This window comes from Mesorhizobium sp. M0830 (assembly GCF_040319965.1).
GTDB lineage: Bacteria > Pseudomonadota > Alphaproteobacteria > Rhizobiales > Rhizobiaceae > Mesorhizobium.
Genome location: NZ_JAMYOR010000015.1, coordinates 1 through 114,036, shown reverse-complemented (window position 1 = coordinate 114,036; position 114,036 = coordinate 1). Strand labels below are relative to the sequence as shown.

At 60.7% G+C, this 114,036-nt stretch carries 96 protein-coding genes and 17 pseudogenes; 41 read left to right on the top strand and 72 right to left on the bottom strand.

Features of this window, described 5'->3' with window-relative positions; translation table 11 throughout:
• Window positions 1–149: 149 nt before the first annotated feature.
• A pseudogene (locus NKI20_RS33720) lies at window positions 150–452 on the top strand (transposase); the annotation flags it as partial.
• Window positions 437–631 (top strand): annotated as a pseudogene (locus NKI20_RS33715) (IS5/IS1182 family transposase); the annotation flags it as partial. The pseudogenes NKI20_RS33720 and NKI20_RS33715, both read left to right, overlap by 16 nt.
• A 31-nt stretch (window positions 632–662) precedes the next feature.
• Here the strand turns inward: NKI20_RS33715 and NKI20_RS12185 are convergent.
• The 9 genes and pseudogenes from NKI20_RS12185 to NKI20_RS12145 all read right to left on the bottom strand — a co-directional run.
• A pseudogene (locus tag NKI20_RS12185) lies at window positions 663–773 on the bottom strand (ATP-binding protein); the annotation flags it as partial.
• 118 nt (window positions 774–891) lie between these two features.
• Entirely contained in the window at window positions 892–1,143 is a 252-nt protein-coding gene (locus NKI20_RS12180) for a hypothetical protein (RefSeq protein WP_352830791.1), read from the bottom strand.
• Window positions 1,136–7,309, bottom strand: a complete 6,174-nt coding sequence (locus NKI20_RS12175; RefSeq protein ID WP_352830789.1) for an RHS repeat-associated core domain-containing protein — start codon at window positions 7,307–7,309, stop codon at window positions 1,136–1,138. Before NKI20_RS12175 ends, NKI20_RS12180 begins: the two co-directional genes overlap by 8 nt.
• A 548-nt stretch (window positions 7,310–7,857) precedes the next feature.
• Entirely contained in the window at window positions 7,858–8,016 is a 159-nt protein-coding gene (locus tag NKI20_RS12170; RefSeq protein WP_352830787.1) for a hypothetical protein, read from the bottom strand.
• Window positions 8,017–8,047: 31 nt separating this feature from the next.
• Window positions 8,048–8,248 carry a hypothetical protein gene (locus NKI20_RS12165; protein ID WP_352830785.1) on the bottom strand — a complete coding sequence of 67 codons (201 nt, stop codon included), beginning with the start codon at window positions 8,246–8,248 and terminating at the stop codon, window positions 8,048–8,050.
• 83 nt (window positions 8,249–8,331) lie between these two features.
• Window positions 8,332–9,435, bottom strand: coding sequence for a YihY/virulence factor BrkB family protein (locus NKI20_RS12160; RefSeq protein WP_352830783.1), 1,104 nt, complete (start codon window positions 9,433–9,435; stop codon window positions 8,332–8,334).
• A complete protein-coding gene (locus NKI20_RS12155; protein WP_352830781.1) occupies window positions 9,435–10,361 on the bottom strand; it encodes a DUF3618 domain-containing protein in 927 nt (308 codons plus the stop codon). Before NKI20_RS12155 ends, NKI20_RS12160 begins: the two co-directional genes overlap by 1 nt.
• Window positions 10,339–10,764 carry a phage holin family protein gene (locus NKI20_RS12150; RefSeq protein WP_023758514.1) on the bottom strand — a complete coding sequence of 142 codons (426 nt, stop codon included), beginning with the start codon at window positions 10,762–10,764 and terminating at the stop codon, window positions 10,339–10,341. The genes NKI20_RS12155 and NKI20_RS12150 overlap by 23 nt, the downstream gene beginning before the upstream one ends.
• A 12-nt stretch (window positions 10,765–10,776) precedes the next feature.
• The gene (locus tag NKI20_RS12145; protein WP_352830779.1) at window positions 10,777–11,130 is read right to left on the bottom strand and encodes a hypothetical protein; all 354 of its coding nucleotides are present in this window, start codon (window positions 11,128–11,130) and stop codon (window positions 10,777–10,779) included.
• A 358-nt stretch (window positions 11,131–11,488) separates the two neighbouring features.
• Between NKI20_RS12145 and NKI20_RS12140 the strand changes: the two genes are divergently transcribed.
• From NKI20_RS12140 to NKI20_RS12120, 5 genes are all read left to right on the top strand, one after another.
• On the top strand, window positions 11,489–11,926 hold the full coding sequence (locus tag NKI20_RS12140; protein ID WP_352486054.1) for a curlin: 438 nt from the start codon (window positions 11,489–11,491) through the stop codon (window positions 11,924–11,926).
• Window positions 11,927–11,988: 62 nt separating this feature from the next.
• Window positions 11,989–12,390, top strand: coding sequence for a curli-like amyloid fiber formation chaperone CsgH (gene csgH / locus NKI20_RS12135; RefSeq protein ID WP_352486053.1), 402 nt, complete (start codon window positions 11,989–11,991; stop codon window positions 12,388–12,390).
• Window positions 12,391–12,562: 172 nt separating this feature from the next.
• Complete coding sequence (locus NKI20_RS12130; RefSeq protein ID WP_352486052.1) at window positions 12,563–12,976, top strand: curlin repeat-containing protein; 414 nt, start codon at window positions 12,563–12,565, stop codon at window positions 12,974–12,976.
• Window positions 12,977–13,406: 430 nt separating this feature from the next.
• A complete protein-coding gene (locus NKI20_RS12125; RefSeq protein ID WP_352486051.1) occupies window positions 13,407–13,709 on the top strand; it encodes a hypothetical protein in 303 nt (100 codons plus the stop codon).
• Entirely contained in the window at window positions 13,706–14,137 is a 432-nt protein-coding gene (locus tag NKI20_RS12120; RefSeq protein WP_352830776.1) for a PIN domain-containing protein, read from the top strand. Before NKI20_RS12125 ends, NKI20_RS12120 begins: the two co-directional genes overlap by 4 nt.
• A gap of 13 nt (window positions 14,138–14,150) precedes the next feature.
• Here NKI20_RS12120 and NKI20_RS12115 read toward each other — a convergent pair.
• The 3 genes and pseudogenes from NKI20_RS12115 to NKI20_RS12105 form a co-directional block, all read right to left on the bottom strand.
• A pseudogene (locus tag NKI20_RS12115) lies at window positions 14,151–14,461 on the bottom strand (adenylate/guanylate cyclase domain-containing protein); the annotation flags it as partial.
• 290 nt (window positions 14,462–14,751) lie between these two features.
• Window positions 14,752–15,204, bottom strand: coding sequence for a cupin domain-containing protein (locus tag NKI20_RS12110; RefSeq protein WP_023758521.1), 453 nt, complete (start codon window positions 15,202–15,204; stop codon window positions 14,752–14,754).
• Entirely contained in the window at window positions 15,194–15,835 is a 642-nt protein-coding gene (locus NKI20_RS12105) for a TetR/AcrR family transcriptional regulator (protein WP_352830773.1), read from the bottom strand. Before NKI20_RS12105 ends, NKI20_RS12110 begins: the two co-directional genes overlap by 11 nt.
• Before the next feature lie 837 nt (window positions 15,836–16,672).
• Here NKI20_RS12105 and NKI20_RS12100 point away from each other — a divergent pair.
• Both NKI20_RS12100 and NKI20_RS12095 read left to right on the top strand, forming a co-directional pair.
• On the top strand, window positions 16,673–17,374 hold the full coding sequence (locus NKI20_RS12100; protein ID WP_352830771.1) for a DUF1003 domain-containing protein: 702 nt from the start codon (window positions 16,673–16,675) through the stop codon (window positions 17,372–17,374).
• Window positions 17,375–17,757: 383 nt separating this feature from the next.
• Entirely contained in the window at window positions 17,758–17,913 is a 156-nt protein-coding gene (locus tag NKI20_RS12095; protein WP_352727423.1) for a hypothetical protein, read from the top strand.
• Window positions 17,914–18,126: 213 nt separating this feature from the next.
• Here the strand turns inward: NKI20_RS12095 and NKI20_RS12090 are convergent, their stop codons facing one another.
• The 6 genes from NKI20_RS12090 to NKI20_RS12065 all read right to left on the bottom strand — a co-directional run bounded on the left by NKI20_RS12090 (window position 18,127) and on the right by NKI20_RS12065 (window position 22,042).
• Entirely contained in the window at window positions 18,127–18,339 is a 213-nt protein-coding gene (locus NKI20_RS12090; protein ID WP_352830768.1) for a KTSC domain-containing protein, read from the bottom strand.
• A 75-nt stretch (window positions 18,340–18,414) separates the two neighbouring features.
• Window positions 18,415–18,705: a hypothetical protein gene (locus NKI20_RS12085; RefSeq protein ID WP_352830766.1), complete on the bottom strand. Its 291-nt coding sequence runs from the start codon at window positions 18,703–18,705 to the stop codon at window positions 18,415–18,417.
• A gap of 226 nt (window positions 18,706–18,931) precedes the next feature.
• A complete protein-coding gene (locus tag NKI20_RS12080) occupies window positions 18,932–20,467 on the bottom strand; it encodes a winged helix-turn-helix domain-containing protein (protein WP_352830764.1) in 1,536 nt (511 codons plus the stop codon).
• 64 nt (window positions 20,468–20,531) lie between these two features.
• Complete coding sequence (locus NKI20_RS12075; protein WP_352830762.1) at window positions 20,532–20,747, bottom strand: hypothetical protein; 216 nt, start codon at window positions 20,745–20,747, stop codon at window positions 20,532–20,534.
• Window positions 20,731–21,651, bottom strand: a complete 921-nt coding sequence (locus NKI20_RS12070) for a gamma-glutamylcyclotransferase (protein WP_352830760.1) — start codon at window positions 21,649–21,651, stop codon at window positions 20,731–20,733. The genes NKI20_RS12075 and NKI20_RS12070 overlap by 17 nt, the downstream gene beginning before the upstream one ends.
• Window positions 21,578–22,042, bottom strand: coding sequence for a hypothetical protein (locus NKI20_RS12065; protein ID WP_352830759.1), 465 nt, complete (start codon window positions 22,040–22,042; stop codon window positions 21,578–21,580). The genes NKI20_RS12070 and NKI20_RS12065 overlap by 74 nt, the downstream gene beginning before the upstream one ends.
• A gap of 98 nt (window positions 22,043–22,140) precedes the next feature.
• On the opposite strand from NKI20_RS12065, the pseudogene parS reads away from it, so the two are divergent.
• Both parS and NKI20_RS12055 read left to right on the top strand, forming a co-directional pair.
• Window positions 22,141–22,623: pseudogene (gene parS / locus NKI20_RS12060) on the top strand (type II RES/Xre toxin-antitoxin system antitoxin); the annotation flags it as partial.
• Window positions 22,619–22,726: pseudogene (locus NKI20_RS12055) on the top strand (RES domain-containing protein); the annotation flags it as partial. The pseudogenes parS and NKI20_RS12055, both read left to right, overlap by 5 nt.
• A gap of 1,099 nt (window positions 22,727–23,825) precedes the next feature.
• On the opposite strand, the gene NKI20_RS12050 reads toward NKI20_RS12055, so the two are convergent.
• The gene (locus NKI20_RS12050; protein WP_023758530.1) at window positions 23,826–24,284 is read right to left on the bottom strand and encodes a Ros/MucR family transcriptional regulator; all 459 of its coding nucleotides are present in this window, start codon (window positions 24,282–24,284) and stop codon (window positions 23,826–23,828) included.
• A 952-nt stretch (window positions 24,285–25,236) separates the two neighbouring features.
• On the opposite strand from NKI20_RS12050, the gene NKI20_RS12045 reads away from it, so the two are divergent.
• Complete coding sequence (locus tag NKI20_RS12045; RefSeq protein ID WP_352830756.1) at window positions 25,237–26,193, top strand: SMP-30/gluconolactonase/LRE family protein; 957 nt, start codon at window positions 25,237–25,239, stop codon at window positions 26,191–26,193.
• 290 nt (window positions 26,194–26,483) lie between these two features.
• Here the strand turns inward: NKI20_RS12045 and NKI20_RS12040 are convergent, their stop codons facing one another.
• From NKI20_RS12040 to NKI20_RS12030, 3 genes are read right to left on the bottom strand one after another with little or no spacing between them, the layout of a single operon-like run.
• Window positions 26,484–26,717, bottom strand: coding sequence for a hypothetical protein (locus NKI20_RS12040; protein ID WP_352830754.1), 234 nt, complete (start codon window positions 26,715–26,717; stop codon window positions 26,484–26,486).
• A 10-nt stretch (window positions 26,718–26,727) separates the two neighbouring features.
• Entirely contained in the window at window positions 26,728–27,054 is a 327-nt protein-coding gene (locus tag NKI20_RS12035; RefSeq protein WP_352486042.1) for a hypothetical protein, read from the bottom strand.
• A 37-nt stretch (window positions 27,055–27,091) separates the two neighbouring features.
• Window positions 27,092–27,976: an alpha/beta fold hydrolase gene (locus NKI20_RS12030; protein ID WP_502898082.1), complete on the bottom strand. Its 885-nt coding sequence runs from the start codon at window positions 27,974–27,976 to the stop codon at window positions 27,092–27,094.
• A gap of 529 nt (window positions 27,977–28,505) precedes the next feature.
• On the opposite strand from NKI20_RS12030, the pseudogene csgH (NKI20_RS12025) reads away from it, so the two are divergent.
• Both csgH (NKI20_RS12025) and NKI20_RS12020 read left to right on the top strand, forming a co-directional pair.
• Window positions 28,506–28,748: pseudogene (gene csgH / locus NKI20_RS12025) on the top strand (curli-like amyloid fiber formation chaperone CsgH); the annotation flags it as partial.
• A gap of 25 nt (window positions 28,749–28,773) precedes the next feature.
• Window positions 28,774–28,973: pseudogene (locus NKI20_RS12020) on the top strand (alpha/beta hydrolase); the annotation flags it as partial.
• A gap of 4 nt (window positions 28,974–28,977) precedes the next feature.
• Here the strand turns inward: NKI20_RS12020 and NKI20_RS12015 are convergent.
• Window positions 28,978–29,297, bottom strand: a pseudogene (locus NKI20_RS12015) (ABC transporter permease family protein); the annotation flags it as partial.
• A gap of 133 nt (window positions 29,298–29,430) precedes the next feature.
• Window positions 29,431–29,607 (bottom strand): annotated as a pseudogene (locus NKI20_RS12010) (nitrilotriacetate monooxygenase); the annotation flags it as partial.
• Between the two features lie 186 nt (window positions 29,608–29,793).
• Here NKI20_RS12010 and gloA2 point away from each other — a divergent pair.
• The gene (gene gloA2, locus NKI20_RS12005; RefSeq protein ID WP_352830750.1) at window positions 29,794–30,177 is read left to right on the top strand and encodes an SMU1112c/YaeR family gloxylase I-like metalloprotein; all 384 of its coding nucleotides are present in this window, start codon (window positions 29,794–29,796) and stop codon (window positions 30,175–30,177) included.
• A gap of 153 nt (window positions 30,178–30,330) precedes the next feature.
• Here gloA2 and NKI20_RS12000 read toward each other — a convergent pair whose 3' ends face one another.
• A complete protein-coding gene (locus NKI20_RS12000; RefSeq protein WP_352830748.1) occupies window positions 30,331–30,465 on the bottom strand; it encodes a hypothetical protein in 135 nt (44 codons plus the stop codon).
• A gap of 92 nt (window positions 30,466–30,557) precedes the next feature.
• Here NKI20_RS12000 and NKI20_RS11995 point away from each other — a divergent pair, with 92 nt between their 5' ends.
• A complete protein-coding gene (locus NKI20_RS11995; RefSeq protein ID WP_352830746.1) occupies window positions 30,558–30,782 on the top strand; it encodes a GMC oxidoreductase in 225 nt (74 codons plus the stop codon).
• On the opposite strand, the gene NKI20_RS11990 is transcribed toward NKI20_RS11995, so the two are convergent.
• Window positions 30,755–30,877, bottom strand: coding sequence for a hypothetical protein (locus NKI20_RS11990; protein ID WP_352830797.1), 123 nt, complete (start codon window positions 30,875–30,877; stop codon window positions 30,755–30,757). The genes NKI20_RS11995 and NKI20_RS11990 overlap by 28 nt on opposite strands.
• Window positions 30,878–30,960: 83 nt before the next feature.
• On the opposite strand from NKI20_RS11990, the gene NKI20_RS11985 reads away from it, so the two are divergent.
• Together NKI20_RS11985 and NKI20_RS11980 are read left to right on the top strand one after the other, a co-directional pair.
• On the top strand, window positions 30,961–31,857 hold the full coding sequence (locus tag NKI20_RS11985; RefSeq protein ID WP_352830744.1) for an alpha/beta fold hydrolase: 897 nt from the start codon (window positions 30,961–30,963) through the stop codon (window positions 31,855–31,857).
• Between the two features lie 178 nt (window positions 31,858–32,035).
• Window positions 32,036–32,341 carry a hypothetical protein gene (locus NKI20_RS11980; protein ID WP_352830743.1) on the top strand — a complete coding sequence of 102 codons (306 nt, stop codon included), beginning with the start codon at window positions 32,036–32,038 and terminating at the stop codon, window positions 32,339–32,341.
• A 174-nt stretch (window positions 32,342–32,515) separates the two neighbouring features.
• Here the strand turns inward: NKI20_RS11980 and NKI20_RS11975 are convergent, their stop codons facing one another.
• From NKI20_RS11975 to NKI20_RS11965, 3 genes are all read right to left on the bottom strand, one after another.
• Window positions 32,516–33,640: an NAD(P)/FAD-dependent oxidoreductase gene (locus NKI20_RS11975; protein ID WP_352830741.1), complete on the bottom strand. Its 1,125-nt coding sequence runs from the start codon at window positions 33,638–33,640 to the stop codon at window positions 32,516–32,518.
• 93 nt (window positions 33,641–33,733) lie between these two features.
• Entirely contained in the window at window positions 33,734–35,275 is a 1,542-nt protein-coding gene (locus NKI20_RS11970; RefSeq protein WP_352600891.1) for an amino acid ABC transporter permease/ATP-binding protein, read from the bottom strand.
• A gap of 91 nt (window positions 35,276–35,366) precedes the next feature.
• Window positions 35,367–36,200, bottom strand: a complete 834-nt coding sequence (locus tag NKI20_RS11965; protein ID WP_502898080.1) for an ABC transporter substrate-binding protein — start codon at window positions 36,198–36,200, stop codon at window positions 35,367–35,369.
• Between the two features lie 246 nt (window positions 36,201–36,446).
• Here NKI20_RS11965 and NKI20_RS11960 point away from each other — a divergent pair, with 246 nt between their 5' ends.
• The 5 genes and pseudogenes from NKI20_RS11960 to NKI20_RS11940 all read left to right on the top strand — a co-directional run bounded on the left by NKI20_RS11960 (window position 36,447) and on the right by NKI20_RS11940 (window position 39,726).
• Window positions 36,447–37,520: a LacI family DNA-binding transcriptional regulator gene (locus NKI20_RS11960; protein WP_023758547.1), complete on the top strand. Its 1,074-nt coding sequence runs from the start codon at window positions 36,447–36,449 to the stop codon at window positions 37,518–37,520.
• Window positions 37,521–37,734: 214 nt separating this feature from the next.
• Window positions 37,735–38,141, top strand: a pseudogene (locus NKI20_RS11955) (transposase); the annotation flags it as partial.
• A gap of 5 nt (window positions 38,142–38,146) precedes the next feature.
• Window positions 38,147–38,299 (top strand): annotated as a pseudogene (locus tag NKI20_RS11950) (RES domain-containing protein); the annotation flags it as partial.
• 195 nt (window positions 38,300–38,494) lie between these two features.
• Window positions 38,495–38,988: pseudogene (locus tag NKI20_RS11945) on the top strand (hydantoinase/oxoprolinase family protein); the annotation flags it as partial.
• Between the two features lie 213 nt (window positions 38,989–39,201).
• Complete coding sequence (locus tag NKI20_RS11940) at window positions 39,202–39,726, top strand: EF-hand domain-containing protein (protein ID WP_352600897.1); 525 nt, start codon at window positions 39,202–39,204, stop codon at window positions 39,724–39,726.
• Between the two features lie 345 nt (window positions 39,727–40,071).
• Here NKI20_RS11940 and NKI20_RS11935 read toward each other — a convergent pair whose 3' ends face one another.
• From NKI20_RS11935 to NKI20_RS11890, 10 genes are all read right to left on the bottom strand, one after another.
• Entirely contained in the window at window positions 40,072–41,070 is a 999-nt protein-coding gene (locus tag NKI20_RS11935) for a sugar-binding transcriptional regulator (protein ID WP_198032218.1), read from the bottom strand.
• Between the two features lie 85 nt (window positions 41,071–41,155).
• Complete coding sequence (locus tag NKI20_RS11930) at window positions 41,156–42,211, bottom strand: hypothetical protein (RefSeq protein ID WP_352830736.1); 1,056 nt, start codon at window positions 42,209–42,211, stop codon at window positions 41,156–41,158.
• Window positions 42,212–43,294 (bottom strand): ABC transporter ATP-binding protein, encoded by a 1,083-nt coding sequence (locus tag NKI20_RS11925; protein WP_352830734.1) that lies wholly within the window; start codon window positions 43,292–43,294, stop codon window positions 42,212–42,214. It abuts the gene before it with no gap.
• Window positions 43,295–43,370: 76 nt separating this feature from the next.
• Window positions 43,371–44,696, bottom strand: coding sequence for an iron-containing alcohol dehydrogenase (locus NKI20_RS11920; RefSeq protein ID WP_245266572.1), 1,326 nt, complete (start codon window positions 44,694–44,696; stop codon window positions 43,371–43,373).
• The gene (locus NKI20_RS11915; RefSeq protein ID WP_352830732.1) at window positions 44,689–46,260 is read right to left on the bottom strand and encodes an FGGY-family carbohydrate kinase; all 1,572 of its coding nucleotides are present in this window, start codon (window positions 46,258–46,260) and stop codon (window positions 44,689–44,691) included. The genes NKI20_RS11920 and NKI20_RS11915 overlap by 8 nt, the downstream gene beginning before the upstream one ends.
• A 24-nt stretch (window positions 46,261–46,284) precedes the next feature.
• Complete coding sequence (locus NKI20_RS11910) at window positions 46,285–47,814, bottom strand: ABC transporter substrate-binding protein (protein ID WP_023758887.1); 1,530 nt, start codon at window positions 47,812–47,814, stop codon at window positions 46,285–46,287.
• A 44-nt stretch (window positions 47,815–47,858) separates the two neighbouring features.
• The gene (locus tag NKI20_RS11905) at window positions 47,859–48,758 is read right to left on the bottom strand and encodes a carbohydrate ABC transporter permease (protein WP_023758886.1); all 900 of its coding nucleotides are present in this window, start codon (window positions 48,756–48,758) and stop codon (window positions 47,859–47,861) included.
• Window positions 48,758–49,669: a carbohydrate ABC transporter permease gene (locus NKI20_RS11900; protein WP_352600905.1), complete on the bottom strand. Its 912-nt coding sequence runs from the start codon at window positions 49,667–49,669 to the stop codon at window positions 48,758–48,760. The genes NKI20_RS11905 and NKI20_RS11900 overlap by 1 nt, the downstream gene beginning before the upstream one ends.
• 365 nt (window positions 49,670–50,034) lie before the next feature.
• A complete protein-coding gene (locus tag NKI20_RS11895; protein ID WP_352600907.1) occupies window positions 50,035–51,081 on the bottom strand; it encodes an NAD(P)-dependent alcohol dehydrogenase in 1,047 nt (348 codons plus the stop codon).
• A gap of 193 nt (window positions 51,082–51,274) precedes the next feature.
• The gene (locus tag NKI20_RS11890; RefSeq protein ID WP_352830729.1) at window positions 51,275–52,135 is read right to left on the bottom strand and encodes an NmrA family NAD(P)-binding protein; all 861 of its coding nucleotides are present in this window, start codon (window positions 52,133–52,135) and stop codon (window positions 51,275–51,277) included.
• Window positions 52,136–52,264: 129 nt separating this feature from the next.
• Here NKI20_RS11890 and NKI20_RS11885 point away from each other — a divergent pair, with 129 nt between their 5' ends.
• The 3 genes and pseudogenes from NKI20_RS11885 to NKI20_RS11875 all read left to right on the top strand — a co-directional run bounded on the left by NKI20_RS11885 (window position 52,265) and on the right by NKI20_RS11875 (window position 53,304).
• On the top strand, window positions 52,265–52,411 hold the full coding sequence (locus NKI20_RS11885; protein WP_352830727.1) for a hypothetical protein: 147 nt from the start codon (window positions 52,265–52,267) through the stop codon (window positions 52,409–52,411).
• A gap of 24 nt (window positions 52,412–52,435) precedes the next feature.
• Window positions 52,436–52,570: pseudogene (glnQ, locus tag NKI20_RS11880) on the top strand (glutamine ABC transporter ATP-binding protein GlnQ); the annotation flags it as partial.
• Between the two features lie 224 nt (window positions 52,571–52,794).
• On the top strand, window positions 52,795–53,304 hold the full coding sequence (locus tag NKI20_RS11875) for a hypothetical protein (RefSeq protein ID WP_352830725.1): 510 nt from the start codon (window positions 52,795–52,797) through the stop codon (window positions 53,302–53,304).
• A 195-nt stretch (window positions 53,305–53,499) separates the two neighbouring features.
• Here the strand turns inward: NKI20_RS11875 and NKI20_RS11870 are convergent, their stop codons facing one another.
• Complete coding sequence (locus NKI20_RS11870) at window positions 53,500–54,957, bottom strand: caspase family protein (RefSeq protein ID WP_352830724.1); 1,458 nt, start codon at window positions 54,955–54,957, stop codon at window positions 53,500–53,502.
• A gap of 189 nt (window positions 54,958–55,146) precedes the next feature.
• On the opposite strand from NKI20_RS11870, the gene NKI20_RS11865 reads away from it, so the two are divergent.
• From NKI20_RS11865 to NKI20_RS11850, 4 genes are all read left to right on the top strand, one after another.
• Window positions 55,147–55,872, top strand: a complete 726-nt coding sequence (locus tag NKI20_RS11865) for a hypothetical protein (protein WP_352830722.1) — start codon at window positions 55,147–55,149, stop codon at window positions 55,870–55,872.
• Between the two features lie 234 nt (window positions 55,873–56,106).
• On the top strand, window positions 56,107–59,658 hold the full coding sequence (locus NKI20_RS11860; protein ID WP_352830721.1) for an autotransporter: 3,552 nt from the start codon (window positions 56,107–56,109) through the stop codon (window positions 59,656–59,658).
• A gap of 206 nt (window positions 59,659–59,864) precedes the next feature.
• Window positions 59,865–60,974, top strand: coding sequence for an OmpA family protein (locus NKI20_RS11855; RefSeq protein WP_352830719.1), 1,110 nt, complete (start codon window positions 59,865–59,867; stop codon window positions 60,972–60,974).
• Window positions 60,975–60,993: 19 nt separating this feature from the next.
• Entirely contained in the window at window positions 60,994–62,238 is a 1,245-nt protein-coding gene (locus tag NKI20_RS11850; RefSeq protein ID WP_352830717.1) for a caspase family protein, read from the top strand.
• Window positions 62,239–62,285: 47 nt separating this feature from the next.
• On the opposite strand, the gene NKI20_RS11845 is transcribed toward NKI20_RS11850, so the two are convergent.
• On the bottom strand, window positions 62,286–62,864 hold the full coding sequence (locus NKI20_RS11845; protein WP_352830795.1) for a DUF6931 family protein: 579 nt from the start codon (window positions 62,862–62,864) through the stop codon (window positions 62,286–62,288).
• 192 nt (window positions 62,865–63,056) lie between these two features.
• On the opposite strand from NKI20_RS11845, the gene NKI20_RS11840 reads away from it, so the two are divergent.
• Window positions 63,057–63,593 (top strand): OmpA family protein, encoded by a 537-nt coding sequence (locus NKI20_RS11840; RefSeq protein ID WP_352600923.1) that lies wholly within the window; start codon window positions 63,057–63,059, stop codon window positions 63,591–63,593.
• Window positions 63,594–63,746: 153 nt separating this feature from the next.
• Here NKI20_RS11840 and NKI20_RS11835 read toward each other — a convergent pair whose 3' ends face one another.
• The 7 genes from NKI20_RS11835 to tagH (NKI20_RS11805) form a co-directional block, all read right to left on the bottom strand.
• Entirely contained in the window at window positions 63,747–66,071 is a 2,325-nt protein-coding gene (locus NKI20_RS11835; RefSeq protein WP_352830715.1) for a M23 family metallopeptidase, read from the bottom strand.
• On the bottom strand, window positions 66,068–66,478 hold the full coding sequence (locus NKI20_RS11830; protein ID WP_352600927.1) for a DUF1036 domain-containing protein: 411 nt from the start codon (window positions 66,476–66,478) through the stop codon (window positions 66,068–66,070). The genes NKI20_RS11835 and NKI20_RS11830 overlap by 4 nt, the downstream gene beginning before the upstream one ends.
• Before the next feature lie 108 nt (window positions 66,479–66,586).
• Entirely contained in the window at window positions 66,587–69,034 is a 2,448-nt protein-coding gene (locus NKI20_RS11825) for a serine/threonine-protein kinase (protein WP_352830712.1), read from the bottom strand.
• Window positions 69,035–69,039: 5 nt separating this feature from the next.
• Entirely contained in the window at window positions 69,040–69,813 is a 774-nt protein-coding gene (locus NKI20_RS11820) for a PP2C family protein-serine/threonine phosphatase (protein ID WP_352830711.1), read from the bottom strand.
• A gap of 168 nt (window positions 69,814–69,981) precedes the next feature.
• A complete protein-coding gene (tssM, locus tag NKI20_RS11815) occupies window positions 69,982–73,548 on the bottom strand; it encodes a type VI secretion system membrane subunit TssM (protein ID WP_352830709.1) in 3,567 nt (1,188 codons plus the stop codon).
• 19 nt (window positions 73,549–73,567) lie between these two features.
• The gene (tssL, locus tag NKI20_RS11810; RefSeq protein WP_352830707.1) at window positions 73,568–75,073 is read right to left on the bottom strand and encodes a type VI secretion system protein TssL, long form; all 1,506 of its coding nucleotides are present in this window, start codon (window positions 75,071–75,073) and stop codon (window positions 73,568–73,570) included.
• A gap of 303 nt (window positions 75,074–75,376) precedes the next feature.
• Window positions 75,377–76,420 carry a type VI secretion system-associated FHA domain protein TagH gene (gene tagH, locus NKI20_RS11805; RefSeq protein WP_352727474.1) on the bottom strand — a complete coding sequence of 348 codons (1,044 nt, stop codon included), beginning with the start codon at window positions 76,418–76,420 and terminating at the stop codon, window positions 75,377–75,379.
• 251 nt (window positions 76,421–76,671) lie between these two features.
• Here tagH (NKI20_RS11805) and NKI20_RS11800 point away from each other — a divergent pair, with 251 nt between their 5' ends.
• The 3 genes from NKI20_RS11800 to NKI20_RS11790 are packed head-to-tail and all read left to right on the top strand — an operon-like array spanning window position 76,672 to window position 80,606.
• A complete protein-coding gene (locus tag NKI20_RS11800) occupies window positions 76,672–78,999 on the top strand; it encodes a type VI secretion system Vgr family protein (protein WP_352727475.1) in 2,328 nt (775 codons plus the stop codon).
• 7 nt (window positions 79,000–79,006) lie between these two features.
• Window positions 79,007–79,432 (top strand): DUF6484 domain-containing protein, encoded by a 426-nt coding sequence (locus NKI20_RS11795; RefSeq protein ID WP_352830793.1) that lies wholly within the window; start codon window positions 79,007–79,009, stop codon window positions 79,430–79,432.
• Between the two features lie 10 nt (window positions 79,433–79,442).
• Window positions 79,443–80,606 (top strand): hypothetical protein, encoded by a 1,164-nt coding sequence (locus tag NKI20_RS11790; protein WP_352830704.1) that lies wholly within the window; start codon window positions 79,443–79,445, stop codon window positions 80,604–80,606.
• A gap of 3 nt (window positions 80,607–80,609) precedes the next feature.
• On the opposite strand, the gene NKI20_RS11785 is transcribed toward NKI20_RS11790, so the two are convergent.
• Genes NKI20_RS11785 through tssA form a run of 18 tightly spaced genes read right to left on the bottom strand, consistent with a single transcriptional unit; the run spans window position 80,610 to window position 100,601 of the window.
• A complete protein-coding gene (locus tag NKI20_RS11785; RefSeq protein WP_352600942.1) occupies window positions 80,610–81,653 on the bottom strand; it encodes a hypothetical protein in 1,044 nt (347 codons plus the stop codon).
• The gene (locus tag NKI20_RS11780; protein ID WP_352830702.1) at window positions 81,650–82,738 is read right to left on the bottom strand and encodes a DUF2169 family type VI secretion system accessory protein; all 1,089 of its coding nucleotides are present in this window, start codon (window positions 82,736–82,738) and stop codon (window positions 81,650–81,652) included. The genes NKI20_RS11785 and NKI20_RS11780 overlap by 4 nt, the downstream gene beginning before the upstream one ends.
• Before the next feature lie 3 nt (window positions 82,739–82,741).
• A complete protein-coding gene (locus tag NKI20_RS11775) occupies window positions 82,742–83,239 on the bottom strand; it encodes a hypothetical protein (RefSeq protein ID WP_352600946.1) in 498 nt (165 codons plus the stop codon).
• Window positions 83,232–83,705: a hypothetical protein gene (locus tag NKI20_RS11770; RefSeq protein ID WP_352727478.1), complete on the bottom strand. Its 474-nt coding sequence runs from the start codon at window positions 83,703–83,705 to the stop codon at window positions 83,232–83,234. Before NKI20_RS11770 ends, NKI20_RS11775 begins: the two co-directional genes overlap by 8 nt.
• A 2-nt stretch (window positions 83,706–83,707) precedes the next feature.
• Complete coding sequence (locus tag NKI20_RS11765) at window positions 83,708–84,529, bottom strand: DUF4150 domain-containing protein (protein WP_352830699.1); 822 nt, start codon at window positions 84,527–84,529, stop codon at window positions 83,708–83,710.
• Window positions 84,526–85,074, bottom strand: coding sequence for a type VI secretion system-associated protein TagF (tagF, locus tag NKI20_RS11760; RefSeq protein WP_352600952.1), 549 nt, complete (start codon window positions 85,072–85,074; stop codon window positions 84,526–84,528). The genes NKI20_RS11765 and tagF overlap by 4 nt, the downstream gene beginning before the upstream one ends.
• Window positions 85,056–88,592, bottom strand: coding sequence for a type VI secretion system membrane subunit TssM (gene tssM / locus NKI20_RS11755; RefSeq protein ID WP_352830697.1), 3,537 nt, complete (start codon window positions 88,590–88,592; stop codon window positions 85,056–85,058). The genes tagF and tssM (NKI20_RS11755) overlap by 19 nt, the downstream gene beginning before the upstream one ends.
• A gap of 1 nt (window position 88,593) precedes the next feature.
• A complete protein-coding gene (gene icmH / locus NKI20_RS11750; protein WP_352830695.1) occupies window positions 88,594–89,916 on the bottom strand; it encodes a type IVB secretion system protein IcmH/DotU in 1,323 nt (440 codons plus the stop codon).
• Window positions 89,917–89,920: 4 nt separating this feature from the next.
• A complete protein-coding gene (gene tssK / locus NKI20_RS11745; protein ID WP_352830693.1) occupies window positions 89,921–91,255 on the bottom strand; it encodes a type VI secretion system baseplate subunit TssK in 1,335 nt (444 codons plus the stop codon).
• A gap of 39 nt (window positions 91,256–91,294) precedes the next feature.
• Window positions 91,295–91,747: a type VI secretion system lipoprotein TssJ gene (gene tssJ, locus NKI20_RS11740; protein WP_023758852.1), complete on the bottom strand. Its 453-nt coding sequence runs from the start codon at window positions 91,745–91,747 to the stop codon at window positions 91,295–91,297.
• Between the two features lie 3 nt (window positions 91,748–91,750).
• Entirely contained in the window at window positions 91,751–93,223 is a 1,473-nt protein-coding gene (gene tagH / locus NKI20_RS11735) for a type VI secretion system-associated FHA domain protein TagH (protein ID WP_352830690.1), read from the bottom strand.
• Window positions 93,220–94,287 (bottom strand): type VI secretion system baseplate subunit TssG, encoded by a 1,068-nt coding sequence (gene tssG, locus NKI20_RS11730; protein ID WP_352830688.1) that lies wholly within the window; start codon window positions 94,285–94,287, stop codon window positions 93,220–93,222. The genes tagH (NKI20_RS11735) and tssG overlap by 4 nt, the downstream gene beginning before the upstream one ends.
• On the bottom strand, window positions 94,251–96,125 hold the full coding sequence (tssF, locus tag NKI20_RS11725; protein WP_352830686.1) for a type VI secretion system baseplate subunit TssF: 1,875 nt from the start codon (window positions 96,123–96,125) through the stop codon (window positions 94,251–94,253). The genes tssG and tssF overlap by 37 nt, the downstream gene beginning before the upstream one ends.
• A 1-nt stretch (window position 96,126) precedes the next feature.
• Window positions 96,127–96,882 (bottom strand): type VI secretion system baseplate subunit TssE, encoded by a 756-nt coding sequence (gene tssE / locus NKI20_RS11720; RefSeq protein ID WP_352601149.1) that lies wholly within the window; start codon window positions 96,880–96,882, stop codon window positions 96,127–96,129.
• Window positions 96,869–97,330, bottom strand: a complete 462-nt coding sequence (locus NKI20_RS11715; RefSeq protein ID WP_023758847.1) for an Hcp family type VI secretion system effector — start codon at window positions 97,328–97,330, stop codon at window positions 96,869–96,871. The genes tssE and NKI20_RS11715 overlap by 14 nt, the downstream gene beginning before the upstream one ends.
• Window positions 97,331–97,376: 46 nt before the next feature.
• Window positions 97,377–98,882, bottom strand: a complete 1,506-nt coding sequence (gene tssC, locus NKI20_RS11710; protein ID WP_023758846.1) for a type VI secretion system contractile sheath large subunit — start codon at window positions 98,880–98,882, stop codon at window positions 97,377–97,379.
• Between the two features lie 3 nt (window positions 98,883–98,885).
• Complete coding sequence (gene tssB / locus NKI20_RS11705; RefSeq protein ID WP_023758845.1) at window positions 98,886–99,425, bottom strand: type VI secretion system contractile sheath small subunit; 540 nt, start codon at window positions 99,423–99,425, stop codon at window positions 98,886–98,888.
• Window positions 99,426–99,431: 6 nt separating this feature from the next.
• Window positions 99,432–100,601 carry a type VI secretion system protein TssA gene (tssA, locus tag NKI20_RS11700; RefSeq protein WP_352727485.1) on the bottom strand — a complete coding sequence of 390 codons (1,170 nt, stop codon included), beginning with the start codon at window positions 100,599–100,601 and terminating at the stop codon, window positions 99,432–99,434.
• Between the two features lie 331 nt (window positions 100,602–100,932).
• Between tssA and tssH the strand changes: the two genes are divergently transcribed.
• Together tssH and NKI20_RS11690 are read left to right on the top strand one after the other, a co-directional pair.
• Window positions 100,933–103,716: a type VI secretion system ATPase TssH gene (tssH, locus tag NKI20_RS11695; protein ID WP_352830682.1), complete on the top strand. Its 2,784-nt coding sequence runs from the start codon at window positions 100,933–100,935 to the stop codon at window positions 103,714–103,716.
• A gap of 535 nt (window positions 103,717–104,251) precedes the next feature.
• Complete coding sequence (locus NKI20_RS11690; protein ID WP_023758840.1) at window positions 104,252–104,467, top strand: hypothetical protein; 216 nt, start codon at window positions 104,252–104,254, stop codon at window positions 104,465–104,467.
• A gap of 25 nt (window positions 104,468–104,492) precedes the next feature.
• Here NKI20_RS11690 and NKI20_RS11685 read toward each other — a convergent pair.
• A pseudogene (locus tag NKI20_RS11685) lies at window positions 104,493–104,975 on the bottom strand (histidine kinase); the annotation flags it as partial.
• Window positions 104,976–105,184: 209 nt separating this feature from the next.
• Between NKI20_RS11685 and NKI20_RS11680 the strand changes: the two are divergent.
• Window positions 105,185–107,188, top strand: coding sequence for an AI-2E family transporter (locus NKI20_RS11680; protein ID WP_352830680.1), 2,004 nt, complete (start codon window positions 105,185–105,187; stop codon window positions 107,186–107,188).
• Between the two features lie 516 nt (window positions 107,189–107,704).
• Here the strand turns inward: NKI20_RS11680 and NKI20_RS11675 are convergent.
• Both NKI20_RS11675 and NKI20_RS11670 read right to left on the bottom strand, forming a co-directional pair.
• Window positions 107,705–108,890: pseudogene (locus tag NKI20_RS11675) on the bottom strand (ABC transporter ATP-binding protein/permease); the annotation flags it as partial.
• Between the two features lie 177 nt (window positions 108,891–109,067).
• Window positions 109,068–109,235 (bottom strand): hypothetical protein, encoded by a 168-nt coding sequence (locus NKI20_RS11670; protein ID WP_352830678.1) that lies wholly within the window; start codon window positions 109,233–109,235, stop codon window positions 109,068–109,070.
• 508 nt (window positions 109,236–109,743) lie between these two features.
• On the opposite strand from NKI20_RS11670, the gene NKI20_RS11665 reads away from it, so the two are divergent.
• From NKI20_RS11665 to NKI20_RS11650, 4 genes and pseudogenes are all read left to right on the top strand, one after another.
• A complete protein-coding gene (locus NKI20_RS11665; protein WP_352830676.1) occupies window positions 109,744–109,932 on the top strand; it encodes a glutathione S-transferase family protein in 189 nt (62 codons plus the stop codon).
• A 14-nt stretch (window positions 109,933–109,946) separates the two neighbouring features.
• On the top strand, window positions 109,947–110,327 hold the full coding sequence (locus NKI20_RS11660) for a glutathione binding-like protein (protein ID WP_352830674.1): 381 nt from the start codon (window positions 109,947–109,949) through the stop codon (window positions 110,325–110,327).
• 370 nt (window positions 110,328–110,697) lie between these two features.
• Window positions 110,698–111,757 (top strand): annotated as a pseudogene (locus NKI20_RS11655) (alpha/beta fold hydrolase).
• A 143-nt stretch (window positions 111,758–111,900) separates the two neighbouring features.
• Entirely contained in the window at window positions 111,901–112,833 is a 933-nt protein-coding gene (locus tag NKI20_RS11650) for a Dyp-type peroxidase (protein WP_502898076.1), read from the top strand.
• A 44-nt stretch (window positions 112,834–112,877) separates the two neighbouring features.
• Here NKI20_RS11650 and NKI20_RS11645 read toward each other — a convergent pair whose 3' ends face one another.
• The 3 genes from NKI20_RS11645 to NKI20_RS11635 are packed head-to-tail and all read right to left on the bottom strand — an operon-like array spanning window position 112,878 to window position 113,747.
• The gene (locus tag NKI20_RS11645) at window positions 112,878–113,042 is read right to left on the bottom strand and encodes a hypothetical protein (protein ID WP_352830670.1); all 165 of its coding nucleotides are present in this window, start codon (window positions 113,040–113,042) and stop codon (window positions 112,878–112,880) included.
• Window positions 113,043–113,079: 37 nt separating this feature from the next.
• Entirely contained in the window at window positions 113,080–113,505 is a 426-nt protein-coding gene (locus tag NKI20_RS11640) for a type II toxin-antitoxin system VapC family toxin (RefSeq protein ID WP_352830668.1), read from the bottom strand.
• Window positions 113,505–113,747: a type II toxin-antitoxin system Phd/YefM family antitoxin gene (locus NKI20_RS11635; RefSeq protein ID WP_352830666.1), complete on the bottom strand. Its 243-nt coding sequence runs from the start codon at window positions 113,745–113,747 to the stop codon at window positions 113,505–113,507. Before NKI20_RS11635 ends, NKI20_RS11640 begins: the two co-directional genes overlap by 1 nt.
• Window positions 113,748–114,036 lie beyond the last annotated feature (289 nt).

The following is a 114,036-nucleotide window of genomic DNA, read 5'->3' as shown; positions in this document are numbered from 1 at the left end:
CAAGGCGACCACGTTCTAACATCCATACAGGAGCAGCCGCCCGCACCTTGGCTCGGGCGAGACCCCAATCACCCCATCTGTTGAAAAAGGCCCTCGCCACCGGACCGCAGCGATGATTCACTGGCTCCGAAGGGATTCGGAGGCGACGAGTGCGCGGCGGCGACGATCGAACTGGCGAACTGTTCAGCTACGTGAACCTTGAAGTCCGGATTCGGCGCAATCATCCATTGCGGGCGATCCGGACGATCGTGATTGAAGCCCTGTCGACGCTAGAGCGTGAGTTCGCGGCGCTGTATTCGCCGATCGGACGGCCATCGATCCCGCCGGAGAAGCTGCTGCGGGCGATGCTGTTGCAGGCGTTCTATTCGATCCGCTCGGAACGGCTTTTGATGGAGCGGTTGGAATACGACCTCCTGTTCCGCTGGTTCATCGGCATCGGCGTCGACGACGCAGCCCCGACAAGGCCTATGACGCAGAGGACTTCGTCAACGAGTTGCGCTCGATGAAGGTGACACCACACGTAGCGCAGAACACGAACGGCCGTCGTTCGGCGATCGATCGCCGGACCACGCGCCACTGTGGCTATGCCGCCAGCCAGCGCATCAGAAAGCGCATCGAAGAGGCGTTCGGCTGATGCCTGCGCGGCGATTTTTGAAGGGGTTTCAGCCAGCCTTTCGGGCATGACTTTGCGCGAGACGATAGCTGTCGCCGTTCAGCTCGAGGATGTTGACGTGGTGGGTGATGCGATCAAGCAGAGCACCGGTTAGACGCTCGGGACTCGGGCGCACGTCGATGTCGCATGCACACGAGCATCGAAGATGGCGGTGTAATTTCTGACCAGCCGGCCAGCGATTCCCGCAAACGATCAACTCCAGATCACAGATCTAAACGTCACTTTCGAGAAAATTTCGAATCCAAGTAGGAAATTGTTTTGGAAAGGCGGTCTGAAACAAAGTCTGTGTCGAAAAGAAACTCTCCGCCACCGGGTCTATACCTGGCAAGTATCTCAACAGTTTCCTTCATAAATTCATCCTCGCCAAAATTGTCATCGATGTAAGACTCGATTGCGTTAGCAATATCAATACTTACATCTGTTCGGGAAATGAATTTTGATATCATTGAATACAGCTCAGCATTACTCATTTGACCTAATCTTTCGATTAATAACGGTTATCACCCTCTGCCCTGTAGCTTCATCGACGACTGCTCGTGGTTTACCAGGCATGTTGCTATTCTGAAGAGTCAGCGTCGCACCGTCAGGATGCTCAGTCCGCTTTATCACACTTGTCGCTCCATCGAGGAGGCTGTCAACCTCCTTCGGAGACATTGGAGCACGGCCAGGCGGCGGATTGGCCATCCGATCGGCCGCATGGAACATGATAGTGCGACCTGCCGGCGTTGTCGTAGTGCCGAGCACTTGCTGCGTCGCAAATTCTCCATCGAAGACGGCTAGGGCATTCGTGGCAGTGGATGGTAGGCTTAGTGTTGGTGCGGCCGACGTTGGCATTTCACCGCCAACAATCGGCGGAACATTTGCTAGAAGATGCGCAAAGTCCATTCCCATCAGTTCAGATGTCGTCTTGCCAACTCGTGCACGATAGCGTGCCGCCTCTTTCTCTAGTTGATCTGCCATATAGTTATTTATAAAACTTCTATTCTCTTTCAGCTTGTCTGCGGCAGACTGCATACCATCGCCACTGGATTTGTTTTCCGCATCTCGATCGCTTTTAGAATGAAACCAATCTCCGAACACATGCCCGTTCGGGTCTGACTTATTGACGGGATCGTTCTGGGCATAGATGTATCGATTGGTGCCGACGCCTTCCTTTGTCGGATCCCAGTCATCCGGCGAGATGAACCGTCCCAGCACCGGGTCCATGTACCTGGCGTTGAGATACAGCAGCCCGGTCTCGGGATCGAAACGTTCGCCGATGTAGTTCTTCTGCGTCTGGAAGCCGGTGTTGAGGCTCTCGCCATAGGTGGCGTAGCTGGTGCTGTCGACGACGGTGCCCGACATGTCGGTGACCTGGCGCACGGAGGCCAGATGCTCGCGGTGCAGGAAGTATTTGGTCGTGCCGACGACCTTGATGTCGGGATGCGGGTAGCGCGTGTAGATTTCCGCGCCCGGTGTCTTCGGATCGATCTCGACATTGGCGTCGGGATAGAGCGTCGTGGCGAAGCTCGATGACTTCCTGGCACGCGCTCCGTCCGGGCCGTAGGCGAGATTGACGGTGTTGGAGGCGCGCGTGACCGTCTTCAGCCGGTTGGCCTCGTCCCAGACCAGCGTGCGGCTGCCGTCCAAGGTCAGATTGCCATTGGCGTCATAGGCCATCGCATTGGCGCCGACCGATATCGGCGCATGCGGACGAGCTGCGCTCGCCGAGGGATAGACATAGCTGCCGGCCACACGGGTGCGCGAAATCATATTGTCGTTGGCGGCATAGACATAAGTTTCGTCGAGCGTGTTGTCGCCGAGATTGTCGGCCGAAATCAGCCGGTCAGCATTGTCATAGACATAGTTCCAACTGTTCGGGCCCGTGCCCGAGAGCCCGGCGATGTTGGTGATGCGGCCGAGGCTGTCGCGCGTGTATTGCCGATCCAGCATTGTGGTTGCGCCAAGCGTGGTGGTGATGCGCGTCAGCCAGCGCCTTGTCGTAGAGTAGGTGAAGGTGGTCTTCACGCCATTGGCGTAGGTGATCTCCTTGGTCTGGCCGTCAGCCTCGTAGATGGTCGAGGTGATGAAGCCGGGAGCGGAATAGAGCCTGTTGCCGGCGGTGTACTGCAAGTGGTTGGTGTTCGAACCGAAGTCGAGCTGAACGGGGAAGTATTGGACATATACGTTCTGGCCGGAGCCGTCGTGGACGTTGAACGTGGTGTTGGTGATGCCCGCGATGGTGGCATCCTGACGGGCAACCTTGCCGAGACCGTCATAATTGTAGAGCTGGACGGCGGCGGCGTTTTCCGAGCGGGTCAGCTGGCCGATGTTGTAATAGCCTGATGCCGCCTGGTCGTAGGTGTTCTGCGTCAGCGTCACCGGGCCGCCGCCAGGCACGATTGCCGTCTTCAGCGTCAGCCGGTCCATCTGGTCATAGGCGAGCGTCGTGACCGTACCGCGCGCATCGGTCTGGCTTATGAGGCGGTTGGCGGCATCGTAGACATAGGTCCAGTTGCCGAGATCGGGATCCGACGCCGACAGCCGGTTGCCGACCATGTCGTAGGTGTAGGCCCAGGTCGAGCCGCCGGGATCGGTGACGCCGATCAGTCGGCCGAGGAGGTCGTAGCCGCGGCTTTCCGTCAGGTTCAGCCCGCCCTGGACCTGGTCGCGCATGATGCCGGCGATTTCGCCCCGCGTCGTCGACCAGGTTTTGGTTTGATGTCCAAGTTCGTCGGTCAGGATTACTGCGTAAAGTCGTGGGTTGGGCGTGCCAATTGTGTCCGTGAGGAAATGAAGGTAGGTGCGCTGGCTGGCATCCGGATTGACCGTCTGGGTCAGCCGGTCGGCCCAGTCGTAACTGTTGGTGGTCCACTGCGCCGTATCGCCGACAAAGCGCGGGAAGGCGGTGCGCAAGACATTGCCGCGAAGATCGTAGTCGGTCTCGGCAATACGCCTTGCACCGGCCGCCGTCTCTCCAGGGGTTTCCACCCGATAGACCCGGCCGAGCCCGTCATAATAAGAGCGGGTAAAATCCTCGCCGGCGCCGTTGGGCAACAGCGTGTACTTGACCAGCGCCTGTGTTGCCGGATTGGCTTCGTTCTCGAACCGCGTCTTGGCATAGGCGCCGGTGACGCTCTGCGACACTTGGTAGGGCCGGCAGAAGGCATCGTAGGCGAAGGTCTTCACCGGGCCGTTGAAGTCGGTCCTGGTCGCGGGAAGGCCGCACACAGGATTGTAGGTCGCGATCGAGACGAAGCGGGTGTCGGCCAGTTGGCCGCCGGTGGCAAAATAGCGGGGGCTACGCTGCGTCACCGGATAGAGGTGATAGGTGGCATCAAAATCCCACTCGGTCCTGTGGCCGAGGTCGTTACTGGCCGCGATCCTGTTGCCAAAACTGTCGTAGGCAAAATACTGGTTCACCGTCTTGCCCACGGTGACATCGCTGAAGATCTGGGCCAGGGTCAGATTGCCCTTGGTCGGCACCGCCCAGACATCGGTGGTGTTGCCGTCATAATAATTGTGCTTGTAGCTGACATAGGGATCCGTGCCGGTAAGCCCGGCATGCGTGCGCTCGGCAATCAGGGCCGAGATGATGTAGGCGCTGGTGTTGGGCGAGAAGAAGCGCTCGGTAAACGTCTCGTCGCCGGTGACATCGGTGCGGCCATAGTCCTTGATACTGGTGATGTTGTTATAGGCGTCGAACAGCCGCTCGACCCGCAGGCTGCGCACGACACTGTTCTCGGTCGGGGTCGTGTCGGTTGCCGTGTTCTGCACCGTGTAGGGTTTTGTCGCCGTGTTGACCGCATAGGTCTCGGCCACCTGCTTGTGCACGGCGCCTGCGCCATCCTTCCACACCGTCAGCGACGGCAGGCCGTAGCTTGCCAGATCCTGCCGATAGGTGGTCTCGATCTTCGAAGGCGCCGTCTCGCCATTGGCCAACGGTCTGGTCTCGACGATCGAGGCGAAGCCCAAAAACTTGCGCGCCGCCGGATCGTACTTGCCCCCGGCATAGCTGTAGGTGCTCACCGCCGTCTGGCCACGGCCGTCGCTCACCGACAGCTTCGTCACCGCATGCACCAGTTGCGGCAGGTAGTTGTTCGTCCAGGTCGACGACGGCGTGTATTCCACCGCGACCGTCCCGCCGAGCTCCGTCACCATCGAACGTAGCAGGTTCGGATTGCCGGTGCCGGCGTTCGAGATGATCATGCTGGTGTAGTTAGTGAAGTCCGGCAAGCCATCACCGTTGAAGTCGCCAACCACAGTCCCGGCAGTCATCCCAGCTGGCAGCGTGAACTGCACCGGAATCATCGAAGTCGAGGAGGGGCGCAACGAGAAGATCCTGACCGTGCCGGTCCTGTCCGGCTGAGTGGTCACCGTGCCACCAATCGTGATGACATCTGCTCGCCCGTCATTGTCGAAATCGCGAAGGATGGCAGAGGTTCCCGCCATCGAGGACATGGTGTAGCTTTTGAAACCAATGCCGGTCGACAGCCAAAGCCCGACGCTGTCATCGTTGCCATTGTAGCGGAAGACGTCCGTCGCACCGTCCCCGTTGAGGTCGGCAAAGACACAGGTGCCGTAGCCCCCGGATCCCTGTGCGGGGCAGCTGATCCCGAATGACGTTCCGCTGGGCTGCCAAACGCCGTTCGAAAGCGCTCCCTTCCTTGCCGTTCCGCCGCTACCCCAGAATAGCGGCAGCTGCCGACCATTACCGAGAAAATCGCCAACGCCGACTACTATTTTTGGCGAGCTGCCACCGACGACGTTGAGCGTATCAATGCCATCGCCATCCACGTCGGTCACGATGGATGCAGACGCCGTCGGTGGAGCAACAGGCAGCGCATCACAAACGGATTGGTAGCCAGTCGGTACGCAGGCAGCTTTGGTCAGCCCCAGCGCGGCATCCGTCTTGATGATCGACTTGGTTGCCGTGTAGGTAACTTGACCGGTAGCCCCATTGACAAAAGGCTGGATGGCCGAGTCGGCGAAATCCAAGGTGCTCTTGCTCGCCAGAAAACGGCCGGGCTCGGAGAAATACGTCGGGGGGTTGGGATCTGAATCCCAACCTCGTAAATTATCTAGAAGCAGAGACGCCGTTCCAGCCTGTGTACCATTCGAATTGAATTTGTATATGTATTTGGTTCGCTGCAAGGCAGGGCAAGGACCTTGATTGTGGGTACATAGGTCTACGCGCTGGATGGAGTCGCCATAAATCTCGTCCCGGCCGTCGGCATCCAAATCACCGACATGCCTTGGCACGGCGACGCTACCTAAGCTCAAACCGAGTGAAGCAGTCACCGTCCCATACACGCCATCGGTACTCTGATAGGTCATCTGGCCGAGCACCTTGGCGGTGCCGCCGCCGATGGTGCCATCGACGGCGATTGTTGCATCGGTGCCGTAGTGGGTGACCTGGGTCAGCCGCGAGGCGTTGGAGAACGGTGCCTGGTCATAGGTGAGCCTATAGGCGCCGCGCACCGCGCCACTAACGGTGATGCCAATCGTCTTGATGCGTTGGCTGGTCAGAGAGATGTCGCGGCCATTGCCCATCAGGATCAGGTCGGGACGGGTCTCGTAGTAGAATTTTACGATGGTGCCGTTGTAGCTGACGCTGTCGGGATAGCAAACCGGGCTGGCCGGACAGGTGTAGCTGTATGAAACGCTGTTGCCGTTGGTGTCGGCGACCGAGGTCAGCAGCCAGCGGTAGCTCATGGCAAGGTCATAGGCCGGCGTGCCGGCGGTTGGCGTCAAATTGGCAACGGCCGCTACCGAGCGGAAGGTCGAGACGGTGCCATCCCTGTCGGTCACCCTCCATTCATTGGTGCTGCTGTTCAGCGCAACGCGGCGGTAGCTCTCGTTCTCGGTCGCATGCGTGCCGCCGGTCGCACACGACGGCGAAACCATGCCAGCCACGCAGGCAACCATCGCCTGGCCGTCGAGCAGGTAGATGTCGTTGGCATCGAAGGCCGGCATGCCATAGCCCGGCGTGGCCCGCTCGATGACATCGAGACCATCGAGCCCCCATCCATAGCCGAGCCAGCCCTGATAAAGGCCACCAAGCTTGCTCTTGCGGGATGAGTTATAGTTCAGCGCGATCTGCGGCTCGATGCCATGGAAGGCAGGAACATCGATGCCGATGGAATAGCCGAGATTGCCGTTGCCCGAACTCTTCGGCAGATCCACCTTCGGCGTGCCAATGGCTTCTGGATCGCCGCTGGTCGTGGTCGTGGTCGCTAGCGTAGTTGCGGCGGCCGGCGCCTCGGGGGCGGCTTCCGTGTCGGTCGTCTTGGCCGCCTTGCCGCTGCTCTTGGCATCCGCAGCCTTGGTATCTGTCGCCTTGGCATCCGCGGGCTTGGCGCCAACCTTGGCCGCAGCATCCGGACTGTCGGTTGCCGCACTTGATGCTGCATCTCCCGCCGCCGGCGCCGCAGTGCCCGACGCTGGCGTGCCACCTGCCGGCTGTGCGCCTGATCCCAGTGCCGCGCCGCCATTCCCGAAGCCGGCAGCAGATGTTCCTGTGGCCGCGGAAGAGCCCCGGCTCTCCTGCGCGAACACTACTATCCCTGCGCTTCTGCTAATATAAGAGACGGCAGAAATATCCGCGCCCACGACACTCGCGGCAAGCACTGCCGCGCCAACAAGCAACCGGTTCATCGAATCCCCCAAGCCAAGTTGCCTATCGGTACTGACGTTTCATTCGGGCGATATGACGCCAAACGGTAATAAGATACTTATTAACAGAGTTATTTGACCGTGAACCGTCGCTCAGTTCATGATGATCTCGACCAATTCCAGTCGGACTCTCTTAGGACGGGGCCGGCCTTACGAACTGCGGCGATGGTGTCCCTGACCCGAGACAATGCTTGCCAACCGGGATGAAACGGATCGCCGCCTCGACCAACTCGTTGGCGGTGGCCACGGGCCCGCAAACTGCTTGCAGCCTCATCGCTCCTCCTCAAGGGAGAAACCTAAGTGGTCAATGGTTCACCAAGCGAAATCAACGTTCGGAATGTGCCAAGCCAAGAGGCCGGGTGAATAGGGATCGACGGGACCTCCGTCGCGTCTTTGCGTTTGCACTTACATTAGCTTAAGAGCACATTAAAGCAGCCGGTGAAGTACCCCGTACCGGTTAGGCTCGGCGCCAGTCCCCCAGACCCCTCGACGCCGGGCCGCTCGGGTGACAAGGCACATTTCCGTTTTGCCTAGCCTCGCCGCCGCTTGTTGTCGCGCAAATTGAGAAGCTCGACCAGATCATCAGCCTCTTCGACAGGCATGTCGATCAACGGAACGCCCAACTCGACGGCAGGCATGCCGGTGAACACGTCGATGACGTCCCACGTGCCTTCAGGCGTTCTTTCCATGTCATATCGTCGCGTCATCGGGGCAGAGCGTTCAACGCTGCGTATCTTCCGGCTGGGCATCGGGTCTTTTTTTCATCAAGTTCATCGGCCAATGAAGCAATGTTGGGGGCAGCTCGGGCTCCACCTGCCAGTTTAAGAGCTTGCGCAGGTGCCGGCGCAGGATTTCCGTGCCACTCCAGCGCCGCACGATTTCGGCAATAGCCTTCTGCCTTGATTGATCAAGTTCTGGCATGTTCGGAACTCTCGGAACTTGGTTTACACGCCGAACTCACCCACCATGGAATGGTTCCTGCCGCTGAAACATTGCCGCTACCGCTACCCTTGGCGCCGGTCGTTCGTCGATTTCACATCGAAGACAGGTGACGCAGCCTTTTTGCGGAATGGTGGGGAGTCTGGGTTGTTGAAGCGCGCGTTACTGTTTTGCATTGCATGGTCGAGCTCGCCGCCAACCAAGATGACAATGGAAGAAATCCAGATCCAAATCAGGAAACCGATGATCCCGCCGAGCGAACCATAGGTTTCATTATAGTTTCCGAAACTGGCCGCATACCAGGAGAACAGAAACGATCCGACCAGCCAGCCGAGTGCCGCGACGGCGCTGCCCCAACTTATCCAGCGCCATGGCGCTCTCTGCCGGCTCGGACCGAAACGATAGAGGAGGGCGAAGCCGAGCGCGACGATTGCAAGCACCACAGGCCAGCGCAGAATTCGGATGAGCAGGTCCGTCGCCCCAGACAGTCCGACGAACGACAACAGGATTGGGACCGCCACGGCAGCGCCGATTGCCAGTAGCCCCAGGACGATCCCGCCCATCGTGAAGGCCAAAGAAACCGCATTGATGCGGAAGAAGCCGCGTTTCTCCTTCTCGCCATAAATTATATTAAGGGCATCGAAGAGTGCCTTAACGCCGGCGTTGGCACTCCACAGCGAGGCGGCAAGACCGATTATGAATGCCAGCCCAAGAGTTCCGCTTCGCTGCGAGGCGATGTGCTGCATCTGGTTGCGGATAACTTCCAGTGCTCCGGCGGGTAGCAAGCCTGAGATGCGGTCGAAGTGTGAGGCAATAGTCTGCGGATCGGCGAACAATCCGTAGACGGCGACCAGTGCGGCAATGGCAGGGAAAATGGCAAGGATGGTGTAAAAAGCGATTCCCGCAGCAATGGCAAACACGCGGTGTTCTGTGATGCCCGTCTTAACGCGAAGAAGGATGTTCCTCCAGCTTGCGAACCGATTGGTCAGGCACTGCTGGCCAGCGTCAGTGTTTTCCTCATGCAGCGGCGCAGCAGCTGGAGCGGCGTATCGACGTGGTGAGAATCCGAACGCCAGCAGAACCAGAGTAGCCGCAGGAACCCAAAATGGAGTGAAATCCCTCTTGTGAAGGGAGCGGTTCTCCGGCTGGCCGGTGGCAGTCGTTGTCATCACCCTGCTTTGTCGTGCTCTTCGTTCGCCTGCGGTGTGCGCGCGGTGTTTTCTCTTGAGGCTGCTTTGTTGGCCGTGTCTGGCTCTGCCGCTGCCGCGGGCACGGCCGGCCTTGCTGGCTCCTTTCCTTCTTCTTTTGTCTTAGCGGCAACCTCTTTCTCGCCGGACGGAGTGGGTTGTTCAGTACCATCTCCGGACTGGCGATGTCGGCCGGGTTCCGGACTGCGTGGGTCTTCTGTCGCACCGCCTGGTTTATCGCGTATCAGGTGATCTTCCACTTCCGAGGGCGGCAAAGCCGCACCGATTGCCGCGCCGACTGCCAGGCCGATGCCCGCCAGGACAAGCGGCTCATTGCGGCAGAAATTCAGCAGGCTCTGAGTGGTCGATGCGAGGCCATGGCCGAGGCTTCGTGCCGAACCGCCGATCGCCATCGCTGTTCGGCTGGTGCTGTCGGCCACCGCGTCATAAGTCGAGGATGCCGTCCTTGAGATAGATGCTGCCGCCGATTGAGCATTCTCCCCAGCGGCTGCGCCCAGGCGCCCAGCTGCATCCCTAATTTGGGAACCGGCCGCCGCACCAGCTTCCGTGACTGAGTCGGCGACGCCCCCAATCTTGTCACTCATCCGGTCCAGGTCGCTGCCTTCGGGCTTGGGGCGTGTGCCAATGTCGGCGGCTCTGCCGTTTGCCGGGCCAGCGCACATCAGCCAAGCGATTCCGGCTCCGATTAAGGTGACGGGCAGCGGATTTCTTGCCATCTGATGGCGCAGGCCACGATAGAATTCACCGGCATCGCCTCGACCGGCGTAGTCGCTGAACTGATCCAGAATTTGGCCAGGCGTGACGCTGGCCCTCAGTTCGTCAAGTGTGTCCACGAGCTGCGAGCGTGTCCGCTCCGTCTCGCGCTCAAGCTGCTCTGTGTAAGTCATGGCGATGCCTCGCTTGTTCTTTTGCAACGGATGCGTCCCGCTGAAGCTGGTGAATGGTCTTGTCGGGCATCATCGTTTTGATTTTGAGCCGGTTCATGCCCACGAGAAGGAAGATAAGACCCAACACCAAAGCTATGCCGCCCACGATCAGGGCCGATGCGGCGGCTGTGATTCCAAGTGCCGGCGCCAAAGCGGCGACGCCGGCCTGAAACAGTATGACCAGCGCCGGAATGAGCAGCACAGCGCCGCCAATCACAAGGCTCAATCCGGCCGTAGCACGGCCTATGTTCTCCGAAATCTCGCTGCGGGCAAGTTGTCCTTCTTTTCGAAGCAGGGTCGTGAACTGCAACACGACATCCGAGAATATGTCCGGAATGGACCGGCTATGTCCGAGAGTTGTCATTTTCTTCTCCTGTCAGGGGTGCGTTCCGCCGTGCTTCTGAGGGCCGGGAGACCTCTTCAGAACCCGCGCGAGAGTGATCCCTGCCAGAATGGCTCCGCCGAAGAACGCCGCAGGCTGAGTGTGTGCGAAATCGCCAAGGTCTTTAACCAGATCCTCGACTCTGCGTTTACGCAGTGCAGCGGCTGTGCCTTCCAGACGTGACGCGGCGTCGTGAACGTAGTCAGCACTTCGTGGAAATTGCTTCTCCAGCTCATGGGCAGCGCTATGGATCGCGTCAGCCATCTCGTCGATCCGCCCGGCGCCAGCTTCCTTCTGTTGCTCCGCCGCTTGGCGTGCATGCTCTTTCATCTCATTGGCCTGGACCATGTTAGTCTTCCTCGGTTCGGTCGTCGCCCTAGGCGACGACCGGTTTATTACGTTGAGCTTAACTACGATCGGGAAATTGAGTTCCGGCCGACTGGAAAAAGTCATTGGCCGTTGCCGGACAGCAGTTCACTCAGGGGACTCGGCGGCTCTGCAGTCGCACTTGAGAGGCGCTGCTAACCACTGGTCGAGGGAACCGCGTCTCAACCAATGGAGCGTCCGAAAGCAAGTTGACCGGCCCTCTCACGCGCTGCGCCTCCTGAACCACGGCTGAACGCCACCTTCAGCATCGGTTCGAATTGCATCTCCTAAAACGAAGCGGTTCAAACTCGCGGTCCCGTCCGCCAAAGGAGACGCTCTCATGATCCGCAATTCTTTCACCGCAACCGCGCTCGCCGCTCTTATCGGCATTGCCGTCGCTGCCCCGGCCATGGCCAACGACGTGAGCATCGAGCAGTATGGCTGGTCCAATTCGGCTGGTGGCGCCCAGAACGGCTTCAAGAACCGTATCCGGGTTTACCAGGACGGCCGCTTCAACACGGCAATCGGCCAGCAGCGCGGCCGCCATAACCTTTCGGCCATTGGCCAGCAGGGGATCGGCAACTACGGCGCCACCTATCAAAATGGCAATCGCAACGTCGCAGGCGTCGCCCAGTTCGGCTCCAATCACACCACCATCCTGACCCAGGACGGCAACGGCAACATTGCTGCCGGCGTGCAGGTTGGCCGCGGCTGCAATGCCAATGTCAGCCAAGGCGGCAGCGGCAATGTCGCCGCTTTCGTTCAGGCCTGCCCATAAGCAGCACCGGCTGGGCGGCCGCGGAAACAGTCCGCGGCCCACGAATGCCAAGGAGACGAACCATGCCAAGCATCGTCAAACTTCCCCGTAGCGTCATGACCGCATTCGCCCTGCTTCTGATCCCGGCCGGCGCTTTGGCGACCATGGCCACCGCCGGCCAGTCGCTCGGGCCGGTGCGCTGCGAGATCCGGGCTACCCAGGAAGGCGGCATGGTCTCGCTGGAGGCGCTCGTCCATGCCGACAAAAGCGTCAGCGGCACCTATTCCTTCCATGTTGAAAGTGCCGCTCGCACCGGCGGCACCAATATCGAGCAGGATGGCGCCTTCAGCACAGCGCCCGGCAAGCCAGCTACGCTCGGCGCTGTCACGCTCGACGCGAAGGGCGGCGTCTATGACGCCAGGCTCGAGCTGACGGTCGATGGCAAGAGCATCAGCTGCGCCGAGCGGCTCGGCGGCGCGACCTGATCGGATCGCCAGATTTACGAAAAGGGCGTCGGCAATCGACGCCCTTTTTCTATGTACGTCAGGCCGGGAGAAAAAATGACTGAACGACAGCTGAACGAAGGATTCCGGGAGGGTTCAGCCACCAAATGAGAAGGTTGGCCAAGACCGGAGCAGCCGGAAAATGGAGACCAAGATGACCCGGAATACATTGAAAACTCTTGCCGCCGTTCTCGTTGCCGGCAGCATCGGCCAGGCGGCGCTGTCCGCACCGGCTTACGCCGGCGGCTGGGTTTCGGTGACATTTGCCCCCGGCAACGTCCGCGACGCTGGCGCCCTGGCGACTGGACTGCGCTTCTATTCGCTGTATCGCGGCGTGCATGGTGCCAGCATTCGTCAGTCCGGACACGGAAACGCAGCTGGCATCGGACAAAACGGTCGCGGCAATCTGGGCATCATCCAGCAGGAGGGCAATGGCCACTCCGCCACGCTGCAGCAGAATGGCAATGACAACGCTTACGGCATTTTCCAGTTCGGTAGGACCACCGACGCCAACGTCGGGCAGAACGGCAATGGCGGTGGCGGTGCCACCTTCAGCTACGGCTGGTAACTGCCGGCGACGAGCCATGAAATTTAGGGTTCCCGCTGGGAACGACGTATAAAGCGAGCAAATTTAGAAATGTAATGGCCGATTGCGTGGAACGCCCGTATAAAAGAATGAGAGAGAAGTCGGGACAGCCGAAGTGCGTCAATCGTAAAAGATCTGCTGAAGCGCAAAGGCTGATCAGGACCGGTATAGTGCGAAACACAATCCCGAAAATTTGTGGGAAATGGAAGAAAACCCGAAACCAGATTTCTTCCGCAGCTGCATTTGCATTCCTGCCCCAATCATGCGGCCTCGCGCTTCCGCCTATTTCCAGACAGAGCCTAGGCAAAACCGCCTATTGTGGTCGGGCCGAATTTCAAACTGACCCACTACCCAGCCTTGCGCTCCAATGACAACACGGCTATATATCTGGATATAAGCACGGAGGCACGCGATGAGCAACAGTGCGCAGAAGAGAGCGATCGACAATTATCGGTCCCGCCTGACCGAGCGTGGCATCGCGCGGTTTGAAATCCAGGCGCTCGACGCCGACCGCGATCTACTCAGGAGCCTTGCCCGGAAGTTGACGGAGGAGGGGCCGGAAGCTGGCCGGCTTCGCCGGACCATACAGCAGGCAGTAGCGGGTGAACCTCCGAAAACGGGCGGTATTCTCGCCGCATTGCGTCGCTCGCCTCTGGTTGGTGCCGATCTCGACCTCAGCCGGCCGCGAGAAGAGGGGCGTAAGGTCGACCTGTGACGCGCTACCTCCTCGATACCAATATCATCAGCAATGCCATAAAGCAGGAGCCTTCAGAATCGCTGCTGGCCTGGATGGGAACGCAGAACGACGATGACCTCTTCATCGCTTCGCTAACCGTTGCGGAAATTCGCCGCGGTATTCTGGAGAAGCCGCGCGGTAAGAAACGTGACGCACTGGACAAGTGGTTCTCTGGGTCGGAAGGGCCGCAGGCTCTGTTTGCCGGCCGCATCCTATCGTTCGACGACAAATCGGGGCTGATTTGGGCGCAACTGATGGCAGAAGGGAAAGCGGCCGGCCGGCCGCGTAGCGCGCTCGACATGATCGTCGTCGCCGTCGCCAGTGCGAATGACTGCGTGGTCGTGACGGATAACGAAAAGGACTTCGCCGGACTTCAGATCGTCAACCCGATACGCGGAACGGTCTGATGCAGCGGCGGATCAAGGAATGCATGATGTCTTCGCTGATGCCGTCGGCGAAGTAGCCCTGCTCGGTGTCGCCATTTTGGCGAACGGCAGGACGGCGATCGAATGCTTTGCCGGCGTTGACCCTGCCGGCCGGCTCGTCGAGGGTTCCGACATAGCGATCGCCTTGGTCCCGGCGCTGCCGACTTGCAGCGAATAGACCACGATCGGCTCGGCGAAATTATTGAGTTGTGTGCTGTGGAGATCGCGGACCGAGAGGTCGAGCGTTGCCTTGACCTGCCGATAGGCATCCTCGGAAAGGCAGATGGCGCCGGGCGCCGCCACGCCCGCAGCACACGGCATCCAGACTGCGGAACCAACCAGCGCCCCATCGCCGGCCACTTGATCGCCCGGCCGTTGTACACGGTGATGATCGAGCTCTCGCTCGGCCGCCGCCTCTGGATATGGCATTGCAAGGTCGCCACCGTGCCTGGCGCCGGCCCGATTCCCTCGCGAATGGCTTTCTCGGAGGGGCGCAAATACCATCACCACAGCCGGTTGTCGGAGGAATGGTTTCGGGGACCATCGTTGCCGGATATGACGCAAGAGCCCGAAACCACTCGAAATTGCGATGCAACTCAGGCCGCCATTGTCAGCATTTCTATCCCGTGCTGCTGCATTGCCGCGCCGATCCGCGCGAAGTCGGGCTGCGTCTGCGGCTCGGCCGTGCCGATGTCGCGGAAGAAGACGACCATAGAAGTTTCTATGAGCACGAGCATCCGCACCGGGTGGCTGCTGTCGTTTGAGTAATTATGCGGCTCTCTGGGACCGATACGCACCGAGGTTCCGGGGCTCGCGACCGTCACCTCGGGCGGGCCGCCCTCGGCAAAGTGGCGGACCGTGAGGTCGCCCTCGATTACATAAAATTGTTCGGGCGACGCGTGGCTGTGCGGCGGGGTGCCGGAGCCCGGCGGGACCTCGACCTCAATGAGTTCGAGGTTCGAGCCCACAAGGCCTCCCAGGAAGCGGATGCGATCGGCAACGACCCAGAGGGTCTGGCCGTCGTAGGGGTTGGTGACGTCAATTTTCATTACCTGTCCCTTTCATTTGCGATGTAACGTCCGCTGGAGAGTGGCCCGAGGTGACTGCGGACAGTATCACCTCAATTGCCCAGGATGCGGTCTCGCCAGCCTCGGTTCCGGTGAGACCGCCGTAGTCTTTCAGGACCTCCCAGGCAGAGGCCGAGAAGAGAAGATGGACTAGCGACCTGATCTTCTCGGCCTCGGCGGGCGGAAGGGAGGCGATGGCGGGAGCGAGTGCGTGAGCGAAATTGGCACGCCGCTTCGCCACCGTGCCTGTACGCATCTCGCGGCCGGTCCGGGAGTGGAGCGAGGAGCGGATCGCCGCTTCGTGTGTGTCGAACTTTGGGAACGCTTGTCGTGGGCCATCGACGAGGTCTTTTAGACTCTCAGGTGTCGCGGAGACACCTATCCGGGCATTCAGCCAAGGCCAGAAGGTGGCCAACAGGTCGTCCTTAGTCGCGAAGTGGCGAAACACGGTCCGCCGCTGTACTCCGGCCCTCAACGCGATGGCTTCCGTGCTGATCTCGTCCGCGGCGCTCGCCGAATCCATCAGTTCAAACAGTGCGATAAGGATCGCCTCGCGTGTCTCACGCGCTTTTTCCTCGCGCACGGGGCTGTTGTAGGCACGGACACTAGACATGCGGCTCGTTCCAAATTTCACGACACTGCCTGTGTCATTAAATTTGACCCCTGTCAATTGATGGCGCCATATGTGTCCTTAAATACCGCAGGAGCTTGCCCCATTGTTCGAACTCCTTCGTTTCTCTCGTGGAAAAACGGTCGTATGGCCGTGGGGTTCAGCTACAACGCCGAAGAAGCGACGACCTCGATTGGAAGTCGATTTTCAATCAGTCTCGATGGAACATTAACAGTCCCTAAGGGTTGTGCGTGCGGCAGGTGCCCTCCATCGCCTGCTGAAGATCGGTGTTCTCTGATCGGCCCGCGCTCTCACAGAGGGCGCGGGCTTCAATTGCACAGGCGATGGTCGGAACCTACGTTGTCAGACCACCAAGGATAAGGCGCTGGCCATGGCAAAGGAGAACGGTGCCAAGGTGCGGGTCGAGGAGGTGAAGAAGCGGTAAGGCCCGTCTGGCGAGGCAACGGGAGTTCGCTAATAGTTACATTGACGGTATCGAGCAATATCTCGTGCTTGGACATTCCTGGGGAGCTCGGGCAGCCCTCGTGCCGGCCCGCAGGCATGCTCCACCCTGGCCGTGGTGCTGCTCTCCGGCTATCCGGCGCCGCGGCTCGATCTTGCGCTGGCCGCACTCCCGGCCCTACCGGTAATCGGCACCGCTCCGTCACACCTGCTGCCGCTGCTTGTGAGGCTGGCCTGGCTTTGGCGAAATGTTGGCCGCAGGCCTGTTGTCGAAGGCTAGCTAGAAGAATATCGCCGAGCCGACCGGCATCGTGGCCGGATCTGGGGACCGGCTGTTCGACGCGCAAGCGGATGCACCACGCCTGCATGGAGAGATCAGTGGGTTTCTCCTTGATCGTTTCGGGCTTCGGCCACAGGGTTCGTAAGGGCGCCGCGGGCGGTGTTCGCGATGGTGGCAAGATTGCAGGGCTGGTCGCCACAGCTCGAGACCGCCTGCCGTATCGAGGGGGGAGACGAGCGCCGCTTTCACCAAAATGGCATTCAAAAGACATGAGTGATCAACGTCCCGCCGACATGCAGTCCGTCCTTCGCCAGAACATACAGACTCTGGTCGACCACAGACGACAACAGGAGGAGAACCAAGGCGTTCAGGTGCGAGTTGCTGGCGCCGTTTCGCGCTTCGCGGGAAGCATGACTTTTGTCTATTTGCATCTCGTAATTCTTGTAGCCTGGATTCTGGCGAACCTTGGCGCGATACCATCCATCCCAGCTTGGGACCCCACTTTTGTGATCCTGGCCATGGTCGCCTCCGTCGAGGCAATCTTCTTGTCCACTTTCGTGCTGATCAATCAGAACAGAATGGCTGAACACAGCGAGCACCGAGCGGAACTGGACTTGCAGATCAGCCTTCTCAACGAGCATGAAACCACGCGACTGATCGAGATGATGGCTGCTTTGACGGCGCGTCTGAATGTCTCGACCCCCGCCGACAACGAGCTGCCGCAACTGGCAGAGAATATCGATCCCCAACATGTGATGAACCAAATTCAGCAAGCTTCTGGAGATCAGGGCGAGGGTTGAGCAAAACGAGGTCGCCGCCGCGAGTGATGCAGCCAGAGCATAGATGCGACGCGCATTGGCTACAGTTCCGGACTGGGCTTCAGGCGCACCATCCTCTCTCCTTTGTACCATTCACCTACGATTTCGTCCAACCAAGTCAGTTTGCAGCATTAATAAGAAAAAGCACCGCACAAAGCCCATGTTGCACCACAGTATGCCTCGGGAATTTGAGATCGGTGACGAGGTCGCGCTGACCAGTACGGTGATCACGATTCTCCCCAGCGGACGCGCTAGTGTAAGCATTTCTCACGGTTCTGTGGCCGATCCACAATGGCCTGCTACGCTACTCAGGCTTTGACGTGCTGCACCCTTTGTCGCCTACATGCCGGGCCGCGTCGGCGACGATGGCCGCAAGGCCCCACCTGGAAGCTTACGGAAAGAGGCTCGAAGAAATCAACGACACGCCGCGATTATTCTTCCAGGCCGCCGATGACTACGGCAAGGACGAACGGCTGAAGCCTGGTGTGCTCGCACTCTCAGGGGTGCAGCGCAATGTCTGATGCCGCCCGCTCGCTAGAAGGCCTTGTTTGTGGTCGACAGCCATAGATCACCAGCAAGACCGGATCGATGATCGAATCGTCCGGTAAATGGGGTCCCTCACCTTTATCCAGCCGCGGAGCATCGCGGGGGCTGCTTTGCGCTGCCGGTGAGGTCGACAAAACGAAGAGCCAGAGGAGATTTGAAGTCTGCGAGAGCGGAAACAGCAAACCTCATCAAGGATCGTCGTCCTGGTCGGCCTGACGAACTGGAAGTGATTGCGGATGATCGTTAAAGTAGCGGCCCTTGGCGAAAGCGGCTCGAAATGCAGCGAAGGTCTCAGGCGGCACGTCCTCGAACTCGTAGCGTTTGCCGCTGGCCACAAACCATACAGACAGGATTCTGCTGTTCGGATCATGTTCCGTCTTGCGTATCGAGCTCGAAGGCATGAGCAGACTTTACACAATCCGCCCGCGTCACCAGTGGATGACGCGGGCCAGTCAGACTCGCGGCTCAGCGGCTGATCAACAACCTTCCGTCGTCTTTTTCATCTGCCCTGGAGCAGCGGTCTTGGCGGCGGTATCCTGTTGCCCCGGAGCGGCCTGCTTTGCGCTGCCGGTCTGTTGACCGGGGGCGCAGGGCCTCGCCGAGTTCGGATTGGTCCCGCCGGTGATGGTCGAGTCAGTGCCTTGATCATTGGTGCTCGGCATCTTTGTGGTGGTAGTCGTCGTGGACGATCCACTGGTGCTCGACTGAGCAAAGGCAAGGCCCGTTGACAAAGCCACCATGGCTAATGCGAAAAGAAGCCGTTTCATCTCATGGTCTCCTGTCCGAAAAAACTGCCCTTCAATTATCAAACAGCCAAATGAGAGCACGGTTCCTCCGGTGGAAAACAATCTGTCTGGCTAAATACGTTGCGAAGGCCATCTTCGGCAGGTGGACGCCGACGATCCTCGACCGCAACTTCGGGGTCATGCAGCGCGTCTCGCCAGGCTGAAAAGCAAGCAGCGCACCGGCGATGATGTCGAGCGTCGAACCTGATCATCCAGCAGTCTCGCTAGCGCCCCAACCTGCAAGTTCGAGACCGGACCTTACTCGTTCCCGATCCTCGACGCGCTCGAAGCGAAGATCCGCGACGATGGCCTGCAAGGTCAAACCAGGCTCGAGCTGCCGTCCTTCCCCGGCGCACTGCTGTGCCCTGTCGATGTCCCCGTCCAGGGCATAGCATGCGGCAAGCCGGGCCCAATACCATCCGCTCTTGCGCGGCAGGCATGAAAACGCGGCCACCGCTTCCTGATAACGGCCAAGAACAAGCAGGGCCTCGCCTCTGTCGAAATAATACCATGTCGGGTGCATCGGATTGAGATGGATCGCCTGATCGAGCAGCGCCAGGCCGGTCGCACCATGGCCCCGAATGGCTTCGAAAAAGCCGCTCTGGGCCAAGGTGTCAGCATCATAGGGATTGAGGTCAAGCGCGCGGGCGAAATGCTGTGCTGCGGCGTCGAAGTGCGACTGGTAGAGCAGGATCAGTGCGAGGATGCGATGGCATCGAGCTTCATCGGGACTGAGGGCCGTGGCATGGAGAGCCCGGTCGCGCGCTTGGTCCAGCACCGATCGGGGTGCGGAACTGTAACCGCCAATGATCGTATCGGCCAGAGCGAGGTAGGCGTGGGCGAGCCCTGAATCCGGATCGCTTTCGAGCGCCTTCAGCAGATGGTCGCGGGCCTCGTGGTTGACCCGCTCGCCATAACTGCGCAGCAGCGCAATGCCGCGCAAGATGTGGACATAGGCCGTGACGTTAGCAGCAGGTGCGGGGGAAATGCGCCGCATGGCCGCGCTCTCGATGTTGGCGACCAGCGCGCTGGCAATCCGTTGCGCCACCGTTCTTTGGAAGGCGAAAATCTCGCTGACCTGAAATGAAAACGTGTGCACCCACACCCTCCGGCCGGAGGCCGTCTCAGACAGCACCACGCGCGTGCTGTAAGCATCGGGAGCGCTTTCGACGGCGCCCTCCGCGACATAGTCGGCGCCGAGACGCTCAGCGGTCGCCCAGATGTCCTGAACAGAGTGTTCGGCGAGCGCGAAAGCCGAATGCCGCGCCAGCACGGCAATTGTCTTGAAGTAGGACAGTGCGTTTGTGATCTCCTCGACCGCACCATCAAAGAGTGGCTTTGCAGTCGCATCGTCAGCGTTGATGTGAAACGGCAGGATGGCCACCATCGGTTCGGGCGTTCGTCCGGTGACCGTAGCGGTGGCCGGCGCCAGCGAAACGGACGCGAAGTCGTCGGCAGGCTGAAACATGTAGCCGCGTCGAGGAACGGTGCGGACCAAGGACTGCATCTCGTCGCCTATGCACTTGCGCACGTCACGGATGCACTGAGTGAGAGAATCCTCGGTCACGATGGTATCGGGCCAGACCGCTTGGAACAGTTCGTCCTTGCTCAGCACACGGGCGGGGTTGCGCACTAGGAAGGCAAGCAAGTCGAAAGTCTTTGGCCTGACCGGCACGATCTCGCCGTCGCGCCGCAACGTGCCGCGCTCGAGATCGAGAACCGCGCTGCCGATCTGTTGTGCCAAGCCTTTGCACCATCGCCGCGCCTAAATGCGCCACGATCATCGGAGCGGCAGAAGCCGGTAAAGGTCAAGTCCGAAAGACGCCGGAAAAGCGTTTCCAAAGCCCCGCCCGCCCTTCGCCAGCAACTATGACTGTGTCATGGGGCATCAGTCCATCGAGATAGTGCAGCATTTGCACCGTTTCACCGCCACAAAGGTCAATATTGCCCGTCGATAGGATACGGTGCACAGCCTCCCTGGCAATATCCGAGGGGGGAAATGGTCCATCAACCTTCGCATGCATGATCAATCTCCACGGTTGAGGGTGGCAAGGGCATTCTCGATTGTAACGACGCCAGGTAGGCTGCGACCTTGCCCTGCAGCCGCCATAAGGTTGCGTCGCGGATGTTGCGCGCTTCGAGCTGAACGACGGTGCGGCGAAGATAATCGGCGCAACTCCCGACATGGCCGGCGGCGAGTGACAGGATCTCGACGGTGGTTTGCTCGGGCAGCGCTGGCGCATAACCGGGGCCACTCCGATCAGCGACGAAGGCGATGGCTCGCAAATTGCCGTCTGCGGTTCGAACCGAGACCCATCGCGGAATGTTGGTCGGCGGGTCTGCCAACATCTCCCGACGCAGCAATCGGTCGATCGCCGCATCAATGTCATGGTCGGATAGGCGGTAGATGACACCGCGGCAGCTGCCACCGCGGTCGAGCGCAAGCATCAGACCTGGCCGGTCGCGCGTGCCGCGCCAGCGGGTTAGCCACAGCGAAAACCGCCGGTGCCAGCCGTCGACGGTCGCCGGCCGCTCCTCAAGGGCTTCGAAGCACGGGTTCCACAGAAGAGAGCCATAGGCGAACACCCACACGTCGCGCGGGCGGCCTGCAAGCAGCCGCCGGCGGATCTCAAGGTAGTGGTGATCCTCCAGGCTGCGCTGCCCCGGCGCCGGGCCGGCGTCGTCGATCTTGCGACCGACCTTGGCTACGAGATCTTCCGTAAGGGCGATTTTCATGACCATTCTCAGGTTGGTGTCCCGCAAGCATCGCAGCGGCAGGGCCCCGCGTCCTGAACGGGTGCTGATATTGTGCTGAAATCGAATGTGGATGGCGCCCGCAACGATGATGTTGCGCCTATTTTGGAAAGCGTTGCTTGAGCTCGACTCGGGTGCCGTGAATCGGGCTTGTGTCGACGTTGCGATCGGCATGTGCCGGTTGGGCCGGCAGTTTCAGGATCAGCGGCATCTCGAAGGTAGCGGGAAGCGGCAAGACGATTTCCTTGCCTTCGCTATCGGGGTCGCGCATGCCAGCCGATCGATGATGAAGATTGACGGCCAGCGATGATGATGGCTCCGTCTCGCCAGGCGCGACTGTGACTGAAAGCATGCGGATTATGTCATCTTCGTAAAGCACCTGGTGGTTATCCGCCGCGGCCCAATTCCGCCGTCCTACGGCGGGGCGGAGCCCTGCATAGGCGATTGTACGCAAGCTTGTTTGGGGTGTCCGATCAAGCCCGCCGCTAAAGCAGCCTATGCATTTGAGAAATGCTGCAACGCGCAATGTGAATGCAACATCCCCAGCCACTCCAAACTTATTCATAGGGGATATTAAGGCGGGGCCAAACCGAGTGTCGCACGCACTTGAAATCTCGAACGTCACTATCATGTTTGATGCGACAGATGACACAGGAGGTGCATATGGCGACTACGGCGGATAAGGTCGTTACTGAAGCGAGAGGCGGTGGTCTCCAAAGGGTGGAGGCATTGCTCGGCGGGTCTCTTATATTGTCGCGTCGATTGACCAGTGCCCTTGACGCGCATGATCTGCTGCTACTCGGTCTGCCGGGCTCGGCGCTAAACCACCTCGTCGGACAACTGGTCTTCATCAACAAGAAAACATCGCTCGAAAGGGCGGTTGGCATGAGCCTGCGAACCTGGCAGCGACGCAAAGACGCTCCATCCAAGCCTCTTAGCCAGGAGCAGAGCGGACGGACTTGGAAATTCGCAGAGATCCTGGCGAAGACGACGGATGTCCTCGGCACGCAGGCGGAAGCCGAACAATGGTTGGAGCGTCCGGCGATCGGTCTCGACCAGCGCCGTCCGATCGATCTGCTGGGCACTCCCGCCGGCGTGGAACTGGTCGAAGATTATCTCGAGCGGCTTGAATACGGCGTCTATGCATACGGCTCTGCCGATAGCGCTCGGAGGAACGGAACTCATTGCGTGGCGACTCGACCAGGCCGTCTATGCCGCGACATGGAATAGTGGCGAAGGTGCGTTTCAGGAAGCTTTTGCCCTCGACACAAGGCTGCATCCCCCGGTCAGCAAATAACATCGGGGTGGGCGCGACCTTGCCTGGTTTTCGCCGGACAAGTTGGTGAAGCGGCGCGTCTCGCGATCGGCGGTATGCAACCCATGAGATACGATGGGTTCGGAAACTGGCCTCAACGGGAGTAACTGTTGGAATAATCCCGAGTGGGCAGCTTGGGTGAGCTTTGCGTTTCTCCCAGACGACGCCCCGGAACGGTAGTTCGGCGACATCAGCTCTACCAGCGGATCACCCCCAAAAATGCTGAATTTAAAGACTGATTTCTCAGGGTGCCATTCTATTTGCAATTTGCCGTCAGTTTAGCTGATCGCGGCGACGATCCAGCGTCGAGGCCGCCAACGACTTTAGCCCGCCGATATCCAAGTCGACCGTCCAGTTGGCTCAGCTGAGAATGGCACCCGCTAGTAGTACCGTGATGAGAATTGACAACGGAACGGCTAGAAGACCGCACATCTCAAGGGTTTTGGTGTTTAGCTCCATCTTCGTCGCCTCGCGTCGTTGGCGTTGTCATTTTGACGCTAACGGGAAGTCATTGGAAGTGGTTCCGCGCGAGGCAGTCAGAGATGCAGTCCCTGCTGCATATTAGCAACACCTTGACGACCCTGGCTGGCTGGAAGCCCCATCGGCGTGCGTTTCCGCGTCCGCTGCCCTACGGCGAATCACGGAGCTATGCATTGGGATCATGTCGGGCTCTTTGGCTGCTCAGATTGCAAAGCCGGCGGCCGCGATCTCCGAACCGGCTCGCCGACATTGTGCAATCTGATGGCGCCCTTGGGAAAATGACAAGATCAACAATTAGTCCCGGCGGCCGAAACCTGTCCTATCTGTCAGGCGAATTCGGCGACAACAAACCTCCAGTCAAAACACCGTGGGAACGCAAATCCCATGTCCATTTTTGGCTTATGCGCCGGTCAGTCGCGGGTTGCTGGCCATCAGCTCGGTCGCCATTCGTGCTCGGTGCTCATGCCCTTTCAATGCGCCCGAGGCAAGACGCGCGCAAGTCCGCCGCGCCTCAAGGCATAGCTGAGTCTTAACGGCGTCAGGTGGCGGCGGACTACGCTTTGGCTTTCCGCTTCGCAGCTGCCTTCTTGGCTGGTGCGGCGGGTTCAGACTTGCGGCCAAGCCCGATGGATTTCGCAAGTTGCGAGCGCTGAGCTGCGTAATTCGGAGCCGTCATCGGATAGTCGTGCGGCAAGTTCCATTTAGCGCGATAGGCGTCAGGCGTCAGGCCGAAATCCGTGCTGAGGTGCCGTTTCAGGGATTTGAACTTCTTGCCGTCCTCGAGGCAGATAATGAAGTCCGGCGTCACCGACTTCTTTGGATTAACCGCAGGAGTTTGCGGCTCGACGGCAGGCGCGACCGCCGTGCCAAGTCCGGCCAACGAAGCATGAACCGATGCTATCACATCCGGCAAGCCGGTCACCGGCAACGGGTTGTTGCTGACATATGCTGAGACAATGTCGGCGGTTAACTCAGCTAGTTCGGCAGCGCTGTTATCAGTTTGGTTGGTCATCGGTTGGTCCTTTTTTCTGATTTATCCGCTCTTTATTGGTTGATGATCAATGACGCAACCGAGTTGCACCGGGTTTACCCGCTGAAACAGGGACTGGGTGAAACGCCTATTGATACCAACCAGATGCAACCTGGCATATGCAGCTTACTGAACCCTCAAGGCAAAATGGCCATGCTGAACCGCAGCGAAGACCTTAAGCACCTTCTCGGCACACGCATGTTCCACTTTTCGTCCATTTTCTTTTACTCGACAAGCCGCTCAAGGCTTCGTTCAGGGCGCCTTCAGATCCGCTAGCTGGGTCACCATGATCGGCGTTGTAGGCAGCGACACTTGCGTTGTCGAAAGCCCTGGAGACATCGTGGACTCTAGACCCTCTAGGTTGAAAAGCCGGAATGAGGGACTTTACATCGGCCACATCTTAGAGGATGCTGAAATATGCCATAGCATCTGTGGCACCCTTAGACTTCCGCGCATCGTGGATCGCCTGAAAACAACCTGTTTTCACGCGAAAGGGACGTTGGGCGTCACTCTACTTTTGAGCGTCTGAACAAGTTGGTACCAGGACACCGCCAGCAGCGTGCCCACAACTATCGCCTTGATGCACGCCGTCCAGCCATCTCCGTCGTCATCGCCGCGCTGGTCGCAGTCGCCGTAAGCACGCTCACCCAGAAGGGAGACTCAAGACTAAACCAGGTGAGGAACATGCGACGCGCCGCAAAGGAGACGTTGAGATCATAAGGGAAGGAAAGGCCATGAGACGTGCAACAGGGCTAGTCGTCACCAACAATGTCGACGATTCATCACTCTTACGCATCGACATCGGAGCAACCTTGGACCACGCTTGCAGCGGCCACTTGGAAGAGTTCGGCGTGGAACTCAAAGCCAGTCGACTTCTGTACTATTGCTGGCGCCGCTGGACCGTGAACGCTGGTCTATCGGAAGGAACCGTAAAATGACAAGATTTCTGGTTGCCGACGCCGCAGACAATTTCCAATTTTGGCCCAACCTCCTGCTCATGAAAGCATTCGGCTGCAGCTGCGCATTTCTCGCCGTTCTGTTGCTCACAACAGGTCCCACCTTCGCAGCGGATTCCTCCGTCGTCGCGCCTGGTGCGAAGTTGGAAAAATTGGGCGAAGGTTATGGATTCACCGAAGGTCCGGCAGCGGATGTTGATGGCAACGTGTTCTTCACCGATGACCCCAACAATCGGATCGTTAAGTGGAGCGCGGCAGACGGGAAATTCTCCGACTGGCTCAAGCCAGCGGGACGCGCGAATGGAACTTACTTCGACAAGGGCGGCAATCTCATCGCCGTCGCCCCCGATAAGGGCGAACTATGGTCCATTTCGCCTGACAAGAAGGTTACGGTGCTGGTGACGAACTTCGACGGCAAGGTGTTCAACGGCCCGAATGACTTGTGGATTCGTCCGGACGGCGGCATCTATTTTACCGACCCTGATTTCGATTCATATCACGACCGCAACACGCGGGTGGACGGCCAAGACGTCTACTTCGTCACGCCCGACCGCAAGACGGTCACGCGTGTCACGACCGACCTGAAGAAACCCAACGGCATCATTGGCACGCCCGACGGCAAGTTGCTTTACGTGGCGGACTACGGCGCGAGTAGGACCTATGCCTACGATATCCAGCCCGATGGCGAGCTCACGAACAAACGCGTCTTCTGCAAACTCGGTTCTGACGGCATGACCATCGATTCTAACGGCAACGTCTATCTCACCCAGATTGGTGTGGCTGTATTCGATAAAACGGGAAAGAGGATCGAACAAATCGACGTGCCCGAGACGACGACAAATGTGACTTTTGGTGGCAAAGATAACGACCTGCTCTTTATCACTGCGACCGGAAGTGTTTACGGCCTCAAGATGAAGGTGAAGGGGGCCCGCTGAAGCCCGGTAGTGGGTCAGTTTGAAATCTAAAGCCAGAAGCAGATCACATTCCGGCTTGATTGAACCTGTGCTCATTGGCAGAAAGAATCACGCTCTATACACCACGCGCCGAATCCGACATCGAAGCATGCTCTTTTCGTTCGTTGTTAATCAAGAACCGGGAGCGCACGCTAGGAACTTGGCAGCAATCGGACTTGTTGTGACGCTGCGCGGCGGACACGCCGACGTCACAGCTACTGCCACGCCATTTTTCGAGAACTTGACGCGCCCAACTAGATACGCGGGATTGGTCAATCTGATGATCTGATGCTCAGAAGCGCCGAAACGATGATGCGGCCGGATCGGCCCTCCGCGAAAGCGGACCGGAGGTCCCGCACGACGATCAAAAGGAACGCCGCCGTGAGCAGGTAGCGCAATCCAGCCAACAAGAACGGCGGCGCGCCCGCATCGAGCCCGAACTTGATCGCGGCCCAAATCAGGCCCCAGATCAACGACATGACCCCGAACCGCACGAGATTGCGCATGCCGCCCCGATCAACGCAGGTTCTGGTCGTCGATCAAGATGCGATGGACTTCGATGCGCTCGGGCAGTTCGATCAGCAACTCCGCATCACGGTCGAGATGATGCACTTCGGTCGGCCGGCGCTTGGTGAAGGCAGACATCGCCTCGAAGTCCGGCCAATAGGAGATGGTGGTGAACCAGGTCTCGTCGTCCCGGTCCTCGCGGAGAAGCTGGACGCCGAGCGCCACTCTCTGAAGCGGCGGAATACCCTCTGCCCGCATGTAGAGCTCGTAGATGTCTGCGATGTCGCGACGAGTGCGGCCGCGCCAGATACGCGCAATGGTCGGCTTCGTGGCCATGACGGTCTCCTTGTTGAAGTGTCGTTCGCTCCGGAGATTAGCGCAGCATGCGCGAGAGAAAGTTGCGGACGAGGGGCAGGGTTTCGTCAAAATGCGTCTCCAGCAGCCAGTGCCCGGCATCCCTAAGGAGATGCAGTTCGGCATTCGGCAGGTCACGGTAATAGGCGCGAGCCGATTCTTCCGGCATATAGCCGTCCTGCGGCCCCCAGATGATCAGTGTCGCAGGCTGGTTCTCACGCAAATAGGATTGGTAGCGCGGGAACCATTCGAGGTTTTGTTCAAGCTTTTCCATCAGCCCCACCGACACGGCCCGACGTACCGGGGTATCCATCAGTGGCCAATGAAGCTTCCAAAGGTCTGGCGGAAGGCGGCTGGCGATCTCCTCCGAAACCTCCCCGACGAACTCGTTGCGAAATCCTTCTTCGCTCACCGCCTCTTCAAGCGGACGATGGTTCTCGTCCGTCTTGTCTGCCCACCATGCCTTGATCGTCGCATATTTGGGACCAAGCACGTCCTCGTAGATGTCGCCGTTCTGGATAATGAGCGCCGCGATCCCGTCTGGATGCACGATGGCGTGCCGAAGGCTGATCTGCGATCCGTAATCATGGAGCCAGAGGGCGTAGCGCTCTAGTCCGAGCGCATCGGTCACGTCAGTGAGCACGTCGGCATAAGCATCGAAATCATACCCGAACCCGGCCGGTTCCGGCGTATCGCTGTATCCAAAGCCTGGCCAATCGAAGGCGACGGTGCGCCAGCGGTCGGACAAAGCGGGCATAAGCCGTCGAAACTGGAAGGAGGAGCACGGATAGCCGTGTGGTAGTAGCACGGCCGGAGCATCCTCACGGCCAGCCTCGCGGACAAAGAGGTCTCGATCGCCAACCCTAACGTGACGATGTCGCGTTGCTTCACGTTGCATAGCCATCTCCTCGGTTAGAATCATCTAAATGCACTTAGATGGGTCCTGTTCCAAAGAGATTGGTGCTTGGCTTGTTGCAGACCACGTCGAGAAAATGGTGGTTCCGCGAACTTCCGCTCCCTCCAAAAACGCAGGTCTTATCAACGACTGACGCCATCGAAGCGGCGTGATCGTACAGTAGTGATCGATCGGATGTGACGTTCGTAGGCGTTCGAGATTACGGTCTTTGCCGATCAGCCAACCTCACTTGCTCCAACTACGCTGACCTCGCTGCTCGGTTATGAAGCATTTCCGGCTTAAGATGCCATCGCAGCAACATTTTCCAATCCTTGTGCCCCGCGACCAGCGCTATTTTCAATGTGAACCTAGCTTCGAAAAGGCGGCTGGTCCCTTCGTGGCGCAAATCATGGAAATGAAGGTCATGGACATTCGGTTCTGCGCACCGAAGCATCCCGGCCGTGCGGTAGGGCGCTTGCCTCCGTGTTAATCTCGGCCGGCGCGCTGGCGGCCATGGCCACCGCTGTCCCTCGGGCCGGTGCGCTGCAAGATCCGGCTACGCAGGAAGGCGGCATGGTCTCGCTGGAGGCGCTCGCCCATGCCGACAAAAGGCGTGAGCGGCACCTATTCCTTCCATGTTGAAAGTGCCGCTCGCACCGGCGACCCCAACATCGAGCAGGACGGCGCCTTCAGCACAGCGCCCGGCAAGCCAGCTACGCTCGGCGCTGTCACGCTCGACGCGAAGGGCGGCGTCTATGACGCCAGGCTCGAGCTGACGGTCAATGGCAAGAGGGGAGGACCTCGACACGGTCTCGCCCCGGCCCCTGCTGTTCATCGCCGGCGACCAGGCTCATTCCCGGGAATTCAGCGAGCTGGCGTTCTCCAAGGCCGCCGAGCCGAAGAAACTACACTGAGTCAAGCGGGTCACGTCGATCTGTATGACCGTGTGAACCTCATCCCGTTTGACAAGCTGAAGTCATTTTTAGATCAGCACCTCAGCGCCTGAACCAGAGCAAGCTCTTGCGATGCGATTGCTGCAGGATTGGGTCGAGCGCGGTCTCGACCGCGCGCACCTGGCCCATGAACAGACCGAGCGGAATGGCGACCGCGACGGCTGCTGCGAAGGCAATGCCGGCACGCTGCAGGCTGATGGCGATGTCGCCGAGCAAGGCGCCGCCAGCGAGCCCTTTCCACAGAGCGGCAGCGATCATGTCCACAGAGCGGCAGCGATCATGTCGATGGGCGGCAGCACAGCGGCATTCACCCACCCGGCGCTGCTCGCCACCTGCCACAGCACCAGAAATCCCACGAGGACGCCGTAACGTGACAGGAAGCGGCCTGCGGTCAAATTGCCGAGGCGCAGCAAATCGATACCGATGTTGGTCCGGTCCCTGGTGCGTGCCGATGACGGTCGGCTGTTCGACGTTCTGCAAAGTCATCGTCTTGCCCTTCGCTTCAGAGGGTTATTCGGCGGCCAGCACGGTCGAGCGTGCTGATGCCCACGGGTTTTCGTGACGTCGGAGGCCAAGGTTCTCGCGCAGCGTCCGCCCTTCATAGGCGGTGCGGAACAGGCCGCGGCGCTGCAGCTCCGGAATCACCAAATCGACAAAATCGTCGAGCGCGCCCGGCAGCAAGACTGGCGGCTGACGAGGGCGGCCGACATTGGCGGATTTGATTGCCGTCCGGCGGCGACTTAATGTCGCCGATTGCGCGCAGATGAAAATCCGTATGGAGGAGGCGCGCCTTCGCGGACGGAGACATCAACAAGGTGCCACATACCCGATGTGACCTTGGCCCCAAATCCCAGCTTGACTAGAGTTAGCAGCATGCTGAACGCCATTCACCACGTCGCGCTCATCTGCACCGACTACGACCGGTCGCGACGGTTCTATGTCGAACTCCTCGGCCTCGATCTCATCCGGGAAGTCTATCGGGAGGAGCGGCAGTCATGGAAGGCGGATCTGCGGATCGGGTCCGTCCAGTTGGAGTTGTTTTCCTTCCCTGGACCAGCGATGCGGTCGTCCCATCCAGAGGCGACAGGCCTGAGACATCTGGCATTTGCCGTAGCGAATCTTGATCCCGTAATTAAGCGGCTGGAAGCCGCAGGCGTTGCCGTTGAGCCAATCCGGATCGATCCGTATACAGACCAACGGTTTACCTTTTTCAGGGACCCAGATGGATTGCCGCTGGAGCTTTACGAAGCGCCATAAGGAAACGATTTGCCCCATTCGCGACCACGTCGTCGAAGGTGGGGACGCTACTGCCTTTTGAGAACGGCACGTTACAGGAAAGGCACTTGGCTCCTCGAACGACGCTCTCTTGCTAGGTGTGGCCGTCCTGGCCGATGAACCTACCGGCGCCAATCAGCAGATCTGGCCGAGGTCAGGAGGGGACACGGTTTCGGGATCTATGTGGAACTGATCGGCGTCAAAACCCGCGGCGCGGTCCACATCAAAAGTCCGCGTATTGACGTCTTTCCGGAGTTCGATTTCAATCATCTGCAGGACCCTCGCGACACAATGCATTCCACGAAGCTATAAAGGAATATGGTCTTGCGAGCGCCATTCAATGACCTGCGCGCCGACGAGATTTGTCGCGGCCAAAGTATAGAGTCCGGGCACGACGTCGAGGTTTGCTAAGGGATACGGTCGGCGTCAGCCACCATCTGGTCGGATCCTGCAAAATGGGGCCAGCCACAGATCCAGGGGTGGCGGTGGGTCCGGACCTGAGGGTCCGCGGCGCCGACCGGCTTGATCGTCTATACCTCGATCATGCCCCGTTATCGTATCAGGCTATACGCATGCCGCCGTCATAGCGATCGCCGAACGAGGCGCCGAGCTGATCAAGAACGCCAACCAGTTGAATATGCCACGCGCAGAGCAGCCGTTTGATACGCAGAATGATATGCATCGATACGCCACTGGACGGCAACTCCTATCCCATGCAGGTTCGCAATCTGCTTCCCGCGGCACAAGAAAGTAGAGACTGAGCCCTTGTCTGACAGACCGCCACTTTTCAAAAATTTTTCGGTTCACATCGTCAAGGTCGGCGCTATCGACATCAATTGCCGTGTGGGCGGTGAAGGACCGCCCTTGCTGCTTCTCCATGGCTGCCCTCAAACCCATGTCATGTGGCACAAACTGGCGCCAGAGCTCGCCAAGACATACACTGTGGTGGCCAGCGATCTGCGCGGTTATGGCGACAGCAGCAAGCCCCAGGGATTGCCCGATCATGCCAATTACGCTTTCCGCGAGATGGCATCCGACCAGCTGGCGGTCATGAAATTTTTCGGGTTCGACCGCTTCTACGCGATCGGACATGACCGTGGCGCGCGGGTGCTGCACCGCATGGCGCTGGATCATCCCCAGGCGCTGGAAAAGGTCTGCCTGCTCGACATCTTGCCGACAGGGTTACTCTACGCGCAGACCGACAAGAATTTCGCCTCGCGCTATTGGGAATGGTTCTTCTTCATTCAGGAAAGTGACTTCCCCGAGACCCTGCTGGCCGCCAATCCTCTAGCGTTCCTTCGTTATGAGATTGGGGATCTCGTGGACGCCGGCTCCATCACACAACCTGCGTGGCAGGAATATCTGCGCGTCCTGTCGCACAAGGACGCCATGCATGGCATGTGCGAGGATTATCGGGCGGGCGTTAGCATCGACCTGCAACAGGACGAAGCGGATTCGGGAAAGCGCATCGAGTGCCCGCTGCTGGTGCTGTGGGCTACGCAAAACCCGATATGGTTGCAATTCGACATGCTCGACGTTTGGCGTGGCTTCGCACGCAATGTTCAGGGCGCCGCGATGCCATCCGGCCACTACATGGCCGAAGAAATTCCTGAAAAAGTTCTCAACAAGATCCTGCCCTTTCTGGGCGAACAGCGACCGTAGCGCCGCCTCGAGTCGGAACACCACGCCGTCGGCATCCCGTCCGCAATACGCAAAGCGGTCACGACAGCGCCTAAGTGCGCACTTAACAGCGAAACGCCACGTGACGTACGCCTCGCGCAGTGCAGTAACAGTCTTGTCGTGAAAGCGACAATCGAGATCATCAGGCAGGCGAGCGTAGATGCGCGGTTACGGCATGTGGTGCTCGGCAGAACGGTCCATGTCGAGCCCTGGTACGGCCGCTTTTGTTGAAGCAGTCGATGAAGTCGTCGAACCTGGCATCGTAAACGGAAATGACTTGGAGGCGTTGCGCGGCGCGTTCACCGCGCGCGTACCAGCGCAGGCGGGCGCCCGAGCGCCATCGTCTGCTACGCGCATGTGCAAGGGCGTGCCATTCGTCAAACGCGCGAGATTACATTTCATCCGTATCGAGCCGAACGAATGGCGCCTGGCGATGGAAGCATTGCATGCGGGGAGAGCGTTGTGATTCATAAATCCGCCACCCGGACGATCGCCGATCCGGCGAAGCCGTAGCTGACAACGTCCGCTATGGTCGCTTCGATCGCCGGGGGAGGGCAGCGAACAAAACCGGCTCCCTTCGGGCATGCCTTGGTTGAACTGGCCGAACTGGCGTCGAAGTGCCGTCACGTTGCATAGATCTTCAAGAAAATCGAGCCGGCCGAAAGTTTGCAAGGAGTGAGTGCTCTCTCCCGGTTGCGATCTCGTCGGCAAGCAGCTCGCCGGCGATCAGGCCAAGCGTTGCGCCGCTGTGGCTGAAGGCGACGTAGTAGCCCTCGATGTCCTTCAATTGGCCAAATACCGGCTCGCCGTCCGCGGGAATTGGCTTGGGGCCGACACCATAGCTTTCCAGATCCAGTTTCGGATGGCCCGCGAGAACCTTCGAGGCTTCGTTGAGAAGCCCCTGAACAGTGGAATCCAGCACGCCATACGCGCCATCAGAATTGACGACCACCTCTTCTTCCGACCAGGCGGAATCGAGCACGAAAGCTCCGTCCGGCGTCGGTCGGATGGCGACGCGTGGCGTGTTGAGCACCGCCCGAAGCGGCAAGTGGATCGGCTTGGTCCTGACCAGCAGCGCAATCGGCGTCCCGTCGGCGATATGTTGGCCGGACTGTGCAACCATGCCCGGCACATCACCGCCGGTGGCCAGCAGCACCGCATCGGCGGTAAAGCTGATGCCGCTTGTCGTGGTGACGCCAGTGGCGCGGCCGTTGACGACCGTGACGGCGGCGCTTCCGGCATCGGTGACAAGCTGGCCGCCACGCGCCACGATCTCCGCAATTAATATCTCGATCAGCGACGGCAGATCGACCCAGCCTTCACCTGGGTTGAAGATCGCGCCCTGAGGCGTAACCGCGCTGGCATCTATGCCCGGGGTGACCGACGCTATCGCATCTGGGGACAGATGCCGCGCGTCATAGCCGAGGTCTTTCTCATGGGCCAAGACATCGGCGATCTCGTTCGAGGCGTCGTCCGCATCCCATGTCAGGCCGCCGTCAAAACGCAGCCAGGCGGCATCCGGATATCTCGCGGACAGCGTCCGGTAGCGGTCGATACCAACCATGCGCAGCCGATGATACTCAGCCGACCGCTTGCGAGCGGAATTGAGCCAGGCGAGCGAGCGGCCGGAAGCTCCCTTGGCGAGCGGTCCATCATTGACCAGGACGGTTTCGATGCCGAGCCTTGCAAGATGAACGGCCGAGGAGACACCGAAAATACCGCCCCCGACAACAACCACCTTTGAGACCGAATGCGATGTAGCCATGAGATATTTCTTTCACTGTATGGAGTTTGGACTGGGCGGCCGCGACGAAGGCACTTTGGGTTTCGATGTGCCTCAGGGCCTGCGATGGTGCGATCAAAGCACTTCGGCAAGGAAATGTTTCAGACGCACACTTTTGGGATTATCGAAGATCGCAGCAGGCGTGCCGGCCTCGATGACGCGGCCTTCATCCATGAAGACGACCTGATCGGCGACCTTGCGGGCAAAGCCCATTTCGTGGGTAACGACCACCATTGTCATGCCGCGCCGGCCGAGATCCGCCATCAGGTTGAGTACGCCCTTCACCAGTTCGGGATCGAGAGCGCTTGTCACCTCATCGAACAGAATAACCTCCGGGTTCATTGCAAGCGCACGCGCGATTGCCACACGCTGCTGCTGGCCACCGGAAAGGCTGCCGGGACGATGGTGTTTGCGAGCGGCAAGGCCGACATCGGCAAGGCGTGCCTCGGCGATGCGCTCGGCCTCCTGCGGCGGAATGCCCTTGACCTTGGTCAGCGACAGCATGACGTTTTCTAGGGCTGTGTGGTCGGGGAACAGGTTGAACTGCTGGAACACCATGCCGACACGCCGGCGCAGCTTTTCAGGCTTCATCGCCAGGATGCTGGCGTCATCGAGCAGCACGTCGCCGCCCTTGGGCTCGACCAGGCGGTTGAGGCAGCGCAACAGGGTCGACTTGCCCGAACCTGACGGACCGATGACGCATGTGACCGTGCCCGGTTTGACCGTCAGGCTGACGCTCTTGAGTACATCGAGATCGCCATAGGCCATGTCGAGATTGCTGATGGCGAGACTGCCGCCCTTGAACCGGGGAAGCGCCAAACTGCCTTCAGTGCTGGTCCCCGAATGAGGACTGCTGATTGCGCTTTCCAGTTCGCTCACCTCGGCGAGGCCGCTGGTGACGATGCCGGCCTTCTGTTTGCCTACTCGCAGCGAGTTGTCGATGTAATTGACGAGATGGGTCAACGGCACGGTGATGACGAGATAGAACACGCCAGCCAGAAGCAATGGCGAGAGGTTTCCGGTGACCACCGCCTGGTCCTGACCGACACGGAAAATCTCGCGCTCCGACGCGAGTAGTCCAAGGAAATAGACAAGGCTCGAATCCTTGACGTTGCCGATGAACTGGTTGACCAGAGCCGGCAGGACGCGGCGAATGCCTTGCGGAATCACGATCAGACGCATGCCCTGCCCATAGCTCATGCTGAGCGCCCTGCAGGCTTCCATTTGCCCGCGCTCGACGCTCTGGATGCCTGAGCGGAAGATTTCGCCCATGTAGGCCCCAGCAATCAGGCTGAGGGCGAGAATGCCGAGCGGATAGGGGGAAGGCCCGAAGATTTCGCGGCCGATGCGAGCGAAGCCCTGGCCGATCAGCAGAATAGTGACGATCGCCGGAAGGCCACGGAAGATATCGGTGTAGACGCGCGCCGGAATGCGCAGCCAGCGCGATTGCGAGATGCCCATGATCGCAAGGACCATGCCGAGAACGACACCGAGTACCGTGGACGCCGCGGCGAGGATCAAGGTGTTCTTCAGTCCGATGGTGATCATGCTCGGCAGCACGTCGGCCATGGCTTGCCAGTCGAGGAAACTGCGACGCAGGTTTTCAAGCCAGTCCATTCGGTCCCCTTTTTATTGCACTATTTGCGTCACCATGAACTCAGGCGCGAGCGCGCGTCCGCCGGCCGTCACAGCCGGCGGCTGTGCGCGGTTACTTCTTGGGGAGATACTGGTCGGGCATAGGTGACCCGGGAAACCACTTCTCGTAGAGCGTCTTCCAGGTGCCGTCCTGCATCGCCGCATGCAAGGCAGTGTTCAACGCCTCGCGAAACTTGTCGTTGCCTTTGCGCAGCACGAAGCCCGCGGGTGCGTCGAAGGAAGGAATGTTGAGCGCTATCGTCAGCCCCGGATAACGCTCGCCATATTGTTTGGCGGCCTCGTAATCGAGGAAATGCGCGTCGACGGTTCCGTTGTTCAGCGCGGAAACGGCGGAGTTGTTGTCGGGGAATTTGACGAGATCGGTTCCGACAAAATTCTTCGCCGCATAGATCTCCTGCAGTGTACCCTGCACGACGCCGAGGCGCTTGCCCTTGAGCCCATCCGCCGAATTTATCGCCTTGTCGGCGGTAAGTACCGAGAGATAGCCCGCGAGATAGCCGTCGGAAAAGTCGACGGTCTTCTTGCGCGCTTCCGTCGTACCGATTGCCGCGACCGCGACATCGAAACGTTCGTTCGCAACCGAAGGCATCAGCGCCGAGAATTCCTGGCCGGTGAAGATCACCTGATCCGGCTTGAATCCAAAGCGGCTCGCGACGTTGCGGAACAATTCGATGTCGAAGCCGGTGAACGTGCCATCCGCTTGGGTGAAAGCGTAGGGTTTGGCATCGCCCATGGTACCAACGCTGATGACTTTCGCATCAATAAGACCATAGGGATTGTCATCCGCGGCGGCGGCTCCCGAAATCAACCCGGCGCCGATGCACACGGCCATAAGAGCCATTACGCCAGTCCTGACCGGTGACATCAACGACTTGAGAATTCCCATCCTGCTCATGTCTTCTCTCCACTCTGAAGGTTTGTTGTTCTTGGCATTTGCGTTGAGGCTATAAATCTCGCGCCTCACATCGTTCGTCGCTGCCACGGGGCTTGCGCGGCCGGCTGTCTCTACGATTCTCGAAACCCTCGCTCTCTCACGTAAGAGACCGGTCTCTTATTGTGTGAGACCGGTCTCTTTAGTAATCGTTATCGCCAGATTGACCTTCCGTCAACAACTCTTGTAGTCCTTCATCCGATGAAAAAAACCGCGCCCAAGACCCAGTCGATAACAGTCAGCGATGTCGCCCGCGCGGCAAAAGTGTCGAAAGCGACGGCCGCGCGCGTGCTCGGCGGATACGGCGTCGTCAGCGACATGATCCGCGCGGATGTCCTGGCCGCGGCCAAAATATTGGACTACCGTCCGAACGAGTTGGCTCGCAGCATGACGACCGGCCGCTCCGGGATAATCGGGGTGGTTGTCGGCGACATCGAGAACCCGTTCTTCAGCTTGGCGGTGCGCGGCATCAGCGATGCGGCAAGAGCGGCCGGATTCAACGTGATTCTGGCTAACTCCGGCGAGAGGATCGAAGACGAAAAGACTGCTGTGCGAATTTTGATCGGCAAGCGCGTCGACGGGCTGATCGTCACGCCATCGGAATCGCGCGACATCTCACACCTGCGGGACATCCATCGTTCAGGCCGACCGCTTGCCTTGCTTGATAGGGGACTGCCCGATCTGGGTGTCGATACCGTCACGATCGACGATCGCGGCAGCGCCATGCGGGCGACGCGCATTCTTGCCGATGCCGGCCACCGCAACATCGCTTATGTGACTGCGGTCGAAGGGCACGAATACCGCGATCTAGCGCAAATCTATACCTCATCGGTTCGCGAGCGTATCGACGGCTTCCTCACCGTGTGCCGTGACGCCGGAATTGAGCGGCCGGAACGTTATGTTCGCCTTGGTGCAACAAGCCCTGTCGAAGCGGGCAGGGTTGCCGACAAGCTCCTGTCCGGACCAGATCGACCGACGGCGATCCTTGCCTCCGACAGCGTCATAGCGCTGGAGATCTTCAGGGTGATCCGCCAGCGCGGCTTGCGGGTTTCCGAGGACATTTCGCTGATCACGTTCCATAATGCGGATTGGACGAGCGTGACAACCCCGCCCATTACCGTCATTGACCAGCCAGTCTATGCGCTTGGCAAGAGTGTCGCGGATTTGCTCATCCGGCGGTTGAAGGGCGAAACACGATCGCCCGAAAGGCTCATTTTGCCGACCACGATCATCGAACGCGGATCCGTAGGCCCGCCCTCGAACAGAGGGCGGTAGACGCCCAAGCTCAATCGCCGGGATCCGTTCTGCAAAAAGTTTTGGAGAGAGAACGGTCCTTGCTTTGAGGTGGGGGCGGCCATGGCACGCTGGTGACGTTGCAATCACCGATTCCCGTGGAAGGGGAAGTGCCATGACTAATCGAGAAGTTAGACTGAGCAGAGGCGAGTTGAAAGCGTTGCTGCTTTCGGATGAGGACGGGTTCGCGGTTCAGGAGCTGCGGGTCCCGCAGGATCGGGCGGGCCGGTTCTCGACGGAGTTGTTTGAGCGCTACCAGCGTTCGGAGAAGGCATTGGTTTCGGCGCTGGTCGAGATGTACGTGCAAGGCGTTTCGACCCGCAAGGTGAAAGCGGTGACGGAGGAATTGTGCGGCCACGTTTTCTCGGCCTCGACGGTGAGCGAGGCGACGGTGCGGCTGGATGAAGCGCTGAAGGCGTTCTTCAGCGGCTCGAGGAAAGCTATCCGTATCTCATTTTGGACGCCCGCTACGAGCGGGCTCGCGAGGCGGGCGTGATCGCCAGTCAGGCAGTGCTGGTGGCGATCGGCGTGGATTGGGAGGACCGGCGCCCGGTTTTGGGCGTTGAGCTGGCCAACCGGGAGAGCCATTCGAGTTGGCGCGAGCACGACGGCAGGGTCGCGCGAATGCTATGCCAAGTGCGGTCTCTTCACATAGCTGGAACATCATCTTCGTGGCGAGCGAGGCGGCAGCTTCCTACACGCTTAAGTTCCAGGAAGCTTTTGCCCTCGACACAAGGCTGCATCCCCCGGCCAGCAAATAACATCGGGGTGGGCGCGATCTCCACTGGCCTTCGCCGGACAAGTTGGTGAAGCTCGGTACTGCCATTCTCGGCATGTCGTGTTTCAGCCGCGAACGCCATTGAGGCCGGCCGCCAAAATCCTTTGCGCCTTTCTTTTAGGGTATGAACGGCTCCCGATCACGCCCCGTGGCACTGACGACATGGCGGGGACATCATCGCGAGCGTACCGGGCTCCGAGTGACCTGTTCACACGAACTGTCGTCGAAACTCGGCGGCCCTCATCGGGCGCTAACCACGCTTCCTCAACGCCCGGCTGATCTCGATGATCGATCGCCTTGTCGACGCTTTCTGGCAAGACGCGGGATCGTCGCTCCGCTCATGGTCGTGCGCGGCGACGGCGCGCTTATTACCGCTGAATTCGCTCGCTCCAGGCCGATCGAGACCATCCTGTCAGGACCCAGCGGCAAGCGTGGTGGAGCGCGGTACATGATAGCCTAGATGAGGCAGTGGTGTCCGACATCGGCGGCACCACCACCGACATCGCCGTTCTCGACGGCGGCCGCCTGCGGCTCGATCCGGAAGGCGCCACCGTCGGCGGAATGCGAACCATGGTGGAAGCCGTCGCCATGCCCACCTTTGGCCTCGGTGGAGATTCGGAAGTCTCGCTCCATGAGCGGTCGCTGACTTCGACGATCGTCCTCGGGCCCCAGGCGAACGGGCCATGAACAGTGTCATCTACCTTATCGGCCTCGTCATTGTCGTGCTCGCGGTCCTCTCCTTTCAGTTCATCAGGTGAATTCGGCGACATTGGCCCCATCACCGAACCAGGTCTTCCGAACGTTTGCGAGGAACCAGAAAGCGATCAGCTTGTTTGGGCTGAGATGCCAACATGTTGGGTTACAGACCACTCAAAGGAGAACACGATGTCAGGCACGATCAAAGCGACGGCAGTCGCCGCGGCGCTGGCTATATGCGCCTTGCCAGCATTGGCCCAGTCGAGCGGGACGCCCGTGCCCGCAATCAAAGCACAGGATCATAGCCCCGGAGGATCACCTGAAGGCACAGGACCGAGCCAAGATTCGATGAGGGAAATGATGCGTCAGATGATGGACAAGATGATGCAAGAAAAGATGCACGAGGATCGGCGTTCGCAAGCAGAACGGGAAGGTGGCGACGGTGGGGGCGGAGAGCCCAGAATGGGCGGGCGTGAACGAGGGCGGATGGCCGAAAATCACGGGCGCATGGGAGCCAGGATGATGCATGGCGCAGGGATGCGAATGATGTTTGCCATCATAGATGCCGACGGCGATGGTTCGGTCTCACAGAGCGAAATGCAGGATTTCGTGGATCGCATATTCAATGCAGTGGACGAGAATGGCGACGGCCAAGTCGACATGGAGGAAATCCAGTCCTTCTTTCATGGCCCCGGCAATTGGGGTGCTGATTAGCCTTGAACACCCAGTTTGCGCCTAGAGTATTGGTCGGCCTGTCCTCTCGGCGGATGATCACCTTCAGTCCACGTCCGGCACTTCGCCATCAGTGAAAAAGTACGGACGGCGGTCCATAGTCGCCCAGCGCCGGATCAGCGTCACGACTCCATGCTATGATGCCGGCTTGACGGCGTACCATGCCGTCGACCTCGATATGCAAATTCGAATGTGACCCAGATTCCAGGATCCCGTCGGTGTGGTTTATAGCAAGCGGCAGGCATTACGCGCGCAAAGCTGCTAAACGAATAGTCGAAATCTGGACGACCAAGACAAGTCCGCGCCCCTAAAATCAGTCAGTCCTCTCTAGGACTTTTCTGAAAGGATCGATTCAGCAGTCTTTTCGTCGGTGATCAGGACATCGACGACGCCAAGACGCAATACAGCGCGCAGCACCGGAACTTTTTCGAGTCCACCGGAAGGCAAGATCACCGTATCGATGTCACGCAAGTTTTGAGGTGCGAGGCCGATAACGCGCCGGTTGAGCGGGTGATCGACGAGTTGTCCGTCCGCATCGATCCAGTGGCCGCAGATATCGCCAACGGCGCCTGCGTGTTGGAGGGACGTGAGGTCATCCTCGCCCACCAGCCCGATGCGAAAAATCGTGGCGTCCTTGTGAACCGCGCCAACTGAAACAAAAGCGGCCTCGACAGCACGGGCATGTGTAAAGGCATCTTCCAGAATGGACTGGCGCATGAGCAGATCGCGCGTGGCCTCGGTATCCGTGAACACCGGGGCTGCGATGTAGAAACATTCGGCATCGAACAGCGCCGCAAGCCGAGAAGCCATATCATAAATGTTGATGGCCGACCCCCGCGTCAGGCCGCCGAGCAAAGAAACGATCGACATTCCTTTCACCGGGCGCACTGTCACAGACCGGAGGCTGAGCTGGAGCGTCCTCCCCCAACCCACGCCGACGGATATTCCGTCCCGGATTCTAGCCGACAGGGCTTCGCCCGCCGCGGCTGCAATGACCTGCGGTATCAAAGCGGGATCGGGAGGCGTTGGGACCACGATTGGATCAGAGACGCCATAGACGACCCGCAGCCGGTGCTCTAGATCTATGCAGCTGGCTACCTTGGAATTAATCCGAATCTGGACTATCCCCCGCTCGCGGGCAAGCGCCAGCATCCGATTGACGCGAAGGCGGGTTAGACCGAGAGACTTGGCGATTTGCGCCTGTGTGAGGTCACCCACATAGGCAAGCCAGGCGGCCCGGACAAGGAGCCCTTCCTCGCGATCGACGCTGACGGAATTCGCTAGGATCTGGCGGCCGTCGCGTTTCTTTCTTGGTGGTTTCTCCATCAAAAGTCCTCTCTACACGGGGCGCTACGATAGCCGAATGGCTCGGCGGACCGTGCCATCGACGTGAAGCGCTTTGTGTATTCGCCTATCCACGATGAAAACTGTCGAAGGACAATACCAGCGGAGCGTCATGGCAAATTGCTTCGACTATGGCGGCCGTCAGCGGCAGGCGATCGCGAGGAAGTTTGCCCCGGCTCATCATTCTCTCCAATGTCGGGCCAAGATCCAGCGCCAGTTGCGCCCCCTCGACCGTCTCCGAACTCATATGGTCGCGCTTTGCCACGGAATAACGCAAGCCGCAGCCGAGCAAGCGTCCCATTCGACCGTTGCGGCCTGCCTGGCAGGTCACGTAAAGATCGCCGGAACCCGCCAATCCCCGCACGGTTGCGATTTTTCCGCCCAGGGCTTCGACAAGGATCGCCATTTCTTGGAGGGACTGCGAAAAAAGTGACGAGGCAAGATTGTGCATGAGTGCGCCGTTCGGCGCCTTGTTGTCGCGCTCAAGAAGCCCGACTGGAGCCCCAACTGCGAGCGTATAGAAATTCTTGAAAGCGGCGCAGATTTCAACCCCGGCGAGATCGGACGACGCCCGCGCATGATAGAAGGGGGCTCGCAGGAGGCGAGATGCCGCGGCAATACTGTCGGCGTCGTGCCCTGCCACCATCACAGAGGTATCGCGCTGGGCCGCCAGTTCTCCGGCAATACACGGTCCGCCCACAGCCATCACCGGCATCGACAACGCGGTGCGCCGTTGAATTTCGCGGGCAACCACGTGTGGCAGGATGTCGATGCCATCGTCTCGCGCGGCGAGCCCCTTTGTAACCATCAAAATCGGCACGGGCGACGTGACACTCTCGGCGATACGGTCGATCGCCCAGGGAACGCCAGCCGACGAGACACCGAGCACAAGTAGATCGGGTCGGTCGCTCATCGCGTCAACGAATCCAGTCCAGGGGTAGGCGACAACGGCGGCTGGCAGAGTGACGTTGAGACGCGGATGGTGCCCTGTGCTGGCCACAGATGCAACGATCTCTTCATCAAGATGGGTCCCGACGAGGCTGATGCTGTTACCCGCGTGAGCGGCCGGAAGCGTCATGGCCGAGCCCATGACGCCGGCACCGAGGATGACGATCCGCGCCATTCAGTTTCTTCCCTTGTCCAGCCGTTCGCCGCTGCCTTGGTCAAACAGATGAATTCGGTCTGGCGCGGGCTCCAGATGGATTGTCGCCCCGGGAGAGAGCTCCATCCGGTTATGCAGTACCGAGCAGACCACGATGTTGCCCACGCTGGCGAAGATATGGATTTCAGGACCAGTCGGCTCGACAACAGTGACGGTCGCCCGGATGCCGCTCCCATCCGTCACAGGTCGAAGATGCTCGGGGCGGACGCCATAGACTACCTTTTGGCCCGGGCGGACCGCGGCCTTTGGTGGTAGCGGCAGGGCGAGGTCACCGATCCGCACCACCCCTGCGTCCCCTTCATCGGCCACCTCACCATGAAACATATTCATTGCAGGCGAGCCGATGAACGAGGCGACAAAGAGATTTTCCGGGCGATCATAGACGTCGAGCGGGCGCCCGATCTGTTCGATGTAGCCGTCTCGCATGATTACGATGACGTCGGCCATGGTCATCGCCTCGATCTGATCGTGCGTGACGTATACTGTCGTGGTCTTCAGCCGCTGGTGGAGCTCCTTGATTTCGGTCCGCATCTGCACGCGCAGTTTGGCATCGAGATTGGACAGCGGTTCGTCGAACAGGAACACGGTTGGATCGCGCACGATTGCGCGGCCCATGGCAACACGCTGCCGCTGACCGCCGGAAAGCTGGCGAGGATACCGTTCCAGGTAGGGAGTCAGATTGAGAACTGACGCGGCCCATCCTACCTTCTGTTTGATCTCTTCCTTAGGTCGTTTCTTCAACTGCATGGAAAAGGCCATATTGTCGAAAACCGTCATGTGCGCATAAAGCGCGTAATTCTGGAACACCATCGCGATGTTGCGATCCTTGGGATGAAGGGTATTGACGACATGGTCGCCTATGGCGATGCGACCGGATGTGATGGGCTCAAGACCGGCAATCATGCGCAACAGGGTGGACTTGCCGCATCCGGAGGGGCCTAACAGGACGACGAACTGGCCATCTTCGATCGAAAGGTCGAGTCCATGGATCACCTCTACGGCGCCATAGTCCTTCTTTATGTTGTTGATGGTTACAGACGCCATAAATTGCTACCCTTCAATTCCCTTGCCGTTCGTTTCCATTCGCCATGCGAGCCACTGGGACGATGCAAATGCGGTCTCACCGTTCGCTCTGCAGAAATTCTTCCAGGAGATCTGCATCGGCCGCCAAATTGACAAAGGACCAGCGGCCTCGGATTTCTCGCGAACAGCGGATGGCGTCGTGCCAAAGCTCTCGTGGCAGGCCTAATTCGGCGCCGGTGACCGGGCCTCCAGCAGCCTTGAGCGCTGCTTCCATGCGGGCGACCGGCATAGCCATCGGCCGAAGCTCCCGGCGCAGAGCCGGCCAGATTTCCTCAAGCTTCCGGTTGAAAGCTTCTGTCTCTTTGTGGTCGAGTGCTGTCTTCCTCATTTCGGCTATACAAAGCGGTCCAAGTTGCGCACCGTAGCGTACCAGCATCGCCGCCTCATCGATGGGCGTCGGCTTTGCCCGAGGGGGCTCTTCCATGTCCAGCAGCATCGCTTGCAGCCGCGCCATGACCAGCGATGCCACGCCAACCTGCTGACCATGGGTCGTACCGGGATGATGCTCTCGCGCGAACATGTCGACCCAATGGGAGATTTGGTGCTCCCCCATGGAGCCGGGGTGCGAAACGCCCGCGAAGCAGACTCCCATCGAGCAAAGCGTCAACACGCGCTGGAGATGCCCGACGGCGGTGAGATCATGCGACGCCAGGCCAGACGCGTGGGCCAGCATCGGCTCCTCGTCGCCGGCCTGCAGCCGATAGGGCACGTCGGAGTAATAGGTCCCGAAAAGCCGATGCGAAGCCCACCAGTCGACCTGCGCGGTGGACCGGCAGAGGCTGTCGCCAAGGCCAGCAGCACTGAGCCAGCTTGGCGCTGCCGCCGACACACCTAGGTCCAGGAAGATGCCGCGCGGGGCGTGCGAGGGCAGCGAGATCTTGAGCCCTGAAGCCAACGTCACCGACGCAGTCGAGGCGCCGTAGCCATTCATCGACGCTGCGGTTCCGAAGACCGCATAGGTCCGGCCGTCGAGGAAGGTTGCGTGCTTGCAGCTGTCGTTGAGGACTCCAGACCCGACGGCAACGATGCCGTCGGCGTGACGCGTTTTCTCCCTGACCAACTCGATCGTCGTTTCTTCGCAGTCGAGGCCGTCGGGAAGCACGATTGCGTCAATATCGGCTACACTGCGCAGCGCCTTAGCGACGCGTCGCCCCATTACTTCGAAAGTGTTGACATCGGACACGACAGCAATCCGGCTGCCCAGCGCCAGAGGCGCGATGAGATCCGCCTCGCGGCCTTCAGTCGTCTCCAGCAATTCGATCGTCTGGAAGGGCAGGTCAGCGGCCGCGCCTGTCTCAGGATCCTTCCAGCGTCCTGCGACAACATCCTCGATCAGGGCGTTCCAGTTGATCGTCTCAGCCACCATCAGCCTCCGTGAAAGCCGCCAGTCGCTGGTTCCAGGCCGAAATCGTCGGCCAAAGATCGGCGTGAATCGCAAGAAGTTCGGCATACCGGCCGGCATGGACTGCATTGGGTTCGAAAGATGTGGCGGATTCGCTGGCCATTGCGAGGGAGGCTTCGGAGATGGTGGAAAACCAGCCCACCCCCTTTGCCGCTGCCATTGCCGCGCCGAGCGAGGAGGCTTCCACGGTCGTCGAACGCTTTACGCGACGGTCGAGTGCATCTGCCAGAATCTGCATCCACAGGTCGGACTTCGCTCCTCCGCCGATCGCTATAAAGTAGTCGATGTCCTGGTGGGCGGCGGCAGCGGCCCGCTGACTTGTAGCTGCCTGATGGAGCGCTATGCCTTCCAGCACTGCGCGATAGATGTCGCCGCGGCGGCTCGAGCCGGAAAGCCCGGCAATCACACCGCGAGCGCCGCTGTTCCAATGGGGATCCATGACGCCTTGCCAGTAGGGCAACAGCATTATGCCGCCAGCGCCGATCGGGCTGGCTGCGGCCTCGGCCTCAAGCGCCTCCAGCTCGCCGTTGCAGCCATGCAGATCGACGCCCAGCATTTCGCGCGCCATCCAGTCGACGAGGAAAGTGCCGGCGCGCAGACATGTCTCGTAGATGTAGCCATCCTCAGCGATGGCATTTTCGGTGCGGAAGGCCGGATCACAGACATACTCGGTGCCGAAGCTTCCCGAGACGACCGCTGTGCCAAGATTGATGTAAGCGCTTCCCTGCTGCAACACACCGGCGCCCGTTCCGGCGCATTGACCGTCGCCGCCGCCAGCCACGATCGGCGTCCCCTCCCGCAAGCCTGTCAGCGTGGCGGCTGCCTGAGTTACCTGGCCCACAACCGTCCCTGGCCGAGCCAAGTCCAGCATCATCCGCCGGGCGACGCCTGCCGCTTCCAGTATCTCGTTCGACCAGTCGGTTGCGCGCATGTCAAGCACACCCATCGGGTCCGCCGAGGCAGTCGATGTTACCCATCGGCCGCTCAGGCGAAAAACGAGATAGCCATGAACTTCGGCCATTCGCTCCACCCGGGCAAAGATCTCGGGCTGCTCCTCGCGAAACCAGATCATGCGATAAAGGCAAGGAATGACGTCCAGCGGCTTGCCGGATATCGCGTGGACGCGCGCCGCGCCGAAAGCCTCACCGAAGCGGCGTGCTTTCTGGCGAGCCCGCTCGTCCAGCCAGAGTGTCGCGGGCCGGAGCGCTTCGCCCTGTTCGTCGAAAAGGCCAAAGGTCTCGCGCTGGTTGGAAATGGCTAGGGCGGCAATGCGCCTTGGCGAAACTGTTGCAGTTACGGTGCGCAGCGCTGCAACCGCCGAAGCCCACCACTGGGCCGGGTCCTGCTCGAAATACCCCGAGCGCGGGTTGGACATTGCTATCGGCGCGCGACCCTCCCCCACGCTGCGTCCATTGCGGTCCCAGGCAATTGCCTTGGTTGCCGAGGTCGAGGAATCAATGCCGATGACGAGATCCGGAGCCATTGCCGCCACATTGCCAAGGGCGAGGGCGGTCGAAACCGCCATCGCCGAAATAGCCCAATTACGCCATTAAAGCCCCGCGTCCTTGACCTTACCGTCGACAATGTGGGCGATGGCATCGAGGCATGCCTTGGCGTCCCCACCATAGTCCTGACCAGTCAGCAGCTTGCCGAGTTCGACCGGGATGTCATTGTTCGACAGATCCGCCCAGATGGGCATGTCCGGCTCAGATCCCATCTGATTGTCGATTGTGTATTTGATCGCCTCGAAATGGCGTGTTGTTCCTGGTCCAACCACGGCCTTCGCCTTGACCCGAGGATCCGTGAAGGAGGAATTGCGCATCGGCGAGGCGCCGCCGCCAAGCGTCGAGACCCGCGCCATCACGTCCTTCGAGCAGACCCACTGCATAAACAACCAAGCCGCTTCCTTGTTCTTGGAATATTGCGACAGGGAAATCGTCGAGCCGCCCTGATGACCGACGGCCGGGATTTCGTTGAAGCCGCAATCCGCGGTGGCTCGGCGGCCGGGAACCTCCTTGGGCGCAGGCAAGGCCTCGAACAGGCCTTTGACCTTGGAATCGTTGGCATCGAAACCGGGGAAATCCTCGCCCCAGGTGATTGCCATGGCGGCCTGCCCCTGTGTCAGGGCCTGCCCCTGTCCATCCCAGGTCCATGTCGTTGCCGACGGTGGCGAGTTCTTGACCAGTTCCTGGTAGAATTTCAGCCCAGCTATGCCGCGCTCATCGTTGCCGACGAACTTCTTATCCTTGTTGAAAATCGAACCGCCATGACCCCAAAGTGCGAAGGTCCAGTCGCATTCGAGCGAATAATGGCCGGACTTCGCCTGGCATGCGGTGCCAAAGATGCCATTGCCCTTTTCCGCCTCAGTCAGCGCCTGCACGGCCTTGAGATAGGCGTCGAGGTCTGTCGGCAAGGCGATATTATGCTTGTCGAAAAGGTCTTTGCGATACATCAGGATAAAGATCGGAATATCGAAGGGAATTCCGCACTGTTTGCCATTGTACATGGCGATACCGTCGACCAGCGGCTTGGAGAAATCGTCCCAGTCGAAATTGGGCATCGCCAGCGCTTTGTTCTGGTCGTAATACTCGCGCGGATCGATGACATCCTGTGCAAATGTCGCCATCCAGGACTGGTCAAGATAGTAGACATCATAGGTGCCCAGCTGGCCTTGCACGTCCTGCGTGGCCTTGGCGAGAACCTGCTCTAGCGGCACGATCTCGACCTCGACCTCAATGCCGGTTGCTTTCGTGAATTCACCCGCGACAAGTTGGTTAGCGACGATCGTGGGCGGCGTTGCTTCCGAGGTGTAGCGAATTTTCGTGCCGGCATATGGCTTACCGACATCGGCCAGCCACTTCAGCATGTCCGTGTCCTGGGCCCGGGCCTCCTCGACCCCGAAGCCCAGCATCCCTCGATTGGGGCGACCGCCACCCAGCATAGCCGATCCGAAGGCGGAAAAGCCAATGCCCGCCAGCGCCATCTTCCTCATGAAGTCGCGTTTGGTTATTCGACGCGCTGTAAAGTCGTTGCAGGTATCGGCGACGAATGTCTTCTTGTCGTGGTCTCTGAAGCTCATGATCGTTCCTCCGTTGCGTTTGTCGTCGTTCTTCTCGTCCGGCCTTACTCCTTGAGAGATCCAAGGGTCAGGCCGCGGACCAGATGCCGTTGAACCAGCAGGATAAAGATGAAGCTCGGTATGATCGCAGACGTGCCGAGTGCTGTGATGTAGCCCCATTCGGTGGCCGTCGAAGTCACAAACGTCGAGATCTTCACCGGGACAGTGCGGATCGACGTTGTCAGGAACAGCGACAGCAGGAACTCGGTCCATGAAAAGATGAAACATAGTACGGCGGTCGCGGCGACGCCGCCCTTCACCATAGGAAGGACTACGCGTCCGAACGTCTGCCAGCGCGTCGCACCGTCAATCAGTGCCGCCTCGTCAACCTCGCGTGGAACATCGTCGAAGAACGACTTCAAAAGCAAAACCGCCAGCGGCAGATTGATCAAGCTGTGGACGAGGATGAGCCCAGTATAAGTATCGCGCAGGCCGAGATCCCGGAACATGAAAACGATCGGTATGACGATCGCGATGGGCGGCATAAAGCGCTGCGAGAGGATCCAGAACAGGAACGACTGCTGCCCGCTGAACTGCATTCGCGACAGGCAATAGGCAGCCAGCGTCGCCAGGACCAGTGTCAGTGCCGTCGACCCGACCGCTATGATCGCGCTGGCGAGCAGCGACTGGCGGGAATCGTAAGAACTGGCGCCTCCCTTTATTACTCCGGCCGCCTCGCCCCCCTGTTCCATGCCGATATCAACTCGCGACACGCCGAGCAGCGTCACGCGGTAATTGTCCGGCGTCGGTTTGAAGCCGATGTAGACCGGTCCACTGCGGTCGAAGATCGCCGAATAGGGTTTGATGGAGGACAGCGCCCACCACGCGATCGGGAACATGAAGATCGCAACCACCAACACGGCGAGCAGGTCACGTGCGATCATCTGGGCGCGGGAGGGCTCCATCAGAACCTTACCTTGAAAAGCCTGACGAAGAGGTTCGACACTCCGATGAGGACGACGAGCACGATCAGCGACAAGGTCGCGGCGTAGGGAAAATCTCCCGTGAAATAGATCCGGCCTGCGTAGAACGAGAGCGTCTCGGTAGCCGTGCCCGGCCCGCCGGCACTGATGATGTAGACGTAGTCGTAGATTCGAAAAAGATCGACGCCGCGGATCAGCACCGCGACCGCAATCACCTTGCGCAGCATCGGCAGTGTAAGTCGCAAGAATGTCTGGATCCCACTGGCGCCATCGATCGCCGCGGCTTCGAAAGGCTCCTTCGGCAGCGCCCGCAGGCCCGCCAGTATGATGAGCACCATGAACGGCGTCCATTGCCATATGTCCGCCAGCAGGATCGCCAGCAATGCGGTTACCGGCTGGGTCAAGATCGGCTGTGCCGGCGAGATCAGGTTGAGGGCATAGAGATAGAACGACAGGACACCGAAAGAGCCGTCCTGCATCAGCAGGAACATCATTCCGGTAACCGCAGGCGGCACGACCAGCGGCAGTGTCATCAGCGCCCGCAGGATCCCGTACCCCTTGCGATCGGTATCAAGCAGGAGGGCGATGAGGATGCCGAGTGCAAGCTGAACCGCAAGCGCGATGAATGTATAGATCAGTGTCGTTTCCAACGCATCCCACATGCGCGTATCCGAAAATGCGCGTGCCCACTGGTGGAATCCGGCAAAATCAAGCTGCCGCGATACGACATTGCGTTTGTGAAAGGACAGCCAGACCGAATAGGCGAGAGGATAGATGCCGAAAACGAGAAGCATCACCGTGATCGGTGCCAGCCAGGGAAACGGATGCTCGGCCGTCATGAACCGGGGCAGGGCCCACCCGGACCTCTCTGGGGTGAGAGTCGCGGTGCTCACGCGCAAATCTCCGCTGGGTGACAGAGATGCATCGGCCTTCTCCCTACCGGCCAGATCGTGCCAACTTGAACTTTTGTAAGTTTGTTGTGCCTTTTGTTAAGGTAGCGTGTGGGACGGCCGTCGATTTGTCAAGATGGGTTTGAGCGGCGCCCGCAGGAGTTGATCCGCACGTTGACTATCAGGGGCAAACATGAACTGTTCTCCAAGCCAAGGGGATTAGGCAAGCTTGTCGGCGAATGCCGACAAACCCCCATGTGGTCAGGCGGCCGCGCAGCCATGCAGGCCCGATGCCATCACCCGTCTACGCCGCCAAAGCGTGACGACCGCGCGAGGCGTCAAGAAGACTTGAGACAGCGAGGCTCACATTAATCTGGCAGGGTGATCTGAAGTTTCACGTCGGCCGGCCGGCCTTCGACCGCACGGTTGAAGGCCGCGATAGAGTCCTCGAAGGCAAAGGTCGCCGAAATGAGTGGCTTTAAGTCGACCCGTCCCGACGCCATAAGAGCAATCGCCCGCTCATACTGATGGGCATAGCGGAACACAGTCTCGATACGGACTTCCTTGGTCGAAGCGGTCGCGATGTCGAATGGGACCGGCGCCACCGGCAGGCCGACGACCACCACAGCGCCACCGGGCCTCGGCAGGTCAAGAAGCGTCTCCCACGCCTTGGGCGAGCCGGAGCATTCGAACACGACGTCGGCGCCCCAGCCGTTGGTCAAGTGCTTGACCTCTCTCATCAGGTCCTCTTCTCGAAGATTGACCGGGATCACCCCCTGATAACCGGCGGCGATTTCGAGCTTGGGTTGCGCAAAATCGGCGATAATTGCCCGGGAACATCCCCCGGCAAGGGCAGCGATCGCGACCATAGTGCCAATTGGTCCGGCACCAAGCACAACAGCTGTATCGCCTGGGCTGATTTTCGCTTTTGTCGCCGCCTGCATCCCCACGGCGAAAGGCTCCACCATCGCGCCTTCGCCGAAGCTGATACTGTCGGGTATCTTGAAGGTGTAGTTGGCAGGATGAACGACATGGGCCGTCAGCACCCCATGGACAGGAGGCGTTGCCCAGAACCTTACGGCAGGATCTATGTTATAGAGGCCAAGCCGGCTCGCCCGCGAATTCGGGTCGGGGATGCCCGGCTCCATGCAAACGCGGTCGCCGATCTCCAGGTGCTCGACGCCTTCGCCAATTTCGACAATCGTCCCGGCGGCTTCATGCCCCAGAACCATCGGTGCTTCGACGACAAACGGGCCAATGCGGCCGTGGGTATAGTAGTGGACGTCCGAGCCGCAAACCCCGACGGTGTGGATCTTGATCCGGACCTGGCCCTGGCCGACGGTCTGGGGCAGATCTATGTCACGCAGCTTAAGCTCGTGCTGGCGTTCAAGGACAAGGGCGCGAACTTTGGTCATTATCATCTCCTCCTTCAAAACTGGCTGCCGTGTTTCGAAACGCAAGCCCTAGCCAGCTGAAATTTTCAGTTCACAGTCTATCGGACCCTTCTCGTCAGCGTCGATGTGGGGGAGCTTGGCCGAACTTTGGAGAAATTTGCCAGTCCAGGGCGCAGAGCGGCCTTGAGCGGCCTGGGACCTCTCGTTTTTATTTTCAGTTCTTTGGTTCGGCTAGAATGTGTCGGTCATCAGAGTGGTCCGCTAGCTCCTCGAGATAGGCCCTGAGTGTACGTGGCTCGTTATCGAGGATCCCCCGCAGCGTCAGCGGGTTTCCGAGCAGATCATGTTGGTCGTAGTGCTCGAACATCCTTCTCTCGGCCTGCGGGACTTCGCTGAGGACATCAACGTCGCGCCGCTCCTTGATCTCGCGACCCAGCACTTCGCTCATGAGCGCGACAACGCGCTTGCGATCCCAATAACCGGGAGCACAGAGCTCGAATGTACCGTAAAGCAGTCGATCATCCGTCAATGCGATCGCTGCACTTTCGGCAACGTCGCGATAGTCGACGAGAGAGAAACGGGTGTCTGCCGACCACGGCTCAGCCAATAAACGCTCCTTCATTACCGTGGGCCAGAAGGCTGCGTAATTCTGATAAAACCGGGCTGGATGGAGGAATGTATATTCCATGCCCGAATTGAGGATGGCGTCTTCTACCGGCGCCTTGGCGGTGTGATTGCTGAGAGCCGACAGGACCGGATGGATCACGGCTGAGAACACGAAGCGGCGTACGTGAGCACGAACTGCAGCGTCAACCAAACGCATTCCTAGGTCGGCTTCGTCCGGCATGAAGGCGGGGGCGATATAGAATACAGAGTGCACGCCATTAAGCGCCGCGTCGAGTTTCTCCTGGTCATGGAGATCGCCGATCGCAACCTCGGCTGCGCCGCGGCTTCGCGCGTGATCGGCATCCCCGGGCTTGTGGACGAAACCGCGTATTCTCGCGCCGCGCTTTGCGAGCGCCGGAACGACGCAGCCGCCGAATCTCCCGGCTGCACCGATCGCAAGGATCATCATCTAACTCCCTCGCAGTCAGGTGGTAAGTAACTTGCTCGATCTGGTTTTCCTAAGCAAAGGTAACGGTCGCGATGCGAAGCAGTTCCAACCAAGGCCCACCTGACTGGCGCTACGCGAATTGAAGAGTAGATGGCCGAGGATCTCTACGCGCTATTCGAAGGTCCACGGTTTCAACGTGTGTCTGGTCAAACGAAGCTGCGGCGGGACGGCCAGATTGTCACAGACATCGACGCAGCAATTTTCGATTTTCAAGAGCCGGATTTTGAGAACTGCTGACGACAGAGAAGGCAGCGAGAAAATCTGGGCTTTGCGCGTGCTGTAGCCGACCGCGTGATCTTCATGGAAGCCGGTCCGATTTTCGAGGAAGGCAGTCAAGACAGCTTCTTCGGCAATCCCCAACATGCCCGGACCAAGCTGTTTCTGAGCCAGATACTAAACACTAGATCAAGCGCAGTGCGCCTCGCGCTCGACCGTGGGCATGCCAACAAGCCACCTAAGGTTCGGCCGCGCAATGTCGCCACACGGTTGACACGCGGCTATCTATTAGGGCCACTGTTCGGCCTATCAGGTGTCTCCGATATCCGGCCTGGGGAATAGGACTTTCTGCCGATCAGCGGGCTTTTCGGATACGTCCGTCGGAGAACGATGTGGAGAAATTGATGCGGAACCTGATGCTGGCCTTCGCGGCACTTGTCCTAGCCGCGTGCCAATCGGCTCCAGAACCGCCACAATCCGCCGTTGTTGAACCTGTGTTGGATCCTGCTACCATTCCATCCCAACCCGCCTTGGATCCTGCCTCTGTTCCTCCTGGCTCGGCGATTATGGATCAATCCGTGACAATCACTCCTCCCGCAAAGGGCGTTCCAACAAAGTACGCTGCTTTTTCGGGCAATTGGGCCGGACGATTGGAAGGTACATATGAAGGTAAACTGGCTGTTCAATCTGTTTCTTCGAACGGAAAGGTCACGGTCACCTATGCGTGGGGAATTCTGGGCGATAACAATCCGGGAGAGGCCGCAGGCGCAGGACAAATTGTAGGGACTACGTTGAAGCTTGGGCGCCTCCCGAATGGCGCGGACGTCAGTTTTATGATGATGCCCGACGGAACTCTGGCCGGAACCTATACGCTCGCCGGCCAGACCTACACGGGCCTGTTCATCAGGCAATGATCAAAGAAGATACGGTCGCGCTCCCGCGATTTTGATCCGCGCGATCGCGCGCCAATGGACAATCTCCCAATAGCGGCCCTTCAAATGCTCCGATGCCTTTGCGTCATAACCGCTGCGCTCAAGGAGGGTGGCGGCCCCGAGCCGCGGCATTCCCAGAACAAGGGCGGAAAGGAAGCGCGCCTGACCGCCCACATCCTAAAACACGCCACCAATGCCTATGCCCCCACTAATGTCTGGAGGGGGGGCTGCGGGGCGTTGCGGGGCGGCCTGCGCACGTTTCGCGGCCTTGCGGCTGGGACCGGTTTGCGAAGGGCCGTTATCCGACGCGACTTTGGCCGGCTTGGCCTTGACGATGACCGGCTGCTTGCAGATTCTGCCGGAGCGCAAAAAGAGATCGCCGAGCAGTCCGACGGTCGGCTCGGTCGTCGATGCGACCTGATTGGTATTTTTGTAATAGTCGGTGAGGGCGCGGATGGAGCCCGTGCCCCAATCGCCATCAACCTGCATACGATAGCAACCCAGGCGGCGAAGTTCCGTCTGAATGCTGCGCGCTAGATCGCCCGCCTTGTCCTTTTGTGCTTCGCCCGCCGATGCGCCGACAATCAGGGTTTCGAGGCCGGAGACGACGCTCTGGCGAGCCACTGCAACGCTGTCAGTTGGAGATAGATTGGCGACCTGAGTGCCGACCGGCCCCGCTGAACCGCCTGACGGTGCAGGAAGCTCGACCGACCGCAACGTCTGCCCGACGATGAGCACGGCGGTCTGCAGGTCGTTGGAGGCGAGCTCGATCTGCAGCTTCTTCTTGGCGTCGGGATCGGACAGTATGCGCGACAGGCTGGCGCTCAACTGCGCCGGATCGAGCATCTGCTGTTCGGTGAAATAGAATTGTTCACGCAGGTTCGACTGGTCCCATGGAACCTGGCGGCCGACGGTGAGCGCCTCGGTCTCGTTGCGGACGCGGATCATCATGTCCGAAATGCTCAAGCCGGGGATTTCGACATTTTTCAGAAGCGCAGTGGTGAACGGGCTGTTTTCGCCGGTACCGTCGACGGTGACGTTGCCGGGCTGGGTCGCGAAGGCGACAAACGTGTTTTCGCCGACCTCGACCTGGGCCAGACCGTTGATGTTGGCGCCGCTGCCCAGCGGATTGTTGCGGCAGGCATCAAGGAAGATGAAGGTCTGACGGTCGCGACTGGCGAATTTGGCGATCACGTCGTTCAGCTTGACGGCGTGCGCCGTCAACTTGTCCAGGTTTTCCGGATCGGGCGTATCGATCGGCAGCAGGTAGTTTTCGCCTTGCACTTGCATGCCGTGACCAGCGTAGAAGATCAGCACGGCGCTGCTTTCGGGCAGCTTGGCCTCGGCGTCGCGGAAAAGCTTGGCGAATCCATCGGCGGTGAGATCGGTTCCGGTCAGAACCTCGAAATTCAGCCGCTTCAGGCTGTCGGACAGTTTCGTCGCGTCGTTCACCGCATTGGCGAGGTGCTCGAGACGCTTGCTCTGGTAGTTCGTGTTGCCGATGACGATCGCCAGCCGGTTGCGCGGCTGTGGCAAGGCGTTCTGCTCGACCGCGGCGCGAACGCCGACCGTGCTCAGGATCACGAAAAGCATGAGCAGAAGGATGCGCAAGAAGAATCCGTGGCGATGGGTCATATCGGCATGCTCGTTCCAGCCTGCGTCAATCCTATTCCGGCAGCCTTCGAACGCACCACACGCAAACGCAATCCTGCCTGAGCGTCTGGACTCCGTGCCGCCAAAGGCCAGCAAATTTTTATACCAAGTATCATGTCAAAGATAGGAAAAAGGGGATTTGTATGCAGTCACTGGACTGTGGAGGACACGATGCCGATCAAGATCAACCTCGCCCTGCCGGTTTATGGAGCAGCCTACAAAAGTGTGTTCGTTCGCAGCCTCTTCGCGGCCCTGACCCACAACAGCCTGTCCAGCTACGCTTTCACGCTGTCGGAAATCGAGTACACGGATATCCCGTTTTCCCGGAACTATCTGCTGACGAACTTCTACTACAACAAGCCGGATTGCAGTCACATCCTGATGATCGACAGCGACATGGGCTTTTCGCCTGATCTGATCGCCGCGATGCTGGCGCTGGACAAGCCGGTGGTCGGCACGTTGTATCCCCGGCGCCTAGTCGATCTGCGAAAACTCCACTCACTGTCGACACTGCCCTTCGACAAGGCCTTCGCACAAAGCCTGGAGTTCATCGGAACCGTCGTCGAACCCCGGCAAGAGATAGGGGGCTTTGTCCGGGTATCGTCATGCGGCACGGGTATCTTTCTGGTCTCCCGCGACTGCGTGACGGCGATGATCGAGAAGTTGCCCGACACGGTGGACCGGTCTCGTTACCGAAAGAACAAGTACACCGCTCAGTTCCAGAATTTCCTGACGCCGTTTGCGAAGATCGTGACGCCGGAACTGGATTTGCCTGACGATTTTTCTTTCTGTCACCGCTGGGCGGAACAATGTGGCGGCGAAATATGGGCAAGCTACGACCGCAAGATTGCTCATGCCGGAGACCTGACCGTTTCGGCAGCCTATTCTGATCTCTAAATGTGCCCTTTGAACGGTGATACACTGGGATCAATAGTTCGCTTCGAGCTTTTCGATAGTGACCTTGTCGCCACAGCTGGCCTGATAGTCGCCCGACGGCGAACGCCGAACCATTGCCGTAGAGCAACACGCCGCGTACACTCTCGGCGAGGCAGGTCAACGAGCCCCAATCCCATGGGTGGGGCCTATTTTAGTTTTTTGTGACGGTATCGATTTCTCGTAAAGTGGGGTCGAATGAGCGTGCCGCGCGAGGCCTATCAATTGGCGGGTGTTTCGTTGCTTGCGTTGGCGGCAGCGTCCACCTTTCAAATATCTGGCGCAGCGGCGTGCTCCGCCACTGCAAACGGCGACGGCGATCCGTTCCAGACGACATCGGTTACGGTGGAGTGCAGGACGGTCGGGGATTTTCAGGACATCGATGGCGTATTCACCACCCGGTTTAATGGGTTCCAGAACTCGTCGGAGATCAAGATCAATGACTACGATGGCAACGGCGACGACATCGTAAGGATTTTTGGCGGCGAGCTGACCGACGACGTGTCGACAACGCCCAGTGTAGGCGGGCTGCCCACGCAAGGGTCGACCTCCTTGCAGCCGGCGGATGGGACGATCGAGCTCCTTGGCGGCAAAGACCAATTCGAGATGTTCTATGGGGATTACTTGGGCGAGCCGTTCGCCCCCAACGTCAGGGCCAATCTCGATACCGGGGCGGGCGATGACACCGTCGTCATCCAGGCCGGCAGCATTCAGGACATCAACCTTGGAGACGGCACCGACAGGGCCGCGATATCCGGCGGCGCCACGCAGGTCGGTGATGTGACCGGCGGCGTTGGGGACGACGAGATAACGGTCGGTATCCTCGAGACCGAGGAGGGCGTTTTTTACAGCGCGCCGACCGTCGGCTTCATCTATGGGGGCGACGGCAGCGATACCATCACCATTGCGGGAGGCAACGTTGCTGCAGTCGATGCCGAGGCCGGCGATGACAAGGTCAGCATAGGCGGCGATGCCGCGGTCGAACTCGATGTCGACGGTGCCTCCGGAAACGACATCATAACGGTCGGCGGCAACGCCACCATCGGCGGCAATATATTCGGCAACGGTGGCAACGACACCGTCAACATCAACGGCGGAACCATCGGGACAACCACGACGCCGGGCCGCGTCGATCTCGCCGACGGCGCCGATATTTTCAACATGACCGCAGGTCACATAACCGGTTCGGTATTCGGCGAAGGTGGCGGCAACACCTATGACGTGAGCGGCGGTAGGATTGACGGTTCGATTTTCGCCGGCAGCCAGAACGACAACGTCACGGTCTCAGGCAGCGCCAGTATCGGCATCGACCTTGGCGAGAGTGGGAACGACACCGATTCTGTCGGCCTGGAGGATGGCGACGACAGCTTCTCGATGACCGGCGGCACACTCGGCGGCGCCGTGAGCGGCGGCGCCGGCAATGACACGATCGATTTCCGCGGCGGCACGATAAATGGTTTCATCGAAGGCAATGACGGCAACGACCGGATTTTCGTATCCGGCGGCATTCTCACCGATGAAATCATCGGTGACCTAGGCAACGATACGATCACCATCAGCGGCGGAACGATCGCCGGGCCGGTTTCCGGCAATGACGGTGATGACCATATCAGCATCTCGGGCGGCACCATTGGCACAGCCGCCGTGCCGACCCAGGTCGATCTCGGTACCGGGGTCAATACATTCGACATGAGCGGCGGCACGGTCAACGGATCTGTTTTCGGGGAAGGCGGCGGCAATACCTATGCGATCAGCGGCGGCACGGTCACCGGATCGCTGTTCGCCGGCGACCTCAACGACAGCGTCATGATTTCGGGTACCGCCAACATCCAGGGCAACGGCCTCGGCGTCTTCGCGGTTGTCGTGCCGAGTGGTACCGTAGCATTGGAAGATGGCAACGACACGTTCAACATGTCCGGCGGCATGGTCGGCGGTTCGGTCACTGGCGACGATGGCAACGACACCGTCACGGTCTCCGGCGGCACGGTCGGCGGCAACGTCAGCGGCGGCGCCGGCTTCGACAACGTCTCGGTCATCGGCGGCACCATTACTGGCGGCATCGAAGCCGAGCATGTCCATCTGTCAGGCGGCACGATCGGCGGTAACATCACTGGCCTCGGGCCCGACACGCTCGTCATCGACGGTATCGGCACGGTCGATCCGCTCAATCTGAGCGATGGCGTGCTGTTTAGTGGAACGAATGCCAATGGCACTGTCACCGACACCGACCTCGCGGCCGGCGGCAAGAGCCAGAACTTTACGGGCTTCGACAATTTCTCGGCCGACGCTTCCACACTGCGTTTCAGCGGCGGCACGCAAGGCATCAACCAGCTCAACCTCGGCAACGGCTCGAAGCTGTTCATCAACGGCAACGTCACCATGCCGGGTTCGATCATCGCGACCACGAGTTCGCTGATCGACATGCGCAATGGTGTCGCCAACGACGTCTTGACGCTCGGCGGCCTCACCCTCAACGGCGCCCGCATCGGCCTCGACATCAACCAGCAGACGGTGCAGTCGGATCAACTGGTCGCCGGCGCGTTCTCGGCCACCGGCGTCAATACAATCATCGTCAACCTGCTCGGCACGCCGCAATTCACCCAGGCGACCGATATCCCGCTCATTGTTTCGACCAACGGTCCGGTCACCGGGACGTTCAGCGTCGCAGGTGTTCCCGGCACGCCGGGCTCGCTTTTCACCTATCAGGTCGTAGCCGGCCCGAATGGCGGCTTGTTCCTGCGTGCCACGCCGGCCAATTTCGGCATTGCGGCGGCGCCCACCAGCGCCACCAACGCCGGCGCGGTCACGGTGGCAATCGACGCTCTCTACGGCATAAACCGCGACGCGCTCGATGCTGACCTCCACCTTTCGCCCGCATCCGGATCTGGAATGGTGCCGGTTTCGGAGAGCTTCGGGGTCTTTGCCTCCGGCCAGTTCGCCCATACCGAGCATGACGGCTACAACATCAGCGGCGGCGGCTTGAATGGACCCGGCCCGAGCTTCGATGCCAATGATTTTTCGGCCGCCATCAGTCTTGATTTCAATGCCGCCAAACACTTCCAGTTCGACAATGAGTATGGCCTGAACATCGGCGTTTTCGCCGGCTACGCCTCGACCGACGTCAGCCTCGGCGCGTTCCGGGGATTTGATGCCATAGGCGAAGGCACCAACAAGGCTGGCCTGTTCGGCGGCTACGTGTTGTTTCGCAAAAGCGTCGACTACGCGTTGGTCTCCGCCTCCGGCTTCATCGGCGGAAGCGACGTGACGAACGGCGTGCTCGGCACCACCGGCAGCTATGATACCAAGGGCTATGCGGTTACGGCATCGGTCGGCCACATCTTCAAGCTGGGCGAGCGCACCCGTTTCGACCTGCGCGGCGGCTTGCTTGGCGTTTCATTCCGCGGCGATCCCTATACAGACAGCGGCGGCAACGAGTTCGGCAAGAGCCAGCTTTCTTTTGGCGCGATCAAGCTCGAGCCCGGCATCTATGGCGATTACACGCTGAGCAACGGCATGGTGTTCAGCCCCTATGCGCGGGGCGAATTGCAGCAGCGTTTCGGCTACAAGAACACCACCGAAATCGACACCAGGGAGATCAACTTCGACGATGCGGATTTTTCCGCCGCGCTGTCGACCGGCTTTAACCTGAAAGTGTCGGACTCGACCACCGTCAACGGCGAAGTCCGTGGCAAGGCGTCTTCAGACAGTTCCACCATCGGCGCCAAGTTCGGATTGAAGATCGCCTTCTAGCCAGTGTGGCGTGGCCGGATTATGGACTGGCCAAGCACTCCAGCCGAGACGCTCGCCAAGCGAGAGCAAGTGTTCTATGCTCTCCATCGGCACCGAGCAATTCCAGGAAAAGAGACGGTTTTCCGTCCGGAATTGCGTCAAAACAAACAGATGGAGCGGTTTGCCGTTTCCGTGAAAGCGTGAACTGCTCTAGGCAGGGGGGTTCCATGTTCGAAGTCGTCGGATTCTGCTGGAAAATACGGTCGAGAAGTCGGCTCGCCATAAACGCACTTGGCTTGATCGTTGCGCTGTCCGTGCTGCTTTTGCCCGGACTGGGAACCGCGAACGCACAGGCGAACTGGACGCTCGATCCCGCCGCGTCGGTGCTCACCTATCAGTCGGTCAAGAAGAACACGATCGTCGAAACCAACAAGATCAGGAACATTTCCGGCAGCCTTACTTCGGCGGGTGACGCCAAAGTCACCTTCGATCTCAATTCGGTCGATACGGGGGTCGATCTTCGCAATGTCCGCATGCGGTTCCTTTTCTTCGAGACATTCAAGTTTCCGTCCGCCGAACTGACCGCGAAGGTCGATCCCGCGGCGTTTGCCGACCTGCCGACCAAGCGACGTGTGAAGGCGGTGCTTCCGTTCCGTCTCAACTTGCACGGGGTCGACAAGAACCTTGAGGCCAACGTCGTGGTGACCATGATTAGCGACAACATGGTATCGGTCGCTTCGGAGGCTCCGGTCGCCGTGCATGTGGAGGACTTCGGGCTGTTGCCGAATGTCGACAAACTCCAGCAGGCGGCCAATGTGACCAACATTGTTCCGACCGCATCGGTGTCGTTCGATTTCGTGTTCACCGCTGACGGCAGCAAGCCGGCTGCTGTCCAGCCTGTTGCGGCGAAGACCGCCGATGTCGGACCCGTCGCCACCGATGCCGCGAAGACGAACTTCAGCGACGAGGAGTGCCTCAACCGGTTTGCGGTGCTGTCGCGCACCGGGGCTATCTACTTTCGAACGGCGAGCGCGCGGCTCGATACCCAAAGCCGTCCGCTGCTTGCGGAGGTCGTCGGTGTCGTTGGCAAGTGCCCAGGCCTGAAGGTCGAGGTTTCCGGACATACCGATTCCGATGGGTCGCCTGTCGAGAACAAGCGCTTGTCGGAGCGGAGGGCCGAGGCGGTTGCCGATGCCATTGTCGCCGCGGGCATTCCTCGCACGCAGATCGCGGCGACCGGCTACGGCGAGGAGCGGCCGGTTGCCGCCAACGACACGCCGAAGAACAAGGCGCTCAATCGGCGGATCGAGTTTTCCGCCACCAAGCTCGTCAACTGAGGAAGGATCCGTTGTCCCGGTGAGTTTCGATCTGATCGCCCGTTGTGGTGGCCTTATGCGCGGCATCGGGCTTGCAGCACTGGCATTACTTTTGACTTTGTCGGCCGCCAATGCCGAACGCCGTGTCGCGTTGGTCCTTGGCAACTCCCAGTATCAGCATGCCCCGGCGCTGACCAATCCGGTACGCGATGCCCAGGCCATGGCCGAACGCCTGAAGAACTTGGACTTTGAAGTCGTTTCCGGCTTCGACCTGACCAAATTGCAGACCCAGACGACGATTGCGCAGTTCGCCAAGCAGGTTCGCGGCGCCGACATCGCCCTGTTCTTCTACGCCGGCCATGGGTTGCAGGTTTCAGGCAGCAACTACCTTCTTCCGATCGATGCAGCACTTGAGGACGAGACCTCGCTCGACTTCGAGGCGGTGCCCGTGGATTTCATCTTGCGGCAAATGTCACGCGAGACCAGCATAAGGCTGATTTTCCTCGACGCCTGCCGTGACAATCCGCTTGCCGATGTGTTGGCAAAGACCGCCGGCGTCAAGGGAGCAAGGAGCGGCCTTGCCGAAATTCCGATCGAGAATGGTGGTGCGGGCACGCTTGTCGCGTTCGCCACCAGTCCTGATCGGGTCGCCTATGACGGGTCGGGCGAACATTCGCCGTTTGCTTCGGCGCTGCTCGCGCATATCGGCGAAACGAATGTTTCCATCACCGAAGCGATGAACCGCGTTACCGCCGATGTCTTCAAGGCAACCGCCGGCAAACAGCGCCCCTGGACCAATGTCTCACTGACCACCGAGGTCGTCCTGCACAAGATCGATCTCAACGCGCCGCTGATCGTCGGCGAGGCGAGCGCTCAGCAACCGGAAGGCGGCTCGGACGGGCGCAACACCACGGCAAATCCGGCCGGCCCCGGTGACGACGCCCAACTCGCACTCAATGTGCTTCGTCAGAAGATACCGAAGCTTGCCTCGGACGACCCCATCTTTTTCGACCACCCGATCAATTTTGGCGATCCGGAAATCGACGGCAAGAGCATTGCCGAGCTCATCAAGGGCAAGCCACGCTTCAGTCCGGTGGAGGGGCTCGACAAGTCGGTATGGGAAGGCAAGCATTGCGACGGCTGCCATCAGTGGAACGAGGCCCGGCTGTGCGAACAGGCGAAAAATTTCGCCTCCAACGATGTCTCTGTTTTGCGCCTGCAGCATCCGCTCGGAACACGCTTCAAGGTGGCGCTTGCCAAATGGGCTCAAGGTGGCTGCAAGTGATACAGGGCGTTGATGGCATCCATCCAGTTTGTGCCGGGGTGAATGCTTTAATACGCATCCGCTGATTGGCGCAGCGCCTCGATCTCGGCCATCTGGATGCCCATTTCGACAAAGGCCGAAAGAACGGCAAACCGGTCGGCGAGCGCGACACGTGCCAGTCCGGTCAGAATCCCGGCATTGACCGCATGGGCGGCAGGAAATGGTTGCAGGGCCGATACCATCGTCGCGGCCCTGGCCGAACCATTGTCACGCCATCCCGCGGCCAGGACAATCCAGCCGACCGGCGTCGTTGGCTGTGTCGTCGCGGCCGCACTGACTGCTGCCCGATGATGCGGGCTGTCCGGTTCACCCACCCAGTCGCGGACAAGCGCGAGCAAACCGTGATCGGTCTCATCGAACAGGTCGGTCAGGTGGCTCAGGCATTCATGGGCCCACCAGACCGCGGCCCGCTCTGGAAGCAGATAGGCACAAAATGTAATCGCTTCCTCGGGAACGCGCCCGGCGAGGAGGTCGCGGCAGAACTCGATCGAGCGCTGGTCGGTTGGAAGGGCTCTCATGTCCCGGGCAACAGCAGGACAGGCCATGAAAAGATCCCGTGCCGTTTTGAACCGGAGCCCATTGGCCATGACCGCCACGCTTTCATCGAGGAGCTCTGGCCACTCAAGCCTCACGCGCGGCGCGGGTCAAGTCTCATCCTGTGACGCGCCGACAACTCGCGGCATTGTCGTGCCCTCAGTGTTTTGTCGACAGACAGTTGCCTTGGAATTTGGTATGATCGCGATCATCGAAATCGGATTGCTCAAACAGGAGGAGCCGCTATGCAGTGGAGCAGTTCAGCTTTTGTGTTGGCGGTCGTGTTTTTCTCGACCCACGCTTCCGCCGATCCCGTTCAGAAATCAGAAGACATTGTGAAGTTTTTTGCCGGTGCGGCCGATCTCGGCAAGTCGCGAGGAATTTGTGTCGGCTCCGAGGAGGAGTGCAAAAGCCAGACCAAGTCAAATGACGCGCCAGCAGGAAAATCCAGCCTCGACATGCTGATCAATTTCGGGCTGGATTCGGCCGAGCTCGACACGACTGCGCGCGCTGAACTCACCGAATTCGCCAAGGCCCTGAAGGACAATCGGCTGCGCACGTTCAACTTCGTCGTCGAAGGCTACACCGACGCCACCGGCACCGTGCATTACAACGAAGGCCTGTCGCAGCGACGAGCGCAATCGGTGGCGACCTTCCTGACAGCCAGCGGGATTGAGACCGCGCGCATCAATGCGATCGGCATGGGCGAAAAAAATCCCCGCAGCCCAAACCCATACGATCCCGTGAACCGCCGTGTGGAAATGCGGATAAAGACGGAATAAAGCCGGCAAAAGTGTGAAACGGTTTTCCGTCCGGATTGCGTTAAACAAACAGAGTGCGCGGTTCGGCGTTTCCATGAAACGCTCTGAAGCCTGTTCCATCCCGATGGGATGGGGATCATCAACAGTCCGAGACACTCATGCCGCGCGGCCAGGTCAAAGCGTATTCTGAATCGAGCCTATGAGGGCGGTGACGGCCTGTTTGTATTTTTCGAACTCCGGCGATGTCTGGCGGATCTGCGTGGTCTGCGGGCTCGTGTCTGTAGCCACACGGCTTAGTTTTTGGCCCATTTTTCTTTCGGCCCAGTCCACCACGTAGCTGGCTGTCTTGCCGGTGAGAAACGGATTGGCCTGGATGACGGCCGAACCCAGCACGGCGCTCAGTTGCGCCGAACCTGTCGCCGCCAGCACCTGATGCGCGCCTTCCATCCCCAGGAAATGACAGAGATAGAGCCGTCCAGCTGTGATCTGGTGACCGCGCGCCCGAAGATAGGCCTCGCCTTCGCGCGCCAGATTGCGCACCATCTCGCGCGAGATCGTGGCGTCGTAGCGCAGAGCGAGCAGGTCGGCAGTCGACAGCGTGCGCGCAAGCTCCGGGCGATAGGTGCTCATCATCCTGATCCAGGTCTTGGTTATGAACTGGCCGGCGCCGGTCGCTGAAGAATTTGGGTTCTTGGCGCGAGCGCTGCCGCCACTTTCGACATGAACAATGCGGTCGGTGAGCGTTTCGACAGCGGAATCGTCTGAAGCGATCGCGGTAACCCTGCCCAGCGGGTCGATCGCCTCGCCATTCTGATAAAGTTCGAAATGCAGGTGAGGCCCGGTCGAAAGGCCGGTGGTGCCGATGTATCCAATGATGTCGCCGGCTTTCACCTTGGTGCCGACGCCGGCCGGGATTGCAAATTTCTGCATATGCGCATAGCGCGTCTCGCGCCCGTTTCCGTGCGAAATCTTCACCAGATTGCCATAGTTGCCGCCATCGCCTTGGAAGGTGATCTCGCCATCGAAGGCCGCTGCGATCGGCGTGCCAACGGGAGCCGCCCAATCGACGCCCTTGTGGATGCGAACGGTCCCGAGGATTGGATGCTTGCGTGGCCCGAAGGTGGAGGTCATAACCCCGTTGACCGGTGTGACCATGCCGTTGGTTACCGTCAGCGAGCGAACCTGATCGTCACCGGTGACGCACGCAAACTGGCCGTCGCTCTGCTGGAAGACGAAACAGTCGAGGCTCTTTTCGCTGCCCTGGACACCCACATACAGCACCCGCCCGGCACCTTCGTCCTTGCCGCGCGGCATCTGCGAATAGATCAGCACGAGGCGCTGGTCCTCGCTTGCAAAGGCGTCCAAGTCCTGTCCTCTCGAGAGATACATGATCGCTTCGCCGATCACGCCGGTCGGGACATTGTTGCGGGCCGCCGTCGAGTAGATCGCGTCGAGCAGACGGTATTGCCTTTTGTGCGTGCCTTCCGCCTGTGCGCCCGAATAATTGAACAGGTCTTCGCGGACCCAGGGATCGACGCCCGACACGAACGCGCCGGCGGCATTGCGCGTCAGCGTGCCGACGAACACGTTCCTGGCGTAGATCGAAACCTGCATGAGAGACATCGTGGTCGTCCCGCGGCTCGGCCTGAAACCGCGCATGGCAACCACATAACCCGGTTCCAGACTGTCCCGATTGAAAAGCGCCTTCAGGGCCTCAGCTGCCAGCTTTGCATCGTCGGCGGAGAAATGCGCATCGAGCACAACGCTGTCCAGGCTGCGGTCGTTGAGGGTTTTCACGAACATGTCCTCGGTCGCCTCGAACCGCTGATAGTCATTCGTGACGACCGCGACGCTGGTGTTGTTTTCGATCTGGGTCTTCTGGAATGCGGGAAGGGCAGCATCGCCCGCGTCGATTGTCTCGCCCCAGCCGGCTTCGGGATCGTCGGCGTCTGCCTTCTGGTCCGGAACCGCCGCGGGTTCCTCTGCGGTGGGTGATGGCTCAAGATCGTTCTGGAGATCGCCGGATGGTGCGGCAGCGATCTTTCTTTGCGCCTGAAAGAATGCGAAATCCTCCTGCGTCGACGGTATCGTCGTCATGAATTTTTCGCTGGCGCTAAGCATGACGTCGGACAGAATTTCGATCTGGGGAGAAACGCCGGCCTGATCGAGTTCCGCCGGGCGCGGCATCGTTCGGCCTTTCGTTGCGGCGCCGGCATCGGGCGCCAGGGTGATCCACATTGGATCCCCGGCAAGGTCGATGATGGCCGGCACATAGACGGATGCATCGGCCGGCACATCATCCACTCCCTCGACCGCGTGCAACTCCTCATCTTCGTCGCCGAACGACCAATAGTCCGCGGTGAGGTAGAAACCGGCGGCGATCGAAAGCAGGAGAACCACCGCGAGACCGGCAATAAGCCTGCGCCAAAGCGCGCGCCTGCGAAGGGCGGCGCGCGCCTGCTTTTTGTGCCTGAAGCTCGTGTCGATATTGTGCGTCACGGATTGCTTCCGGTCAGGAAGAAGGTCCAGCGGACCTGTTCGAGCGTATCGACTTCGAGAAATTGCGCCGCGATATGGCCGCGCTGCCAGCATTCATCGATGCCGCGTATCGAGAAACGGCGCCGCTCGATGCACATTTCTGTCGATCCGGTGAGGATCGCATGACCGAACACGTCCGTGGCATAGATGTAGATGTAGCGGTTCGTCAGTTCCTCGCGGATGACGTTCACGCATTGATTGGCGCCGATGGTCCACCAGCCATCGGTCTGGTCCGCATTGTCGACCTTCTGGCCGACGGCGAGATTGACGACGTCGAGTGTCTGATTGCAAACCGTGAATTCGGCGCGCGCTTCGCTGGATGACAGCACCGCCAGCAGCGCGGCGCCCGCCATGACTGCAAGCCTCATGTGGCCTGTCAGGGCACCCAGGGCTCGAAGCGGATTATGCTGCTCTATGGGCAGGTCGGCAGACGAACGGGGCGAACGCGAGCGGCGGAGTTCCATCGGGCGTCCATGCTATCCGCCGAGCCGGAAATACTGGGCGGTGGCCGAGAACCGAGTCCCATCGGTCTCAATTTCTTCAAGAATTTTGGGGAGCAGCACCGCGGCGGGTGTCGGCGTGGAGAACGCGGCCGCCTGAATATCATGGAGGCCCGTGATCACCATTATGATCTGCGGCACGGCCTTTCCGGCGGCTTTGTCGGCCGCGCCGAGGCCAATCGGGATGCTGAAAGTAGCCTTGCCCGGTTCTACGACGATGCGGTCGTCGAGATTGAATACCATGCCTTTGTGATCGATCAGCAGCACGCTGGAGACGAGCCCGCCGCGTGTCACCAGCGTGCCGCTGACCGGCGTGCCGTTCGGCACCGACGTCCGATCGAGAATAAGCTGCGGCTTGTCGGCGGCGGTCTGCCCCAGAAAGCGCAGAAAATTGGTGACTTCGCATTGGCTTGGCTCGATGAGGCGGACGCTGATGTCCGGCTCGATGTGGAATTTTGCCTGGAAATCGCCCAGCATGCGCTCGAATGGCTGGACCGCAGTTCCAAATCCTTCGATCGCGGTGGCCTTGTCGGTTGCCGACGTCATGGTCGCATAGAAACAATCGCCGCCGCCGAAGTCGCGAACCCAGGAGACCCGTTGCGCAATGTCGTCGACGGCCGCGGGAACCCCTGGTTTGGGCACGTTCAACGCGACGACAGGCTGGTCGGGCTGTTTGGCTTCCGGTAGTGCGGCTTTTTGGCTCTCGGTCTTCGCGGTATCTGTCTGGCTTGCGGCGGGTTCAGGCGCCGGCGTGGTCGCCTTGGGCGGTGTCGGCTGGTTGGTCTGTAGCTCGGCCTTTTGGCTCTTGACAACCTCTGGCTTGGCCGGCGGCGGCGTCGACACGCTCTCGGCTGCTGACGGCGCTGGAGCGGTCGTGACAGGTGGCGCCGCCGACGTCTGGCTGTCGCTGGCCACTGCATCGGGCTGGATTGCCGGTGATGCCTTTTCGGGCGGCGGCTGCACGTCCGTAGTTGGCTTCGGGGGTGCCCCGGTCTGCGAGGGGACTCCGGCGGGCTTGGCCGGCCGCGGCTTCTGAGCTGCCGCTGCATCTTGCTGATTTTCAGCCGGCGGTGCGCCGGCCTCCGGCTGCGCGAGCGGAACTGCCTTTGCCGGCTCGGGGGCATTCGCGGCAGTGTCCGCCGGGGGCGGCTTTGACAGCTCTGGGGCGGGCTTTGATGGCTCTGGTGCGGAAAGCGATATCTTATCGACGGTCGGCGTCGCAGGCGTCATGAAGCCGCTCAGATAGAGCCCTGCGCCGGAGGCGACAGCAAGCGTCGCCAAGGCGGCGATGGCTACGGTCCGGGTGGTCTTTGCGGGTTTTGCGCGCACATCCGCCTTGACCGCGCGCGGAGGACCGACGGCCGGGGATGGCTGCGGTGCGGTCAAAAGCGCGGGCCGGACATGCGGGACAAAGCGCTCGCGCGTGCCCGTCGCCAGCGGCGCGTCGTGTCCCGCGACATTGGATGGCTGAGGCTGGCCCTTAGGATCAGGAGCAAGGGCTTGCTCGGCTGGCGGCAAGACCGGTCGCTTGCGTGGTGGGATGGACGTCGGCGGCATCGTTCCTTCGTCTTCGCCACGCGTCATTCTGGCGATGTCCGCCATGCTGGCCGGCCGGTCTCGCGGATCCGGTTGCAGCATGGCTTCAACAATGTCACGAAAATCGTCGTCGATGTCGGAGAGATCAGGCACGGTCCGGCGCTTTTCGATGACCTCGAACTGCGATCCGCTCATGTCGATCGGCTTGCCGCGCAAAGCGGCAACCAGCACCAGCCCCAGGCTGTAGATGTCGGATTGCTCACTGACGTCGCCGCTGTAGAGCCCGAGCTGTTCGGGTGAAACATAATTGTACTTTCCCGCGAACTTTCCGCCGATCAGGGTCTCACCGCCCACGCTCGCCGACCGGGCGATACCGAAATCGATGATCTTCGCGCGGTCGACCCGGCCGCCGGGCAGGATGATGTTATCGGGGGAGAGGTCGCGGTGTATTGCTCCAGCTTGATGGACGGCGCTCAAACCGGAAGCGAGGCGGTGGCAGAGCTTGCGCACATCTGCCGTCGGCATCGCGCCACGTCGCATGATGTCGAACAGCGACTCGCCGTCGACGAATTCCATGGCAAGGTAGGGACGGCCGATCCCGGGATCGATCGTGAAGACGTGGTACCGCACGACCGCGTCATGCGACAGGTGATTGAGGATCAATGCCTCCTTGCGGAACAGCGATAAGATCGTCTGGTCACGGGCGAACTCGGGCAAGACGATCTTGATCGCGACATGGTCACCGGTCTGGATATTATGGCCACGGTAGACCTCGCCCATGCCACCGAATGCGATCCGCTCGTCGAGTTCGTAGATGCCGCTGAGTTGCGTGCCTACGGCGGTGTTGGCCATGCCCCCCGATATTCGCGTCTTATCGTCGGCGCTCATGAGCCTCAAGCCTCCGCTCTATGCGGATCTGGACGAGGCGATTGGCCATCGCGCCGGTCTCCGATCTTCACAAGCACGATCGTCACGTTGTCCGTTCCGCCGCGCGCCAGCACCATGTCGAGCAGGTTCTCGCAGGCTGCCTGAGGTGTCGCCGAAACAGTCGCCGCCTCGATCTCGGCGTCGGTGACATGCGCCGTCAGCCCATCCGTGCTCAACACAAAAATGTCCCCAGGCATGATTTCGCCCTGCTGGAAATCGATGACAATCTCGTCGCTGACGCCGATCGCTTGTGTGATGACATTGCGGCGCGGCCAGGTGCGCGCTTCGGCTGCGCTGATGATACCCCGGTCGATGAGCTCCTGAACTTCGGTGTGGTCTCTCGATATTTGCGAGATCGAGGCGTTGCGGATTAGATAGACGCGGCTGTCACCCGCCCACAGGCAGGCAAACCGCCCGTCCATCGCCAGCAGCGCGGCAACGGTAGAACCGATGGTTATGCCGCGAGATTCGGCTATGCCGCGGATCTCGGCATTGGCCCTGCTCAGCCTGTCCTCAAAGCGCGCCCGAAGATCGGGTGCCGAGCTCGCGATGCCGATCGTTGCCAGATGATCGACGATACTGGCTGAAGCGACCTCTCCGGCCTCATGTCCACCCATTCCGTCGGCTACCACCCAGAGGCCAGTGTGTGGCTCGACCAGATAGCTGTCTTCATTGAGCTCACGGACAAGGCCTTTGTGGCTCACGCCGAAGCTTTCAATGGGAAGGGCGACAGTATTCAATTTGCCACCAAGCGCTTTTCAGGCGTCCTTCTGCGGCGCACCTTTGGACGCTCGCTCGCGCCACTTTGCCACAGGCTCGAACATTAAAGTATCGAAAACTAAGGAAAACCAAGGTTTGACCGTATGTGGTCTGCGGATCGGCACCATGCTCAGCAGATCATCCCCATCTCAAAACGCCTTGGGACAGCTGAACCCGGAAAGCGCGGGGAGGAACAAGGGGTTGGAGCCTGAGCCTGTCTGGAGCGTATAAGAAACGTCGCGTCCGCCGATCACGAAGCGCGCTTGCATGCTGCTGTCGTCGCCGGTGACGGCAGCCTTGTCCAGAAGCCGTTTCAGGGCCCACGGCCCTTCGAACTTGATCGCGGATTCGCGGCCTGGCATTTCCGGTGTCAGGCTTAGGCTGGCGTACGCGGAAGCCGTACCGCCCGGCCAGGTGACCGCACTTGGCGCGTTGCCGGTCTGGTTGCTCTGGACGATCTGGCCGTCGGCATCGAGTATCGCCGTATCGGCATCGCCGTTCAGTGAGAACGGTGTGAAAGTGATGCTGACCGAAGGCACCGAACCGCCCGATGGGAAGAAGGCGCTGCGGATTTCCGCGGCCAGTTGGAAGTCTTTCAGGGTCGATTTCGACAGGTCGCGTCCAAAGCGCGCATCCTGTTTCCAGCTCCAGTCGTGGCCGGTCATGTCGATCAGCGATGCGAGATTTTGTGCGAAGAACCGGTCCAGCAAGCCGCCCGGGGCGAACAATTTCGCGAAATCCGCCATCGCAACATCCTCGGTGGCGTCGCCGGCGAAGGGATAACGGCCGTTGATCGCGGCTTCACAGGGGGCCGTCACCGTCTGGTCGAGTATCTGGTTCAAGTTGGTCACCGAGGTTTCGGCGACATCTTCTTCGAACTCATCCGCCGTCGCGTTGACCATCCGGCCGAGTTGCTTGGGCAGGCGTGAGACATTGGCGCGAAGCGTGGCTATCTGTAGCTGCAGGTTCGAACTGACGCGCTCCGTCTGCGAAGGAACTTCGGCCGCCAGTTGCAGGCTCTGATAGATATCGCTGAAGTTGTGGGTCAGGGCATCAATTGGGCGGTGTCCGGCAGGGCCGTTCACAAGGGCCTGGAATGGTCTGAATTGCGCTTCGATGTTTGCACCTGGATCGACGTTCCGTGCGTCGGCGGCCCCCGTGCCGGCGCGGCTTTGCGATTTGCCGTTGGCGATTTGTAGGCCGATGCGGGCCAGGCCCTTGGCCAGATCCGCGGCGTTGCGCGGCGGGTTCTGAGTCGTGCCTGCTTCGATCTCGGTGCCGGGACCGTTGCCGTCACCTGGGTCCCGCGTTAGAGCTGTTTCGTTGGCGATCGCCGCAAAGAGCTGGTTCATCGGTGAGCTTGGGGAGGCAGCGGCTGAAAGGGCGATGTAGTGCGGCTTGTCCGTCAGCATCGCCTTGAATTTCAACTGGTCGAGAACGCCGTTCCACGCGGCCGCGAACTCCTTCCCGTAGCGATCGAGAAGTTCGGGGCCGAGCTTGAGCAGTTGCTGGTTGATGTCGCCTCGTTCGCCGCCGCCGCCGAGAACCCACTGCTCGTCGACAAGCATCTGCGCAATGCGCGAAAGTTGCCGAAGATAGAAGGTGTTGAAGCCGGAATGGGTGTAAATTCCGGGAACACGAAGCCCTGACAGATCGCTGCCATCGATGCGCTCGAACAGCAGCTGCGCTTCCGGCCCACCTTTCTGGGATACGGAAAAATCGTCCAGCGCGGCCGCGTATGTCGCCGACTTGATCAAAGCCGAAGCTCGATCGGCAAGGCTCATACGCCCGAGAGAACGTTGAGCGGCTTCAACAAGCGGCCGGTTGAGTTCGAAGACGGGATCGTAAGCGTCGTCCAATGCCAGCATGGCGCGCAGGTGCTTTTCGAGCTGCTCGCGTCCTTCGCGATTGTTTTCGCCTGGATAGCGGTTCTGCTCCCAATCCTGCTTCATCCAGGAAACGATCAAGGCGTCATCGACCTTCGGTGCCTTGCCGCCAAGCATCAGATAGATTTTCAACGGTTCGTAGAGCGCGACGGGATCGGCCATCTTGGCCTGGATCGTCCGCTCGGCCTGGATCAGCAGGCGCGATCGGAACATTCGTTCCAGCCCCTGCCGATAGGCCGTTTTGGACGCCGAAAGAAGTCTCTCACGCTGACTGAGGCCGAACGTCTCTTCGATCGGTGTCGGCAGGTCACCGTTTTCGAACCCGGCCGGCAGATCGCGCAACTGGTCGAGCGGGCCGATGACGTTTTCAAGGTCGACATCGGTAACCGTGGCCGTCTTGAGCAATGGGGCCGCCGTCTCGCGATACTGGCCCATGGCAAGAGTTGTGGAGGCTATCAGCGATCGGTTGGCCGCAAAGCTCAGGGCGAGCGTACCCAGTGCGGCGGCAGCGATCAGCGTTATTGCGCCGAGGCCGCCAAGCCTGGCGATCGCCGCACGCCTTGCGGCCGATTTGTCATACGAAACCCATCCGGATTCGGCAAAAATGACGTCCGTCAGCAGATCATGCAAAAAGAAGCTTTTGCCAGTTCCGGAAAAGTGCGGACGGGAATTGCCGCCGAAATTGCGGCCGATCGCGCCCAGCACCTGATCGATAGGCGTTCCCTCTTGCGTGCCTGACGAAAAATACAGTCCACGCAGGCTGACGTTCACCTGGCTTCGGGTCGGATCGAACAGGCTAGCGACAAAACTGGTAATTCGACTCCTCAGCGCGCCGAACTGTGCCGGAAAGCCGAAGATGGAGATGCGAGTGACCGGATCAGCCTCTTCCTGGAGGCGGTCGGCCATCTCGTCTACCAATCGTTTTGCCAGCGCATCGAATTCGGCAGGGGCCCCGGCGGCCATGTTCCTGTCGCGCTCCGCGGTCTGGAATGTCGCGCCCCATACCTTGCGCCTGCGTGGCTCGTCGAAACCGCCGAAGTAATCCATGAATCCGGAGACAAGATCGGCCTTGGTGAAAAGCAGATAAACTGGAAACTGGATTTTCAGCGTCTCGTGGATTTCCCTCAGCCGGCTGCGTATCTCGGTGAGGTGGGCATCAAGCTGCTGATCGTCGAAGCTCATCAGATCGGCAAGGCTGATGGCCAGGATGACGCCGTTTATCGGTTGCCTGGCGCGGTATTTCTTGAGCAGCGACAGGAAGGCGAGCCAGCTCTTCTTGTCGCTCTCGGCATTGGAATCCTGCGTCGTGTAGCGTCCTGCGGTGTCGATCAGCACGGCCTGGTCGGTGAACCACCAGTCGCAGGCACGTGTTCCGCCAATGCCAGCCACCGGTTGGGCGTCTCCCGAACCGGCAAGCGGAAAATTCAGACCCGAATTGACCAGTGCCGTTGTCTTGCCGGCACCCGGCGGGCCTATGACGACGTACCAGGGGATCTCGTAGAGGAAGTTGCGCTTGCCGCTCGACCGTTTGAGCGCCGCCACGGCCTCATTCATGCGGGCTTCGAGCACCCGCGCATCATCATCATCACGATCGTCATTGTGCGCAATGACGGTTTCAAGTGCTTTTTGCGCTTTCCTCGCCTGCCAAAAACGCAGCCCGTAATAAAGCGCCAGCGTCGCCACGATCACACCAATGATCGTCGCGCGTAGCCAGGCAGGTCCGAGCGGCCGGCTATCGGCGAACCGGATCAAGGGGCCGGCAAACCACACCGCCGCCGCGAAGCCGCCCAGCGCGGTCACGCTGAATATCCGCAGCAGCCAACGCGTCATGGGTGCTTCCAACGGGCCGTCACAATGTTTCCTCCCTGGGGATCATCACATCGACACGGCGGTTCTTGGCGCGGCCTTCCGGCGTCGCATTGTCGGCGACCGGTTCGTCCTCGCCCTTGCCATCGACCGTCAGTCGCGAGGGATCGCTGAATTTCGCCGCCATCAACGCTTCCACGGCCTTCGCCCGGGCGACGGAAAGGTCGAAGTTGGATTTAAACGCGCTCGACTTTCGCGGTTTGACATTATCCGTGTGGCCGACGATCCGGATTGGTCCAGGCTCGTGCTCCAGAGCCGCTGCGATGTCGGTGGCAATGGGCTGGAATTCCGGCTTCGTCTCTGCCCTGCCGGACTGGAACAGCAGCAGATTGTTGATTTCCACCACGATGAAGTCGCCTTTCGTCCCGATGGTCAGCCCGCCGCCTTCGACGTCCTTGGCCAGCGCCGCACGAATACGGTCGATCTGCCCGGTGGCCGTGGGTGAGGTGAGTTTCGCCGGCTCGGCCAATGGCGCCACGCTGGCGCGCTCGATGGCAATCGGCGTCGATGGATTGAGTGCCAGCAATTCACCGGCGGCGGCGTCGCCTTCATTGCTGATGAAGACCCGTAGTGCGAAGAATGCAGCAGTCAGCAGCGCCGATCCCGCTGCCGCGACGACCCAGAGCGGCAGGCGGGCCGATGACTGTACCATCGTCGCTGCCAAGCCCTGCCAGTGCGGCGAGATGTCTTCACCCGCATGCGCCCTGAAGTAGCGAAGCGTCTCGTAGACATCGCGTCGAACGCGCTCGAGATTGTTGTCTTCGCGCTTCACGCCTCGATACTGGCCCTCGAAACCCAGCGACAGGCAGGCATGCATCAGTTCGAGCAGATCGTAGTGCGTCTCGGGATTGGCCAGTATCTTGTTCAGTGCTTCGTAGAAACCTGTGCCGGTGCGCTCGGTGTGAAAGAACTGCCCCAGCATGCTGTGTTGCGCCCAGTCGTCACTCCTGGGCCAGGGCAGGTTGCCGATGAGATCGTCGACGGTTTCGCAGAGGGCGAATTTCGCAATCCGCGCATCCTCTTCGGCAACGCCTGACTTCTCCACTGTCCGGTCGAATTTTTCAATCGTCTCGGTGACATGTTCCGCCAGTGGCTCCGCTCGTATTTCGACGGACATGAGCCTGAGCTGCCCGAGCAGCATCAGCAAAGGTGCCGCCGCGGCGAGAATAGGGTTTGCCGCGGAGTATTTGACGATGTCGGCGGCGCCGAGCAGCAGCGCCTGCTCGATGGCTGGCTTTGGCGGGGCGGCGGAAGAGCTGGTGCTTGCCGCAGCACCCAAGGCTGGAGCCTGATAGATTATGGTTCCGGATGCCCAGCCCGGCGGCCGCACGACACCAGGATCGAACACGGTTGAATCTTTGGCCCCAGAGGGTTGGTCTGCGCCCGCGACGGGTTGCTCAGGAGCTGGCGGCGATTTCTGCGTGCGCCGCGGATTTGCGCGAATGACGGTCTTGCCCGCCAGGCCGAAGGGGTCGTCCTTCGAGCTCATCGCCGATCGTCCGTGCTGGCGGGGTACCCACGATTGGGCGAGACAGGCGCAAGACGGTTTCTGGTCAGGTAAAGGAAAGGCAGCCCCGGCCGGCCGTGGCAGTGTCCGGAGGAGGATTGGCTAGAAAACGCTATTCCGCCGTAGCATGACATTTGCCGCAGACCCCCAGGTCAATGAGTCTTACCCGCTAGGCGAACTGTCGTATCCGATCGTAATCTCAGAAATTGTCGATTGGAACCGGGTCCCGGGCGTCGGAGAGACTTTTCTTCGCCGACTGCCGTGCCGTGCGTTTCCTGGGATCGCCTATTTTTGCTTGTCGGCTTTGGCGTAGGCCTCGCTGAAATACGCCAGGAAGATGTCCAGCATGCCGTTTTCATGTGCCTCTTCCATGGTCCGCCATGTCGACACATAGGCGTCCCAAGCCTGGCCCTTCTTCGATGTAAAGGACGTAGGCGGGAGTTTCCTGCCGATTGCCTCGGGGGACAGGTCGTCAAGCAGCCGGGAGAGCGCAGCTTGCATGGCGGCATAGGTAGCGAATTCGTGCGTCTTGAGATCGCGGAATGCATCTTCGATACTGCGCCTGGCATCAAGATAGCCGGTCCTGCGTCGGGCAAACATGATTTCGAGGATATCGTCGGTCCCTGGAACGAACTTCAGCGGATTATTGTCCGCGGCGCTGATCATCGTTCGTTGTGTACTCTTGGCCAGCATTTTCGCGGCCGCCCGCGCCTTCAGCAGCAAACTAAGTTCCTCGACCACGGCCCGCAGGACCGCGCCGATTTCGGCTGCAACTTCATGCCGGTCGCGCAATTGAAGCAATTCCGGCGAAATGCCGGCTCCGATCGCAATCTCCCTCAACACCTCGTCTCTGGTTGAGGGCAGGGGTGGGGAGTGCACGGCTGGAACGCGCCGCCCGGACCGTTGCTGCGCGGAATCGAAGAAGGGCCCCTCGCCGAATTCCAGCGGCCGGCCTGTCGCGAGCGGCACGTCTCGCTGCGTCGGACCGTGGCTGGGTTTCCCTGCGGTGGCGCGCTCCTCGTCGATCGACACAAAGACGATATAGCGGCCGATCAGCATCCGGTCGCCATCGCCCAGCCGATGCGGGTTGGTCATGCGCTGGCTCGATCCATTGATGAAGGTGCCGTTGCGCGAGATATCGTGCAGCCAGAACGCGCCGGCCTCGTAGCGAACCTCGCAGTGCCGACCCGAGATGAACTTGTCGGGGTCCGGCAAGGTCCAGTCACAACCATCGCGTCCGATTTCGAAGCCGCGATCGCGCGCCGCGTAGCTGGTCGAGGTGCCAGCGGGCAAGGCATCGACGTTGTTGATTTGCAGACTGACGTACATCCAGGATCGCCCTCGATCGATACTCCACCATTCTAGCAGCTTGCAGGTAAAACAGGACAGCGGCGTTTCAAGCCCATGAATCGATGGGTAAGATCTTGTCGCCGCCTCTCTTTGGCCGGCAGAGAAACATGTGGTAGGCTCACCATGGCCTGGCTTGGCGGATTTAAAAAGTTCCTGAACGTGATGCTGTTAATATAGCGGGAACTTCAAATCCATCACGTAGGCGGCCGCGTCCAGGAGGGGCACGACCCATGCCGAATGAACGTGCCACGGTGGTGCAGACACCGGTTGGCTCCGAGCTGTTGACGTTCACGCATCTTGTCGGGCGCGATGAGATCAGCCGTTGTTTTGCCTATACGGTCGGGTTCGTCAGCACGGACACCGATATCGATCCGCTGAAGATGCTAGGTGGCCCGGTATCGATTGAAGGTGAATCCGATCCGAAACGTTGGTTCAGCGGCATCGTGTCCGAGTTCCGGCTCACCCGGCTCGAGGACCATCTGGCATATTATGAAGCGGTCGTCAGGCCGTGGCTCTGGTTTCTCGGCAACACCACCGATTGCCGTATTTTCCAGAGCAAGAGCGTCGTCGACATAATCAAGGACGTCTTCAAGAGATACAGCACGGCGGAATTCGATCTGCGCCTGCAGGGGTCCTATCCCCAGCGCGAATATTGCGTGCAGTACGACGAGACCGATCTGGATTTCGTCCAGCGGCTGCTGGAGCATGAAGGCATCCTGTATTTCTTCGAGCATGACGAGGGCAAGCACACGCTTGTCCTGGCCGATGCAATGAGCAAGCTGAAGCCTGCGCCGGGCTACGAGAAAGTGCTCTATAACTTTGAAGGTCAGGGTTCGCGGCGCGATGTCGAATACATCACCGAATGGATACCGGGCAGTTCGGTGCGCCCAGGCGCCTATGTCCACACCGATTATGACTTCAAGAAACCGGGCGCCGACCTGATGGCCAAGTCGGCCCAGCCGTTCAGTCACAAACTGGCCGCCGGAGAGAATTACCGCCAGCCCGGCGCGCATCTCGAAGTGGGCCGGGGCGACAGCCTGGCCGCGATCCGGCGCGAGGAAATTCAGGCAGTCCACCAGCGCATCGCCGCTGTCGGCACCGTACGAGGCCTGTATTCGGGCTGCACGTTCAGGCTGGACAGCTTTCCACGCGAAGACCAGAACCAGGAATATCTGGTGGTCAGCGCCGAATACAGGCTGTTCGACCCGGGCTACAGAGCCCATGCCGACGTCGACAGCGAGAACTTCAAGGTGATCCTCGGCCTGGCGCCGACCGCCTTGCCCTATCGTCCGCCGCGGATCACGCCACGGCCGATCATGCGCGGCCCCCAGACGGCGACGGTGGTCGGCCCGTCCGGCGAGGAAATATTCACCGACAAATACGCGCGGGTGAAGGTCCAGTTTCATTGGGACCGTCTGGGCAAGAAGGACCAGAACAGTTCCTGCTTCGTGCGGGTGTCGCAGACTTGGGCCGGTAGCGGCTGGGGTTTCATCCAGATTCCGCGCATCGGCCAGGAGGTGATCGTCGACTTCATCGAAGGCGACCCGGACCTCCCGATCATCACCGGCAGGGTCTACAACGCCTCGCAGATGCCGCCCTACGGCCTGCCGGGCAGCGCCACGCAATCGGGATGGAAGTCCGACTCCTCCAAAGGTGGCGGCGGCTACAACGAGTTGATGTTCGAGGACAAGGCCGGCTCCGAACTGGTCAACTTCCAGGCGCAGAAGGATCACCACCTTCTGATCAAGCACGACCGCACCAAGCTGGTCCAGCACAACCAGTCCGACCGTATCGACCACGACGCCAAGCACTCCGTCGGCCACAACCTCGACGAAGACGTCGGCAACAACAAGACGGTCAAGGTGGGCGTCGACCAGACCACCAACATCGGCTCGAACGACACCGAGACAGTGGGCGCCAACCGCTCGCTGACGGTCATGGCCAACGAGACCATCCATGTCGTGGCGAACTCGACGGAGAACATCGACGCCAATCATTCTCAGACGGTGGGGATTGTCCAGACAGTAAGCGTCGGCGCGGCTCGGGTCGATTCGGTGGGCGCGTCAGAGACACGCACGGTGGGTGGCCCGCAGGCTAATACGATCGGCGCGACCCGGTCGGTCACGGTGGGCGCGGCTCAAAGCCACGACATCGGGGCCGCGGACAGCTGGAACATCGCGGCGGCGCAAAGTGTCAATGTCGGCGCAGACCAGAGTTTCGCCGTCGGCGGGGCACAGTCGTCCCAGATAGGCAAGGCACGAACAGCCAACATCGGCGCCGATGACGCCACCGACGTCGGTGGAGCGCATGCGCTTAAGGTCGGCAAAGGCAGCGGCATCGAGATTGCCGCGGACAGTTCAATCAAGGTCGGCAAGAATCTGGTGATCGAGGCAGGCGACTCGATCACGCTCAAATGCGGCGACGCGTCGATCATGATGAAAAAGGACGGCACCATTGTCGCCGACGGCAAGGACATCACACTCAAGGGCAGCGGCAAGATCACCGTCAAGGCCGACGGCGACGTGATCGTCAAGGGAAGCACCATCAACCACAATTGAGGACGTCATCATGGAAGTGCTGGATCGCATCGACGGCGTCGTGATCGGCCTGCTCATCGGGTTCGAAAACGGAGCGCCGCTTGTGGTTTTCGTTGGCAATCCGCGCGAGACGGCGATCGCCGCGCGTAGCCTGACCGAACTGGACCTTTCGGCAATTGGTTCGGAACTGGCTCTGCTGTTCGAGGAGGGTGATCCCACGCGACCGCTGGTCGTCGGACGCATCGTCGATCCGGCGCACAAGAACAAGGAGTTGCAAGTCGCTCGAGAGGGCGACCGTGTCATAATCACTGGACACGAGCGCGTAGAACTGCGCTGCGGTCTAGCGTCGATCATTCTGGAGAAGAATGGCCGCGTGACCATTCGCGGCAGCCAACTGACGAGCCAGGCCAGCGGCACCAACCGTATTCGCGGCGGAGCCGTGCATCTCAATTGAAGTGTTGCCAATGGACCGCGTCGCGACCATCGCCGCCATTGTGGATCAGCATGCCGAAGATGCTGCTTTCCTCTGGCTTCGCCGTCGCCGGGAGATTGATGGTCCCATCCTCGATGAGACGGACATCGGCCGCATCGACCAGCGTCTCGATGCGAACATCGAAGGACTCATGGCTGCTGGCAAGGCCGGCTGGGAGGCGGCCCAGGCCCGTTTCACTGACTATGCCGAGCCGGGCGAGCTTTTCGCGCTTGGCACTCTGGCATTGCGTTGGGGCGATGCCGATCTGATAGAGGTCGCGGTCGCCGCCGCAGAGAGCCTCGGTGAGGCAGGCCTGTCGAGCCTGTCCGCCGCAGTCGCGCGCACGCCGCGTGAAAAACTGCGGCCGCTCGTGGCGCAATGGCTGGACGCCCGGGATGCGCTGCAGCGCTGCCTCGGGCTGTCGGCGCTTTGGCACCATCGTGTGGATCCGGGGCCGCGTCTTCATGATTTGGCGGTCGATTCCGATGCAAGAGTGCGCAGCCGCGCCATTAGGCTCGCCGGCGCGCTCAAGCGATGCGACCTTGTTCCTGCAGCACTGGCCGGCTTGGATGGCGAAACATCCAAGGAGCGTTTGACGGCAGCCCTAGCATGTTGCCTGCTTGGCGAGACGCGGTCTGCGCATCTTGTGGTAGACAAGATCGTACTGACGGAACCAGGGCTTGCCGAGGCTGCGATCGAGATACGCTTGCTGACGACTGCGACGAAGGCGGGTAAGGACTGGCTGCAAAAGCATTTGGAGCAGCCCGCGCTTCGCGGGGTGGCGACAGCGTCGGTTGGCCTGCTCGGCGATCCTGCTGTGATGCCCTGGCTGATCGAGAAAATGCGTGAGCCGAACCTTGTCGTTGCTGCCGGCGCAGCACTTCGCGACCTGTTCGAGGTCGATTTCGGCGACACCGACCTTTTTGTCGTAGACCCGGCCTTACTCGGCAAGGATTTCGCCCATCTGGACGACACCTCGCTGCCGGTGGCGGACAGGGTTGAAGCATGGTGGGACGAGGGGCGGGGCGCGCGCAATCATCGGCATTTCCGGTCGATGCGCCTGTTGCGGCTCAATGCGTTGCGCGCAGCACTGGCCACATCAGATGCGCGACTTGCCGATTGGCGCGTCACCCGCCGCTTCCCGGCCTGGATGTGATTTTCAGCGCCGCGTCATACGCGCCATCACCGCCGCAGCACGCAGGCCGTTCTCCGAGGCAAGTTCGCAGACGGCGGTTGGACCGGGTGCATAGCCCTTGATAAGACTGTCTGCCGCCAGCATCAGCGCCAGGGCGCCGCCAGCAGCGCCAACATCGCCGATGGTCATGGCCGGAAAAGCGGTGGGCAGCGCCTCGCGGCGCGTGCGGTAAAAGCGTGGCCGGGTGATCAACTGCTCCCAGCCGCTGTAGCGCTCGCCGTTGCCGTTGCTGATGACGAAGTCGATATCGGGTTCGGAGGGGCCCGATCCGTTCACCGCATCGCGCAGGGCCCCGAGCAGGGCGCGACCCTGGCTGTAACGTTCGGAGAGAACACTGTCTTGCTCCTGGGCGAACCCCACGCCATGGATTGCCGCATGGACGCGTGCCTTTCCTTCCGGATTTTGGGTTACCCGAACAAAGGCTGCTGCCTCGCCCGGAACTAAGCCTTGTGCGTTGTCTGCTCCTTTGAGGCGCCCCGCGCCCCGCAGTCGAGCGAAATCCGTGTCATTGACGAGACTGTCGACCCCACCGAGCAGAACCTGCCCGATACCTTGCTGCTCCATCATTTCCACGGCGCGTTCAAGTAGGCCGATGCTTGCTGCCGCGCCGCCGTCAATCGCGCGTGACGCAACATGGAATCTCTGCCCGGTCGCCGACATCACCGCCGTCAAGAAATCTGGGGGCGCAATGTCTCCATAGGCCGGATGATTGCGAAAGCTTTCGGGCGGGGTTAGCAGGATTGCGGTTGTGTCGGACAGGGACGTCCCGCTACGCAGCGCCTCGCCAATAGCACGCGCGGCCATATTGACCAGCCATTGGCCATCACTGCGGCGCAATCGCGAGTGAGCACGGACTCGTGCAACGATCTGTGTTGCGCCCAAAGGGTCGTTGAGTATCATTTCCTCGAAGGCGGAGAGACCTGCCCTGATGGCTGCGACCGTTTGTGGCGCATTAAGTCCGGCGGGCGTCACCGCTCCGAACCCCGCGATATAGAGCGGCCGCTTCAAGGGAGCCACACGGGGCGGTCGCGCAATGTGCCGTCGCCTCCGAGCGGAGAATAATATTGCTTATCCTTTCGTCTGGCCAGCAGAAGTGCTGGCGTGACATGACCGAATACTATTTCACGCAAAGCCGGGGCATTCCGGCGCGTCACAAAGGACAGTCGCGCTTTCAGCGTTAAACGCCAAAGGTCCGGTTCGATGATCAGAGTGTCTGGTGCGAAGGCGCGCTCTTCTACCCTGTCGTCATAGATCAATCTCACGGGCGCGATTATCCGTGGCAAGCGAAAGCTCCAACGCGCCGTTGGCGTAAGGCCGACCAACGACACCTCATCACCGCCGGCAAGCCGTGGCAGGTGCTGGTCGGCGGGCGTGCAGAGATGATGTCGTGGATCGAAATCCCTTGGTGGCAAAGGCCATTGTGTTTCGATCCATGCTTGGTCGTAAGTGCCTGCATAGGCTATCCTTGGCTGCCAGCCACGCCCGATCGCTCCAAACCCCGCCGGCGTCGGCCGATCGCCGGGTCTGAGATATGGTTCGCCCGGATAGGTAATGTTGGGAGCCTGTGTCTTGACGGCGGGATCGGCGGAAACCGCGTGATGGAACCCCACGCCGACCGGATTGCGTTGTTCGACCCTACCATCAGGCACGGTGCCGCCATACGCGCGCTCATAGATGACTGGCATGCTCCTGAAAGGATGTGGCGAGCTGTAGCTGCCGGAATTGTAGATGCGATCGCCGGCAACGTTCAGCACTTTGCGAATACTGCCGATATTCAGGCCAACTTGCATCTCGCGCACCGGTTTGCCGTTCGGAGCATAGGCTGTACCGTTGACGATCACTTCCGCGGCTGGCTTGACCGGAGAGATGTCGGCCTCGTATCGATTCGACGAACGGACCGGGTCGCCAAACGGCACGTCGCCGAACGCAACGGGCATCTGTTCGTCCGCGGGGCGAAGCTCCCTATCTTGCTTCGGCGTCTCGAAGCTCGCCGAAAACATTGCCACCAGCACCTCCTGACCCTCGGCATCGGGTTGCACGTGGAGCGCTGCAGCAAAAGGCGTGCGGTTTTCGAGCCAGACGGCGGGCGGCATCGTTCAGCACCAACTACCTTTCTCATCCAGGCCAATTGGCCAATAGGGCATGGCGGTCAGCACGAGAATGGCGCGCTTGTGTCTGGCCCTGTCGAGCGTCGCCAGCAGGAAATCTTCGGGAAGCATCGCCGCTTCCGGCGGCAGCTTGGCGGCTTCTTGAGCGCAAGCCAGCCAATAGGTGCGCACGACCGATACGACGGTCTCGTGCGCTGCGGGACCGGCCGGCCATCCGGCATAGGCTTTGCGTGCCGCCTCCCGCAGATTCTCGCCGTCCTCCGCGTGATTGTCGACGATGTCGCGCCACCATTCGATGGCCTGCTCAGTCATGCCCGCTAGTTCGTCGAGGTAGAGCTTGTGCAATGGAATAAGAGCAGGCTGGCAAGCAAGGTGCACGGGCGTATCGACATAGTCCGGCATGGTGCCGCGTACATCCTTCGGCGCATGGTGCAGCCGTCGCCAGCCGCGCTCGACATCGTGCAAGATGAAATCGGTGTCAGCCATTTCCGACCTCTCTCTCGACCAGGAGATAATCCTCCAGCCCCACGGGAATGAACATGAACTGACGGAAATGTGCATAGAGGTCTGGACGCTCCTCCCGCAGCCGTTCGATCAGGACTTGGTATGGCTCCGATGGCCGCTCGTCGTACTCGTCGTCATCGTCATCCTCATCGTCGTCGTCCTTTCCCCAATCTTCCTCGGAGGGTTCCTGCTCATCTTCCAGTTCCTCCTCGCGATCCAGGCGTTCAATGAGGATGGCAAGCTTGAGGAAATGCTTCCGGAAGATCTGGATCATCACTGGATGCGACCCTGTCTGGCTCGGCCAGATATCATCAACGCTGAAGCCCTTTGCAGTGTATTTCCGGCTTGCTTTCAACCGCTCGAACCACTGAACTACAGCGGGTAGTGCGGCTTCCACGTCCGCGACATACTCCTCGAAAATCCGATCGAAGTCGCCACCTGATGTCATCGCTATATTCCAAGCTTCGTGAGCAGTGCCGTCGTATCCGCCGTGCTGACGCTGCCGCCTTGAGTGTTTGAGCACGCAGCGCATTGCGGCTGAACGGACTTGTTGTCTTTTTTCCATTTCTCAAAAATCGCCGGGTTGCGGCAGCCGCCCAGTTCCTTCCAAACGACGGACTGCGGGGGCTGATGGTCAGCTACCCAACGTTTGCCACGGTTATAGCGGCGACCGCTGCTCTTGAAGAAGCCGGTATTGATCGATTTCTGGCACGACCAACAGGCCGCGCGTCCGCGTACATGCGCCCGCTGCTTCTTCGTGGTCTTCGTTTCGGGAGGATCTTCTTTGCCCGGCGGGCATCCCTTGCCCGCGTCGGCTAGCATCGTGGCAAATTCCGGCCGCTGCAGGTTCTCGATGACTTTGACATAAGTGCAGATAATGTTGGGCGGAGTCGACATGCAGTTCTGGATGGCAAGGTCGCTGTGGCGCCCCACACCCTTCCCCTCGACCTTCACCGTGAAAGACCAAAGCGTGCACGATGCCTTACCCTTCGTCTTGTGTGTCACGACGCCTCCGCCCTGCGTGCCGGCCTCGTTGCCCGAGCTGGTCGATACCTCGGAAATGTTTTCCAGCGCGGTCGGATTGCCGTCAATCTTGACGCTCTTGCTTCCCTTGGTCAGATCGCTAGCCGACATGTTGTTCACATAGGGTACGGGCACCGGCCCTGTTGGCGGTGGCGGCGGAGACAGACAAACGTCAATCGGGGCGGTCCCGGTGCCCCCGCTACCTTTGTGGAAGAAACCGTTGCCTTCTGCAAAGACCGTGCAGCTCATTGCTCCGACACCTCTGTCACGGCTCTTGCGGCTCTCATCGCTGGCAAGCCATTCGCGGCAAGATCATGGATGTCGACAAAGCTGAATTCGTAGATCTCCCAGTCGTCGCACCAGAAGGCGAGCACCTGCGCATCGCCTTGTGATGCTGGCGGCGCAAGCGCGGCAAGCTTTTCGCTCATTCTTGCAATCGTCCAGGAATCCTCGACAGCGCCCTTGATGAAACCCACGATCGCATCGAACCACGGATCGCCGGGGTCGGGCGGCGGACCCAGCCGCACGACCGCGAACGGATAGCGGCGGCCGACGCGATCCTCGCTCATGCGCCAGGCGCCGGCACAGGCCTGGTCGCCGAAAATTCCGGCCTGGACGATGAAGCGCCAGGCTCGCGGATCGAGTTCACCCCCATCGGGCCGCGCCAGCAATTCCATCGACATCCAGCGGTCCCAGCGCTCAATGAATGTCCGCGGTAGGTTCGCGACGACGAAATCTCCGGTCGCCGGGATTTTGCCGTAAAAGCCAGGCAGGATCATATCTGCGGTGGACATGAGAATTTCTTGAACATTTGCAGGTTGTAGGGGTTTTCGACGCTTGCCGCCTTGAGCTCGAAATCGGCCCACATTCCCTTCGTGCCCAGGCGTAGGCTGTAGACATCAGTCAGCGAAGTGCCTGCGAAACGGCCGCTACGCAGCATTCTCAGCCAGGCCCAGCTGCCGGTCTCGTTGAGGAGGATTTCGGGCGATCCGTCGATCGGCTGGAAGGCGAGTGAGATGACCCCGGTTCCGTCTTTGCCGGGCCATGTCATTGGTTGCGGCCGTGTTGCGTTGTTGTAGTAGACGAGGCTCTGGCCATCGAGATTAAGCGTGACGCGCGTGACGTTGGGAGAAAGGTCCTTCGGTTCGAGCGTGAAGCTCATCACCGGTCCGGTCCCACCGGGAAACAGATCGTCGCGGATGTGTCTGGCCTGCTCGAACGCCGCCAGCGCCGAAGCATCGAGGCCGAAATCGGCGCGCCATTTCCATGGTTGGCTGGTCATGTCGACATAATTGATCAGGTGGTCGTTGATGAAACCGTCGATCAGCCCGGCCGGTCCGAACAGCCTGGCGAAATCCCGCACATTGACGTCCACTGCGCTGTCGGCGCTGAAGGGATAGCGGTCGTTCAGCGCAGCCCGGCAGAAAGGCAGTATGTCCGCCCGCCAGATGGCGTTTAGCTCCGAAGTGACCGCCTTCTGGGTCAAGTTGCTGGTGTCACCGGCAATTCCGCCGAGCCAGCTGTTGATGGGATCGGGCAGGATCTGTGCCTGCCTGGCGACCGCGCCCGTCAGCTCGGCGAGGCCGCCTTGCTTCTTGATGGCATCCTGCGGATTGGGGTTCGCCGTGACCGTCTGCAGAACATTCGAAAGCGCGGTCAGCGCGACAACGGCGGCATCGAGTGCCGGCGGCTGGCCATCGACTTCGGCAATAGTGCTCTTGAGCGGCTTGAAATGTTCGGCCACCAGATTGCCGGTCAGGTCGACCTCGCCGGCTTCCCCGGCGCGGGGAAGCAGTTTCGCACCGCTTGTCGCCAGCTTGCCGAGCTTGCCAAGCTTGCCGAGCAGTTTGGAAGCGCCCTTGGCTGCCGTCTTGTCGTCGGCCGGCGCCTCATCGGAGCGCGTCAACTCGGTCTCCTGAACGACCGCGGTCAGCAGCCGCTTCAGGGCTGAATCGGCACTCGAGAGATCCTTCAGATTTTCACTGGCGACATTGAGATCGGTCAACGGCGCCAGCCTCATGTCGCGCAGGTAGCTGTCCCATTGCGCGACGTAGTCGTCATAGTAGAGCTTGAGAACATCCTCGGACAGCGCCGAGACCGAGGTTTCGGAATTTTCCGAGCAGCCGCCGGCGAAAACCGCGCGATCGAGCGCCGCCTGAGCGGCGACATCGTCGATGCGGTCGAGAATGACGTCGTGGAAGCCGGCATAAGTGAAGGCTCCGGAAATGCCGACGCGAAGTGTCTTGGCGGAACGCCGCGCAAACACTTTGCCGCCATTGGGGCCGGCAAAATTCGCCGGTATCCATTCCTTGAGCTCCGCCACTGCCGGATCCGCCAGCAACTGCTTGTAGGCACGCGCCGGCAACGAAATCGTGCACACCGTTTTCAGCGCTTCGGCAACCAAGGCCTGGTCGGGCGCGACATAGCTCTCGTCGACCGTCATCCGGCGGATGGCCGTAAGCTGATGCTCTTCGGCATCGGCGGTCGGAAATGGTGCCGCGGCCGCGAATTCGGGCAAGCTGTTTACCCACCAGTTCTGGGCGAAATCAGGATCCATCTGCGACAGACCCGTCATCATGCGATAGGTCTTGAGAGCGCCGAGCATGAAATCCGGATCGCGGATCTGCCGCCACATGGTGGCCTCGAGCAGGGCGACCATGCGTGGCTCAAGGATATTGCGCAGGGCATGGTCATAGGTGTCGGTCTGCGCCCGCACCATTTCCGCCGAGGCCGATGGTCCCAGCAGATCCTGGGCGGCGGCAGGCGGTGCTGTCCGCGCATTCGCGACTGCTTCCATCGCATCGAGCGCGCCATCCATGGTGGGCCGCTCCACCGATGCCGGCGTTGCGGCGATGGAGGTCAGCGGCATCTGCAGCGCTTCGAACTGGCCTGCCTGGGCCGCGATGGCATTGCGATTGTCGTAGTAGGACCAGATGAACACCGCACTGGCCAACAGGGCCGCTGCCGCACATCCAGCCGCCGCACCCCGCCAGATCCAGGCGCGGCGCCGTTGCGCCAGTGGATCGAATGTACCCAGGCCCGCTTCCTTGAAGATGACCTCGGTGAGCAGGTTCTTCAGGAAGAAGCTGCGTTTCTCGACCCTTGATGCGGGCGGGGTCCGGCGTGGCGGAAGGCCGAAGGAAGAAGACAGCGCCGCGGTCAGGCGGTCGATCGGCGCTCCTTCCTGCGTTGCCGATGTCAGATAGAGCCCGCGCAGCCAGGCAGCCTCTTCATACCGGCTTTCACCGAACATCGCCTCGATCAGCACCTGGATCGGTTCGGACAGACTCGCGAGTTGAGCCGGGAAACGGAAAATCTCGGCACGGGCGGCGAGTTTCTCTTCGTCCTCCAGGCGTGGCACAAGCCGCCGCTCGAGTTGCGTCGCCAGCGTCGAAATCTCCCGTTCGACTGTCTTGGCGTCCACGCGCGCATCCAGCGGGAAAGTCGTTCCCCATACCTGCTCGCGCGCGGCGGTGGACAGACCGCCGAAGAACGGTTCGAAACCCTTGATCAGATCGGCCTTGGTCAACATCAGATAGACTGGAAGGCGGATTTCGAGGCGGTCGTTGAGCTCGGCCAACCGGCGGCGGATCTTGCGGCCGTGTGCCTTGATGGCTTCATCGCCCTCCGAAAGCACGTCGATCGAAAGCGCGACGATCACGCCATTAAGCGCGCGGCGGCCCCGGTGCTTCTTCAAAAGGTCGAGGAAGCCTAGCCATTCCGCCGCGTCGACGTCGGGCTGGCTCTCCTGCTGGACATAGCGGCCGGCGGTGTCGATAAGAACCGCGTGTTCGGAAAAGAACCAGTCGCAGTTGCGCGTGCCGCCGACACCTTGAAGGTCGTCGGTGAGGTCGATCGGAAAATTCAGCCCTGACTGCCGCAAGGCCGTGGTCTTGCCGGTGGCCGGCGGCCCGACAATCACATACCACGGCATTTCGCGCAGAAACTTTCGTCCGCCCAGCTTGCGGCGCTTCAGCTCGGCCATCACCTCGGCGAATTTGGCACCGACGGCCGCAACATTCTCTTCGCCGGGGCTGAGCGGCTTTTCCACCACTGGCGCGGCAATCTCGGCGACGAACATGCGGTTGGCGCGGATCGCCCGGCGCTGGGCAACGATCAGCCAGATCAGCCAGAAGATGACCAGCAGCGCGATGATGACGATGCGCACGTTATCAGAGGCGAACGGTTCGTAGGGACCGACCCTGACGATCGGACCGAACACCCAGATGACCAGGGAAAGCAGAGTGAGGCCGATCAGCGTCCACAGCCAGCGCGATGTCAGGACCGCCCAGAGGAAGCGCAGGATGAACATCTCACAACCTCTTTTCGACGAGCACCTCGACGCGGCGGTTCAAGGCCCGCCCCTCGCGCGTGCTGTCGGTGGCGACTGGATCGGTTGCCGCGCGGCCCTCGGAATGGACGCGGTCCCGTGGCACTCCGTTCTGGACCAGCATATCGGCAATCGTCTGGGCGCGAGCCTCGGACAGTCGCTGGTTGGTCGACAGCGGATTGGTCTTTTGCAGCGGAACGCTGTCTGTGTGACCGACCACGGTGATGTTTCCGATAAGCTCCTGATTGGCGAGGATCACCTTGGCAAGTGACCCGATCAGCGGTTCGAAGCCTTCGGTCAGTTGTGGCCTCGACGACTGGAACAGTTCGGGGTTGGAGCCCTGGATGATCAGCTTGGCCAGCGAAACGCTCTCGGTGCCGCTGAGGGCGGATCTGAGGTCGGCCGGCGCCCCGGCCTGAAATTCCGGCAAGAGCGCAAAATCCACTTTCTCCGGAGGTGGGGCGTCCACCTTGGGCGACGTGCGGCTGATGTCGCCGCGTGCAGGCGGGGGCAAGGCGCGCACAAGTGCGGACAGCTCGACCGCCTGGCTGCTCAGGCCCATCGAGAGCCCGACATGGATTGCCGTGGCGACAACCGCCGCGCCGAGCGCCATGACCCAGATCGGAACAATGAAGCGCTGCGGCTCGTCGGATGCGATCACGCCTTTCCAGTTTGGCGACAGTGGAGCGCCTTCGGCGTCGGCATCGCGCAGGAAGCGTGCCGCCGCCACGCGAACGGCATTGAGCGAGCGGTCGCCTGACCGGCCGGGCACACGGTATTTGCCGCGGAAGCCGAGCGCCATGCAGTCATACTGCAGCTCCAGCAATTCGCGATCGCGGTTGGGATGGCGCTCAAGTTCGTCGAGACGCGTGAAGAACTGCGTGCCGGCGTCGACATCGCCGCGCAGCATGACCACAAGCGGCTGCCGCGGCCAAGCGCTGGCACCGCCCCATGGCGTGTTCAGGGCCAGATCGTCGAGCAAGGCCGCCACCACCCAGGCCGCCTGGTCGGCGCGCTCCATCGAAGATCCCGCCGACATAGCCGTATCGCGCGCCCGAACCAGTTCTTCGAGCAATCGGGTGCGCAAAGCTTCCGGATTGTCCGGCGCGAGCGCGCTTTCAAGCTCGGGAGCGAATTCGAGCAAGGCCGCGAATGCGTTGACGAGTGCGTTCGGATGGGTGCGGGAGCGCTTTACCACCGCGCCTGGCAAGAGTGGCGCCATCGGCCGCGGCATCGGCGCGCCGGTCAATCGAATGCGAGTGCGTTCGCGATCCTCCGACAGTCTGAAAGGATCATCGCGGCTCATGATCTCACCTGTTCACCGAATAGCAGTCCACCTGCGGCTCGCTTGGCAACACGCCCGAAACGCCGATGACGAAGCCGGGGGCATCGAGCAGCGACGCCCAGTGCTCACTTTTCTGGTCCAACTCAAGGCATAACCGATCGCCATCGTAAGGAATCTCGCGCGGTTGGGAATGAAGCGGCTTCAGCGGAATGCCGGGCAAACGCGATTTCCACAGGCCCTCGAACTGGTCGGCCGACCCGACGGTCGCCTGATTGACGAATATCTTGCGCAGCGCGTCCTCCGACAGCTCCGAACCAACCCGGATGACGATCCGGCTGGCCACCAGCAGTTTCGGGTTGTCGATGCGGATTTTCCAGACATTGGTCGAGTGCCGCATGACCGGCAGCGCACGCGATTTCGGCTCGATGTAACGCAGGCTGAGGATGAGCGAGCGCAGCGCATCCGCCAGCGCCGAATAGGCGGGGCCTGGCGCCATGTGATCGTAGGCGGGCAATTCGCCCAACCGCCGTGCGCTTGATCCGTATGTCGCCATCGAACCGGCGAGCCCGGCAAGCTCCAGGTAAAGCTCGGCCGGATGGAAGACATCCTGCGCCAGCATGTGGGCCAGCCGCGGACGCGCCGCATTGGCGAGATTGAGCATCAGCAGATCTTCGACGCTGCGCCCAGGCCCACCCATGACCATCTTCCCGTGCGCCTCGGCGATCTGGTCTAGGCCGGTGACAACTTCCAGCAGCAATTGCCGATACCAGGCGACCGCGCCGGTAACCAATGTTGGTGGCAGGAAGGTCTCGTCCAGGGAGACGCCACCGTCAGCTCGAACCCCCTTGAGGTCGGCTATCGGCAAGGCTGTATAGCCACCGACCGACTTGCCGGGCGCCAGCAGCAGCGCTTGCGGACGGGCGATTTCGATTTCTTCAGGATCTGATCCGCCCTGGACGGCGTCACGCACCGAAACGATCCGTCCATGATATCGCGCTCCCGAGGCGGCGGCGTGCGCCGGATCGAAGCCGACACCGCCCGGAGGCTCCAGCGGCAAGGCGATCAGCACCGGTCCGGCGCCCGTGTCCGGGGTGACCGGCAGCGGTCGCGGCGCGTCCATCATCTCGGGAATGGAAAAAGGCGTCCCATCCGGAAAGATGCCCCGTGCGGACAGTATCGAAATCTGGCCGGCCTCCAGCGATGCCTGGTCAAGCGTCAGCTGTTGAAAGCCGAACGTATGCAATTGCCCGGCCTGCAATGCGCCGCGCACCGTCGCCTCGAAAAAGCGATCCTGCTGCTGGAAATGCTGGGTCCGCAGGAAAAGCCCTTCGGACCATAGCACCCTGTTTGCATCGCTCATGCCGCTACTCTCTGCATTGAGCTCCCCTTGCTCTGGCCGCTAGGCGGAAATGCCGCCGCTGCCAAGCGTGACATTGATCGTGAATTTTGACCCAGGCGATACCGACTTGGTTGTCCGCCAGTTCCTGCCGCCAGGCTCGCGGATCAGTGCAACGAAGCCCAGCGCCGTCGCGTCCGGCTCGACAGTGATGGTTTTCGACGCGGATTTTCCCGGCCCGACGGAAATCTGATCGGATCCGATGAGATCGCCTGCCAGCGCCGTGCCGGCATCCCCCTGCAGCGCGAAATAGTCGGCGGAATTGAATTTGCCGGTGCTTTTCAGCCGCATCACGAGAACCGTCACCGGCCGGTCGCCGCCACCTGGCCCCGGGTTCATGCCGGCGCCGCCGGTCATGTTGACAGTGATCACCGATGGTTTTGGCGGACCACTCTGGCAAGCCGCAAGCAGCCCTGTCGCGCCCAGGGCAACGACAAATTCCCGTCGATCGATCATCTCTCACTCCTCCTCATATGCATCTCGAAAATCAGCGCCGATTTCACCAAGGAAGCTTTTTTCCGCGCTCTCAGCGATTTCGCGATGGCGTTTCTGGTAAAGCTCCCACAGCTTGGCGCTCCGCCCACCCGAGAGCAGGGTGCCGATCGCGGAATTCGATTTCAGCTCTTCCTCGATCGCTGCCGGGTCAAAACGGTCGATCATCCGCCGCAAGGCGGCCTGTATGCCTCGCCAGGCGCGCACGTGATGTTGCGCAAGATCGCGAACCGCATCGGCGATTGCCGCTTCGCCGGCGAGAAATCCGGGGCTGCGATCAGCGATGAGCGTCACGATGGCGTCATCGACCGTCGGCAGGAACTTGAGCGGATTGACTTCGGAGGGCCCGACCATGGTCTGGGCGACGCGCGCGTTTCCCTTTTCCTCAGCCCGCTTGCGCAGAAGCTGCATCAGGCCTTCCATCATCAGCCGGTATTCGCGACCAAACTTCTCCATTTCCGCGATGCTGTCGCGTCCGGGAAACTCGGCTTCCTCGACACCCATGCCGTGCAGGAACGCGGCGCGAAGCGCCATCTCCTCCGGCTGCGCCGCTGCTGGCGGGCGGGCGGCTTTGGGAGCAGCGCCCACACGTGGTGGAGGAGGGGCATCCGCCGGCTGCACCGGCAAATCCCAGGGATTGGCGGATTGGGATGGATTGGCGATGCGCTCGCGCTGTCCGGTCGAACTGGCGCCGTTCGCCGAACTGGGCGCCGCGGCTGGTCCGAAACCAAAATCATCATTGAAATGGGACGGCTTTCCAGGAGTGGCTTCGGCTCCGCGGCTGGGGGACGGCACCGGGTCGAGGCTGAATGGGTCCACCTGGCTCGTCGCGCCGCCCGGTTCGCGATAAGGGGCGGGATTTTTCGACACGGGCGTTGAAACCGGATCGAGGCTGAACGGGTCATCGAAACCGGGCGAGTTGCGCTGGTCGGAGTTGGCACGTTCGAATGCGCCCGGAACCGGCTGCTCGAACGGGTTCGGCAGATCGGCCGGACGTGGCCGTCGCGGCTCTTCCTCGACCTTGGCGGAAAAGAAGTCATCGCGGCCGATGCTCACCGGCGCCCGGGACCCCGGCGGCGCGCGTTCAGGAACCGGCTGGCCGGCTGCGGGTGCTTGAGTGGCTGGCGTTTGCAGGTCGACACAGACGATGTAGTCGCCAAGTCTCAGCCGCATGCCGCTTTGAAGGCGCGTCGACTTACCGGCACCAAGCGGGCTGTCGGAGTCGTTTATGAACAATCCGCTGCTCGACGTGTCGGTGACAAAATATCCATCTCGCCCGCCAGAGATCTTGCAATGCGCTCGCGAGACGAACATGTCGGGATCGTTGATCTGCCAGCCCGCGTCCGCGCTGCGGCCGATCACCAGCTCGCCCTCGTCCAGCCGGGTCTGCCGTACCGCCTGGGTACGTGGCCCTTGTTCCAGCGTCAGCAGCAGACTCATGCCGCGACCCCCGCCATTTCCGGCCGCCATCCGACGATTGTCCGCAGCCGCATGTCGTCAGCATCGCCCCTTTCAGCGGGTCGCGCAAGCCAGGCGGTCCGCCCGAGCTGAACCGATCCGACACGGGGCGGCGGCACAGCTTCACGCGCAAGCACGATGCGCAGGTCGACGTCGAGCGATTCCCCGACCATGTCGCGAACCGCCTGCTTGAACAGTTTGAGCCGCTGGCCGCCAGGCAGGAACGCCTTGAACTCCTCGTACCCCAACGGGCCGACACGCAGTTCAATCCTGCTTTGGCGGCTGAAAACGCGCGGGCCGATCGTCGCCCCCTTGCCGAGCCCCGCAAAGGCCTTTGCAAGACGGGTCTGGAGGCCGGTTGGTACTGTTACCCAGGCGGCGATGAATTCCTTGATCTGTACCGGCACCTTGAACGCTTCCGCCAGGAACAGCGTCAGCCGTTCCGGGCCGTCGACCTGATTGGCGAGCGAAGCCGCCTGGCGAAGTTTCACCGTATCGAGATCGGGGTCCTGGGTGCCGGGAAGTCCGATCCCGGCCATGGCTTCAAGCATGGCGCGAATGCGCCCGCCGACCGCGCGTTCGACCTGTACGGCCGGATGCGCATCCGCCCACGCCCGATAGTAGAGGGCGATCATACGGTGCTGCAGAATGTTGACGAAGTCCACGAACGTCGTGTCGCTGGTCAGCTGCGCATCGGCGCCGGCGAACCAGCGTTGCGACAGGCGGTCGAGCACCCAGCGCGTCAGATGCAGCGGCATTGGACCCTCGGGTCCCAATAGACCGAGATTTGCCACCGTGACCCGGGCCGGCGCCCTGCCGCTGGCTTCGCGGAATTGAACCAGATCCCGTGCGGAAAAGGCGAGGCGAACATGCTGGCCAAGCCGTGCCGGCTCACGGTCAGGGCGGCCGGAATGGCCGAACAGACCGCTCCGTTGTTCGAGACGGCGCAGCAGTTCGAAAAAGTCGAACGTCTCGGATAAAACTTCGGCCCGGTTCGGGTCGGGCTTGTCTAGATCAGGTAGCGATTGCCGGGCGTCATCGGCCATAGCACATCCTCCTGCTTCTGCAGCAGCCGCGTGCGGGTTCGCACGAAGCCGTTTATCCCGGCGTGACGGGCAAACAGCCGCGCCAGCAAGGCCGAAAGCAGCAAGGTGCTTTGGCCGGCCAGGACCGATTGATCAACATGCAACGTCACTTCGGTACCGCGTCCGAAGCACATCGGCCCATCGATTTGCAGACGTTCGACGACCGGCTGCGAGTCGATACGCACGATCGAATGCACATTGCGGGCAAGGCTCGGATCGCCGCGATCGGCATAGAGGTCGAGCAGCGCATGCAGGGGGTCGATGCCGCGGCCTTCCTTGGCAAGACTGAGAAAGTTGAGCGCGAGCTGCGCCACCAGCCGCCAGGCGAGATCGTCGGCCCGCGATTCACCGTCGGCCCCAGCCGGCAGTGCCGCGGGGATAGCTGGCTGCGGCGGACGCAGCGCGCCAAGAAGCCTTACAGTTTCGACCGGGTCGCCGGCCTCTAGCGTCAAGGTCGGATTGTCATCGAGGATCGGCAGATCACGATTGGTGCAAAGGGCCATGACGTCGAGACGCTTCAGCGGCCGGGTCGTCGGGCTTGCGAGCGGCCGGGATACGGCCAGGAAAACGTCATCCCCGGTGTAGGACGTGCGGGTCAGGCCGTCGCGGCGCTCCTCTTCCGTCGCCCGGCGTGGGCGCCGCTCGATTGAATAGACCCAGCCACTACCGCGGTTCTGACCCAGGCTGAAGAGTTCGGGGATTTCGGCGTCGTTGCCTTCACTGTCGGCGTCCTCGACGCGGATGACCCGATAGATTTCGAAGTCACGCGCCCGCGTCCGGTCCGCATGCAACACCTGCCGCGTCTTGCGCGCATCGACTTCGACGACGTTGCACTCGCGTTCGAACAGATTGATGATCGGCGTGGCGAAAAGTTCGAAGTCCGCCGGCGTCAGATCGGCCAACTCAGGCGCCGCGCGTCTGAACAGGAAGATGATCTCAAGCCCGGCCGCGCATTTGCGCACGATGGGCTGCAGCCCCGAAAGCCGCGCATAGTGAAAGCGTTCGGGCATCATGAAGTATTCGCGCAGCAGGCGGTACCCTTCGAATGTCGCGCGCGTGCGCGGCATCAAGGCTTCGTCGTCGCTGATGCCGACCATTGCGGGTACCGGCAAGGCCGACAACGGGTTGGTCTTGCCTTCGGGTCGTGCGCCGGCAGCCGTGCAGGCGCCGAAGATCGCGTCGAACAGCAGCGGCGCCTTGGTGCGCCCGGCAAAATAGAGGTCGAGTCGGTCGAGCGCCAGTTCGTCGAGCTTGCCTTTTCCGGTCCGGGCCAGCGTGATGCGGAGCGCCGCCTCGCCGCCGACGCCGCCGATCGGCCCTATGCCGGCCATCGCCATCGCACTGCGATCCTGAAAATAGCTGACCGAAGTAATCCCTATCGGCCACAGGGTCATTTCTTGCGCGGTAGAGAAAGTGCAGCGTGTCGACAGGCCGGACTGCAGGCTGGAAACCAGCCGCGTGTTGCGCTTGACGACGTGGCCGGCGAGCATGGTCTGGACCTGCTGGCCGGGTTTCAGGACCACCATCGCCGTCGCCGGCGCCGGCGTGACCAGATCGGGATAGAGAACATCGAGCACGCTGCGGGAAAATCGCGAGCGCTCGGCGTCGATCTTCAGCCGGGTGCGCGCGGCGAGGAAGGCGACGCCGTCCAGCAGCCGCTCGACATATGGGTCCGGACACGGGACCGTGTCGAGGGAAAGGTTGCGCGCCACTGCTGGATGCATGTCGGCGAATTCCGCTGCGAGGCCACGGATATGGGTCAGTTCCTCCTCGTAATATTCGACGAAGACTCGATCCATCTCAGGCGTCCCTAATTTCGGTCCGCGCCAAGCCGTTATCGAGATTGATCGTGGTGCGCAGGCGCATGCGTTCGGGCGTCGGCGTCATGATCAGCACGGCGTCTATCTCGATCTTCAGGCCAACGGTTTTGTCGCCGAGCGTGACCGTAACCTTTGTTGCGTTTTCCTTCAGGCGAGGCTCGAAGGTGGCGAGCACCGTGCGGATCTCACGCGCCAGCACGTCGCGATCGAAGTCGCGGGACGAGCGGCCCGAGAAGGAAGGCACGCCATAATTGACCACGCTTCGGCGGACCTCCGGAAAATCGGCGAGCGAAGGGGGATTGTCCGAAACCTGTTCATTTTCCAGATCGGAAAGAAGCGGCGTGGCCTCGAAGCGCTCCGTGTTGAAGAGCGCCTCGATGTCACGTCGTACCGCTTCCCTGAGCACTCGGGCCGATACCACCACGCCACGGCTTTCGATCTCGACGCGGTGCTGGGTCTGAAAGGCCAATCGATGCAGACGGCGTTTCTGATCCGGTGTCAGTTCCGTATCGGCGTCGATGGCCCGCGTGCTGCCGGCAACGAGTGTGTCGAGACGGTCCGCGCCAAGCTCGTCGAGCAGGAAATGGCGCAGCCCCTCTATTTCCGAGGTCAGACCCGGCAGGTCATTGACGAGGCGATCCCAAAGCGATGGCTGGACGGCTTCGCTTTTTGCCCGCAAGCTACCGGTGGTCTGCCGCTTGCCCGCGCCGGGCTGCCGAACCTCACTTGCCGACATAGACATCCATTTCGGCTTCATCGTTGCCGTCATAGACGAACTTGATCTTCTTGTAGGCGAAGCTGACTTCTTCCTGGATCAGGTCTTCCTCATCCTCGGCCTGCGACATGTCGTATTCCATGACGAAGGCGTCATTCAGTGTGATGACCAGATAATCCTTACTTTCGCCATCGATGGTCCGGCGCGCCGAAAACACCACTTCATCAAGGGCCTTGTTGTCGAACAACGCCTTTTTCAGGTAGGGCGAGGATTTGTCGTAGTGTTTGGTGAACTTGATCATGCCCATGTTCACGCGGCCACGGCGCGAGATCGAATTCGGATCATAGGGGGCGACCATCTTGTAGTCGACGCCATGAATTTCGATCTCATCTTCGTGCCCGTCGCGGGTGCTGGGGCCTTTGATATCGGGAACCTTCAGAAAGCCATCAATTTTTGTAGTCGTGGGCATTGTGTTTCTCCACCGCTTTCAAAAACCAGGATGTTGTTGCTGCAAATCAAGTCTTAACGGACGGTAGTTCCGACACCAGTCGGAGCGAGGCGTTGATGCCCTCCAACTGGTAATGCGGGCGCAAATAGAAGCGGGCATTGTAGTAGCCCGGCCGCCCCTCCACGCTGTCCACCTGAACCTCGGCGGCGGCAAGCGGGCGCTTGGCGCGCGCCTTGTCGTCGGCAAAGGCCGGGTTGGCCAGCACGTATCGGTTGATCCACTCGGTCAACCAGATCTGCATGTCGGAACGCTCCTTGAACGAGCCGACCTTGTCGCGCGCGATGGCCTTGAGGTAGTGCGCAAAGCGCGAGACCGGGAACAGGTAGGGCAGGTTGGCGCTCAGCCGCTCGTTGGACTGCGCATCGGGATCGACCAGCCGCCCCGCTCGCGTCTCGTCGTCCTGCAGCGAGTGGGCCCCGATGAAGGCCGCGAGATCGGTATTCTTCCGGTGCAGGATGGGCATCAGGCCAAGCTTGGCCAGTTCCGCCTCGCGCCGGTCGTCGATGGCGACTTCCGTCGGACATTTCATCGCGATGGAGCCATCATCGGTCGGGAAGCTGTGCACCGGCAGATTGAGCACCGTGCCGCCATTCTCGACGCCGCGGATCTGCGTGCCCCAGCCAAACAGCTTGTGGCTGCGGTTGATGTTGACGCCCATCGGGAAGGCGGCGTTCATCCAGACATATTTGTTGTGGTCGCCCTGCACCTCTTCCTCGAAGGTGAAGCCCTTCACCGGAACGGTATCGGTGCCGTAGGGCAGCCGCGCCAGGACGCGGGGCATGGTCAGGCCGATGTAGCGAGCGTCCTCACTCTCGCGCAACGACTGCCACGAGGCATAGGCCGGGTTGGAGACGATCTGCTGCAGATCTTGCGGGTTCGGCAATTCCTGCCAGCTGTCCATGCGGAACAGGCGCGGCGAGGCCGCCGCGATGAACGGCGTGTGCGCCGAAGCGCAGATGCCCGAGATGTTGCGCAGCAGGCCGACGTCGCGCGGGTGGTTGGAAAACTCATAGGCGCCAATCACGCAGCCGATCGGCTCGCCGCCCAGCATTGAATACTCGTCTGTATAGACTTTCTTGAAGATCGGGCTCTGATCCCACATCTGGCCTTCATAGTCTTCAAGCGTATCGGCCAGCTGTTCCTTGGAAATGTTCATCACCCGGATCTTCAGCTTCTGATCCGTCTCGGTGTTGTTGACAAGATACCAGAGGCCACGCCATGTGCCTTCCATTTCACGCACTTCCGGCGCGTGCAGGATCTCGTTGACCTGGGTCGTCAGCATCTTGTCGATGCCGGCGATCAGCGATTTGATCGACTTGATCGCATTGGACGAGATGGTCGTGGTGTCGGAACGGGACTGCGCCGCGAGCGCGAGATTGCGCACGAGTTGCTGCAGCTTCTCGCTGTCGTCCTTCTTGACCTTGAAATCCTTCTCGAGGAGTCCGCTGAATTCTCCAAGGTCTATGGCCTCGGCCTCGGCGGCGACTGCGGCGGTCTTTTGCTGTTCGGCCATGATTTATTCCCCAACCTTGTCGTCATCCGACAGTGCCTGGTTGGCGATCTTGCCAAGCAGCGGTTCGTTGTTCAGAAGCTGCGCGATGCGTTTTTCGGCATCGACGCGGCCGTCCATGAAGCCGAGCAATTCCTCGAGCTGACGACGCATCTTGAGGATCTCGGCCAGTTGCGGAACTTGCTCGGCGATCTTGTCCGGGGCGAAATCACCCATCTTGCTGAAGGTGAGATCGAGCGCCAGTTCTTCGTCGCGCTCCTGGCCTTCGGCCTGTGGCAGGGTATTCTTCACCCGGGCTTTGACGCGGGGCCCGAGCGCCTCCATGAATTTTGGGAAGCGGTTTGCGTCGGTCTCGACAAAGGAGCGGTCCAGCACCGACTTTGACGCTTCCTTGGTTTGCGAAGCACCGGCAAGGTCGGCCATCACGCCCATGACAAACGGCAGTTCGATCGTCGTCGGGCTGCCGTAGGTTTCCACATCGTAGGCGATCTGCACTCGCGGCGCGCGGTTTCGTTCGATGACCTTCGCTTTGCTTTCGGCTGGCATGTGTTGTTACCTTTCATCCTTCTGAGCCGTCTTCTTGGCATCGGGAACGCCGGCAAGCAGCCTGAATTCCTTCAGCCCAGACGGGGCGAGATCTTCCATCAGTTCAACGAAATCCATATGCACCATCCGGCGTACGCGCCGAGCCAGGTGCGGAATCGGGCTCGACGGTTCGGTGCGGTCGTAGAAGGCGACGACGAGGTCGAGGCATTTCACCACGTCGTCGCGCGAGGAGATCCGGTCGGGAAGCCCCGTGCTCGGCTCCGCGTAGCTTGCCATACTTGCCATCGCATCGGCTCCATGACCGTTTCGAGCAGGCGTTGCCGGTTCCGCCGGCATCGGCGTGGCCGCGCCATTCGTCACCGCGCCGGCTGCCGAATTCCGTTCGAGTGTCGTCAGCAAACGCTGCAGGAACCGTTTTAAGTCCGGAACGGGAGCGCCGCCGCCGCCGAGACGAGCGTTGAGCGCGGCCTCGACCGCATCGAGTGCCGCGATCGTTGCCCGGGCGTCAGCGATGAGCTGGAGCATCTCCGCATTGGCCTGATCAATCTGGGCCGCACATCCGGCACGCACCCGATTCAGGAGTTGTGCGTGCGCACTGATCAGCGCGGCCTTCTCCGCCGCATTCAACCCCGAGGCGGCCTCCTGGAGCATGACACGGTCGTCGAGCGCACCCTTTTCCAGATCCTTGCCCTGAATCGGGCCGATCGCGCGCGGCGCGAAGAACGTCATTTGCCGCAGGTTCGCCAACAACCCGTCCTGACCATTCTGCAGGTCGAGCAGCGCATTGATACGGCGCAGGGCGGCATCGCGTGGCGAAGCGTTGGGCCGCAGTGCCGGATGCATGGTTTCCCAATGCTGATCGAAAGTCTGCGCAATGAGAGTCAGACCTTGCGCCAGCCCGGCCAGCCCTTCTTCATTGGCCAGCGCGCGCGTGACGATGACGAGCAGGCGCAGGTCCCGACCATGCGCGCGCAACTCCTCCGCCTTTGCGAGCACCGCAGGCCAGTCGACCGGAATGGTGCTTTGCGAGGCGGCCTTGTTGTTGCCGTCGTGGACGACTTTGATCTGGGCTTCCGTCAGGCGCTCCAGCTCATGAAAAGCTGGGTCGTTGCGCAAATCTTCCCCGGACGGATTCTCACCGTCGAGCGAAGTAAGCCAGAGTGCGAGATCAATCACACCAACCCCCAGCGAAGGCCCTCAAACCAGATGTGACCCGACGTTATCACACCGCTGCACTTTACCACAATTCAACGACTGCTCAAAAATTAACAGAAGCTAAATGCAACCGCCTCCGAATGCTGACATCCGTAGCATGATTGCCGATCCTGCATGAGAAATGTATCGCGCAAGGGCCCAATTCCGTGATTGTTTGCAGCCGGCGGTGCAGGACGTCCATAAACGCAATAAGCTGGCTGGACCGGTCTTCGAGACCTCGTCCATCACGCACTTTGTCAAGTGGCGGCTTATGTGGCAGGTTATCGGCTGGCAGATTGCAGGAGCACGTTCGATGGAACAGCGCCGGTCGTCGCAGAGCTTCAAGCGTAAGGAACTGGTCGGCAAGCTCAATCCTGTCGGTGTGCGAGCCTTCAAGGCCGCCGCCGACACCGCCAAGCTGCGCGGCAATCCTTACGTCGAACTCGTCCACTTCATCGAGCAACTTGTGCTTTCCGACCGCTCGGATGTGCAGATGATAATCGCCGATGCGGGACTGGATGCGAGCCGGCTCACAGCCGACATGACCCGCGCCGTCGACAAGCTGCCATATGGCGCAACGTCGATCGAGGAATTTTCCGACCATATCTTTCATGCCATCCAGGAAGCCTGGAACCTGGCAACGCTGGAATTCGGCGTCGAGGAAGTCCGTAGCGCACATGTTCTCCTTGCCTGCCTAAAGACGCCGGTGCTGGAAGGCCTGCTGTCGAAGATCAGCGGCGAGTTTGACAAGGTCGACGCCGCCGCGGTCATCCAGCGCTTTGCCGACGTAACTGAAGGGTCGCTCGAAGCCGGGGCTGCGCCGTCCGCTGCCGCCGCCGAGACCCCGCCGAAGCGGGCACTGGGCGGGGATTCGGCGCTGGCGAAATACGCCACCGACCTGACCCAGCGCGCCCGTGACGGCAAGATCGATCCGGTCGTCGGCCGCGATCCGGAGATCAGGCAGATCGTCGATATCCTGATGCGACGCCGGCAAAACAACCCGATCCTGACCGGCGAGGCCGGGGTCGGCAAGACGGCGGTCGTCGAGGGCTTTGCCTTGCGTATCGCTGAGGGCGACGTGCCGCCCACGCTGCGGGATGTCAGCGTGCGCATGCTCGATGTCGGATTGATGCAGGCGGGTGCAAGCGTAAAGGGTGAGTTCGAAAAACGGCTGAAGGCAGTCATCGATGAGGTCCAATCATCCGAAACGCCGGTCATCCTGTTTATCGACGAGGCCCACACGCTGATCGGCGCCGGCGGCGCGGCTGGAACTGGCGACGCGGCCAATCTCCTGAAACCGGCGCTGGCGCGCGGTGAGCTCCGCACAATCGCGGCAACGACCTGGGCCGAATACAAGCAGCACATCGAAAAAGACCCCGCGCTGACCCGCCGTTTCCAGGTAGTAAAGATCGACGAGCCGTCGGAGGCGGTGGCCGTTCTCATGTTGCGCGGGGTGGCCGGCGTTCTGGAGCAGCACCACAAGGTGCAGATACTCGACGAGGCGATCGAGGCGGCGGTCGGCCTGTCGCATCGCTACATCCCGGCACGGCAACTGCCGGACAAAGCGGTAAGCCTTCTCGATACCGCTTGCGCGCGTGTCGCCATATCGCAGCACGCCACGCCGGCCGAGGTCGAAGATATCACGCGCCGCCGGCAGGCGCTGGAGGTCGAGCGCGGCATCATCGGTCGCGAGGCCGCGATCGGCATCGAGGTGACTGAGCGGCAGGCACGGGTCGACAACGGGCTTGCCGAAAACGAAGTCAAGCTGGCCGCCGCGCAGCAACGTTGGGATCGCGAAAAGGCACTTGTTGCCGAAATTCTCGAATTGCGCGCCAGGTTGCGCGGCGAAGGCGTACAGCTCGATGCGGTAGAGACACCGCAGACGAATGTCGAAACGGCAGGCGCCAACGCAGTTGAAGCTCAGCTGCCCAAGACCGAAACGCCTGAGACGAAAACAGGCCGGGCTGACGTGGAGACACCGGCGACTGCCGCTGCCCCTTCATCCGATCCGGCCGCCGATCTCGCCCGGTTGCGCGAACTGATGACTGAACTGGCCGAGGCGCAAGGCGAGACCCCGCTGATCCTGCCATCGGTCGACCGCAACGCCGTGGCCGCCGTGGTCCAGGACTGGACGGGCATTCCGACCGGACGGATGCTGTCGAGCCAGACCGAGAAGGCGCTTAAGCTCGCCGCCACTCTGTCCGAGCGCGTGGTCGGGCAGGATCACGCCATGGAGATGATCGCCAAGCGCGTGCAGACCAGCCGCGCCGGGCTCGGCGCGCCGGAAAAGCCAGTCGGCGTGTTCCTGCTTTGCGGCCCCTCGGGTGTAGGCAAGACCGAAACCGCATTGGCGCTGGCCGAAACACTCTATGGTGGAGAGCAGAACCTGATCTCGATCAACATGTCCGAATTCCAGGAAGCGCACACGGTCTCGACGCTCAAAGGCGCGCCGCCCGGCTATGTCGGCTACGGCAAGGGCGGCATCCTGACCGAGGCGGTTCGCCGCAAACCTTATTCGGTGATCCTGCTCGACGAGGTGGAGAAGGCGCATCCCGACGTGCACGAAATCTTCTTCCAGGTTTTCGACAAGGGGATGATGGACGACAGCGAGGGCCGCCGGATCGACTTCAAGAACACGCTGATCCTGCTCACCTCCAATGTCGGCTCGGAGGTCATCATGGACCGCACCAAAAATGGCACGCTGCGGGCCGGGCTCGAAGATCTGGACACCGCGTTGCGCAGCCCGTTGCTGAAGGTCTTCCCGGCGGCCTTCCTCGGCCGGGTGGTGACCATTCCTTATTATCCGCTCTCGGATTCGATGATCGAAGCAATCACCCGTCACCAGTTCGCCAAGATCGCACGCCGGCTGCGGGCAACCAACGATGCGGAATTGGTCATCGGCGACGGTGTCATGGATCTGGTCAAGGCCCGCTGCACTGAGATCGAATCCGGCGGCCGGATGATCGATGCCATCCTCACCAACACGCTCCTGCCGGAACTCAGCCGCGGCGTGCTGAACCGCTCGCTCGAGGGCGAAAAAATGACAAAAGTAACCGTCGGCGCCTCCAAGGAGGGCTTCACGTATTCCTTCGAATAAGAATGTTGATGACGAGTTGCTTCGGCGTCTCTTGCATAGGCAGGCCGAGCCAGCCGGCTCGACCATCTTTGAAGGCATGGGAGACCTGCCTGCCGCTCCATCTCGCGCCAAAGGGCGAGTTTGTGTGGCGATCGAACCGGCATTGCTTCAAGCCTCGCTGGAGCTGGACGAGAGACAATCATGAGAACCACAACCCTGATCCATCGCAACGCACGCCCAGTCCGCCGCGAAGGCGCAACGCATCTCTTCGCCGTCGGACAGGCTGTCCGGCTGAAGAGCGGCATCGGCGCGTAAGGGTTAGGAGCTGGTAGGGGCTTTCGAGCACCGGCCAAGCGGACCAAAAATCCGCTGCCAGAACAAGCCAACAGGCTGGCCGCCCGGACTCAAGGTGCGATCGTGGAAGTATCCCGATGGCAAGGCCGCCGGCGCGACCGCAGGCCAGGTGTTCTTTACACGGCCAGGCGAGCCGGGAACATTATTTCCCGCCAATGCGTTTCAAGATCCTGCAAGGGACGATTTGTTTTGGAGGCTGAATATGCGCGGCTTCGAATTGATCGATCTGCTTTACGTGGTCGAGGGTTGCAAGCGCGATCGAGTGGTCGGAAGTTTCGTGTCGATGGCCGAAGGCGTGGAAGAGTTGCGTGTGCTAACCGGCGATTTCGTGTCTCCGGATGATCTGATGGCAAATGCACTCTCAACAGTAGCGCTTGCGCGAGGCTGCTCGGTTTTATTCGATGAACAGGCAGGCTGAAATCGCTCAAGGCCGCCCCTCCGTCAACCCGATGCTCCATCTCACGTAGCAGCACATCCTTTTGCCGCAATAGGTCTTCGGTGCGGCCGAGGAGTTCTTCCTTTTCGCGCTCGATGACACGCCGCGCCGTTATGTCGTTGAAGGCGAGCAGGATGGTGACGGCCGAATTGTGGTCGTAAAGCACCTTTCGCGCGTTGAGCAGCATCGTGCGCTGGCCGATGTTGGGGAAATCATACTCGACCGCGAAGCCGTCCATGGCGGTCTTCTCAGGGATGATCGTCTCCAGGAGCAGGCGCAGTGCCGGAATATCCCACTGGCCGTCGGCTAACGCATAAAGCAGGGCGCCGTGTGTCTCTTCGGGGTCGACCTTGAAGGTCTGATAGAAGGAGTGGCTGGCCGCCAGCACATGAAACTTTTCGTCGAGGACGAGGAACGGTTCGGCAATAATGTTGACGATGGCCTGCGCCAGCGTCTGCGCGTCGTCGATATTCTCAATGGGGCGGAACAAGCTCAAAGCCGATCTGAAGGCGCCTTCGCCTCCTCTTCGGCCACTTGTTACACACTTGCCACTTCGTGTCGTGAATTGAATCGAACCAGCGCGTCACGACAACGTGCCAGTCGGACTGTTCGGTCGGAACCTGCAAGCGCGTAAAGCTGCTACGTTGCGCGCCAGCTAAATATGCCCGATCATGGCGCGCGGGCGAGGCTAGGTATTCAATGGCGGCAAATCGTCGAAACGGCATTTACCCATCAGAGCTCGGCTTGGCGGGCATTCTTTCCGCAGCCAACGCCCGTCCGCGCACCTCATTGCCCACCGTCGCCACGATCGTGACAGCGGTTGCGGCGCTGTATTTCGGGCGCGAAGTGTTCCTGCCGATCGCCATTGCGCTGCTTTTGACCTTCGCGCTTGCGCCCGTGGTGTCGGCTCTGAAGCGCGTCGGCATTCCCCGCCTTCCCGCTGTCATCGCCAGTGTGTTCGGTGCCTTCGCGGCACTCGCTCTGTTCTCTTTCATTGCCGCATCGCAGGTTAGCGAACTGGCGCAGAACATCCCGATCTACCAGACAAACATCCTGACCAAGATCCGGTCGCTCAAGGAAACCGGGGCAGCAGGAGGGATCATTGCCAGATTGAGCCAGGTGATCGAGCGCGTCGGGCAGGAGATCGACCTGCAGGATTCGTCGCCGCCCGCCGCCGACACGCCCAGGCGAGAGCCCGTGCCGGTCGAGATCATCGCGCGAGAACGGCCGCTCGAGTTCCTGCAGAACCTCATCGGCCCGTTGATCAGCCCGCTGGCCTCGGCGGGTCTGATCATCGTTGTCGTCATCTTCATGCTGCTGGAGCGGGAGGATTTGCGCGATCGTTTCATCCGCCTTGTCGGTTATGGCGATCTGCACCGCACCACCCAGGCGCTGCAGGATGCCGGCAAACGCGTCGGCCAGTATCTGCTGATGCAGCTGGTCGTCAACATCGTCTATGCCATACCGATCACCATCGGGCTCTGGATTGTGGGCATCCCCAATGCGTTGCTGTGGGGCCTACTAGCGCTGGCGCTGCGCTTCGTCCCCTATATCGGGCCGGTCATCGGCGCGCTCCTGCCACTGTTGCTGGCGCTGGCGGTAGCGCCCGGCTGGTCGCTGGTGCTGTGGACCGCCGGCCTGTTCGTGGTGATGGAGTTGCTCACCGGCAATGTCGTCGAACCCTGGCTCTATGGCTCGCGCACCGGGCTCTCGCCATTGGCCATCATTGTCGCGGCGATCTTCTGGACCTGGCTGTGGGGGCCGCTCGGCCTGATCTTGTCGACGCCGCTCACCGTCTGTCTGGTCGTGCTGGGCAGGCACGTGCCGCAGTTCGAATTCCTCGACGTACTGTTCGGCAACGAGCCGGTGCTCGAACCGCATGCCCGACTTTACCAGCGACTGCTGGCCGGCGACCCGGAAGAGGCCACCGACCACGCCGAGGAGTTGCTGGAGGAGAAATATCTGGTCGAGTTCTATGACCAGGTCGCCATTCCCGCTTTGTTGCTCGGCGAGCAGGATCGTGTCCGCGGCGTGATGGACGACCAGCAGAGACGGCAGGTGGCGGCCAGCGCGCTGACGCTGGTGGCAAACCTCGACGACAGCGCACACGAAGAAGCGGCCGAAGAGGATGAACCGGCCTCCGCCGGGGACGGCAAGACGGCTGCGGGAGAAGAAACAGCCGGGGAGGGCAAGGAAGCCGAGGACGACATCGGACTTCCTGATGGCGTCGGCATATCAGTGCTATGTGGCGGCGGGCGCGGCGAACTCGATGATGCCGCCGCTGCCATGCTGGCGCAGGTGCTCGAAGTCAACGGTGCGACGGTGTCGAAGGCGGGATTCGCCGACATGGAACCGGCGAGCATTCGCCGGCTCGATCTTGCCGCTGTCGATACCGTCGTTGTCGGCTTCCTCAATCGCGATTCCGTCAAGCACGCCCGCTTCTTGGTGCGCCGGCTGAAGCGCGCCAGGCCGGCGCTCAGGGTTGGCATCGCGTTCTGGTCGGAGGCCGGCAACGACGATAGCCAAGCGGCGGCGGCACTGGCCGGCGACATCAATGCCGATTTCGTTGCTCATAGCATCGCCGATGCAGTGCGTGGCGCTCTGTCCAGCGCGCCGCCGGTCGCGCTCAAGCTTACAGCCAAGCGTCGCTTGCGCCGGCAGCCGTCGTTGGCGAAGAAGGCGCCGCTGGCGGTTGCAAGCTGAGGCCGCGGTGACGGCGACGGCAGGGCCCGTATCGTGGCGCAGGTCACCGATCCCGGCGAGGGCCAGCGGTCTCGCAAACAGCTGCCCGGCATCAGAACGTCGAACGAAGAACCGACCTCAGAGCCAATGGCCCAGGCATCTTGTCATCCAGCTCGAACTCGTCAAGGACAGTATGGTAGCAGGCCCAGGCGCAGGTGGCCGGTACGCGGAGAATGGGGCAGTCCCAGGTACCCGCCAATTCTACGCAGGCACCTGTTCGTCGATGCTAAAGTCTAGGGCGGCCAGGCGCGATGATTGTAGAAGACATCGATGCGCTCGGTCACAGTTCGTCAGGGATGTGCGATCCCCGGCATACATGCCAAGTGGCCATTCCTCCGCTCCGAGGAGCAAAGACGTTGCCCGGCCATTAGCATTTAGCAGACCGTGTAAGTTGACGTCTGTCCTTACTCTCAAAGCAATCCGTGAGGAGAGGGAACAACCTCGTCCAGCGGCGAGAACAGGCTGCTTGCCCTTCTATTCGGGACAGCAGGTCTCAAGTTTCTCGGTGGTCAGGCCAATCTGCATTGTCGCCGACTTCGATGGGCTTTTCCATGTCGTGCACCACGTCGGTCTTATTCAGCGCGATGCGAAAATCGGCAACACGCATCAGCGTGGCGCGCCAGTCGGCGATGCTGCCGACGTTGTTGATGAACCAGCGCAGCGACGAATTCATCTGGTTAAACGCGCCGACTGCCACCATCAGTCCGCCGAAGCCTATCTGGCCCGAGAAATACACAGGTGCCGCGATAAGGATTGGGACCACGATGCCAATCCAGCCGTAAGTGTTGGTCACCCATGACAGGTTGATCTGGGCGGTGTAGATGCGCCGCATTGCTGCCAGCACCGCACTGAGGTCCATTTCGAGCCGTCGCTTCGCGTCGGCCTCGCCATGGTAGAGCGCGATGGCATCGACGTTTTCGTTGATGCGCACCATGGAGGAGCGCAGTTCCGCTTCCCGTGTGTAACGATCACCGTCGAGATTGACCAGCGGGCGCCCCACCAGCCAACTCAGCCACGATGCTATGCCGGCATAAAGCAGCGCCGCCCACACCATGTAACCTGGTATCGCCAAGGGATAACCGCCAATGTGGAAGACGAAGCCAGAAGAAACCCGCCAGAGCACCTCAACAAAAAACGCCAGCAGGATGAACGACTGCAGCAGCCCGATCCCGAGGTCCGTCGACAGATCGGAAAGATGCGCGGCGTCCTGCTGCATGCGCTGATCGGGATTGACGCCGATAGCACCGGCATTTGTCAATCGCAACGCCCACGCCGGGTGCATCCATTGGTCGATCAGGTCGAGCGTCAACGCCTCGCGCAGCTTCAGCCGGATCATCTGGTTAAGCCAGGCCTGGCTAATACCGAGCACCAGAAGGCTGCCGGCAATAAGGGCAAAGATCACAAGCTGATATAGGAGAACCGGCAAGTCGCGGCGCGCCAGCGCGTCGTAGAAGGGCTGGTTCCAGCTGTTGAGCACGACCTGGCCGATCGATGTCGCGCTAATGACTGCCACGATTCCAACCGACGTCCAGAGCAGCCAGTTGCGGACCGGCGATGCCTTCAAACCCAGATGGATGGTCGCCAATTGGTCGCCGAGGCTGCTGGCATCGACCGAGACGGCGGCCATCTTGACACCGGAGTTGTCGTCCGCTTGGTCAACCATATATGAGGTCCATGCTTACGAAGCGGGTCCCATCGGCGCCAGAGCCGTGCCGCGAACTCGGGTTGCGAGCGGGTTCGTCGCGGTTACCGTGCTGGCCAGGGTTGGGAATACCGTTTGCCGGTTGAGACGGCGGAAAGACCGAGGCCTCGCCCGGTCCTGAAATCAATGCCGTCAGGGTCAATGGCCCCAGTTGCCCCGGCCAAATTCTTCCTTGGGACCGATCGGCCTGCGGATGGTCTGCGGCACGCCGGCATTTTTGTCTGCTTCTTTGCTCGATGCCGTATGGACGGCGTCGGTCGCAGGCAACTGCGGATCGGCCGGACCCATAATGGTCATCTCCGGCATGATGATGACTCCTGGCTTTGGAAAAAACTGCTTCATTTCGTCGGCGGCACTTCGCAAATCCACGCTTCGGTTTTCGCGCCGCATGTCAGCTTGAAATATGCCAACCAAGGCAGGATGTGAGCCATCGTGCCAAGGGCACGCGCTTCCAATACCTTCGTCTATGGTCTCCCGAGCGAAGGACTGGTCGGACTGTCGAGCACGCCATGTCCAGGAGGGCGGGGACTCTGGTTCCTCCTGACCCATTCCTGATGTGAGCTGAGACGCTCGGCGTTGAGCGTCCGGCGACCACGAACAATTGTTTCAGCTCGACCATACCTCGGCATAGGCGCGCCTAGCTGTCGGTGTCGTAGCCATCCCCACCGCCAAGTGCGAGTCCTCTGAGCGTCGTTGGCTGCCGACGGCGTGGATGCCGCCGGCAATGATGACCGGCGCATCGCGATGAGCAGTCTCGCGCCCGACGACGGCCAAATTTTCGAAACGTCATCGAGGGTCCAGAAAGGGAAAGACCGTGAAACTCTACTATAGCCCTCTCGCCTGCAGCCTGGCCGACCACATCGCCTTGGAGGAGGCTGGTGCTTCCTTCGAGCGCGAAACCGTCAATCTCAAAACCAAGCGGACCGGCTCCGGGGAGGATTTCACCACCGTGACGCGCAAGGGTATGTTCCAGCCCTCGTACTGGATAGCGGTGAAACGCTGACAGAAAACATCGCCGTGCTCGATTGGGTCGCATCACAATACCCGGCACTGGGAGTGGAAGGGCCAATGGGCCGTACGCGCGTTCTCGAAGCGCTGACCTACGTCTCCACGGAAATACACCGAAGCTTCAAGCCCATGTGGCACCAAGGCAGCGATGCTGAAAAGGCCAAGGCGCGCGCGACGATTACCACGCAACTCGGCCTGTTCTCGGACGAACTCAAGACCGACTATCTGTTCGGCGACAAACCCAGCGTCGCGGATTTCTATCTTTTCGTGATGCTGCTCTGGGCCGCCCGTTTCCAAGTCGCTGTTCCCGCGCCTTTGGAAGCGCTCCGCGCCCGAATTGCGGCCCGTCCGGCCGTTCGCGCCGCGATGGTTCGCGAGGGTCTCGTCTAACTGCGAAGTTGGCCGTTCGCCCGTCCTAACGCCCCTGAGCCAAGGCATACAACAGAGGAGCTATTCATGCTTGCGTTGCTGCAGAACCTCCACCTGATCGCTGCCCAAGCGCGGCGATTGGTTACGCCCCGAATTTCTAAGGATGGAGGCCGAGGCGCCACTCAGCATCGTCTTCCCACGTATAGAAGCAGCCTCCTAGGTTGCCCAGCAAGGGCGTCAGACTTCAGGTGGTGGCGTCACTCACGCCAGGCCGTCCTGAACGATTGCCAGGGCATGCAGCCTGGCACTGCCAAGTCGATGAATGAAGGCGATGCCAAAGCTGCGTCAAACAGCAGGGCATCCGATCTTGCCCTGGAAAGAGGTTGCAACAATGGAAAATGCAGAACCGCCGAAAGAGATCGATCGATATCGCGGGGCCTTTGTCGGCGCCGCGGCAATCGGTCTGGCTGCTACGCAGTTCACGACAGTTCTCACAGCTCAGGCACGACCTGTTTCAGGGTTGGATGGAGCAACGACAGAGCGGTCGACGGCCGCTTCCTTCGCAGTGCTCAGGCAAGCCGACGCTGGCGTCCTGAATGTCGGTTACGCCGAGGCGGGTCCGCCCGACGGTCCCGTGGTTATCCTCCTTCATGGCTGGCCCTACGACATCCACAGCTTTGTCGAAGTCGCTCCGTTGTTGGCGATGGCGGGCTATCGCGTGATCATTCCGTATGCACGCGGCCATGGCACGACGCACTTTCTTTCCAGTCAGACGGTTCGCAACGGCCAGCAGTCTGTGCTGGCTGTCGATGTCATCGAATTGATGGATGCGCTGAAGATCAGCCATGCGATCATCGCCGGCTATGACTGGGGCGCGCGCACGGCCTGCATCGTCGCGGCGCTCTGGCCTGAGCGTTGCAAAGCCCTTGTCTCGGTCAGCGGCTATCTGATCGGCAGCCTCGCGGCAAACAGAATGCCGTTGCCGCCGAAAGTAGAGCTTCAATGGTGGTACCAATACTATTTCGCCACGGAACGCGGGCGGGCGGGCTACGAACGATACCGGCGGGACTTCGCGAATCTTATCTGGCGGATCGCCTCGCCGAAATGGGACTTTGACGACGCCACATTCGATCGCAGTGCAGCTTGCCTCGACAACCCGGATCACGTCAGCATCGTCATCCACAATTACCGCTGGAGGCTCGGCCTGGCACAAGGCGAGCCGGAATTTGACGGCCTGGAAAAACGACTGGCCGAAAGTCCCCTGATTACGGTGCCCACCATCACTCTCGAAGGTGATGCCAATGGCGCACCCCATCCCGACAGGCGCCTACGTCAAGAAATTTTCAGGCAGATACGACCACCGGATCATCACCGGCGGTATCGGCCATAACTTGCCGCAGGAAGCCCCACAGGCCTTCGCCCAGGCTGTTATCGACGTCGGGGAATACTGACAGGCAAGCTGATGCCTGGCTGATACGAAAGTGATCCTGCGGCAACTCGTATTGAGCAAATCGCAACTCGGCCTTGCTGCGCCTTGCCCGTCGACTGCCTCGTACCGAGTGACATATCGAAAGGATGTATTGTGGACTCAACTGTGCCATCTGCTGTTTCGCAACCGGTCGTCGCGCAACTGACGCGGTCCGCAATTTTTCTCGTCGTGACGATCAAATCCGGGCCCGAACATGACGCGGCCGTGCGCGCCTTGTGTGGCGATCTTTCCGCGCTGCTGCGCGCAGTTGGGTTCCGTGACCTCGAGGGTCGGTTGTCATGTGTCATGGCGTTTGGGTCCGAAGCCTGGGACCGCTTCTTTGGAGCGCCCAGGCCGAAGGACTTGCATCCATTTCGCGAGATTCATGGCCAGCATCACGCTGTCTCGACGCCGGGCGACATCCTGTTTCACATCCGTGCCGCGCGGATGGATCTTTGCTTCGAGCTGGCGACACAGATCATGTCGCGGCTCGATGGCGCGGTTTCGGTAGCGGATGAGGTGCACGGCTTCAATTACTTCGATGACCGCGACCTGATCGGTTTCGTCGATGGCACCGAAAACCCGGTGGATCAAGACGCCGTCAAGGCGGCGATTATCGGCGAGGAGGACCTCTCTTTTGCGGGAGGAAGCTACGTGATCGTACAGAAGTATCTGCATGATTTGAAAGCATGGAACGCACTCCCCATCGACGAGCAGGAGGGAATTGTCGGCAGAAAAAAACTCTCTGATATCGAACTCGACGATGCCGTGAAACCGATCTTCGCCCACAATGCGCTGACCACGATCGTCGAGGACGGAGAGCAGTTGCAGATTGTGCGCGACAACATGCCGTTCGGCGGCGTCGGCAAGGGTGAATTCGGGACGTATTTCATCGGCTACGCCCGCTCGCCGCGCAGAATAGAGCAGATGCTGGAGAACATGTTCGTTGGCCGGCCGCCAGGCAACTACGACCGGCTGCTGGATTTCAGCCGCGCCGTCACCGGCACTTTGTTCTTCGTGCCGTCGGCGACATTCCTCGAAAACATTGCCACGGAGTAAGCGGTCACTCGACTGCTGGCCCGGCCCGTCGGGCGGACCTCATTCTACGTCGTCGTAGATTCGCGGATAGTCTGCGAAAGCATGGGATTCCCCAACAGCTGAATTTCGTCAATGAAATTGCTCTCCGAAGCTGCCATTCCGCTCCCGGCAATCGTGAGATAATCCGCGACGATCGCCTCATTCTGCTCTTCGGTCCAGTCACCGGCCATGGATGCCTCAGACAAGGGTAGAGTGGGAGGGCCCGCTTCATGTCAGCAACCGCGTCGGCACGCCGAGCGCCGGACCGGCCTTGCCGAGGCGCTGGTCGAGCGTGTGCACCGTGGCGCCATGCTCCGATGCAATGGCGAGATGCAGCGCATCGCCGGCCCGAAGCCCAAGCATACGCTGATCGGCAAACTTCGCCGCGGTCCGGAATTGCCCGCCAGTCACGCCGAGCACGGTGAAGCTCTCGGCGACCAGCTTGTTGAACATGGCGAGCGCCCCAGCGCGCTGTTCAAGGCTGATCTGGCTGGTCCGCAGCTTGATCGCCATGACCGAAGACATCTCGGTGATGGTCCAGTCGCTGATCAGAAGCTGCGCCGCATCCTGCTCCGCCAACCAAGTCTGGACGCGCGGCGTCATCGCTTCACTGGAGAGCGCCGCGATGATCAGCGACGTGTCGAGATAAAGCATCAGTAGCGGTCCTCGTCCCGCATCGCGCGCACCAGGTCAGCAGCGCTCTCAGTCTGCGGCGGCATAATCGCCGTCAGAGACCGGAGCAGGGCAGCGTCGATTGGTTTGCGAGGATTGGCCACGGCGGTGAGCCGTGCAACCGGCTTGCCGCGCCGAGTGATGTCGATTGAATGGCCTGCCTCGACCCGGTCGACCAACTCGCTCAGATGGGCCTTGGCTTCTGCCAGATTGATTACATCCATGACATTCTCCTGACCATGTAGGTGGTCATATAGCGGGTTCAACTAAGAATTCCAGAGCGAACCCCGACGTCCGTCGTGGCGAGTACTCCTGTGTTTGTTGCGGATACCGACGAGCGCGGGAGCGATATGGCGGTCATTGCGGTCGAGCAGTTGACAGCGTTTGGGTATAGGTCCAGGTCAAGAAAGACAGACGTCGCGACCGACCAACTTGCGGATCTGGCGGCAGCGGGTCAAACGCCTGGCGCCGGCACCAGGCGGAAAGAATGCTTCCAGTCCGCGGCATAGGCGC

What these genes read in the sequence shown, in the direction of transcription:
- NKI20_RS12180 (WP_352830791.1), bottom strand. Translation starts at nt 1,143, where the DNA reads ATGAGTAATGCTGAGCTGTATTCAATGATATCAAAATTCATTTCCCGA.
- NKI20_RS12175 (WP_352830789.1), bottom strand. Translation starts at nt 7,309, where the DNA reads ATGAACCGGTTGCTTGTTGGCGCGGCAGTGCTTGCCGCGAGTGTCGTG.
- NKI20_RS12170 (WP_352830787.1), bottom strand. Translation starts at nt 8,016, where the DNA reads ATGGAAAGAACGCCTGAAGGCACGTGGGACGTCATCGACGTGTTCACC.
- NKI20_RS12165 (WP_352830785.1), bottom strand. Translation starts at nt 8,248, where the DNA reads ATGCCAGAACTTGATCAATCAAGGCAGAAGGCTATTGCCGAAATCGTG.
- NKI20_RS12160 (WP_352830783.1), bottom strand. Translation starts at nt 9,435, where the DNA reads ATGACAACGACTGCCACCGGCCAGCCGGAGAACCGCTCCCTTCACAAG.
- NKI20_RS12155 (WP_352830781.1), bottom strand. Translation starts at nt 10,361, where the DNA reads ATGACTTACACAGAGCAGCTTGAGCGCGAGACGGAGCGGACACGCTCG.
- NKI20_RS12150 (WP_023758514.1), bottom strand. Translation starts at nt 10,764, where the DNA reads ATGACAACTCTCGGACATAGCCGGTCCATTCCGGACATATTCTCGGAT.
- NKI20_RS12145 (WP_352830779.1), bottom strand. Translation starts at nt 11,130, where the DNA reads ATGGTCCAGGCCAATGAGATGAAAGAGCATGCACGCCAAGCGGCGGAG.
- NKI20_RS12140 (WP_352486054.1), top strand. Translation starts at nt 11,489, where the DNA reads ATGATCCGCAATTCTTTCACCGCAACCGCGCTCGCCGCTCTTATCGGC.
- csgH (WP_352486053.1), top strand. Translation starts at nt 11,989, where the DNA reads ATGCCAAGCATCGTCAAACTTCCCCGTAGCGTCATGACCGCATTCGCC.
- NKI20_RS12130 (WP_352486052.1), top strand. Translation starts at nt 12,563, where the DNA reads ATGACCCGGAATACATTGAAAACTCTTGCCGCCGTTCTCGTTGCCGGC.
- NKI20_RS12125 (WP_352486051.1), top strand. Translation starts at nt 13,407, where the DNA reads ATGAGCAACAGTGCGCAGAAGAGAGCGATCGACAATTATCGGTCCCGC.
- NKI20_RS12110 (WP_023758521.1), bottom strand. Translation starts at nt 15,204, where the DNA reads ATGAAAATTGACGTCACCAACCCCTACGACGGCCAGACCCTCTGGGTC.
- NKI20_RS12105 (WP_352830773.1), bottom strand. Translation starts at nt 15,835, where the DNA reads ATGTCTAGTGTCCGTGCCTACAACAGCCCCGTGCGCGAGGAAAAAGCG.
- NKI20_RS12095 (WP_352727423.1), top strand. Translation starts at nt 17,758, where the DNA reads ATGGCCGCAAGGCCCCACCTGGAAGCTTACGGAAAGAGGCTCGAAGAA.
- NKI20_RS12090 (WP_352830768.1), bottom strand. Translation starts at nt 18,339, where the DNA reads ATGCCTTCGAGCTCGATACGCAAGACGGAACATGATCCGAACAGCAGA.
- NKI20_RS12085 (WP_352830766.1), bottom strand. Translation starts at nt 18,705, where the DNA reads ATGAAACGGCTTCTTTTCGCATTAGCCATGGTGGCTTTGTCAACGGGC.
- NKI20_RS12075 (WP_352830762.1), bottom strand. Translation starts at nt 20,747, where the DNA reads ATGCATGCGAAGGTTGATGGACCATTTCCCCCCTCGGATATTGCCAGG.
- NKI20_RS12070 (WP_352830760.1), bottom strand. Translation starts at nt 21,651, where the DNA reads ATGCCGATCGCAACGTCGACACAAGCCCGATTCACGGCACCCGAGTCG.
- NKI20_RS12065 (WP_352830759.1), bottom strand. Translation starts at nt 22,042, where the DNA reads ATGAATAAGTTTGGAGTGGCTGGGGATGTTGCATTCACATTGCGCGTT.
- NKI20_RS12050 (WP_023758530.1), bottom strand. Translation starts at nt 24,284, where the DNA reads ATGACCAACCAAACTGATAACAGCGCTGCCGAACTAGCTGAGTTAACC.
- NKI20_RS12045 (WP_352830756.1), top strand. Translation starts at nt 25,237, where the DNA reads ATGACAAGATTTCTGGTTGCCGACGCCGCAGACAATTTCCAATTTTGG.
- NKI20_RS12040 (WP_352830754.1), bottom strand. Translation starts at nt 26,717, where the DNA reads ATGCGCAATCTCGTGCGGTTCGGGGTCATGTCGTTGATCTGGGGCCTG.
- NKI20_RS12035 (WP_352486042.1), bottom strand. Translation starts at nt 27,054, where the DNA reads ATGGCCACGAAGCCGACCATTGCGCGTATCTGGCGCGGCCGCACTCGT.
- NKI20_RS12030 (WP_502898082.1), bottom strand. Translation starts at nt 27,976, where the DNA reads ATGGCTATGCAACGTGAAGCAACGCGACATCGTCACGTTAGGGTTGGC.
- gloA2 (WP_352830750.1), top strand. Translation starts at nt 29,794, where the DNA reads ATGCTGAACGCCATTCACCACGTCGCGCTCATCTGCACCGACTACGAC.
- NKI20_RS12000 (WP_352830748.1), bottom strand. Translation starts at nt 30,465, where the DNA reads ATGATTGAAATCGAACTCCGGAAAGACGTCAATACGCGGACTTTTGAT.
- NKI20_RS11990 (WP_352830797.1), bottom strand. Translation starts at nt 30,877, where the DNA reads ATGCATATCATTCTGCGTATCAAACGGCTGCTCTGCGCGTGGCATATT.
- NKI20_RS11980 (WP_352830743.1), top strand. Translation starts at nt 32,036, where the DNA reads ATGCGCGGTTACGGCATGTGGTGCTCGGCAGAACGGTCCATGTCGAGC.
- NKI20_RS11975 (WP_352830741.1), bottom strand. Translation starts at nt 33,640, where the DNA reads ATGGCTACATCGCATTCGGTCTCAAAGGTGGTTGTTGTCGGGGGCGGT.
- NKI20_RS11970 (WP_352600891.1), bottom strand. Translation starts at nt 35,275, where the DNA reads ATGGACTGGCTTGAAAACCTGCGTCGCAGTTTCCTCGACTGGCAAGCC.
- NKI20_RS11965 (WP_502898080.1), bottom strand. Translation starts at nt 36,200, where the DNA reads ATGGGAATTCTCAAGTCGTTGATGTCACCGGTCAGGACTGGCGTAATG.
- NKI20_RS11960 (WP_023758547.1), top strand. Translation starts at nt 36,447, where the DNA reads ATGAAAAAAACCGCGCCCAAGACCCAGTCGATAACAGTCAGCGATGTC.
- NKI20_RS11940 (WP_352600897.1), top strand. Translation starts at nt 39,202, where the DNA reads ATGTCAGGCACGATCAAAGCGACGGCAGTCGCCGCGGCGCTGGCTATA.
- NKI20_RS11935 (WP_198032218.1), bottom strand. Translation starts at nt 41,070, where the DNA reads ATGGAGAAACCACCAAGAAAGAAACGCGACGGCCGCCAGATCCTAGCG.
- NKI20_RS11930 (WP_352830736.1), bottom strand. Translation starts at nt 42,211, where the DNA reads ATGGCGCGGATCGTCATCCTCGGTGCCGGCGTCATGGGCTCGGCCATG.
- NKI20_RS11925 (WP_352830734.1), bottom strand. Translation starts at nt 43,294, where the DNA reads ATGGCGTCTGTAACCATCAACAACATAAAGAAGGACTATGGCGCCGTA.
- NKI20_RS11915 (WP_352830732.1), bottom strand. Translation starts at nt 46,260, where the DNA reads ATGGCGGTTTCGACCGCCCTCGCCCTTGGCAATGTGGCGGCAATGGCT.
- NKI20_RS11910 (WP_023758887.1), bottom strand. Translation starts at nt 47,814, where the DNA reads ATGAGCTTCAGAGACCACGACAAGAAGACATTCGTCGCCGATACCTGC.
- NKI20_RS11905 (WP_023758886.1), bottom strand. Translation starts at nt 48,758, where the DNA reads ATGGAGCCCTCCCGCGCCCAGATGATCGCACGTGACCTGCTCGCCGTG.
- NKI20_RS11895 (WP_352600907.1), bottom strand. Translation starts at nt 51,081, where the DNA reads ATGACCAAAGTTCGCGCCCTTGTCCTTGAACGCCAGCACGAGCTTAAG.
- NKI20_RS11890 (WP_352830729.1), bottom strand. Translation starts at nt 52,135, where the DNA reads ATGATGATCCTTGCGATCGGTGCAGCCGGGAGATTCGGCGGCTGCGTC.
- NKI20_RS11885 (WP_352830727.1), top strand. Translation starts at nt 52,265, where the DNA reads ATGGCCGAGGATCTCTACGCGCTATTCGAAGGTCCACGGTTTCAACGT.
- NKI20_RS11875 (WP_352830725.1), top strand. Translation starts at nt 52,795, where the DNA reads ATGCGGAACCTGATGCTGGCCTTCGCGGCACTTGTCCTAGCCGCGTGC.
- NKI20_RS11870 (WP_352830724.1), bottom strand. Translation starts at nt 54,957, where the DNA reads ATGACCCATCGCCACGGATTCTTCTTGCGCATCCTTCTGCTCATGCTT.
- NKI20_RS11865 (WP_352830722.1), top strand. Translation starts at nt 55,147, where the DNA reads ATGCCGATCAAGATCAACCTCGCCCTGCCGGTTTATGGAGCAGCCTAC.
- NKI20_RS11860 (WP_352830721.1), top strand. Translation starts at nt 56,107, where the DNA reads ATGAGCGTGCCGCGCGAGGCCTATCAATTGGCGGGTGTTTCGTTGCTT.
- NKI20_RS11855 (WP_352830719.1), top strand. Translation starts at nt 59,865, where the DNA reads ATGTTCGAAGTCGTCGGATTCTGCTGGAAAATACGGTCGAGAAGTCGG.
- NKI20_RS11845 (WP_352830795.1), bottom strand. Translation starts at nt 62,864, where the DNA reads ATGGCCAATGGGCTCCGGTTCAAAACGGCACGGGATCTTTTCATGGCC.
- NKI20_RS11840 (WP_352600923.1), top strand. Translation starts at nt 63,057, where the DNA reads ATGCAGTGGAGCAGTTCAGCTTTTGTGTTGGCGGTCGTGTTTTTCTCG.
- NKI20_RS11830 (WP_352600927.1), bottom strand. Translation starts at nt 66,478, where the DNA reads ATGAGGCTTGCAGTCATGGCGGGCGCCGCGCTGCTGGCGGTGCTGTCA.
- NKI20_RS11825 (WP_352830712.1), bottom strand. Translation starts at nt 69,034, where the DNA reads ATGAGCGCCGACGATAAGACGCGAATATCGGGGGGCATGGCCAACACC.
- tssM (WP_352830709.1), bottom strand. Translation starts at nt 73,548, where the DNA reads ATGACGCGTTGGCTGCTGCGGATATTCAGCGTGACCGCGCTGGGCGGC.
- tssL (WP_352830707.1), bottom strand. Translation starts at nt 75,073, where the DNA reads ATGAGCTCGAAGGACGACCCCTTCGGCCTGGCGGGCAAGACCGTCATT.
- tagH (WP_352727474.1), bottom strand. Translation starts at nt 76,420, where the DNA reads ATGTACGTCAGTCTGCAAATCAACAACGTCGATGCCTTGCCCGCTGGC.
- NKI20_RS11800 (WP_352727475.1), top strand. Translation starts at nt 76,672, where the DNA reads ATGCCGAATGAACGTGCCACGGTGGTGCAGACACCGGTTGGCTCCGAG.
- NKI20_RS11790 (WP_352830704.1), top strand. Translation starts at nt 79,443, where the DNA reads ATGGACCGCGTCGCGACCATCGCCGCCATTGTGGATCAGCATGCCGAA.
- NKI20_RS11780 (WP_352830702.1), bottom strand. Translation starts at nt 82,738, where the DNA reads ATGCCGCCCGCCGTCTGGCTCGAAAACCGCACGCCTTTTGCTGCAGCG.
- NKI20_RS11775 (WP_352600946.1), bottom strand. Translation starts at nt 83,239, where the DNA reads ATGGCTGACACCGATTTCATCTTGCACGATGTCGAGCGCGGCTGGCGA.
- NKI20_RS11770 (WP_352727478.1), bottom strand. Translation starts at nt 83,705, where the DNA reads ATGACATCAGGTGGCGACTTCGATCGGATTTTCGAGGAGTATGTCGCG.
- NKI20_RS11765 (WP_352830699.1), bottom strand. Translation starts at nt 84,529, where the DNA reads ATGAGCTGCACGGTCTTTGCAGAAGGCAACGGTTTCTTCCACAAAGGT.
- tagF (WP_352600952.1), bottom strand. Translation starts at nt 85,074, where the DNA reads ATGTCCACCGCAGATATGATCCTGCCTGGCTTTTACGGCAAAATCCCG.
- tssM (WP_352830697.1), bottom strand. Translation starts at nt 88,592, where the DNA reads ATGTTCATCCTGCGCTTCCTCTGGGCGGTCCTGACATCGCGCTGGCTG.
- icmH (WP_352830695.1), bottom strand. Translation starts at nt 89,916, where the DNA reads ATGAGCCGCGATGATCCTTTCAGACTGTCGGAGGATCGCGAACGCACT.
- tssK (WP_352830693.1), bottom strand. Translation starts at nt 91,255, where the DNA reads ATGAGCGATGCAAACAGGGTGCTATGGTCCGAAGGGCTTTTCCTGCGG.
- tssJ (WP_023758852.1), bottom strand. Translation starts at nt 91,747, where the DNA reads ATGATCGATCGACGGGAATTTGTCGTTGCCCTGGGCGCGACAGGGCTG.
- tagH (WP_352830690.1), bottom strand. Translation starts at nt 93,223, where the DNA reads ATGAGTCTGCTGCTGACGCTGGAACAAGGGCCACGTACCCAGGCGGTA.
- tssG (WP_352830688.1), bottom strand. Translation starts at nt 94,287, where the DNA reads ATGGCCGATGACGCCCGGCAATCGCTACCTGATCTAGACAAGCCCGAC.
- tssF (WP_352830686.1), bottom strand. Translation starts at nt 96,125, where the DNA reads ATGGATCGAGTCTTCGTCGAATATTACGAGGAGGAACTGACCCATATC.
- tssE (WP_352601149.1), bottom strand. Translation starts at nt 96,882, where the DNA reads ATGTCGGCAAGTGAGGTTCGGCAGCCCGGCGCGGGCAAGCGGCAGACC.
- NKI20_RS11715 (WP_023758847.1), bottom strand. Translation starts at nt 97,330, where the DNA reads ATGCCCACGACTACAAAAATTGATGGCTTTCTGAAGGTTCCCGATATC.
- tssC (WP_023758846.1), bottom strand. Translation starts at nt 98,882, where the DNA reads ATGGCCGAACAGCAAAAGACCGCCGCAGTCGCCGCCGAGGCCGAGGCC.
- tssB (WP_023758845.1), bottom strand. Translation starts at nt 99,425, where the DNA reads ATGCCAGCCGAAAGCAAAGCGAAGGTCATCGAACGAAACCGCGCGCCG.
- tssH (WP_352830682.1), top strand. Translation starts at nt 100,933, where the DNA reads ATGGAACAGCGCCGGTCGTCGCAGAGCTTCAAGCGTAAGGAACTGGTC.
- NKI20_RS11690 (WP_023758840.1), top strand. Translation starts at nt 104,252, where the DNA reads ATGCGCGGCTTCGAATTGATCGATCTGCTTTACGTGGTCGAGGGTTGC.
- NKI20_RS11680 (WP_352830680.1), top strand. Translation starts at nt 105,185, where the DNA reads ATGGCGGCAAATCGTCGAAACGGCATTTACCCATCAGAGCTCGGCTTG.
- NKI20_RS11670 (WP_352830678.1), bottom strand. Translation starts at nt 109,235, where the DNA reads ATGCCGGAGATGACCATTATGGGTCCGGCCGATCCGCAGTTGCCTGCG.
- NKI20_RS11645 (WP_352830670.1), bottom strand. Translation starts at nt 113,042, where the DNA reads ATGGCCGGTGACTGGACCGAAGAGCAGAATGAGGCGATCGTCGCGGAT.
- NKI20_RS11640 (WP_352830668.1), bottom strand. Translation starts at nt 113,505, where the DNA reads ATGCTTTATCTCGACACGTCGCTGATCATCGCGGCGCTCTCCAGTGAA.
- NKI20_RS11635 (WP_352830666.1), bottom strand. Translation starts at nt 113,747, where the DNA reads ATGGATGTAATCAATCTGGCAGAAGCCAAGGCCCATCTGAGCGAGTTG.